Source organism: Campylobacter sp. 110 (assembly GCF_002383965.1).
Taxonomy (GTDB): domain Bacteria; phylum Campylobacterota; class Campylobacteria; order Campylobacterales; family Campylobacteraceae; genus Campylobacter_D; species Campylobacter_D coli.
This window is the reverse complement of the sequence record NZ_NXBD01000036.1, coordinates 57,672-150,429: the sequence shown is the minus strand read 5'-3', so window position 1 is coordinate 150,429 and position 92,758 is coordinate 57,672. Positions and strand designations below refer to the sequence as shown.

Sequence of the window (92,758 nt, the reverse complement as noted above, 5' to 3'; positions counted from 1 at the left end):
CTAACCAACTCAAACAAACCAATGAATATAACCTAACTGATTAAATTAAATAAATTAATAAACTAATCAAGCAACGACTGATAAAGTGTTTAACTAAACCAACAAAAGCATAAATCAATTAAACTAATGATTGAATATAAAAATAATAAGTTGTAGATAAGTAAAAGCATTATACAAAGCATTCTAAGCTGATTAAATACAATTAGAACTAAAGCATAAATCAATCCAAGCCAATTAAACATAAACATAAAAGAACAATGAATACAAAAACATATTTAATTAGCATAAAAACAAATTCAATCAATAAAAAAATAATTAATACAATAATAGATTTAATAAACATAAAAAAATAATTAAATATAAAAACAACGATTGACATATAAAAACTAAGATTTTAAATCTATAAGAATAAGATAAAGAAGAATTAACAAGTCCGCAATGAGCTACTTTCCCCCTGCCAGTAAGGCGTAGTATCATCACCCACGATGTGCTTAGCTTCTTGGTTCGGGATGGAGCAAGGCGTTTCCACATCTGTATAATCACGGACATTGTTATTTAAATATTCTTTGAAAGATTTAACTTAAGAATAAAGCTTTTATTTTTTATTCTATTGTTTTATTTTTTTGCTTTTCTTCTATTCTTTTTTATTTTTCTTTTTTTGTTTTTTAATTTTTACTTTTATCTTTTAAATCTTATCTTTCATCTTGTCAATGAATCAAATCTTTACTCTCTTTGATAAGTTTTTATATAGAATACTTAAAAAACAATGTTAAGAGCAAGTTCTAATATAAACCCTACTTGAAAGATTTCTATATCACTTTAAATCAATATTACTATTTAAAGCTTTAGTAAAAACCTTAACAAGGAAGTGATGCTTTATTAAAGATAAGCCAAACGCTCTATTAGTACTGGTCAGCTAAAGGACTTTCATCCATTACACACCCAGCCTATCAAACTAGTAGTCTTCTAGAGAGCTTAGAGAAGATTCATCTTAGAGTTGGCTTCACGCTTAGATGCTTTCAGCGTTTATCCTTTCCAAACTTAGCTACGCTGCGATGCTCTTGGCAGAACAACAGCTACACCAGTGGTTTGTTCAACCCGGTCCTCTCGTACTAGGGTCAAATCTCTTCAATCTTCTTACGCCCACGGCAGATAGGGACCGAACTGTCTCACGACGTTCTGAACCCAGCTCGCGTACCGCTTTAAATGGCGAACAGCCATACCCTTGGGACCTGCTCCAGCCCCAGGATGCGATGAGCCGACATCGAGGTGCCAAACCTCCCCGTCGATGTGAGCTCTTGGGGGAGATCAGCCTGTTATCCCCGGGGTACCTTTTATCCTTTGAGCGATGGCCCTTCCACACAGAACCACCGGATCACTAAGACCGACTTTCGTCTCTGCTTGACTTGTATGTCTTGCAGTTAAGCTGGCTTATACCTTTATACTCTACGAACGATTTCCAACCGTTCTGAGCCAACCTTTGTAAGCCTCCGTTATTATTTGGGAGGCGACCGCCCCAGTCAAACTACCCACCAGACATTGTCCCACTTGAGGATAACTCAAGCTGGTTAGCTACCCAAATAAGAAAGAGTGGTATCTCAACAATGGCTCATATACAACTGGCGTCATATACTCAAAGCCTCCCACCTATCCTGCACATTCTTATCCAAGTAGCAGTGTCAAGCTGTAGTAAAGGTCCACGGGGTCTTTCCGTCTTGCCGCGGGTAGGAGGAATTTTCACCTCCACTACAATTTCACTGGATCCCTCTTTGAGACAGCTCCCATCTCGTTACGCCATTCATGCAGGTCGGTATTTAACCGACAAGGAATTTCGCTACCTTAGGACCGTTATAGTTACGGCCGCCGTTTACTCGGGCTTCGATCAAGAGCTTCGCTAATGCTAACCCCATCAATTAACCTTCGAGCACCGGGCAGGCGTCACACCCTATACATCCTCTTACGAGTTAGCAGAGTGCTGTGTTTTTGGTAAACAGTCGGGAGGGACTCTTTGTTGTAAGTTTCCTTGCTTTCGGAGTAAATCCTAATACAAAGCTAACCACACCTTATACCGAAGATACGGTGCTATTTTGCAGAGTTCCTTAAAGAGAGTTCTTCCACGCGCCTTAGAATACTCATCCCACCCACCTGTGTCGGTTTACGGTACGGGCAACATTAGCTAAACTTAGAAACTTTTCTTGGCTCGACGGCATCAGGGGTTCTTCTATCCATCCGAAGACTTCAAAAAGCCTTTCAGTTCTCGGAGTATTGTTATACGGATTTGCCTGTATAACCTCCTACGACCTTAGACTAGCACTTCCATCCGCTAGCCCCCTTAGCCCTAAGCGTCCTTCCATCGCACACTAATGTTGGTATTGGAATATTAACCAATTTGCCATCGTCTACCCCTTTCGGACTCGACTTAGGACCCGACTAACCCTACGATGACGAGCATCGCGTAGGAAACCTTGGGTTTACGGCGTTAATGATTCTCACATTAATTATCGCTACTCATGCCTGCATGCTCACTTCTATTCGCTCCAGCACTCCTTACCGGTATACCTTCGACGCAAATAGAACGCTCTCCTACCACTTAGTAAACTAAGTCTACAGCTTCGGTACTTACTTTAGCCCCGTTATATTTTCCGCGCAAAATCACTAGACCAGTGAGCTATTACGCTTTCTTTAAAGGATGGCTGCTTCTAAGCCAACCTCCTGGTTGTTTAAGTAACTTCACATCGTTTTCCACTTAAGTAAGATTTAGGGACCTTAGCTGGTAGTCTGGGTTGTTTCCCTCTTGACGACGGATTTTATCACTCGCCGCCTGACTGCTGTGATTACATATAAGGTATTCGGAGTTTGATAGGGTTTGGTACATTGGTGTATGCCCTAGCCCATTCAGTGCTCTACCCCCTTATATTACGACACAACGCTATACCTAAATATATTTCGGAGAGAACCAGCTATCACGAAGTTTGATTGGCCTTTCACCCCTATCCACAAGTCATCCCGGGGCTTTTCAACGCCTATGGGTTCAGTCCTCCACTAGTTCTTACACTAGCTTCAACTTGCTCATGGATAGATCACTTCGTTTCGGGTCTGCAGCATCTGACTAAGCGCCCTATTCAGACTCGCTTTCGCTACGGCTTCGCGTTTGCTTAACCTTGCCAGACACCACAACTCGCAGGCTCATTATGCAAAAGGCAGTCCATCACCCTGTATTGCTACATAGGGCTCTGAATGATTGTAAGCAAATGGTTTCAGGTTCTATTTCACTCTGATCACCTCAGTTCTTTTCACCTTTCCCTCACGGTACTTGTGCACTATCGATCTGGTATTAGTATTTAGGGTTGGATCGTGGTCGACCCAGATTCAGACAGGATTCCTCGTGTCCCGCCCTACTCAGGATACTGCTGGCTAAGGTTTGTTTTTCGCATACGGGACTATCACCCTCTATGGTTATACTTTCCAGAATGTTCTGCTAAACTTACCTCTTGCACATTGCAGTCCTACAACCCCCAGTGCAAGCACTGGGTTTGCCCTCTTGCGCTTTCGCTCGCCGCTACTGACGCAATCTCTATTGATTTCTTTTCCTGAGGGTACTAAGATGTTTCAATTCCCCTCGTTCGCTCCTATATAGGTAATGTATATCTCTATACATTGGGTTGCCCCATTCGGAAATCTACGGATCAAAGCTTCTTGACAGCTCCCCGTAGCTTATCGCAGTCTAGTACGTCCTTCATCGCCTTTACCAGTCAAGGCATCCACCATTCGCTCTTAGTAGCTTACCTTTTTTACCTTCTTTAGCGTCAAGGCAAAGCCTTGACTAAGAAGCAAGCTAAAGGCCTACCCCGCCAACCTAAAAGATATTAGGCTGATAAAGTAAGTTAAAGACTAATAGTCTTTCTTGCTTCTTCTGCTAAGAATATGCATAAAAGTTAGATATAATCTAACTTCTACCTTTTTTATTGATTCTAAAACGCATCACTTCCTTGTTAAAGTTTTTATGATAAGACTTCATTATCTTAAGACGGAAAGCATTCAAACACTTAATATAAAACTAAATGATTTAGTCTCAACTAAGCAGTGAGTTTGAAACTTGTCTTTAATTTATAATCCTTAAATCTAATATTCTCTTTATTATAAAAAATAAAGATAGTTAAAAGATATAAATAAAACCAAAGAAAAGATAATTGAGTTTTATCCTTTAACAAGTCCTGTAAAATTGTTTTTATTAAAACTTGCTTGTGACTCTTAACAATGATAATTATAAAGAACATTTAGGTTTAAAACCTAAAGGAAGTATATATATTAACATAATCATTATAAATATAAATGCATAATGTATATGCTACTTATATCTATTAAAGTATATTCTTTTATAGTTAAAGATAAAAATAAATCTAAGTATAGAGTTTATATTTAATCTATTTTATATACTTGCTTTAGATTTTAAAGCTTCTTTATTCAAATCTTTTTTATGGTGGGCCTAACAAGACTTGAACTTGTGACCTCACCCTTATCAGGGGTGCACTCTAACCAGCTGAGCTATAGGCCCTTAATAAATGGTGGAGAATAGCGGGATCGAACCGCTGACCTCCTGCGTGCAAAGCAGGCGCTCTCCCAGCTGAGCTAATTCCCCATAAATAATTAGCTTTATCATCAATCTTTGAAATCTAAACAAGAATCAATTGAGTTTATATATTGAAGTAATAGTTGTGAGACTTATTACTCTGTACTCTAGAAAGGAGGTGATCCAACCGCAGGTTCTCCTACGGTTACCTTGTTACGACTTCACCCCAGTCGCTGATTCCACTGTGGACGGTAACTAGTTTAGTATTCCGGCTTCGAGTGAAATCAACTCCCATGGTGTGACGGGCGGTGAGTACAAGACCCGGGAACGTATTCACCGTAGCATGGCTGATCTACGATTACTAGCGATTCCGGCTTCATGCTCTCGAGTTGCAGAGAACAATCCGAACTGGGACATATTTTATAGATTTGCTCCACCTCGCGGTATTGCGTCTCATTGTATATGCCATTGTAGCACGTGTGTCGCCCTGGGCATAAGGGCCATGATGACTTGACGTCGTCCACACCTTCCTCCTCCTTACGAAGGCAGTCTATTTAGAGTGCTCGGCCGAACCGTTAGCAACTAAATACGTGGGTTGCGCTCGTTGCGGGACTTAACCCAACATCTCACGACACGAGCTGACGACAGCCGTGCAGCACCTGTCTCTAAGTTCTAGCAAGCTAGCACCCTCTTATCTCTAAAAGGTTCTTAGGATATCAAGCCCAGGTAAGGTTCTTCGCGTATCTTCGAATTAAACCACATGCTCCACCGCTTGTGCGGGTCCCCGTCTATTCCTTTGAGTTTTAATCTTGCGACCGTACTCCCCAGGCGGTACACTTAATGCGTTAGCTGCATTACTGAGATGACTAGCACCCCAACAACTAGTGTACATCGTTTAGGGCGTGGACTACCAGGGTATCTAATCCTGTTTGCTCCCCACGCTTTCGCGCCTTAGCGTCAGTTGAGTTCCAGCAGATCGCCTTCGCAATGGGTATTCTTGGTGATATCTACGGATTTTACCCCTACACCACCAATTCCATCTGCCTCTCCCTCACTCTAGACTATCAGTTTCCCAAGCAGTTTAATGGTTAAGCCATTAGATTTCACAAGAGACTTGATAATCCGCCTACGCGCCCTTTACGCCCAGTGATTCCGAGTAACGCTTGCACCCTCCGTATTACCGCGGCTGCTGGCACGGAGTTAGCCGGTGCTTATTCCTTAGGTACCGTCAGAATTCTTCCCTAAGAAAAGGAGTTTACGCTCCGAAAAGTGTCATCCTCCACGCGGCGTTGCTGCGTCAGGGTTTCCCCCATTGCGCAATATTCCCTACTGCTGCCTCCCGTAGGAGTCTGGACCGTGTCTCAGTTCCAGTGTGACTGATCATCCTCTCAGACCAGTTAAGCGTCATAGCCTTGGTAAGCCATTACCTTACCAACTAGCTGATACTATATAGTCTCATCCTACACCGAAAAACTTTCCCTACTCAACTTGTGTTAAGCAGGAGTATAGAGTATTAGCAGTCGTTTCCAACTGTTGTCCTCTTGTGTAGGGCAGATTAACTATACCTTACTCACCCGTGCGCCACTAATCCACTTCTAGCAAGCTAGAAGCTTCATCGTTCGACTTGCATGTATTAGGCACGCCGCCAGCGTTCACTCTGAGCCAGGATCAAACTCTCCATAAAAATTATAGATAGTTTAATCTTTTTCTTCAAAGAAAAAGTTATGAAAGATTAAAAGAAAAACTTTTAATCTTTTTAATTATTAGATTGAATAGATTTTACATAATTACTTATGCCTAAATCTTTCTGGCTCAATCGATCACTTATTTAGATTTCAAAGATTGACTAATAAGATTTGAATAACAATACTAAGTTAAAAGAACAAAACAAAAAATCATTTATTATATGTAAATAAAGTTTAGTAATAATAAAGTTTTATAAACTTAAATTGCTTTAACTAGGATTAAAGATTAATTTAAAACTAGAAACATAGTGTTTATAAAATCTTAATTTAACTTTAGTTAACTTTAGACTATAATTTAAAGATCTTAAGTCCTTTTCTGAAAAAGGAAATGAAAGTATAACCAATTAAGCTTAAAGGAGGATTAAATAAATTATTTTTTAATTAATTTTGGCAAAAAATTAAAAACTGGATTTTTTTGCCAATTGGCTAGCTAACTTTGATATAATCATAGAGAAAATTTTACTATAAAGGAAAACAATGAAAAAGTTTTTGACCGCTTTCTTAGTTGCCTTCATGGGCTTATTTTTAACAGCTTGTCAAAATACCAAAACAGAAAATAACACAAGCAATGAAACTAATGCTACGCTCACTTTAAAGGTTGGGACTGCTCCAAATTACAAACCTTTTAACTATAAGCAAGATTCTAAACTTGCAGGTTTTGATACTGACTTAGTTGAAGAAATTGCTCAAAAAAATGGTATTGAAATTGTTTGGGTTGAGACTAATTTTGATGGATTGATCCCTGCTTTAAAAGCGGGTAAGATCGATATGATCGCTTCAGCTATGAGCGCTACGGATGAAAGAAGACAAAGTGTAGATTTTACAAAACCTTATTATATGAGTAAAAATCTTTATATTAAACTTAAAAATAACGAAGCTCTCCAAACAAAAACTGATCTAGAAGGTAAAAAAATAGGAGTTCAGTTAGGAACCTTGCAAGAAAATACAGCAAAAGCTATCAAGGATGTACAAGTTCAAAGCAACAAGGATTTAAATATAGCTGTTTTAGCGCTAAAAAATAATAAAATCGATGCCATTCTTGCCGATCAAGATACCGCTAAAGGTTTTTTAGCTGAAAATCCTGATTTGGTAAGCTTCTATCAAGAAACAGATGGTGGCGAAGGTTTTAGTTTTGCTTTTGATAAAGACAAACAAAAAGAAGTTATAGAAATATTTAATAAAGGTATAGATGAAGCAAAGGCTAATGGATTTTATGATAGTCTTGTAAAAAAATACGAACTAGAATAAGCGTGAAATTTCACGCTTCTATCTAGAAATTTAAAATCTTATATTTTCTCTCTTTCGCAAGTTCTAAAAGTTTTTCATCACCATTGCATACAAAAGCTTTGCTAACACATTCTAGCAAAGGTAAATCATTAATAGAGTCACTGAAGAAATAAGAATTTTTCATCCATATCTCATAATCTTTACCCAAATACTCCTTAAGTCTTAAAACCTTGCCTTCCTTAAAGCTATAAATCCCATAAGCTTTTCCACTAAATTTATCACCCACACGCTCGCATTTTATGGCTATGCTTTCTCTCACTCCCAAAAAAGAGGCGATTTTTCTAACTAAAAATTCAGCCGTAGCTGAAATTATAATACACCTTTGATCTTGATATTTGATTATAAGTTCTTTAGCTTTTTCATAAGGTTTTATATAAATTTTTATAAATTCATCTACTAAAGATGAAATTCTATCTTCATTTTTACCCTTAACACTTTGAAGAAAAAAAGTCATAAATTCATCCATATCAAGCTTTTTTTCTTGATATTGTTTTTGATAAAAAACGATTTTTTCTAAATATTCTTGAGGTAAAAAACCTTTTTCTATACAAAATTTCAACCAAAGTTTAGCACTATCGCCCTGTATCAAAGTATCATCTAAATCAAACAAAACAAGCTTCATCTTAACTCTTTTGCTAAAGAAAGATTAAATTTTAAAGCAATTTTATCGCCCACTTCAAAAGCACTATAGGTGCTAAAATTCAAAGTATCCACTTTAAGTTCAATTTCTTGAAGCTTAACCTTATAGCGTATAATATTGCCAAGAAGTGATTTTTCCTTGATCTTAGCTTCTAAACCCTCATTAGAAATTTCTATGGTTTCAGGACGCAAAGCTATATCTTTTTTAAAATCATGCTCTAAACCCAAGTTATCAAGTTCTTTAGGGCTTAAAATATTATAGTTTCCTATAAAACTTGCTACAAAATGGCATTCTGGCAAAAGATAAAGATTGCTTGCATTTGAATTTTGCATGATTTTACCTTCATTCATTAAAATAATCCTATCGGACATCTCCAATGCTTCTTCTTGATCGTGAGTTACAAAGATGGTAGTTAAATTTAATTCTTTTTGAATTTCCTTAATTTGTATCCTTAAATGTTTTCGAATTTTAGCATCAAGTGCTGATAAGGGCTCATCAAGTAAAAGTAAATCAGGCTTGGTAACCAAAGATCTTGCTAGAGCCACTCGTTGCATCTGACCGCCTGAAAGTTTATGAGGATAAATTTTTGCATATTCTTCAAGCTCGACCAGTTTTAACATTTTTTTCACTCTTTTTTCTATATCTTTTTTATCCATTTTTTTGATTTTTAAACCAAAAGCTATGTTTTCAAAAACATTGAGATTTGGAAAAAGAGCGTAATTTTGAAAAACCATACCTATATTTCTTTTTTGTGGGCTTAATTTGGTAATATCTTTATCGTTAATTAAAATTTTACCTCCATTGATCTGACTAAGACCTGTTATACATCTTAAAAGTGTTGACTTTCCGCAACCACTTGGACCTAAAAGGGTTACAAATTCACCCTTTTTAGCATTAAAACTGATATCTTCGAAAATAATCTTATCTCCATAAGCTTTTTTAAAATTTTTAATCTTTAAATAAGCCATTTTTCACTCCTTAATCAAACTAGCTATAAAAGTTGCTATAAAAATTAATACAAAATACACAATCACCAAAGCACTAGAATAATGTCCACTTTGATTTTTAATATTATAAAGATAAACTTGCAAGGTTTCATAAGCACTTCCTACAAGAATATTTGCATATAAAAATTCACCTATTAAAAAAGAAAAACTTAAAAATATTGCTACCAAAATTCCATTTCTTAGATTGGGCAAAATGAGTTTAAAAATTGCACCTATTAAAGAACCTCCAAGCATGGCATTTGACGCGATAAGTTCATTTAAATTTACATTTGATATAGCATTATCCAAAGCTCTATAGATAAAGGGCAAGGCTATGGTAAAATAGGTAAAAATAAGCATCCAAGCTGTACCACCTATACTATCAGCATAAAGCTGCAAAAGTCCTATACAGGTAACTATAGGAGGTATAGCAAAAGGCATGATAATAAGTACATTTATAAAAGATTTAAATTTTAAAAAATAATAATTCACCACAAAAACTAAAGGAAAAACAAGAAACATAGAAAGAATGATACTGGCTATACAAACAAGCAAAGAATGCCAAAGTGCAATCAAAAATCTCTCATCGCTAAAAAGCTGTATATACCATTTAAGCGTAAGACCATCAGGTAAAACACTCACGCCCCAAGAAGTAGAGATAGAGTATAAAAAAGTAGCCGCCAAAGGTAAAGCCAAAAATAAAAATACTAAAAACAAAATTCCATAATGATAGATTTTAGCTTTCAAACTTAAATTTTCACTCATTTAAAGCACCTTAAAATTATATTTTTTAGAAAGAAAATTAGCTATAAAAGTAACGATAAGCATAATAATAGTGATAATGATACTTAAAGCACTAGCCATATAAGGATCAAGATTGATATCTCCTGCGATTAAAGCAGCAATTCTTACAGGTGCGACATTAAAATTCCCCGAACTTAAAGCATAGATAGTTGCATAAGCCCCAAAAGCATTAGCAAACAAAATCACAAAAACCCCAAATAAAGCAGGAAAAAGTAAAGGTAAGGCTATTTTTATCCAATATAAAAAATTACCCCCACCCAACATCTTACAAGCATTTAAATGTGAATTTTCAAGACTTTTAAAAGCGGGTAGTAAAAGTAATATAGCTAAAGGAATTTGAAAATACACATAGACAATATTAACACCCAAATTGGCATAGATACTAATAAAAGGTTCTATGCCTAAATTTTTTAGCAATACATTGACTATGCCATTGCTTCCAAGAACAATAATAAAAGCAAAAGCTAAAGGGACTCCGGAAAAATTACTTATCATAGTGTTTAAAGAAAAAAGAAATTTACATATTTTAGAAGGAGCTAAAACAAATAAAGAATAACTTGCTAAAAGTCCTATCAAAAGTCCAAAAATACTAGAAATAAAACCGATTTGTAAAGAATTTATAATGCTTTGTAGATAGAATTTGGACTCAAAAATATGTATAAAATTGGCTAAAGAATAAATTTCATCCTCTTCTACATAAAAAGCATTAAAAACAATCCAAATCAAAGGCGCTATCATAAAAAAAGTAAAAACTATAAAAAAAGGTAAAATACTTAAAAAGGCTAGAAATTTTTCTTTCATTTTTTGGCCTTTAAAATTTTATCATTATATCTCTTATCGTGTTTAAGTCCTAAAATTTCACAGACACTGCCACAAATTTCATCCTGTTTTATCTTGGCATTTTCATACGAAAAAGCACTACCAAAAGTGAAAAAAGGCACTAAAATTTCATCTTCGCTTAAGCCTCCATGGCTTTTACCCTCTGTCATACCATGATCACTTGTAATAATCACATTTATACCTTGCTCTAGCCAAATGAGTAAATATTCAGAAATTAAAGTATCAACTTTTTTGGTTTTATTAGCATATTCGCAAGAATGAGAGCCAAATTTATGTCCTGTATCATCTATATTCATAGAGTGTATAAGGGTAAAATCTAAATCATATTTATTTCTTAAATGCTCCCCATCAGCAAATAAATGAGAATCTAAATAATCATCTTCGTAATAAAAATGTCCATAAGGTAAAGTTAAATTTTCATCTTCTATATGACGATGCAAAAAAGGAATAAATTCTTTTTTATTATAAAGCTCAAAAACCCAATGATAAGCTGCGCATCCAGCTTTTAAACCTTGTTCTTTACAAAGATCAAAAATGCTTGCTTGCTTTGAAAAACTCAATTTATTGTTAATTATCCCGCTTAAAACAGGCTTTACGCCTGTTAATAAGCATTCATATAAAGGACGCGACATGCTAGGAAGTTCGCATTCTAAAGAATAAAATTTGCCTAAATTCTCTTTGCAAAGTGCATTTAAATATCCCATATTTATACTAGCACTTTTATAATTTAAACCATCGAGCACAACCAAAATAACTTTTGACATCACTTACTCTTTAAAAAATCTTTTACTTCAAGCAAAATAAATTCATTATCATCAGTTTTATTAGGTTCTCTGCTTGAAGAATAAGGAAAGTTATTGTCGTTTTCTACAACTATATGAGAGTCATCTACTATATCCACACCCTCTATGGTTTCAAAAGGAAAAACAAATTTATCATTTACCAAAGGCTTTTTAGAAATTTTATTTCTATCCTTAATATTTAAAAGATCTATATAAGAAATTTTTTGAGCTTCATGGGTTTTATCATCTAATTTAACCTTATAAATTCTTTTAAATTGAGCTACATTATTAAAACAATGCTTAGTATCTTCACCTTCTTTGCAAGCCTTATCTTTAGTACCTTCTTTTTGATCTCTTTCTATGATGATGCCGTATTTATCATCTATCATATTAAAATCACCTATGGAATGGCTTTTATCTTCTAAGAAATATTTATAAGTTTTTCCGGTGAATTTTTTATTTTTTACATCAAATTCTATGATTCTTAGATATTCTTTACCTTTTTCATTCTCATAAGCGTTGTTATTATAAATACTTCCTTCTAAAAGCAAATAAAGTTTAGAACCATCTTTAGAGCTTGCCATAGCTTCAAAGCCTTTAGAACGCTTGATATTAAATTTCTCATTTTCTCCATCAGGCTTATCGCTAAATTTTAAACTTGGATTATCAGGAGAAATAAGTTTTTTACCCTCCACATACACATCAAAAACTTCTTTTAAATTCCCATTCTTATCAAAATGAAGCAAATAAGGACCAAATTCATCACCTATATAAAATTCATCATTGATAAGCTGTATACTCTCAGTATCAAAATCAGCCCCACTTAAATACCTTTCTTTGGTTGTTTCGGTGGTTATAGGATAAGGGTATTTTTTATCACTATCTTTAAAAAAAACTGTTTTTAAAAGTTCGTATTTTGAGTTTTTAAAATCAAATTTAAACTCGTGAGCATAAAGCATGGCATCATAAGAATTATACTTTTTACCTAAGCCATTATCACTAATCACCCAAAAAACATCTTTTTTTGGAATATATTTTATCCCGCTATGTCCTTGTATAGGTTGATTTTTAAAAGGTAAATAAAAATCTGTTTCCCTGTTTCCCTTAGATTTAAAAGTTCCAATTTTTTCTTCTCTAGTGATATTTGCAAATTTCCCATAAGTTTTAAAAAAATCAGGAGCATCCTTAGGAGGTTTTACTGTACTTTTAGAATCTATGATAATATGCCCTGCTAAATTGGCCTCATACTCTTGAACTCCAAATAAAACACTGCAAAGCATAGCACTTGTTAAAATAACCTTTTTCATCCAATCTCCTTTATTTCATATCCACTATAACTTTTTCTTGCCAAAGTTGTGGCAATTCTTTAGCGCTTTTTTCCCAAGCTTTTTGATCTTTGATTGCTCTTGCATTTTTATATTGTTCGCTTGGTAAAAGCTTAGCTTGTATATCATCAGGCAAGGTAATATAATCAATTCTTATAGGTCTTGCATAACCCTTAGCTAGATTGATTTGTCCCTTATCAGAAAGTATAAATTCACGAGCTAATTTAGCTGCATTAGGGTGTTTAGCATATTTGTTGATAATGGTTGTATAACCCGAAATAACACTACCATCAGCAGGGATTAAAACTTCATAGCGATCCTTGCCTACTTTATCTCTATAGCCTAAACCATTAAAATCCCATACCAATCCCACTTCAACTTCACCTTTTTCAAGATTGGCTATACTTACATCATTATTTACAAGTCTTCCTTGTTTGGCTAAAGTATTAAAAAAAGCTAAAGCAGGACTTAAATCTTTTTCATCCCCACCTAAGGCATAATTTGCCGCCAAAACTGCACTCACAGCTTGAGCTGCTACACTTACATCACCTACTGTAATTTTATAATTTCCCTTAAGTAAATCTTGCCAAGTTTTTGGCACATCCTTTACTACTTCTTTATTAACGATAAAAGCTATAGTGCCCGTATAAGCCAAAAGCCAGTGTCCTTCCTCATCTTTTGCCCAAGCAGGAACTTGCTCCCAATAGCTTGTTTTAAAGGCTTGAGTTACTCCTTGCTTTACAGCTATATCTCCAAAAGAGGCTCCTACATCTCCTATATCACCGCTTGCATTTTTCTTTTCAGCCTTAAATTTAGCAATTTCTTGAGCTGAACTCATGTCTGTATCGCTGTGTTCTATACCATAAAGATTTTTAAGATCTGCCCAAGTATCTTTCCAATTTGCCCAAGTATCAGGCATGGCTAGAGAATTTACCCTACCCTCTGCTTGTGCAGCTTTGATTAAATTCTCATCTATGGCTTGTAAATTTGAAAACAGCAAGGCTACAAACCCTAAACTTAATAAAAATTGCTTTTTCATTTTTAACTCCTTAAAATAAAAATATTTTAGAAATTTAATAAGTTTTAGAAACATTTTAGATACAAGTTGATTTTTAACTAATCAAAGTTATAATTTCAAAGTCAAAATAAGGAACCACTATGCTTTATATTTATATAAAAACACAAAATGCCTTAGTACAGAGAATTAATTTTAATCTCGATAGTCAAGAACTACCGCAAAATATCTTATGGATTGATTTACTTCATCCAAGCCCTGCAGAGATTGCCTTTATATCGAGTGAATTTAATCTTGAATTTCCAACGAAAGAAGAAAGAGAAGAGATAGAACTTAGTGCAAAATACTGGGAAGATAATGCTACTATAACCATCAATGCTCATTTTTTGATTCGAGAATTTAAGAATGATAATGAAGAGCAAAATTCAATCAAACTTCGTACAGAAATTGTAACTTTTGCAACAGCTAAAAATATTTTATTTACGATAAGATACAATGAATTTAGCACCTTTAAGGAAATTCAAGCAAGAATATTAGCAAGTCCAAAGAATTTTGAAGATGGTTTTGATATTATCGATAAAATGTTTGAAGTACGAGTCGAAAAAGATGCGGATTTACTTGAATGGATTGATAAAGAAGCAAGACGCTTAAGAATAACCGTTTTAGAAAAGAAAGATGAATACAGTTACGATGAAATGCTAAAAGATATTTCAAGCTTACAAGAGCTTAATATGCGAGTTAGAGATTCTTTGTTTGATAAGCGTCGCGCTATGACTTCCTTGCTTAAAAGTGATAAAATCGACAGAGATATAAAACAAAATTTAACTATAGTTTTAAAAGACTTGAATTCTTTGGTCGAATTTAGCGTTTCGCAACTCAATGTTTTAGACAATATTCAAACTATTCTAGCAAGTCAAGTTAATATAGAGCAAAATAAAATTATCAAGCTTTTTACTGTTGCAACTGTTGCCATGATGCCCCCTACTCTTATAGGAACAATTTATGGGATGAACTTTAAATTTATGCCTGAACTTGAGCTTCACTATGCCTATCCAATAGTGCTTGTAGTGATGATAATTTCTATCATTGTACCTGTTATTGTTTTTAAGAAAAAAGGTTGGCTTTAATACTTTAAAAAGGAGAGAAAATGGATATCATTAAAATAGGAATTTTAACCTTAAGCGATAGAGCAAGCAGTGGGATATACGAAGATAAAGCTACTGCTGAAGTTGAAAGAATTTTAAATTCATATATTAAAAATGAAATCATCTATCTTAAAGAACTTATACCGGATGATTATGATTTAATTATAAAAAAACTACTTTATCTAGTGGATGAGAAAGAATGTGACTTAGTAATCACTAGCGGAGGAACAGGTCCAGCACTTCGCGATGTAACCCCAGAAGCCACGGAAGCCGTGTGTGATAAAATGATGCCAGGTTTTGGAGAGCTCATGCGTTTAGAAAGTTTAAAATATGTCCCAACAGCTATACTTTCAAGACAGAGTGCAGGAATTCGCAATAAATCTTTTATCATTAATTTACCAGGAAATCCTAAGGCTATAAAAGAATGCCTAGAGCCTGTTTTTCCGGCTATACCTTACTGTATCGATTTGATAGAAGGTGCTTATATAGAAGCAAATGATGAAGTTATTAAGGTTTTTCGCCCTAAGAAAAAATGTTAAAATTTATTAGCTCTGATAAGTCTGCTTAATTGTCTAGCAAGCAGACTTGCCGAAACTTCATCTTTGCTTATCTTTTGCACTTTATTTTTAAACTTACAAAGCCTGTCATCTAAAATCACATCATTGATTGGAATTTTAGGCTTTTCTTTTTGCTTTTGTGAAATCTTTTTCTTAAAAAACATTCTTTAATCCTTTTTTTATAAATATACACCAACTTAGTTGAAAAGAATATTATTTTAGATTTTAAACTATTAACTTTATTTCATTATTTTAAGCTAGAATTCGCAAAAAATAAATCAAGGAAAAAATAAATGACTTTAATTGCAATTTTATGTCTTTACACAGCACTTTTATCTTGGATTTCCTATGCTCAAATTCGTTTCTTAGAAAGAGAAAAAGACAAACAAGCACAAATTTTAAGTGAGGAAGATTATCAAAACGCAGCCGATATTGCTATAGAAAATGAAAAATTCAAGCTTTTTTCAAATTTTTATATGCTGATTGTTAATATCGCATGGATAGGTTTTGGATTTCTTTACCTAAAAGAACTATTAATCAGCGAAAACTCTCGCCTTGAAAATACTCTATTTTTACTTGCTTTTTTAATTATCACAAGTATTTTAAATTTGCCTCTAAGCATTTATGAAAGCTTTGTTAAAGATAAGGCTCATGGTTTTTCAAATATGACTTTAAAACTTTTTATCAAAGACACTATAAAAAGCCTTATTTTAACTTTGATTTTTGGATTTTTAATCCTTTATGCCCTACTTTTTTGCTATGATTTTTTTGGTACTTTTTGGTGGCTTGCAGCTTTTATTTTTGCTTTTTGTGTGATAGTGATCATAAATGTTATTTATCCTACTCTAATCGCTCCTATATTTAACAAAATGGAAAAATTAGAAGATGAAAATTTGCTAAGTAAAATCAATGATCTAATGAAACAATGTGGCTTTAATGCGAATGGGGTTTATGTGATTGACGCTAGTAAAAGAGATAAGCGTTTAAATGCTTATTTTGGTGGGCTTTTTAAAAGCAAAAGAGTGGTGCTTTTTGACACACTTTTAAAAGCCTTAAGTGAAAGAGAGCTTCTAGCAGTTTTGGGACACGAACTTGGACATTTTGTTCACAAAGATATTATAAAAGCCCTAATCAATGGGGCAATCACTATGTTTTTACTTTTCTTTATTTTTGCTCATTTGCCTGATTTTGTATATCTAGAAAGTCATCTAGAAGGAGTTAATGGGGGTGTTTTTGCTCTTTTATTTATATTTGCAAATATTTTTAGTTTTATCATCTCTCCTTTAATAAATGCCTTAAGTAGAAAAAATGAATTTGCAGCAGATCAACACGGAAGCAAACTTACAAGCAAGGAGGATATGAAAAATGCACTCTTAGCTCTAGCAAGAGAAAATAAAGCTTTTATTAAAACAAGCAAGATTTATACCTTTTTTTATCTTAGTCATCCAAGCATTAGTGATAGAATCAAGGCTCTTTCTTGACCATAAAAAACGCTCTTATAGAAGCTAAAACTAGACTTGAAAAACACGAAAATGAAGCCTTATTTATACTTTGTGAATATCTAAAAAAAGATAGGACTTGGATTTTTTTAAATCAAGATCTAGAATTTGATTCCAAGCCCTATTTTGAACTTATCAAACGCTTTCAATCAGGGGAACCTTTTGAATACATCTTTGAAAAAGCAGATTTTTGGGGCTTGGAATTTAAAGTAAAAAAAGGGGTCTTAATCCCACGCTATGATAGCGAGATTTTACTTTCACAAATTCTTAAAATTTGCAAAAATAATAATTTTCAAAATATATTAGAAATAGGCTTTGGAAGCGGAGTTTTAAGTATAGTTTTAGCTAAAGAATTGGGATTAAAAATTACAGCTTGCGATATCAATCCTAAAGCTTTACAATTAGCCTTAGAAAATGCCAAATTGCACAAAGTTGAAGATTTAATCGACTTTAGACTTTGTGACTTTAAACAAGTAAAAGAAAATTATGATTTTATTTTTTCAAATCCTCCTTATATACAAAATTCATATCCCATAGATCTTTGGGTGAAAAATGAACCAAAAGAAGCCCTATTTGGAGGAGAAAAAGGGTATGAAATTTTAGAAGAAATTATAACTTTCTCTATTGAAAAAAAGGTTAAAATTTTAGCATGTGAATTTGGTTATGATCAAAAAGCAATTTTAAAACAAATTTTATATCAAAAAAATTTTCAAGCTGAATTTTTTCAAGATGAGCAGGAGTATGATCGTGCTTTTGTTGCTCAATTTACTAAAAAATAAGCTTTATACGCTATCATAAATTAAAAAATTAAGGAGAAAAATTGAAAGCAATCAATTTATTTTTACTTGCAGCTATGATTGGCATAGAGCTTATACTTGGCATAGTTGTTGCACCAGTAATTTTTTACCCAGCTAACCTTATAGGCGAGGGAGTTTTAAGTCATTTTCAAAGTGGCTTAATGATGACTCAAATTTTTATTAAAATGGGATATTTGTTAATTTTTGTTTCTATTATTAATTTATTATTTGAAATCTATTCTTTTGCAAAAGAAGATATGAAATTTCAGATTAAATTCTCAAAATTAATGCTTACTATACTCATTTTAATTTTGAGCTTAGTGTTTGTTTTGTATTTTACAAATACCATTATTGAACTTCAAAATTTGGGCGAACAAGCTACAAAAAGCCAAGAATTTCTTAGTATACATAATGCAAGCGAAGTGGTTATAAAAATTATTTTATTAATGCAAGTTTTTCTATATTTCTTAAGCTTTAAAATAGCAAAAAAATGCTAGAATATTTTATAAAAATTTAAAAGGAGAAGTAAGCTATGATGATCTCTGATGCAAGCATGATGCAACAAAATTATTATTTAAATAATGCTCAAAAAGCTAGTGAAAAAGCTTTAGAAAACATTGCAGCTGTCCGTGCGATAAGTGGGGTTGATAGTGCTAATTTAGCTATTGCTGATTCTTTAAGATCTCAATCAAGCACTATAGATCAAGGCATTGCAAATGCCTATGACGCTATTGGTGTTTTACAAATTGCAGATGCAAGCCTGACAAATATTTCTCAAAGTGCTGATAGACTTAATGAACTCTCCGTAAAGATGAATAATGCAGCATTAAGTGATTCTCAAAAAAGCATGCTAAGAACAGAAGCAACACGCATACAAGAATCTATCAGTGATTCTTTTAATAATGCTACCTATAATGGAAAAAATGTATTCCAAACTATGAATTTTGTAGTAGGAAGTGGAACTGAAACGACCAATTTAAATCCATTGGCAACTAGTGGTCTTAGCATAGATAATCAAGACAGTATTACAAATTTTATGGATCAACTTGGTGCTTTAAGAAGTGAAATAGGATCGGGTATCAATGCCATCACTTCTAATATCAATGCTAGTGTGCAAAATAGCATCAATACTAAAGCAGCTGAAAATAATTTGCTGAATAATGATATGGCAAAAAATGTCAATGATTTTAATAGCAATTACCTAAAAGAAAATGCAGCTGCTTTCGTCGCTGCACAATCTAACATGCAACTTCAAAGCAAAATTGCTAGCTTATTACAATGATAAAAGCCCTAATCTAGGGCTTCTCTTTTTGTGAAAATGACTTTAGAACAAATTTTAGAAAAAACCAAAAATATCCGCCTTATAGCAGTAAGTAAATATGTTGATGCAAGCGTTATTGAAAAACTTTTTACTCAAGGAATTACAGAATTTGGAGAAAATCAAGTTCAAGCTTTAATGCAAAAAAAAGAAATTCTTGATAAAAAAGATTTAAATATAAAATGGCATTTTATAGGAACACTACAAAGTAATAAAATCAATCTTTTAATCAAGCAAAAACCAATACTCTGGCATTCTTGCAATGGATTAAAAATAGCTAAAGCTATGGATAAAAGACTAGATTATAAACTAGATACCCTGCTAGAAATCAATAGCGCTAATGAATTAAGCAAAAGTGGGCTTAACTCAAATCAAGCCATAGAAGAATACCTACAAATTCAAGAAGAATGTCCTAATTTAAATCTTTGTGGAATTATGAGCATAGGTTCACACAGCGAAGATCAAAGAGAAATTGAAAAAAGTTTTGAAACAACCTATAAAATCTATGAAAAACTTCAAAAACACGGGGCTAAAATTTGCTCCATGGGGATGAGTAATGACTTTGAAATCGCCATTAAGTGTGGATCTAATATGGTAAGGCTTGGAAGTATTTTATTTAAAAATTTAAAATAAAATCTCCCCTAATCCTTTACCCTGCATATTTATTGATAATTTTTTCACTAACACTATCAGAAATAACAAAATCAGTATGATAAAGCAAGCAAGAACCAGTGCTAACGATCTTTAAGACAAGCTTTTTATTGCCTTTTTCATTTGGATTATGTGCACTTCTTGCTATTTCGTGAATTTCATAAACAAGCTCTCGATTTAATCTTGAAAGATCAAGTTCTATGATATTGTTTTCAAATTCTTTAGGCTCTGCTATAAAATCTTTATTTTCTTGAGTATTTTTCTTGGCGTTAAATTTTTTTACCGCCTTAATCTCTCCTTCTTGAAGCTCCTCTAGGGTTTTGATTGATCTTAAAGCTAGACTATCTAATTTGCCCTCCTCTGCCCTATAACTTAACAAAAACCCATAAGCTTCATTTTTGGAGGTTTCATTTTTTAAAATATTTTCAAGCTCTTCTATGTTAGACTCAAAAACCGTCACTTCAAAAGTAGAATAAAAATCCAATATCTCAAGCCTGCCATAACGCTTATTATTTTTACTCATCATAGATTTAAAGCTTTCAATCTTTCCTATACTTAAAATTTCTCCACTGCCTTTAAGTGTTGAAAAATCTATACTTTTTACATAATCTATTTCCTTAAATTTATCATAAAAACGATCAAGTGGGTGTCCTGAAACATAAATTCCCAAAATCTCTTTTTCAAATTCAAGTTTTTCCATAACCTCAAATTCTTCATTCTTAGGCACTATATTAACTTGCAAACCAACAGTTAATTCATCTTCTCCAAAAAGAGAACTTGCTGCATTTTTTCTTGCATCGGCCATTTTTTTAGAACCTTCAGTTAAATTGTCCATATTATCAAACAAACACTTTCTTGTATAGCCAAATTCATCAAAAGCACCCGCTTTAATAAGGCTTTCTAGGGTTCTTTTGTTGATCTTTGTAGGCTCTATCCTGCTTAAAAAATCATCAATATTTTTAAATTCGCCTCGCTCTCTTGCTTCGAGTAAATTTTCAACTGCAGGAATTCCCACACTTTTAATAGCTCCAAGTCCATAAACAATAGCATCTTTACCATCTTCTTGCTCTACTGCACTAAATTCGCGTATAGCTTTATTAACAGAAGGTGGAAGAAGCTTGATATTCATTTTTTTCATTTCATCGATATAAACAGCGATTTTATCGACATTATTTTCTTCACTTGTTAGCAATGCTGCCATAAATTCACTAGGATAGTAGGTTTTTAAGTACGCTGTTTGAAAAGTGATCAAGGCATAAGCTGCAGAGTGAGATTTGTTAAAACCATATCCTGCAAATTTAACAATCAATTCCCAAAGCTCTTCGGCTTTTACTCTATCATAACCCTGCTTTTCAGCACCATCAGCAAATTCACTTTTTAATTTTTTCATTTTTTCAGGATCTTTTTTACCCATAGCGCGGCGCACCACATCAGCACCACCTAGTGAAAATCCTCCTATAATCTGAACAATTTGCATAACTTGCTCTTGATAGACAATAACCCCGTATGTAGGCTCTAATACACTTTCAAGAGTATCAAATGGATATTCTATCTTTTTAAGCCCATGTTTTCTATCTATAAAATCATCAAGCATTCCTGATTCCATAGGACCTGGACGATAAAGAGCAAGAACCGCGATAATATCTTCAAAACGCTCAGGCTTTAATCTTGCATTTAAGTTTTGCATTCCGCCTGATTCTATTTGAAATATTCCTAAGGTATTCCCACTCTGTATGGTTTTATAAACTTTAGCATCATTTACATCGATAGCTTGCCAGATTATGTCTTTATTATAACGCTTTTTAATGAGTTTAATAGCATTGTTGATCAAAGTTAAGGTTTTTAAACCCAAGAAATCAAATTTGATTAAGTCTACATCCTCTAAATGATCTTTAGAGTATTGTGTAACTAAATGTCTTTCATCGTTTTTACTCTGTCTAAAAAGAGGAGTTTTTTTCCATAAACTTTCATTAGAAATCACAACACCTGCTGCGTGCATACCTGCATTTCTATTGAGTCCTTCAAGAGCCTTAGCATACTCCCAAACTTCAGGACCCTTTGGATGACGCTCTATAAATTCTTTAATCTTTGGTTCTTTTTCGTAAGCTACATCAAGAGTGATTTTAAGTTCTTCAGGTATAAGCTTGGCAAGTTCATCTGCATCAGGAATACTCATATCACAAACCCTTGCCACATCACGAATCACTCCACGAGCCAAAAGCTTACCAAAAGTAATAACCTGTGCAACCTTATCAGCTCCATATTTATCAATCACATAATCAATCACTTCTGCGCGTCTATCTTGACAAAAATCCACATCAATATCGGGCATTGATACGCGTTCTGGATTTAAAAAACGCTCAAAAAGCAAACTATAAGGAATAGGATCTAAATCCGTGATTTTTAAAGAATAAGCGACCAAACTACCCGCAGCTGAACCCCTTCCAGGACCTACAGGAATTCCTTTATCTTTAGCCACTTTGATAAAATCATGAACGATTAGCATATAGCCTGAAAATTTCATTTTTTTTATGATATTGATTTCAACTTCGAGCCTTGTTTTATATTCTTCATGCTTGCTTATATCAACGAATTTTAGCCTTTCCTCAAGTCCTTTTTTACAAAGCTCATCAAAAACCACATCATCATTATCAAAACTAAATTCTTTACCTTCTTCGGGCAAGCTTATATTATATTCTTTTGCATATTCTCTTGTGAATTTAAAATTTGGCGGAGTGGGATTTCCTAAATTTAGCTCTAAATTACATTTATTAGCAATTTCTTGAGTATTTTCAATAGCTTCAGGTATATCAGCAAAAAGCTCGCTCATTTGCGCTGGAGATTTGACATAAAATTCATGAACGCTATGGCGTAAACGATCAGGATCGTTAAGCTTTTTACCCATAGCAATGCACATAAACACCTCATGAGCAGCCGCTCTTTCTTTGAAAGTATAATGAGTATCATTTGTAGCAATAATTTTAATATTTAATTCTTTTGAAAGTCTTATAATATCATCATCTATAGCTCTTTGATCTCCTATACCATGGCGCATAATTTCAAAATAAAAATCATCGCCAAAAACTTTTTTATACCATAAAGCTGCCTCTTTGGCCGCCTCATAACCTTTAGCTCCAAAACGAACATTTCTTTCGCTATGAATATTTAAATGCCAATTTACCTCACCTTGCAAGCAAGCCGAAGAACAGATAAGCCCTTCGCTATGCTCTTCCAAAAGCTTTTTATTAATGCGTGGATAATAATACAAACCCTTGATATAGCTTTGAGAACTTAGATACATTAAATTTTGATAACCAACCTCATTTTTTGCATATAAGCAAAGATGAAATCTTTGACGCGAGCTTTTATCTGAAATATCTTCATGATTATGCAAATACGCTTCAAGACCTATGATGGGTTTCAATCCCTCAGAACGCATAGTCTGATAAAAATCAATTGCTCCAAACATATTACCATGATCTGTCATGGCTACACTTGTAGCACCCTGCTCTTTAAGGGTTTTAGCTAATTCCTTAAGCTTATTGGCTCCATCAAGCAAAGAATATTCTGTATGCAAATGAAGATGGGTAAATTGGCTCATCGTCTTCCTTGAAAATATAAATACTAAAGATTTTGATAAAAATTATAAATTTTTATTGCTGAATTTGAAAGAATTTATGACTAAAAATTACCTGAAATTTATCATGATAATTTTATCACCATCAGCAAATATATTTTAAAAAAATAAAATGGTAAAAGTTTTTAAGATTGAAAGAATGAATCATCTTTCAAAAGATAAAATCACAAAATTTGTTCATATTCTTTGCCAATATAAATTTGGCTATCCTTTTCTATAACAGGACGTTTAATACAACTTGGATTTTCTAAAATAATATTTTTCAACTCAAGCTCGCTTAAGCTCTCTATCTTATCTTTATTTAAACCGAGTTTTTTTGAAGTAGTGCCTGCAGTATTGATAATTTCACTAAATCTTTTATATTTAAGCCAGTTTTCAAGCACGCCCAAATCAATCTTTTTAATATCAATAAAATCAAATTCTAGAGCTTTTTTATCTAAAAACTCTAGAGCTTTTTTTACGGAATTACAGTTTTTAATCCCATAGACTTTCATTTTCTTGCCTTTTTAACCAAATCAGCAATCAAAAACGCAAGCTCAAGGGCCTGATCTGCATTAAGTCTTGGATCACACTGTGTCTCATAGCGTTTTTCTAAACTTTGCGCAGTAACATTACTCGCACCACCCGTACATTCGGTTACATCCTGTCCTGTCATTTCAAGATGAACTCCACCTGCATATACACCTTCGCTCATAGCTATTTCAAAGAAATATCTTACTTCTTGCATGATTTTATCAAATTCGCGAGTTTTAAAATCCCCTGCTTTTACTGTATTACCATGCATAGGATCTATGCTATAAACTAAATTTAAGTCCTCTTTTTTAAGTTTAGAGAAAATTTTAGGTAAATGAGTCGCTATTTTTTCAGCACCCATTCTAATGATGATATTTAATCTACCCTCTTCATTGTTTGGATTTAAAGCATTAGCTAAAGCGATTACATCATCAGCACTTGCATTTGGGCCTATTTTTACTCCTAAAGGATTTCTAACTCCACTTAAAAAGTGTACATGAGCTTCATCAAGACCCCTAGTTCTCTCACCTATCCAAAGCATATGAGCTGAACAATCATAAATTTCGCCACTTAAGCTATCCACTCTAGTTAAAGCTTCCTCGTAAGGCAAAAGCAAAGCTTCATGAGAAGTATAGACATCAACTTCTTTTAAGCTTGGAGTATTATAGGTATTAATACCACAGGCCTCCATAAAATCTAAAGCCTGAGAAATTTTCTCACTGATATCGGTGTATTGTTGATGCAGCTCGCTTTTTTTCAAAAAACCTAAATTCCATCGATGCACCTCGTGTAAATTAGCTAATCCCCCTTTAGCAAAACCGCGCAATAAATTTAAAGTAGTAGCACTTTGATAGTAAGCTTCAAGCATTCTATTTGGATCAGGAATTCTAGCTTTTTCATTAAATTCAAAGCCATTAATGATATCACCTCTATAACTTGGAAGCTTTACTTCATTTATCTCTTCATAATCGCTACTTCTTGGCTTAGCAAATTGCCCCGCCATACGACCAATTTTAACAACGGGACAACCACCCGCAAAAGTTAAAACTATAGCCATTTGAAGTAAAATTTTAAACATATCTCGTATATTTACTGCTCCAAAATTTGCAAAACTTTCTGCACAATCTCCACCCTGAAGTAAAAAAGCTTCTTTTCGGCATACTCTTGCTAAAGCACTTTGAAGCTCTCTAACTTCACCTGCAAAAACCAAAGGAGGAAGTTTTTCAAGTTTATTTAAGACTTTATTTAGCTCCTCTTGATTAGAATAAATAGGCTGCTGCTTAATAGAAAAATTTTTCCAAGAATTTTTAGTCCAAGTCATCGTTATTTCCTAAAGATATAATTTTAACTTCCCCTATAGGTTGAGTAACCAAAAGGAGATAAGGTAATAGGTACATGATAATGTTTTTGATCTTTTAAAAGTTCAAAACTTACTTCTACAAAGGGGTAAAAACTATCAACTTTATGTGATATATAATAATCTTTGGTATAAAATTTGAGTTTATAAACTCCAAAAGAACGATTTTCTGTTTTTTCATAAGGAAGAAAATCTGCTATTCTACCATTCTTTTTTGTAAATTTTTCACTTATCTTGACCCATTGTTGATTTTGATCCAAGTTATAAAGCTCTACTTTTACATTAAATGCGGGTTGGCCAGAGTTAATGTCTAAAATATGGGTACTTAACTGATATTCAGTTGCATTTAGAAATATTGGTATGCTTATGAGAGCCAATAAAATTTTTTTTGTAGAAAGCATATTTTTCTCCCTTAATAATATTTTATATATCTAAATCATAACAAAATATTATTAACAATAATAACTAAATAATAAATTTTATAAATTAGTTAAAATATATTTATTTAAAAAACAGAAAGATGCTAAATCTGCAAAATAATAATTTTGCAGATTATTTTTTAAGTTCTTTAATACGTGCTGCTTTACCGCGTCTATCTCTAAGATAGAACAATCTAGCACGACGAACACGACCTTTTCTTACAACAGTAATACTCTCTAAACTTTCGCTATAAATTGGAAAAATTCTTTCTACGCCAACATTATTAGCACCCATTTTGCGAACGATAAAAGTTTCATCTACACCATTACCTCTTCTAGCTATACAAATTCCTTCAAAATTTTGAATTCTAGTTTTATCGCCCTCTTTGATGCGAATTGCAAGTCTTAAAGTATCGCCAGCACGAAATTCTGGAACATTTTTTCCCTCAATTTGTTTTGCTTCAAATTGTTCTATGTATTTATTTTTCATAAAAAATTCCTTATTTTTTGCGTTCATGCTCTAAAAATAAATCTGGACGAAAAAATTTCGTTTTGCAAGACGCTAAAGTAGTTTTTAAAGTCGCAATTTTAGCGTGATTACCCTTTAAAAACTCTGAAGGAGTATAAAATTTCTTAAAATTTTGTTCAAAAATAAAAGGTTTTGCAAATGAAGGAGCTTCTAATAAATCATTTTCGAAACTTTCCTCTTCCAGGCTGCAAGCATTACCCAAAACTCCATTGATATTTCTTGCAATAGCATCACAAAGAATAAGCGCTGGAAGTTCTCCGCCCGTTAAAATAAAATCTCCTATGCTAAACACTTCATTAGCAAAAATTTCTATTACTCTTTCATCAATGCCTTCATATCTCCCACAAACAAAAACAATATTTTCTTTCTTGCTTAATCTTTTTGCATCTTTTTGATTGAAAGTTTTTCCACTTGGATTTAGAAAAATAAAATAAGGATCTTTTTCACTATCTTTGATAAATTTTAAAGTGTTATAAAGAGGTTTAATTTGCATTAACAAACCAGCTCCACCGCCAATTTTATAATCATCTACTTTATGATAAATATTATCTGTAAAATCTCTTGGGTTTAAAAAGTCGAGTTGAAAAAGCTCTTTTTGAATTGCTCGGGCAAGAATAGAATCTTTAAAATAAAATTCAAGCAAATTAGGAAACAAAGAAACAAAACTAAACTTCATGAATTTTCTAAGATTAAAAAAGCATCTTTGGTGCAAAAAATAGAATATTTTTCTATATCAATTTTATTGACATATTTATCAATATAGGGAATAAAAAAAGTTTTAGCATAAGCTTTATCAATTAACTCTTGATCGCTTTGAATTTCAAATAAATAAGAATCTCCTACTTCAAGAATATCCACCACTTTCCCCAACCTTCGCTCATCATCGAATACTTCGCATTTTAAAATATCAAAATAAAAAAATTCATCCTTTTTCAATATGCAAGTTTGTCTTGTAGCTTCAATACTTTGATAAAGAATTAGATTAATAAGCTGTTTTGCAGCTTCAACATTCTCATAACCTTCAAACAAAACAGAAGAGTTAGCTAAATTGTAGTGTTTAATTTTCAACTGACTTTTGCCATTTTCAGTGAAAAAAGAAGCTCCTTTTTTAAATTGCTGGATAAAGTCACTTAGGTTGTAAAGTTTTAAATACCCTTTAAGTCCAACAGTTTTTCCAAGTTTGGCAACTTGAATAAAATTTCTTTCACTCAAGTGCTTTAACCGTTACACGATAACTCATTGAATCTTTGCTTTTACAAGCTGAGACAACTGTTTTTATTGCATTGATCATTTTTCCATTTTTGCCGATAAGCTTACCGGTATCAATTTTATCAGCATAAAGTATGATTTCAGCAAAATTTTCATCAAGCTTTATTTTTTCTGTTGTAATTTTATCCGGATAATCTGCTATGAGTTTAGCGTATTCTCTTAAAAAATTTTCTACCATGAAATTTATTTACTAGTAATAGAAGCTACTTTATCACTAAGTTTTGCACCAACGCTTTTCCAATAAGCTAGACGCTCAGAGTCAAATTTTACCACTTCAGGCTCAACCATAGGATTATAATATCCAATGCTTTCTATCCATCCACCATCACGACGTTTTCTACTATCTGTTACTACTATACGATAAAATGGTCTTTTAGTTCTTCCCATTCTTGTAAGTCTGATTACTGTCATATACACTCCTTAAAAATAAAAATTTTTTAACTATAGATACTATTAAAAGTATTTATAGATAAAAAATCTAAAATTGTCTTCTAGCTTGATTCATCATTTGCATTAAACCATCCATACCCTTTTTTCCTGAAAATCTCTTAGCAAGTTTAGCAGCATTTGAAAATTGTTTTAAAAAGCGATTAACTTCAACTTGAGACAATCCAGCGCCTTCTGCTATACGACGCTTTCTAGCATTATTAAGTAAATCTGGATTTTCTCTTTCTTTTGGTGTCATAGATGAAATCATGGCTTTAATATGTATAATTTCTTTAGAATTATCCAAATCAAGATCTTTTACACTTGAAGCAACATTAGAAAGTCCAGGTATCATTCCCATAATAGACTTTATACTACCCAATTTTTTAACACTTTCCATTTGAGTTAAAAAATCATTGAAATTAAACTCACCTTTTTTGATTTTTTGATTTAATTTCTTAGCCTCTTTTTCATCGATAATGGCAGCAGTTTTTTCAGCTAATGTTGCCAAATCCCCTTCGCCCATTATACGATTAACTATTCTTTCAGGAATAAAAATTTCTAAATCCGCTATCTTTTCACCCACGCCTACAAATCTTAAAGGGATTCCAATTTGCTTCGTAATACCTAAAGCTATACCCCCTTTGGCATCTGCATCAAATTTAGATAAAATAACTCCTGTAATATCCAAAAGCTCATTGAAACTTGAGGCTGTTTTAACACCATCTTGTCCACTCATAGCATCAGCGACATAAAAAATTTCATTCGGATTTAAAGCATTTCTTACCGCTTTTAATTCATTCATTAAAGCCTCATCAATAGCCAATCTTCCTGCAGTATCGACTAGCAATACATCCGCCATAGAATTTTTTGCTTTTTCTAAAGCTTGTTGTGCAACTTTAATCGGATCTTTTTCATTTTCGATATAAAAAAGATCTAACTCATTGGCTTCACAAAGCTGTTTAAGTTGCTCTACTGCAGCCAAACGCTGTAAATCACAAGCAGCTATTAAAACTTTTTTATTGCGAAGTTTTAGGTAGTTGGCAAGCTTAACCGTACTTGTGGTTTTACCTCCACCTTGTAGACCCACCATTAAAACAACAGTTGGAGGCTTAGTAGCAAAAACAAAACCTTGATTTTTTCCATCAGCATTTAAAATATTTTCTAAATTGGTTTTAATAGCTTCTAAAAATTGCTTTTGTCCTATGCCATTTTTTTTAACATCTTCTTCAATAAGCAAAAGCAAATCTTTAACCACTTTATGGTGCACATCTGCTTTTAGTAAGGCTTTTTTTAAGGTATCTAAAGCATTTTTAAGCGCTTTTTCATCATCAACAAAACGAAGTTTATTAATCGCTGATTTAAAAGATTCGCTGACTAATTCAAACACTTTATTACCTTTCTATTATTTTTAAATTTTAAGTTGAGTATTATACAAAATCTTTTCTTAAATGGCTTTAAAAATCTAAATTTTTTATCTCAAAACCAAGCTTTGAAAAGCTAGAATCTAATTCTGCCTTAAATTGATAATTTAAAATTCGAATTTCATGACTATGCAAATACATCCTATCGCTTGAAATTTTAGCATATTTTTCATCTCCTATAATTCCATGCTTGATAAATTTAGCATGCACTCTTATTTGATGGGTTCTGCCTGTTTTAATGATAATTTTAGCCAAAGTTTTTTTAGCTTGCATCATAATAGGAGTAAAAATACTGACCGCGCTTAAACCCTCTTTAGAAATTTTGCTCAAAGCTCCATTCTTAGTTTTTATGGTTAATATAGGCTCATCAATCTCAATTTCTTCTGCTAAAATTCCATCCAAAACAGCTATATAGCTTTTATAAACTCTTTGTTTTTTAAACTCTTCAATGCATATTTTTCGAAAATCTTCATTTTTACAAAGCAGTATAGCACCACTAGTTTCTTTATCAAGACGGTTAAGTAACTTTGCATTGAATTTTTTTTCAAGTTCTTCACTGATATAAGCATAGGGTTTATTTATGGCTATGATATTTTCATCTTCAAAAATTACTTTAGGCTTGCTAGTTTTTACAATGCTAAATTTCGTCTTATCACTCATCAAAGCTCTTGCTACAACTACCTTTTTACCATGAGAAAAAACGCAACCTTTATCTATCAAATCTTTTGCTTCGCGATTTGAAATATTTTCTTGCAAAGCTAAAAGTTTATATGCTTTTTCTTGCATCGATACCTTCCTGTATAGCTTGGATTATTATTGATAAATCATTATTTTGTGCTATTTTTGCTTTTAAATTATAATTATGGGTTATACCATCAAGCTCTTTTAAATCTTCGCAAAAACAGACATTATCTACTTCTTGAAATAAGCTTTTTTGATTATGTATATAAATCCCACTTATCAATACATTATTAAAATGAGCTACTTCTATGGGATTATGTCCTCCTATCCCTTCAAAAAAAGAACCTCCCAACACAACCACATCTGAAATGGCGTAAAAATTTACAAGCTCACCCAAACAATCTAATAATAAAATATCTTGATTAAATTTTTTATCTTCATTTTGCAATAAACTAAATTTATCAAATTTTAAACCTTTATCGTGCAGTAATTGTTCCACTTCTAAAAAACGCTCAGGATGCCTTGGAGCGATGATTAATTTCTCTTGTTTATCCATCTTATAATGCTTGAGCAAAAGTTCTTCTTCGCCCTTATGAGTGCTTGCAAAAATAATCAATTTTTGCTTAGGTTTAAAGTATTTTTGTGTAGGAAATATTTGCAATTTGGATTTAATATTTGAAAAAATTTTAACATTTTTAGCACCCAAATCTTCTAATCTTATTTTATCCACCTCACTTTGTGCAAAAACTTCATCTATATAACAAAAAATTTTCTTATAAAAAAATCTAAATTTTTTATAGCTTGCATATGAATTATCTGAAATTCTAGCATTTAGCAAAATAACCTTACTTTTTTGAAGCTTTGCTATAAAAACGAGCATTAACCAATACTCGGCTTCAAAAATCACTAATACCTTGCTAGGTTTAAGCCAAAATGGAATCCAATTTTCAAAAACAAGATAATTTACCTTATTGCAAATTTTCTTAGCATAATCATAACCCGTCTGCGTAATAGTCGTAACTCTTGAATCAAATCTTAAAACAAGCTCTTGAATACTTTTTGCCTCTCCATATGAGCAAACATGAAAATGCACATCCGATCTTTTTTGAGATATATTACGAAAGAGAAAAAATCTAGCCTTTAAGCTATATTTATATTTTGGCTTAAATAAAGAAAGTAAAAAAATTGGGATAGCGCAGAGTAAAAAAGCTATCCACACTAGAATATAATACAAAAAAATCAATTTTGATCTTCTTGCTCTTTATATAAAATTCTTCCACAATGAGGACAAGTTATAATCTCTTCACCCTTAATCACTGATAAATAAGTTTTATCATAAATTTTCATAAAGCAGCCATAACAAGCTTGTTTTTTAACGGGAACTACGGCTGTATTTTTAGCCCATTTTCTAATCTTCTCATAAAAGCTTAAAACTTTTTGATTCATCTCTGCAACTAATTTAGTCTTTTTAGTATAAACATTCATTCTTTCTTTCTCCAAGCCATCCATTTGAGAACTAATGCTTACTTTTATTTCATCTAAATTTTGCTCTTCTTTTGTTCTTTCTTCCAAAAGTTCTTTTTTAAAAAGCTCTTTATTTTCTAAAATTTTATCCAAACGAACAATCTCATCATTAGCCGCATCAAGCTGCTCTTTAGCGATATCTTCTTCGATTTTTAAAGCATTTGCTTCTTTTTCTGTCTTAACAGCTCCACTCTTTTTAGAAAGCTCTTTGATTTTAGCTGAAAACTCTGAAATATGAGCGTTATTTTGAACTTTTTGATTTTCTACATCTTGAATTTCATTTTCTAAATTATTTAATTCAACATTAAATTTAGCAATCTTATTTTCAGCATCTTTTAAAGTCTTGCTAATACTTTCCATCTTCGGTTCAAAGCTGTCAATTTCTTGATCTATTTTTGATAAAAGCACTAATTGTTCGAGATATTTATTCATTTATTTTCCTTAAAAATATTGAAATGGATTTTTTGAAACTGTTATTATAACTTTTAGCGGCAAATTTTTCAAGTGTTTTGCTAAACATTGAGCAAAATAGCGTTCGCTCTCAAAATGTCCTAAATCAATCAAATTTAGATGATTGCTTATGGCTTCTAAGGCTTGATGGTATTTAAAATCGCCACTTAAATAGCAATCTGCCTTAACTTCATTTAATAAATCTCCCCCGCTCCCTGTGCAAACAGCTAAGCGTTTCAAATATTCTTTTCCACAAAAACTTGTTCTTAGAATTTCTAAATTTAAACGCTTTTTAACCACAATACAAAGCTCTTCAAAACTCATATCTACATCTATATAAGCTAAAAATTTATCTTTAGAAGAAATTTCAAATCCCAAAATTTCTTCTATAAAATAAGTATTTAAATGGCTAAGATCAAAATTAGTATGCATAGAAATTAAAGAAAGATTTTTTCTAAGCATTTCCTTAACAAAAGCTCTAGGATAGGTTGAATTTGCCAAATCCTTCAAGCCTTTAAAAATTAAAGGATGATGCGTGATAAATAAGGAATTTTCTTCTGCATTTTGGATCAACTGCTCATCTATATCAAGGCTTAGATAAACATTATGAATTTCATCGTTAAAATTCCCAAGTAAAAGACCGCTATTATCCCAAATTTCTTGAGTTTCAAAAGGGCTTAGCTTGTCTAAAAAATTATAAATTTCAATCAGTTTCATCTAAATTTTTCTTATAAATTTCAGCACAAGTTTTCGAAAGCTCGCGAATTTTTAGCATATAATCTTGTCTTTGTGCAACAGAAATAGCACCTCTTGCATCAAGTAAGTTAAAAGTATGAGCTGCAAGCATACAATAATCATAAGCAGGCAAAGCCAATCCCTGTTCTAAAATACTTTTACATTCTTTATAAGTATTTTCAAATTGCTGATTTAAAAAATCTACATTGCTGATTTCAAAATTATATTTACTAAATTCATACTCGCTGCGTTTATGCACATCTGCGTATTTAATTTTTTCCCCATTAAATTCGCTCCAAACAATATCATAAACATTATCTACATTTTGGAGATACATAGCAATTCTCTCAAGTCCATAAGTGATTTCAGCACTTACCAAATCTACTGCGATTCCACCAACTTGTTGAAAATAGGTAAATTGAGTTACTTCCATACCATCAAGCCAAACTTCCCAACCAAGACCCCAAGCGCCAAGACTTGGACTCTCCCAATTGTCTTCAACAAAACGCACATCATGGCTTTTAAGATCAAAACCTAAATTTTCAAGGCTTTTTAAATAAAGTTCTTGAATATTATCAGGACTTGGCTTCATTAGGACTTGAAATTGATAATAGGCTCCTAGACGATTAGGATTTTCTCCATATCTTCCATCTGTTGGACGACGCGAAGGAGCTACATAAGCAGTAGCCCAAGGTTTTTTGCCTAGACTTCTTAAAAAAGTTGCTGGATGGAAAGTTCCAGCTCCTGCTGGCATATCGTAAGGCTGCATGATTGCACAACCTTGTTTTTGCCAAAACTCTTGTAAATTTAATATCATCTGAGAAAAAGTCATTTTAACCTTCTTTATTTTCATTTAATTTTTCATTTGCTGTACTAGAATTTTCATCTTTTTTCATTTCTAAATCAGGCTCAGTTCTTGCCCCAAAAATTTCAGCTGTCTTACTCCACATAAGCTTATATTTACGTTTTAAAAATTCTATTTCTTCTCGGGCGTGTTTTAATTCATGATTTAAAGTTTCAATAGTTTTTCTATCTTCATCATAAAGCTCTTGCATTGAATAAAGTGCATCTTTTAAAAATTTATTTTCATTTTTTAAAGCATCAAGAGTTTCATCCTTTGCATCTAAAACCTTCTCATGCAAATTTAAAATTGTTCCTATAGTCTTTTCTACAAAGCTTTCTCCTGCCAAAGTCATAGAATTTACCATAGCAAGCTTTGAGTTAGAAGCGCTTGGAACAACGCTAAAAGTTCCTTGGTTTGCTTCGATATAAATTTTTCCCTCTTCTTCTTTGAAATTTAAAGCACCATTTGCCATCATTCCTTTTACAACATCTTCATTTAAATGCACAAGTTTACAAAATTCTTGGAGCTCTAAATAAGTTTGCATTTTCATCCTTTTTTACAATAAAACTTCTACACTCTTAGAATCACTGATTAAGTTTTCTTCTTGATTTTTTCTATCTTGCTTTAAAGCTTTTGCTAAAGTTTCATCATTAAGAGCAAGAATTTGCATAGCTAAATAAGCTGCATTTTTAGCTCCTGCTTTGCCAACCGCTAAAGTTCCCACAGGAATTCCACCTGGCATTTGCACGGTTGAAAATAAAGAATCCATACTCGCTAAAGCACTTCCAAGCATAGGTACTCCCAAAACAGGTTTGGTTGTATAAGCTGCAACTGCTCCTGCTAAATGCGCTGCCATCCCAGCAGCTGCGATAAAAACTTTAGCTCCTTTTTCTTCTGCTTCTTTAATATATTCCTTAGTTCGCTTTGGACTACGGTGAGCAGAACTGATAATGAGTTCATATTTTACACCAAATTTTTCAAGCGTTTTGGCACATTCGCTCATGATTTCATAATCACTCTTGCTTCCCATTATAATTGATACAAATTTCATCCAATTTCCTTTCTTAAAAAACTAAAACTGCTGATTTTATTTGGCATTTTGATTTCGTTTTCGTTTCCGCTATGAATTTCGTTGAATTCTTTATTGTTTTTAGAAATAAGTTTTTTAAATTCTACAAAATATTTATCTTCTTTTTTATAAATCTTACCCAATTCATTATCACAAGTCTCAATTCCATCACCTAAAGGCATTAAAATTTCATAAGCTTTGTTTAAAACAACCTTGCCCTTGCATTTAAAATACTCTCCATCCTCAACGATAGCATGTACTTGATGAGTACCCTCTTCTATGCTCGTATCGTGATTTTGTGTATCTGCTTTTTCTAAAGGGCGTGAGACAAGATAACCGTCTGTAAAACCGCGATTTTTAAGCGTAGCAATTTCTTTTTCATACTTACTTGCCTCAAATTTACCTTCTAAAACATCTTGTATGGCCATTTTGTAAGTTCTAGTTGTAAGTGCAACATAATACTCACTTTTAGTACGGCCCTCTATTTTAAATGCGCTTATGCAATCTTCTTTCATAATTTTTTCTATGCAAGAGCATAAATTTAAGTCTTTAGAGTTAAATACATGGGTACCATTTTCATCTTCTTCTAAACGAAAAAGTACTCCATTTTCAGGATTTTTTGCATAAAGTTCGTAATTAAATCTACAATCATTAGCACAAGAGCCACGATTACTCATTCTTCCGCTTTGAACCGAGCTGATCAAACAGCGACCCGAGTAAGCAAAACACATCGATCCATGCACAAAAGCTTCTAGCTCAATATCGCAATTTTCTTTTAAACTTTTAGCATCTTTAAGACCCAACTCTCTTGCGATAACTACTCGTTTTGCACCCATATTTTTATAAACTCTTGCGTCAAGATAGTTTAAAACATTAGCTTGAGTAGATACATGCAAGGCTATTTCAGGAGCTAACTCTCGAACCAAAGCCATTGCACCCACTGAAGCTACTATAAAAGCATCGGGTTTCATCTCTTTAAGCTTTAAAATATGTTTTTTTAAAGATTCTATTTGTCCACCCAAGTGAAAACCATTTAAAGTAACATAAACCTTTTTGCCTCTTTGGTGGGTATACTCAATAGCTTCTTCAAAACTCTCATAATTAAATTCTCTAGCAGTGCGAGAGCGCAAAGAAAAATTATTTACCCCTGCGTAAACTGCATCAGCTCCATAAGCTAAAGCGATTTTTAATTTTGCAAAATTTCCCGCAGGAGCTACAATCTCTGGGATAATCATTTTTGACCCAAACTTGCTATAAGCGCTTCTATATCATCATTGCTTACAATATCAGTAGTAGAATCGCCTTCAATATGAACTGCAGAACTCGCTCGTTTCTTATCATCAATCCTACCTTCAAACAAAGAACTCATATAACGACTCAATGCACGCATTACATTGATAACGCGCTCTATTTTTTGACGGTGAATATCTTGATATTGCATAGCATCCATTGCCATCATTACTTCATCTTGTCCACATTGCAACTTATCAATAATTTCTTGACTTGTTTTTTTCACTTTTGAATTTAACTGCAAAGCTTCATTAAAACTGACAACATTTGGAAATTTCTCATTTAGTTTTGAAAATATTTCAATATTTTTAGCTAATACTTTATCAATCTCACTAAACAAATTTTCAGAATCTGCAAAGAAATTATTGATACTTTCTAGCTTATCCATCATCTCAGTAGCTTTTAACTCACTGTCTTTAGTAACATCATCAAGTTGATGAACTACCTTATGTTCTTGATTTGGTGGTGGTGGTGGCCATACAACACTAGGATCTGGTTTATAATCAGACACCTTTACATCTTCTAGCATTAGTCCTTCTTCAGATTCTATATTGTGAGACTCTGTTTCGCTTTTAATGTTAGACTCTGCATCCTCATCAAAATTTACATCACCATTCATCAAGGCGTCAAGTTCTTCTTGAGTCATCTTTTTCCTTTTTTAAACCTAGATTTTGTTTTAGTACTACGATTATAATCAAATTTATCTAAAATGAAAATATAAATTTAAATTTTCATAGTTTTGTAAGTAAATTTCAAAAAATGATTAAAAAAATATATTAATTAAACCTGAATTAAAAAAAATATGATACAATTTTAATAAATTATCTTAAAAGAAGGAGTAAAAGATGGGCAAATTTGTTAACAATGTTAATGAATTCTTTGATTTTTGTAAACAAAATGAAGTTCTTTTTGTAGATTTTCGCTTTACTGATATGATAGGAACTTGGCATCATATCACCTATAATCTTCATGCAATTAGCGAAGAAACTTTTGAAGCAGGAATTCCATTTGATGGTAGTTCAATTCATGGATGGCAACCTATTGAAAAATCAGATATGATTTTAAAACCTGATGCGCAAAGTGCATTTTTAGATCCTTTTACAGCTGATCCTACTATTATAGTTTTTTGCGATGTTTATGACATTTATAAAGGACAAATGTATGAAAAATGTCCAAGAAGCATAGCAAAAAAAGCAATGGAACATCTTAAAAATAGTGGCATAGCTGATACTGCTTATTTTGGGCCTGAAAATGAATTTTTTGTTTTTGACAGTGTAAAAATTGTAGATACAACTCATTGTTCTAAATATGAAGTGGATACAGAAGAAGGAGAGTGGAATGATGATAAAGATTTCGCAGATAGCTACAATACAGGTCATCGTCCACGAAACAAAGGCGGATATTTTCCTGTTCAACCTATAGATTCTTTGGTAGATATTCGCTCTGAAATGGTTCAAACTCTTGAAAAAGTAGGACTTAAAACCTTTGTTCACCATCACGAAGTTGCACAAGGGCAAGCGGAAATTGGAGTAAATTTTGGCACACTTGTGGAGGCTGCAGATAATGTACAAATCTACAAATATATTGTCAAAATGGTAGCTCATTTAAATGGCAAAACTGCAACTTTTATGCCAAAGCCTCTTTATGGTGACAATGGAAATGGTATGCATGTTCATATGAGTCTATGGAAAGATGATGTGAATTTATTCTATGACAAAGAAGGTTATGGAGGACTTAGCCAAACTGCGATTAATTACATAGGTGGGGTTTTAAAAAATGCTCGTTCTGTTGCAGCTTTTACTAATCCAAGCTCAAATTCATACAAAAGAATAGTTCCAGGTTTTGAAGCTCCTTGTATTTTAACTTATTCTTGCCAAAATAGAAGTGCAAGTTGTCGCGTGCCTTATGGTATAGGTAAGAATTCAGCTCGTGTTGAAATTCGTTTCCCTGATAGCACTGCTAATCCTTATCTAGCTTTTGTTAGTCTTTTAATGGCAGGGCTTGATGGAATTAAAAACAAAACCATTCCTGTAGGACCTATGGATGAAAACTTATTTGATCTTACTTTAGATGAAATTCGTGAAAAAGGCATAGAGCAACTACCACACACTCTAAGAGGAAGTCTTGAAGCTTTAATTCGTTACAACGCTTTCTTAAAACCTGTAATGAGCGATATTTTTATAGATGATTATCAACATTTGAAATTTGAAACTCAAGTTTGGCCTGTTGAAGCGCGTCCAACTGCATACGAATTTAAAACTTGCTATTCTTGCTAAATAAAAAGCAAAGCGTAAATTTTTAAACGCTTTGCTTTATTTATTGATAAATTTCTTAAATCCATATCTTTGATATTATATAAATTTATTTTCAAAAAAGAATTAAAAATTATTATTGCAGCAGAATATTATTTATTTTCATTTTTATACCATGATTTTAGTAAGTATATGAAATTTTAAGTGAATTAATATGAGAAAAATTTATGGCATAAAAATACCATAAATTTATATAATTAATTTAAATTATCTTTTTAATTGATTGACAATTCCAAGCATATCATCACTCGTCGTGATAGCTTTTGAACCTGCTTCGTAAGCTCTTTGTCCTGTGATAAGATCTGTCATCTCTTCAACAAGCTGCACGTTGCTTAACTCTATAAAGCCATGTCTTATTGTTCCAAGTCCATCTTGGGTTGCTATACCTGCTACAGGTGCACCGCTTGCTCCTGTTTCAAGATAAAGATTATCACCCATAGAATGAAGACCCGCTGGATTTATAAACTGAACTAGCTCCACTTGGCCAATTTGAGTTTCTTGTTGCTCCCCTGGTAGCATTACAGAAACGGTTCCATCTGTAGCAACATTAATCGCAGTCGCACCCTCTGGTATAGTCATTTCAGGTAAAAGTCTATAACCATCTGCATTAACGATATTTCCCTCATTATCTTTTGTAAATTGTCCATTTCTTGTATAAGCTATCGTGCCATCAGGAAGTTGAATTTGAAAAAAACCATTTCCCGCAATTGCCATATCAAGACTATCTGTGCTTGTAGCCTTTAAATTACCTTCAGTAAAAACCTTTGTCACTGCTGTTGGACGCACACCAATACCCACTTCTATGCCCGATGGAGAAAGTGTTGTGGCTGAAGTTGAAGTTCCTGCGTATTTCATAACTTGATACATTAGATCAGCAAATTCAGCACGACCCTTTTTAAAACCTGCTGTGTTAACATTTGCAATATTGTTTGAAGTAACATCAATTTGTGTTTGCTGCGCTACCATTCCCGTAGCAGCAGTATGAAGTGATCTCATCATTTTTTATCCTTTAATTTATTTTATATTATTTTATTTAACGGCTGCAAGTTTATTGATAGCTTCTTGGTTTAAGTCATCCATATGAGCTGTCATAACTTTTTGATACATTTCTACCATTCTATTTGCCTCTATAAGTCCTACCATTTCGGTTACTGGATTGACATTAGAGCCTTGAGAAAAACCTTGACGCACTGCATTAGAATTATCCAAATCTCTAATACGCGTTAAATCATCTATCCTATAAACATTATCCCCATCTTTTTGCAAAGCTCTTATATCATCTACTTGAGCGATAAATAATCTCGCATTTTGAACGCCATCTACTTCAATACTTCCGTTTTTATCTACATTGATATAAACCGCACCATTAGGAAGACGAATTCCTGCATTTTGAGGATTATTAAAATAATCACTGCTTAAAATTCTATATCCTTGTTTATTGACTAAATATCCCTCTTCGTTAAGTTGAAAATTTCCATCTTTACTTAATCTTATTTCACCATCCTTTGTTTGAACTAAATAAAAAGCATCCTCTCTAGTAATGGCCAAATCCAAAGGGTTATTAGTCGTTTTTAAAGAACCTAAACTAAAATCTGTATATCCTTGAGAAACTTGAGGAACGCCATCTATGGTAGTATTGACAAATCTTGATGCATCTCTTGTGTGATTTTCTATAGGCAACTCATCCTGAGTTTCTTTAAAAATCCTTTTAAAATCTGCAATTACAACATCATCTCTTTTGTAACCACTCGTGTTAATATTGGCAAGATTGTTTGTAATAACATCAAGTTTATTAAACTGAGTTACCATCCCGCCCGTTGCTTGATAATATCCATTTTGCATATTTTTCACCTATAAATTTTGATATTTTTAATCTATAAAGCAAAGAGTGTTCCAACTTTTAAAAAGAATGAATTTTAGGGGATTAAGAAAGTAGAAATAAAATACTGAATGATAATTTGCATCATATTGTGTTTTTATAAGGAATTATGCTAAAAAACCAAAAGTATCATTAAATCGCTTAAAAAGCAGCAACATTCATCTCTTTACCCAAGAAATAAGAGTTTTCTTTCTAGGAATATGGGTAAAAAATATTTTAAAATAAATAGTAAAAATTTTAAAAAAGCAAGACTTAAGTAAAAATCTTGCTTAAAAATATTCTATTTTAGTCCATTTGGCGGCGTAAGAAAGTAGGAGTTTCAATTTGAGCCATTATCTCTTCATCAAAACCACCACTTACTTTTCTAAGATTTAAATAAGGATTTTTCTTAGGAGTTTCAGCTTCTTCAGCGGCTTTTTTAGCTATGCTGTCTCTATCTTCAAATCCTGTGGCAATAATGGTCACTTCTACCCTGTCTTCCATGCTATCATCTGTAGTAGAACCAAAAATAATCTTTGCATTTTCATCAACAATTTCTTCTATATTATTTGCAGCAGCAGAAATTTCAATTAAAGAGCAATTAGAACTTGTTTTAAAATGTAAAATAACTCCCTTAGCTCCTTTAATATCCATACCATCTAATAATGGAGATTCTATGGCATTAGAAAGAGCCTCTTCGATAGCATTTTCACCGCTAGCACTGCCTACGCCCATAAGCGCTAAACCACGATGGCTCATTATGGTTCTAACATCAGCAAAGTCAACATTGATATCACCATTGTCTAAAAGTATAGACACCATACCCTTAACAGCACGCGCCAAAATATCATCAACTAATTTAAAAGCATCTTTAATTCCTGCTTTTTTATCGATAATGCTTAAAAGCTTTTCGTTTTGAATTACAAGGATAGAATCACTTTCTTTTTTCAATTCAAGGAGTCCGTTTTCAGCAAGTTTTTTTCTTTGTTTCCCTTCAAAAGCAAAAGGCATAGTTACAACAGAAACAGTTAAAGCACCTATTTCTTTGGCTGCTTGTGCAATTACTGGAGTAGCGCCCGTTCCTGTGCCACCACCAAAACCTGAAGCAATAAAAACGATATCACTTTGGCTAAGACTAGCTTTAATCTCTTCAAAGCTTTCTCTAGCACTCTCTGCTCCAACCTCTGGTAGCATGCCCGCACCCAAGCCTTTTGTTTTTTTCTCGCCAAGTTGAATTTTGGTTTTTGCTAATGAATTTGAAATAGCTTGTGCATCAGTATTAGCCGCGATTAAATCGAGGTCACTTAAGCCCATCTTGACCATATGATTAATCATATTTCCACCGCCACCACCGCAGCCTATAACTTTAATTTTAGCGCCTTTATTATGTTGCATCTCTTCTACTAAAAATTCGCTCATAAAAACTTTCTCCTTGTTAAAATTGATTCATTATTTTATGCCAAATATTTGAAAAAACACTAGGCTTTTTCTCTTTTGGCTCTTTAAAATCTAATTGTTCTTGTATTATTATTGTATCATTTTCTTGCAAATTTTCGCCAAAAAATTCAGATTTTGTTTCATTTTCCACTTCTTTTTGTGGAATTATTTCTTGTCTAATTTGGCGGTTATAATTTTCTATCTCCCCTTTATATCTTAACTTTTCATTTGAATCAAGTTCATAAGGCGTAAAATAACCCGAACCATATAAACAAAGTCCTATAGCACAAGTATTTTCAGGATCATTAAAAATTTCACTAAACCCAGTAATTAAATCTTTTCTAGCAGTAGCAAGTCTAACAGAACGATTATCAAAAGTTGCAGGAGCTAATTCATCAATACCTGCTAATTTAGTCATTCCTCCTGTTAATACAACGCCACCCCCTATGCTATTTGCATAACGATTGTCGCTTAAAATTTTGGCTAAAATCATTAAAGTTTCTTCAGCTCTTGCATAGATTACATTTGAGATGATATCTAAAGAAACTTCATTTACTTTTCTTTCATCTCCCATAGAAGGAATTTGTATCAATGCATTAGGTTGTTGAGAAAGGGCTGCATAATTTAATTTAATTTTCTCAGCTTCTTTTAAAGGAGTGTGCAAAGCCATCGATAAATCTTGAGTAATATTAATCGATCCAATTTGCAAGCAATCATTATAACGAATTGAATTTCCAGTATGAACAACCATATCGCAGATCGCTCCACCCATATCAATCAAAACAGCACCTAGTTCTTTTTCACTATCATCTAAACAAGCTATAGCTGAAGCATAGCCAGAAAGGACTATATTATCAACTCTCAAATCAGCCAACTCAACAGCTTTTTTTAAATTTTTAATATGAGATTCTTGAGAAATAACTATATGAGTCGAAACCTCCAAGCGATTTCCGCTCATACCCAAAGGATCATCTACATGTTCTAAATCATTTACCTTAAAATTATAAGGTAAAACATGAATAATTTCATAACCACTCGGAAGATTTGCAGTGTGTTTGGCTGTGCTTACCGCACGATGAATTTCTTTGATGCCTATTTCATGATTTGGTATATTTACTACACCTATACTATCAACACTTTTAGTATAAGCGCCCGAAATAGAAACCACTACTTTATCATAATGAACACCGCTCATCATCTCTGCATTTCTAACTGCTTCCTCGATCGATTTTGAAGCAAGCTCGATATTGGTAATAGCGCCTTTTTTTACACCATTGGTTTTTGCTTTTGCAAAACCAATAATTTTTAAACCTTCCTCATCTTTTTGAGCGACAATGGCACAAGTTTGTGTTGAACCTAAGTCAATTCCTAATATATTCAAAATTATTTACCTTTATAATAAATTTTTATTGGATATGTTTTTTTAAGCTCTTCGATTAACTCCTGCTTCATTTCATTAGCTTTTAAACTTTGTAAATTTTGATTAAGCATTGTGCGATATTGCTGAAATTTTTCAGGATTCATATCAAGCTTTTGCTTATTAATTTTATAAAGTATAGCCTTATCTTCATTTAAAATAACATAAGAACGATTTTGATCAGAATTAAAAACATTCATTAGAAAATAACTAAATTCTGCTTCATTTAATATATTACTAATTTTAGCATCATTTCTTACAGTATCCCTGCTTACGAAACCTATATTAGTTCCGCTAAAATTTTCTAAATTTTGCTTAGCTTTTTCTTCTAAATTCTTTTTCGCCTGTTCGCTGATATAAATAGGCATAAGCTCTTCTCTAGCCTCATCAAAAGTCTTAGTTCTTACAGGATTGGTTTTGTTAAGCTTGATAATAATATAACCATTTTGATATTCACTCGGTCTTAACACATCTCCATTTTTTACCCGAGATAAAGCCTCAAGTGGATAGTAAACATCTGAATCTGTGATATTTTCATCCTTTTGGAATTTATCTTTACCTTCTTTCAATTCCAAAAATTTAGCATTAGCTGTGTTTTTAAGCTGTGCTAAAGCATAATCTTTAGCAACATCCTTTTTAGCAGCTTCAAAACTCATGATTTTGCCACTAAAATCTTTATATTTAAATTTATTATTTTCATTATTATAAAATTCTTCTAGCTTACTATCATCAATTTTTTGCATATCCACCGGTAGATAATAAGTAGAAATCTCATATACTTTTTTTGTCTTATAATCTTCTTTGTGTTCATTCCAAAGTTTTTTAAGCTCTTCTTCATTAACTTTTATATTTTCTTTATCTTGCTCTAGCTTTGCTATATTTAAAGAATCTTGCATAAAATAACTAGCTCCTAGCATTTTCAACTCTTCATCTGTTTGAGGAAGATTAAATATTTGCTCTAGTTTACCGATAATAATTTCATTTGAAAGAGTTTTCTCATATTCTTTTGGAGTCATATTGTTTGCATTCAAAAGTTCATAATAAATTGTTTTATTAAAATCACCTGAAGGATCTTGAAAGGCTTTAGTTTCAGCAAGTGCTTGAATAACTTCATTTTCACTTGAACCCAATCCCAAATCTTTAGCAAAATTTAACAAAAGCTTATCTTCGACCAAAGAGCTTAATGCGGCATTTTCAATTCCCAATTGCTTAGCACTCTCCTCATTTAAGCCACCGTTGCTAATTTGATTGTAATAATTAAAAATCTGATTATATCTTACATTAAATTCATTATAATTGATTTTTTCATCTCCAACTACAGCAACACTCGAACTTCTATTAAGATTAAAATCATAAGCACCCCAACCTAAAAACCCAGCTCCAACAAAAGCTATGGTGCTAATCCATATAGTAACAATAAGATATTTTTTGTGATGTTGCATCCAAGTAAGCATATCATTCCTTGATAAAAATTAAACTACATATTTTATCGCAGAAGTGTTTAATTAGAGTTTAATTAGTGGTTTTTTGTTAAATATTTTCATTTTGATTTTAGTTAAAATTTCGTTATAATTATAGCTTATAAAAATTTTATAGGATATAGGATTTGAAAATTCCACACATTCCCGTTTTGCTCAATGAGGTAAATCAAGCATTTGAAAAACTAAACTCAGGATATTTTTTAGATTGCACTTTGGGTTTTGGTGGCCATAGCGAATCCTTACTTAAAGATCATCCAAACCTTAAACTTATAGCATGCGACCAAGACAAAGAAGCACTTGAATTTTCTAAAAAGCGTCTTCATGATTTTAAAGATAGAACAGAATTTATATTAAGTAATTTTAGTCAAATTTTAGACCAAATTTCACACGATAAACTGAACGATCTCAAAGGCATTTTAGCTGATATTGGAGTATCTTCTTATCAACTTGATAATAACAAACGGGGCTTTAATCTTCATTCTGATTTTTTAGATATGAGAATGAATCAAGATGTTAAAATTTCAGCTTTTGAGCTTATTAACAATTATACCCAAGAGCAATTGAGTGATATTTTCAAAAAATATGGGGAATTAAATGATGGATACTTTATCGCTCAAAAAATTTGCCAAGAAAGACAAAAAAATAAAATAAAAAGTGCTAAAGAACTTTACGAAATAATAGGAAAAACAAAACAAAATCACAGAAGTGTTTCTAAAGCAACCCTAGTTTTTCAAGCTATTAGAATAGAAGTCAATCAAGAACTTGAAGTTTTAAAAAATTTTTTAGAAAAATTAGAAAAAATTAAATTAAAAAATTGTATTCTAGCTATCATTTGCTTTCATTCTTTAGAAGATAGGATAGCAAAAAACTATTTTAAAAAATGGGCTAAAAATTGTATCTGCGACGAAAGAGCTTTTAGGTGCGAATGTGGAAACAATCATTCTTTAGGAGAAATTATAAGCAAAAAAGCCATAACTCCAAGCAAAGAAGAAATTATGATTAATTCTCGTTCAAGTTGTGCAAAAATGCGCCTGTTTCATTTTAAAAATATGGAAAAATAATGCTAGATGATGATTTTTTAAAAGAAAAACAAAACATACGCCAGAAAATGCTTAAATTTTCTCGCGCTGTTAATCAAGGTAAGCCTTTAGATGATGATTTAAAAGAAGAAATCTCTAGTGATGATATTTTAAGACGCCGCTTTAAAAAACGCTCAAATCATTTCTTGAATGAAATAGAAGAAGACTATGAGTTAGAATATACAAAAAAATCAAATATATACTTAAAAGAAGATTTGATAAATGTTAAATTGGAAGAAAAGCAGTCTTTAGCTAAAAAAATTTTTTCCAAAATAAAAGAAAAAAACAAAAATCAAGAACCAAAAAAGAAAAAAACAAAAAAACTTTTTTCTTTTTTGAAAAAAAAAGAAATTCAAGCTATACAAAATAAAAACACACACAATACTCAAGAAAAATATTTGCACACAGACAAGCAAATAGAAGTCAAAAAAATACAAAATAACAAGATTCAACCCACACAAACTGACCCAAAACCCGATATAAAACAAAGTCTAGAAAATTTACAAAAAAAAATACAAACTCAAGAAGTAAAAATAGAGATTGAAAAATCCGAAATTCAACCCATTAAAACAGAACATGATGAAGATACACAAAAGGTTAAAAATGTATTATTAGAAGGATTTAGTAATGCTACTAAAGAAGATAAAAATCTCAATTTCAATCACTTACTTTTTGCCGTATTATTTGTCAGCTTTGCTCTTGTTTTATTTGTACCACAAATTTATATAAGAAATCAAATTTACTATCTTAGCCGAGAAATTGCCGCTTTAAGAGTAGAAGAAAGCGTACTTGATGAAGAAAATAAAGATTTAAAAAGACGCTTAGAAATCATGCGCTTTCAAAATCAAATTTTAGATTATTTAGAATGAATGATTTTTTCTAAAACATATTGTTCTAAATTTGCCTTTGGAATTTCTTCTTTTAAGGCTTCTTTATAAAAATTTCCAGCCATAATAGAATATTTTTCATATGAAAAATAAGGAAAGTGCAAAGCCCATGCTTTTTGTATTAATTTTTTTGAAATCATTTTACGAGCATAAACCTTAAAAATATCATAAGAAATAAAAACACATGCGGTAACCGCTACAGCGCTGATAATACTGATATGAAAATCAAGGCGAGTAAAAAGATAATGTGTAATGAGTAATAATGGTAATAAAACCAAAGCACAAAAAATTCCAAAATATATATAAGAATTTAAAATTTTAAAATTAAAATTAAGCTTGGAAGGATCCACAAGCATTCCATCATTAAACAAAGCATTAGCCTCAAGCAAATCACGCAAAAGAACAGGTTGATCGGATATCTTAAAAAGAAAATTACAGCTAAAATCTTTAAATTTTTTCATATTTTTACACTTTTAAATTTTTAGTTTAAAATACTATCTAAAGAAAATTAAATTTGGGTTAAAACAAAAGCTCTTAGCTTTTGTTTATCAACTCTTCTGTGATTCTGGCAATCTCAAGTTCTTCATCTGTAGGAATGATAAAAATCTTTACCTTAGAATTGGCAGTACTAATCATTCTTTCACAGCTTGCTTTTTTGTTGTTTAATTCTGTATCAAGCTCAACACCAAGATGAGATAATCTTTCGCAAACTTTTTGGCGAACTAAAGCGGCATTTTCACCTATACCACCTGTAAATATAATAGCATCCGTTCTAGGTAAAACCGTAAAATAAGCCCCTATATATTTTAAAAGGCGGTAACAAAACATATCAAAAGCCAAACGCGCTCTATCATCACCTTGCTCGATTTTTGCTCCTATATCCCTAAAATCATTAGAACCGCAAATTCCATAAAGTCCGCTTTTTTTATTAAGCAAAGTATCAATTTCTTCTATTGTTAAACCCTTAAGATGGCTAATAAATGGCAAAATTGCAGGATCTAAATCACCACAGCGAGTTCCCATAACAAGACCTTCAAGAGGAGTAAAACCCATGGAAGTGTCTATACTTTTACCTCCCTCAATAGCACAAACACTCGCACCATTTCCAAGATGTGCTGAAATTGCGTTTAAGTCCTCTTTATTTTTTCCAAGTAATTGGGCTGCCCTAGCACTCACAAAAGCGTGAGAAGTACCATGGAAACCATATCTTCTTATATTGTGCTTATCATAAAAATCATAAGGCAAAGCATACATATAAGCAAAGTCAGGCATAGTGCGATGAAAAGCTGTATCAAAAATAGCCACATTTGCAACACTAGGTGCAGCTTTGATCATTGTTTTTATACCTGCTAAATGCGCAGGATTATGCAAAGGAGCAAAAATACTAACCCTATCTATCTCTTTAAGAACATAATCATCCACTAAACAATGCTCGCTTAAATTTCTTCCCCCATGAACTATACGATGACCGCAGCCATCAAGCGCATTTAAATCTGCTAAAATTCCTGATTCTTTAAAAAGCTCATTAACTATACTAAGGCCTTCTTCGTGATTATTTATTGTTAATTCTCTTTCAAAACTTTCATTATTTAAAGTATTTTTTAATACAACCTTTGAATTTTGCTCTCCAATTTTTTCTACCAATCCACTGGCTTTAACGATTTTATTATCAAAAAATTTAAATTTAATCGATGAAGAACCTGAATTTAAAACTAAAATTTTCATTTATCATTCCTTTCTATTGAGCTTGTATTGCACTTAAAATTACGGTATCTACAATATCATCTACCAAACATCCACGACTTAAATCATTTACAGGTTTTTTAAGTCCTTGCAAAATAGGACCGATTGCCAAAGCATTTGCTGTTCTTTGCACAGCCTTATAGCAAATATTTGCAGCGTCAAGATCAGGAAAGATATATACATTTACATTACCTGCTATCTTAGAATTTGGCATTTTTTTAGCAGCAGTTTTAGGATCATAAGCACAATCAAATTGCATAGGGCCATCGATATTTAATTCTGGATACTTTTCTTTAGCAATTCTTAAAGCTTCTTTAACAAGATCTACACTCTCACCCTTACCGCTATCTCCACTAGAATAAGAAAGCAAAGCTATCCTTGGCTCGATACCAAAAGACTTTGCAGTCATAGCACTTACATAAGCACTAGTGGCGAGTTGCTCGGCATTTGGATTTGGATTTACAGCACAGTCTGCAAAAGCTAAAACCTTATCATCAAGCCCCATAAAGAAAATTCCCGAAACAGAGTCAACACCCTCTTGAGTTTTGATAATCTGAAGCGCAGGACGAATAGTTTCAGCTGTCGTAGTAGATGCTCCACTTACCATAGCATCAGCTTTCCCACTATGTATCAACAAGGTTCCAAAATAAGTCCTATCTTTAACCAATTCTTTAGCCTCTTCAAGGCTCATTCCTTTAGATTTTCTTGCTTCATATAACAAAGTGGCAAATTCTTCGTTATATTCTGAATGAAGCGGATTGAGTATTTTTACTGCGGTTAAATCAAGTGCCAATTCATCGGCTTTTTGTTTGATATCTTGCTCATCACCCAATAAAATAAGATCCACTACACTACTTTTAAGTAAAATTTCAACTGCTTTTAAAATTCTTTCATCATTGCTTTCTGGTAAAACAACGGTTTTTTTATTTTTAACACTTTTTTTAATGAGTTCATATTTAAAACGATGCGGAGTCATAAAATCATAAGCTTGCAACTTATGCATTTCTTCAAAATTAAAATTTTCATTAATCAAAGCATAATCTCTACCATCCAAAGCTTCATCAAAATATTTTTGAGCTATAAGTTTATCTTCATCGTTAATAATAGCAGCGATAGGGGTATTAAGATTTTTAGCCAATTTTATACTCAAATCAAAACCATCAAGTATTCCAAATTCGCAAAAACTATTAACAAGAACAAAATCATATTTACGATTTAATTCCTCATACTCTTCTAAGATAGTATTGAAAAAACTATGCGGATCTTTGCTAAATTCTTCCATAGCTTCTCTAAAAGTAAAACTATAAGCATTTTTCAAAGTTTGCTTAATATCAAATTCCTCAAGCCATCCTTGCAAAACAGGGATACGATGTACATAAATCACAGGACAGTAAATAGCTATATTTTTATATATCTTGCTATAGTTTTTCAATAATTTCGTGGTGACTAATGTATTTAACTCATCACTCCTAGATCTCATCAAATAAAGATTTGCCATTATTTTCTCCTTGGTTTTAAAAAGTGGAACACTCTTTGCTTTATACTTACTTGAAAAACTATTTTAACAAATAAAAATGAAATTTCATCATTTAAAGGACGAAAATGAAAAAAGTTTTATTCTATGTGTTACCTTTTGCATTTTTTGGATGTTCTGCAACAGTAGATCCGCAAATTTCTATGAAACCTCCTGCTTATGTAGAAGAGCTTGCACCTAAACAAAGCAACAATGTAGAAACTTCTCCTGGATCACTTTTTGGAAAAGGTGATAATCCTTTATTCTCTGATAAAAAAGCAATGAATGTAAATGATTTAGTTACTGTGGTTATCCAAGAAAGCACTACTCAAAGCACTCAAGCCAATAAGGCCACAAGTAGAACCAATACTTCCAATTTAGGAGGAGGAGCTTTAACAGGCGGAAGTGGCTTGCTTGGAACTGCGATCGATAAAGTAAATGCTTATTCTAATATAGGCTTTCAAACCAATAGTACTAACAACTACCAAGGAACAGGCGCTCAAAGTCGCAATGAAAGTTTTAACACTACAATTTCAACTCGCGTGATTAAAATTTTGTCTAATGGTAATTATTTTATTGAGGGTTCAAGAGAGCTTTTGATCAATGGAGAAAAACAAATCATACAACTTAGCGGTGTGATTCGTCCTTATGATATCGGTCAAGATAATACTATAGATAGTAGATATATAGCAGATGCAAAAATTCTTTACAAAACTGAAGGTGAAGTGGATAGAAGCACTAGAAAACCTTGGGGAAGCAAAGTCATAGAAGCTATATGGCCTTTTTAAATAAACTTATAATTTAAGTCCTTAAAATAAGGACTTAAATTTTATTGCGATTTTATTTTAAATATCTATAATTAAAACAAAATCTATTCTTTTATCTCTCTACTCTTAACCTCATCTTCTACTTCAGCTAAAAATCTATCCACAAGCTCATTTTCTTTAAGTTTTGCTACAACTTCTCCATGTCTTATAACAAGTCCTTGATTTTTTCCAAAAGCTATAGCCACATCAGCGCCCTTAGCCTCACCCAAAGCATTTACAACACAGCCCATAACACTGATATTTAAAGGCTCTTTGATATGTTTAGTCTTTTCTTCTACGATTTTAATCGCACTTAACAAATCACTTTGAATCCTACCGCAAGTTGGACATGAGATAATGTTTACTCCACTTTTTTGCACCCCGCTATCTTGTAAAATCGCTCTTGCGACTTTGATTTCTTCTTCAAGTTCGCCCGTCATTGAAACCCTCATGGTATCACCTATGCCTTTAAGAAGCAAATTTCCTAAAGCAATAGAACTTTTTATCGTGCTATGAAATTTAGTTCCTGCTTCAGTTACCCCTAAGTGAAAAGGATAATCACAAAGTGGTCTTAATCTTTCATAAGCCTCTATGGTCTTTTGAGTATCAGAAGTTTTCATCGAAATTTTTATATCAAAAAAATCCAAATCCTCTAAAAGTTTAATGTTATACAATGCACTTTCTAACATCGCATCTACACCATATCCATATTTGTCACTGAATTCTTTTTCTATAGAGCCGTGATTTACACCTATGCGTATAGGAATGTCTCGCTCTTTGCAAGCTTTTACTACTTCTTTAACATTTTCTTTTGAGCCTATATTGCCTGGATTTATACGAACCCCATCAATAAATTCGGCACAAAATACAGCTAAATTGTGATTAAAATGTATATCTACAATTAAAGGCAAGGGACTTTTTGCTTTAATCTCCTTTAAAGCCCTTGCATCCGCCATATCCAAACACGCCAAACGCACTATGTTTGCTCCTGCAAAATAAAGCCGATTGATTTGTTCTAAAGAACCTTCTATATCTCTTGTTTTAGTAAAAAGCATAGATTGAACTGAAATGGGTGCATCACCGCCTATTAAAACATTTCCTACTTTGATTTGTCTGGTTTTAAATCTTTTATACTCCATAACTTCACTCTTTGAAAAATTTTAATATCAAATTTTAACTTTTTATTGCTTTAATTAAAGTTTATTTTTGATAATATATTTAAATTTCATGACATTTAAATATTTATGAATTATATATAAATTAAATACAATTAAAAGAGGTTATATGCAAAATCTTTTACTCTATATAAAAAATAACCTAACTCCAACCCTAGCTCAAATTCTTTTACAAGCTTTAAAAAATTCGAATAATGAAAAATTTTTTACCTTTGTTTTGGAAAATATTGAAATAATTTGCACTTGGCTCAATTCTAACGAATTTAGGGATAGATATTTATCAACAAAACATCCTTATCCACCTTTAATCAATCCTAATTTTATAGAAATAGATTCTAGTCGACATTGCGCAGAATTAGCTTGGGATTTAAATTTACCCCTGCCTAAACACTATAAATTTATCTATACTTCTCCACATGGCGTTGGAGCAGCAGCATTTTTAAGATACCTTAATCAATGTTGCGATGTAACTTGTTTTGCCTCCTGGATTTTACCACCTGATAGCAAAGAGAGATATTGTATTAATTACATGTGTCTAAATGATAATACAATTGCTCAATATGCTATTAATATATCGGAAATTAATCTACCTTATTTTGATAAATATCTATCTTTATTAGATTTTAATTCTAAGATTATTTGCGGAGTTCGAGATCCAATGGGACTTTTAAAGCATAGCTGGGGAAGAGATTGGAGTAAAGTTTTAAGAAACTATCCCCCTGAATTTAATCTAACTTATGATTGGCGTTATTACATCAACTATCTTACTCATCAAAATCATAAAATTAAAATCGATATAAATGAACTACAACAAAGAGTTTTTATCATCTCTTATTTATTAAAATATTTTAACAAAGACAATGTATACTATCTTGATATGGAAGAAATCCGCCAATCAAAGGCCTTTGATACCATGAATTTACTTGCTATAAATTTTAATTTTACCCCCCCCCATAAAGATAAATTAGATTTATTTAAAATTAAAGAATTTAGAGGTTATATTCGCTATCTTTTTCCTATTACACTTTATGCAAATTCTAAAGATATTAATAACACCTTTTATCTTAATACTCCTAAAAATAATAAAAATTTCAATATTGATAGAACTTCTAGCATTCCCATAATTTTAGACAGAAAACATATCAATCATGAAAAAATAGACATAATACAAGAAATTATAAAAAACGACCTATGTAATGATATGGGTGTATATATTGATAAAAATGATTTTAAGCAATTAGAACAAAACAATCTTTTATTTTCAACAATTAAACATTATTTGTATGATTTTTTATATCAAATTAAAATAACCATAGATGAAACAGAATCAAAAATGATGAAAGAAAAAGATGTAATAGATTATTTTATAAAAAATAAATCACTTATTTGCACTTTTTTTAATATATTTGAAAATGAACTAAATCATTTAAAACAAACACATCCTCATATTATTGATTCTTGGAAATATTATAAAGAATTTGAAAAAATATACAAAGATAAATAATCATATCACTTACACAAAATCAATAGGATCAATATCCGCACTTGCATTTTTAAATTGCAAAATATAATTTTCAATTGCCACTAAAGCTTTATGATTTTCACTTCTAAGCAACAAATAAAAACGATATTTTCCATACAGCATTTCAACTCCACAAATTCCATAGCCTACCAATTCTACCTGTTTGATATTTCTAAATTGAGAAGCAAATTTTTCACAAAGTTTTTGTGCACTTTTTTGATCTTTATCTTCTATAAGAACTCTTAAAAGGCGTTTAAATGGGGGGTAAAGATCTTTTCTGTTTTCTAATTCATCTTGCAAAAAGCTATCATAATCCTCTATATATCTTTCAAAAAAATTCCTATTTTTGGTTTGTAAAAGCACCCTTCCTTCGCCTTTGCGCCCTGCTCTTCCTGCTACTTGCATAGCCAAAGCTAAAGTTTCTTCACTTGCTTTAAAATTAGGACGAAACAAATACTCATCAAGTCCTAAAATAACGCTTAAATCTACACTATGATAATCATGTCCTTTAGCAAGCATGGAAGTTCCTATAAGTATATCGATCTTATTTTCATTAAAATCTTTTAAAATAGCATTAAGCTTTCGAATACTCGTAATCTCATCACTATCAAATTTAGCTATCCTTGCTAAAGGCAAAGTCTCTTGCAAAAGTTCTTGTAATTCTGCTGTGCCCATCTTCCTAGCCTCTAGCATCACACCTTGGCAGCTAGGACAATTTTGCTCTATTAAAGAAGTGTAATTACAATAATGACATTTTAAAACATTTCTTTTTTTGTGCAAACTCATAGCAATAGAGCAAAAAGGACATTTTATAGTTTGCCCACAATCTTTACACACAATTTGTCTAAAATTGGCCTTAGTGGGCAAAAAAATGATAGCTTGTTTTTGATTTTCCAAGCTTTTTTGCAACTCGCCCAAAAGCATAGGAGTTACGCCCAATTCGTTTTCATCATATAAAAAGTGTTTTTTACTTTCAAAAAAAGTACCCTTAAGTCTAAAACTCTTTTGCTTGTAAAAACTCGTTAAAGAAGGAGTAGCAGAACCTAAAAGCACCTTAATGTCAAATTTTGAGCTTAAAAAAAGTGCTAAATCCCTAGCATTAATATAAGGTTGATTAGACGCTTTGTAAGAATTATCATGTTCTTCATCTACTATGATAAGTCCTAAATTTACAAAAGGCAAAAACAAAGCCGATCTTGCTCCTGCGACCAAAAGTGCTTCACCCTTACAAAAACGCTCTAAATTTTCTTGCTTTTTTTTCTTTGAAATTTTAGAATGCCATAGAAAAAATTTATCTTTAAAATACACTTCTAAACGCTTTTGCATCTGTGGAGTAAGAGAAATTTCTGGCATTAAAAGTAAAACTTGTTTGCCTTGCTCTAAATATTGTTTTATTAAGCAAATATAAATTTCAGTTTTTCCACTACCTGTATCTGCAAAAAGCAAAGAAGTGGGATTAGCTTTTATAAATTCCAAAGCTTCTTTTTGTTTTTGGCTTAATTTGGGTTCATTTTCTATTTTAATGAGATTACAAGTGTAAGTTTGATGAGTAGAAAAAAGTCCTAATACAAAACCTAGCTTTGAAGAATAATAATACGAAATAAATTTCGCCAATTCAAATTGTATATCACTTAATGAAAAAGATGTAATTTCTTTAATCTCTTTTGTCTGAAATTCGGGCTTTTGGCATTCTTTCAATACTAAAGCTCTAAGATTTTTTTTATTTTTTAAATCAATAATCACCTCTCTTAAAGCTGGAATTTCTTCCTTGCTATGAAAGGTTAAATTTTGCAAATAAAATCCAAAAACCGCTAATTCATAATATCTCATAATAATTCTTTACAATATTTTTCACTCAAACATTCTAAAATAGCAAAATCAGCATTATAAAAAAAATCAACCCATTCTTTTGTATTTAAAAAAAATCTATATCGATTGGGTGCTGTTTTCATCCAAGCATTAAAACTAGAATAAATAGGTGTGTGAAGTAAAGAATAAGTACAGTTTTGGCTAGTTTGGCAGTAAAATAGCTTTTCTTTTTGAGTATTGTTTTTTGCTTCATCAAGATTAGGAGAAAAAGAACTGATTTGTTTGAGTTCAACTTGAGTACGCATAAGGGATAGGGCTGAATTTAGCATTTCATAATCTATTTTCAATTTTAATAATTTCGCATCGTTTTTATTTTGATTGGCAAAAGAGAAGCTTAAACTTGCCAATATCCCCAAAATCAATATCACAAAAACAAGCTCTAAGAGAGTAAAAGCCTTTTTCATTTTACAGGGAGTTCTTCATTGATCGCTTTTATAAGTTTTTTAAGTTCTCTTTCTAAGATATAATTCTCATAGCTTTTTTTTACAAAAGCATCGACGAAACGCTTTAATTCTATTTTTTTAGTCCCACCAGAAATAAGAGCGATATCATCTTCTAAAAAATTTGCAAATTCTCCACTGCATTTAACAATGAAATCCTTTGCAGAAACATTGATAATAACTTGTTTTAAATTATCACTTGCCAAGTACAGCCTCTATTTTTTTGAAAATATCTTCACTTTCTATATTGCGAGACTTAAGCTCTTCTTCCAAACGCATGATTTGATTACTCTTTGCTTCATTTTGCGCTTTTACGCTTACAAGTTCGTTTCTTAAATTTTCATTTGCTTCGCACACTTCGTTGTATTTTTCAATCAACTCATTGACTTTATCTGACATTGTGTTAATAATTTTTTCATCAAACATAAATTTGCCTTCTGCTATAGAAATTTAAAATAAAAATATTTTTTGTAATTGTAGCAGAAAAAAATTTAAATTTAGGTTTTTTATAGTCAATTAATTTTTAATTAAAGCATTTTCTTTTAGAATTTTTCTAAAAAACTTTCAAAAAGTGGGAAAATGTTAGAACTTACAAGCGATTTTAAACCAAGTCCTGATCAAGAACAAGCAATACAAGGCATAGTAAAAAGCATAAAAAAAGGTAATAAATATCAAACCCTACTCGGCGTAACAGGAAGCGGAAAGACTTTTACCATGGCAAATGTCATAAAAGAACTCAATATGCCAACCCTTATCATGAGTCACAACAAAAGCCTTTGTGCACAACTTTATAGCGAATTTAAAGGCTTTTTTTCTAAAAATCATGTGGAATATTTTATATCTTATTATGATTATTATCAACCTGAAGCCTATATTCCACGCACTGATGTTTTCATAGAAAAAGACAGCTCCACTAATGAAGACTTAGAGCGTTTAAGACTGAGTGCTACTGCTTCTCTTTTAAGTTATGAAGATGTAGTTTGCATAGCTAGTGTTTCAGCAAATTATGGACTTGGTAATCCAAATGAATACATAGGCATGGTTTTAATCTTTGAACTGGGTATGCAAATTTCACAAAAAGAACTTTTAAAAAAACTTGTAGATATGGGTTATAAAAGAAATGATAATTTTTTTGATCGTGCAGATTTTAGAGTTCAAGGAGATATTATAGATATTTATCCAGCTTATTATGAAGATGAAGTAGTAAGACTTGAATTTTTTGGCGATGAGCTTGATGCTATGTATCATTACAATGTTTTAGAAAATAAAAAAGGTAAAGATTTAAAACGCTTTATACTCTATCCTACAAGCCAGTTTAGCGTGGGCGAAGCAAGGCTAAAACAAGCGATAAAAGACATAAAAACAGAACTTAACGAACGCCTTGCTTATTTTGAGCATGAAAATAAACTCGTAGAATATCAACGCCTTAAACAACGCGTTGAATTTGATCTTGAAATGCTTACAAGCACAGGAATGTGTAAAGGCGTTGAAAATTATGCAAGGCATCTAACAGGACTTAAAGAAGGCGATACTCCTTATACGCTTTTTGATTATTTTGCGATTAAAAATAGAAAATTTCTTGTCATAGTCGATGAAAGCCATGTTTCTTTACCACAATTTCGCGGTATGTTTGCAGGAGATAGAAGTAGAAAGCAAACTTTAGTAGATTATGGTTTTCGTCTTCCATCAGCTCTTGATAATCGTCCTTTAATGTTTGATGAATTTATCCATAAAGATTGTCAGTTTCTTTTTGTTTCAGCCACCCCTGCCCCGCTTGAGCTTGAACTTAGCAAGGAAAATATCTTTCATCAAATTATGCGTCCAACAGGATTACTTGATCCTTTGATAGAACTTAAAGATAGCGATAATCAAGTTGAAATTTTATTTGATGAGGCTAAAAAAGTTATACAAAGAAACGAACGTGTTTTAGTGACTGTGCTAACTAAAAAACTCGCTGAAGAACTTACAAGGTATTATTTAGAGCTTGGTATAAAAGTCAAATACATGCACTCAGACATCGATGCCATAGAACGCAATGAAATCATAAGAGGCTTAAGAAGCGGTGCTTTTGATATGCTAATTGGCATTAACTTACTTAGAGAAGGACTTGATTTGCCTGAGGTTTCGCTTATTGCCATTATGGACGCAGATAAGGAGGGTTTTTTAAGAAGCACTACAAGTTTAATCCAAACCATGGGAAGAGCTGCTAGAAATGTCAATGGTAAAGTTTTACTCTTTTGCAAAAAGATTACAAAATCCATGCAAGAAGCTATGGATACTACAAATGAGCGTCGCAAACTTCAAGAAGCTTACAATCAAAAACATAACATCACCCCAACTTCAGTCAAGCGACACATCGAAGAAAGTTTAAAAAATGAAGAAAACTTAGGAGAAATTTATCGCAAAGGTAAAAAATTTGAAAAAATGCCTGCTAATGAAAGAGCTAAAATCGTAAAAGAGCTTCGTAAACAAATGCTTGAAGCTGCTAAAGCGCTCGAATTTGAAAAAGCAGCGACTTTAAGAGATGAGATCAATAAATTAAAAGATTTATAGTATTTTTATTTTGCAGGAAAAATCCTGCAAAATATTAAAGATATCCTGCTGCTAAAGCTAAGAAATATCCCGCAACACAAGAACTAATCACACCTATAAGACCTGGCAAAATAAAACTATGATTGATAACAAATTTACCGATGTGAGTAGTACCTGATCTGTCAAATTGTATAGTAGCCAAATCGCTTGGATAAGTTGGTAAAATATAATATCCATAACAAGCAGCCGCAAAAGCAACAATCACACCAGGTTCAACACCAATTCCTAAAGCCAAAGGAACAAAAGCTGAAATAGCCGCTGCTTGAGAATTTACAAATTTTGAAATTAAAAGAAGCATTACAGCATAAGTCCAAGGATGCTCTTTTACTATATCTCCAAGTGCTGCTTTCATCATAGGAGTGTGAACTGCAAACATAGTATCAGCCATCCAAGAAATTCCAAAAACCGCAACAAGTGCTATCATACCTGATTTAAAAATTTCATTAGAGCCGATTTTCTTTGCATCTGTTGTAGTAAAGATGATAATCAAAGAACCTGCTAAAAGCATGAACATTTGAATCACTGAAACCATAGATAAAATATCCATTTTAGGATTGCCTAAAGCATCTACTTGAGGAATACCATTTTTTACAACTTGTCCCCAATTTGGGCGTAAAGAATCAAATATACCTAATAAAGCCACTAAAGCAATAGCTCCTAAGAAAATCCACATTGCAACCCAATTGCTTTTTGGAAGTTTAACGCCTAAAAGTGTTTTAGAATCCCCATAAACATATTTTTTAAATTTAGGATCTTTAAGTTTTTCTTGAAATACTTCATCTTTATCCAAATCTTTTCCTCTAAACCAAGAAAAAATTCCTATACACAATACACCAAATAATGTACTAGGTATGGTAATTTGAAGAAGATTAATATAACCATCAAAACCTGCTAATTTATGATTAGCATTTAAAAGCAAAGCAGTCAAACTCACAACAGCCACAGATACAGGAGATGCAATAATACCCATTTGTGATGATATAGAAGCTGCTGCCATTGGACGCTCAGGACGAATACCGTTTTTAATCGCTATATCATAAATAATAGGCATAATAGTATAAACCACATGTCCTGTTCCACAAAGTATGGTCAAAAAGCAGGTTACAAAAGGCGCTAGTATTGTTAAAAACTTAGGATTGCGTCTTAAAATTCTTTCAGCTATTTGAAGCATTACATCAAGACCGCCACTTGCTTGCAAAGTCGCACTTGCAACAACCACAGCTAAGATAGTAAGCATTACATCTATAGCGGGCTTTCCAGGTTTTATATGAAAAGCAAAAACAAGCATTAAAAACCTATACCACCAAGTAAACCAAGCGCTATGCCGCCTTTTTTTGCACCGTAAAAAAGACAAATTAAAACAATGATGATTTGTATCAAAAACTGAATACTCTCATCTAGACTGGTTAAAAAGTCCATTTTAACTCCTTTTATGGAATAAATTTAAAAATTATTGTGATTATAGCACAATTTTAAATAAAAAAAACATATAATTAAAATAATATACCAATAAATATTAAAATATACATTAAAATATCATTCATACAAATTCAGTGTATTTTTATATTTTTGATTTGCAAGATTAAAGAAAGGGTGAATTTAAGCATTATCCTTCAAGTTCGTATAATTTTTTTCTATCCGTTGAACTTGGTATATTTAAGTGTTTGCGATATTTAGTAATAGTGCGTCGCCCTATATCGACTTTAAATTCTTTTTTAATCAACTCTAGGATTTTACTATCACTTAAAGGTTTCAAACGATTTTCATTTTTAACCAAATTTGCAACAAAATCCTTAACGCCCACATTTGAAGTCTCGCCCTCTTCATCAAGTGCAAAAGCAAAAAAATCACGCAAAGGGATAAGCCCTCTATCACAACTTAGGTATTTATTTGCCACTGCTCTTGAAATAGTTGAAGCATTGCGCTCTAAATCAAGAGCTAAGTCTTTAAAAGTCATAGGTTTAATATCCTTACCCATGAAAAAATCGTATTGGTATTCTACTATCATGAGTCCTATTTTATAAAGCGTTGCTTTTCTCATCGTTAAAGCATCAACTAAATTTTTTGCTTCTTTGATGTAGTGATTTAAGTATTCGTGAGTTAAACCATCAGTTTCAATGGAAATTTCAGGATAATAATCATCATTGATTTTTACCTTGATTTCATTATTTTCCCTATAAACAAAGATATCGGGTATAATAACGCGAGAATCTTCAAAATACTCCAAAAAAGGCGGTATGCTAAAACGCTTAAAAATCGCTAATGCTTCCTTATATAAAGGCTCTTTAGTGTAATTTTGTATATTTTCAAAATCCTGAATAAGCATTTTACAAAAATCATAAAGCTCTGCATCAAGTTCTATATTTTCTAGTGCAAACAAAAAAGCTTCTTTATAATCTTTTGCTCCCACTCCCACAGGATCAAGAAATTTAAATCTTGCTCTTATGTGTTCTATTTCATTTATATCATAATCTTTTAAAATTTCTTCATCGTATTCAAAATATCCCTCATGGTTTAAACATTCTACGATTTTGCCTGCAAGTTCTTGAGATTTACTTGTAGGAAAAAGAGGGGGTATAATCTGCTCGCTTAAAAGTTCATATACACTTTTTGTGGCAAGGCCTTTATTGTCTACAAATGCTGAATTTGCGTTGCGCTTATAAAAAGAATCAAAATAATTTTTATTATGCTCGTGTGTTTGAATGGGTTCTTGAACGCTTAAAAAAGGGTTTTCTTCTGCAAATTTGTCTAAATTTTCTTTTAAATCTTCTATATTTGCTTGTAATATAGGTAACCACGAACGCAGAGTTTGAGAAATCTTAGTTTTGGGAGCCTGGGTAGTCTTTTGCCTTAACATCAATCAAGGAGTTTGAACTCCGCTCCTAAATAATATTTTTTAACATCTTTATTATTTGCTATTTCTTCAGCATTTCCGCTTGCAAGTAAAGAGCCTGATCTTATCACATAAGCTCTATCGCAAATTGCCAAAGTTTCGCGAACATTATGATCAGTAATTAAAATTCCAATATCAAGCTTTTTAAGCTCATTGATAAGACTTTGAATTTCAGCCACTGCAATAGGATCTACTCCAGCAAAAGGCTCATCAAGAAGCAAGAATTTAGGCTCACACATCAAAGATCTTGCAATTTCACATCGTCTTCTTTCTCCACCGCTTAAACTTAGACCTTTTCTTAAGCGAATAGGTTCTATACTTAAAAGCTCGAGCATTTGCTCCACTTTTTCATGTAAAATTTTCTTATCCTTGTAAAAAATTTGAGCAGCTAAAAGCAAATTATCTTCAACGCTTAAATCCTTAAAAATACTGCTTTCTTGAGGTAAGTAACCTATGCCTAGCCTTGCTCGTTTATTTAAAGGCTCTTTAGTAATATCCAAACCATCTAAAAGCACTTTTCCACTACTTGGAGATATTAGTCCACATATCATATAAAATGTAGTTGTTTTTCCTGCTCCATTAGGCCCTAAAAGTCCCACAACCTCACCACTATTTAATTCTAAGGATATGCCTTGGATAATCTTTGTTTTTTTAATAATTTTTTCTAAATTTACAATTTCTAGTTTACTCATGAATTACATACTTTCTTTTATCATCTTCTACACTGATTTTTATTTCTAAGCTAGGAACTCCAAGTTTTAGCAAAGCTTTTTTTAAATTCTCATCTCCCCATTCAACCAAATGTAAACCCTCTTCAAAAAAATTCTCAAACAAACCATTTTTTAAAAGTCCTTCTAAACCCTCTTGATATATATCATAATGATAAATACATATATCTTGATTTTCATATTTTTGCATGATAGAAAAGGTGGGAGAATCTACTTTCTCATCTAAATTTAAAAAACTAACCCAAGCTTGCACTAGGCTTGTTTTACCACTAGCTAATTCTCCTTGTAATAAAACAACACCTTGTTTTGGTAAAGTTTGAAGCATGGTATTAAGTTCATTTTTAGCTAGAATAAATTCTTTCATAACTTCACCACATATTCACTTTGTGCATTTTTTGGAATATTTTTAGTAGTGGGCAAAGCTAAAACCTTATATTCTTGCGTATAATCAGTAAAATGCAAACTGATAATATCTCCTACCTTAACCTCTTTGCTCGCCTTTACTATCACTCCGTTAATCCCCACTACACCACTTCTACACATATCTTCAGAAATAGCTCTTCTTTTAGTAATATTAACCGCATTTAAAAATTTATCTACTCTCATAGTGGAATTTTACCAAAAAAATTAAATTTTTGAAACCCATTTTGCTTTGACTAACTTTTCTTCATCAATTTAAAAACTTTTCTTTAATGAATTTTAGATACAATTTGACAATTAAATCAATATTGACAAAGGATACTCTATGAAAAATGAAGTAAAAAAAGTCGTTTTGGCATATTCTGGCGGACTTGATACAAGTATTATTTTAAAATGGCTTCAAGATGAATACAAATGCGAAGTAGTAACTTTTACAGCAGATATTGGACAGGGCGAAGAGCTCGAACCTGCTAGAAAAAAAGCTCTTTCATTAGGGATTAAAGAAGAAAATGTTTTCATTAAAGATTTAAGAGAAGAATTTGTTAAAGATTATGTATTTCCTATGTTTAGAGCCAATACTATTTATGAGGGTGAATACTTACTTGGAACTAGCATAGCAAGACCTTTGATTGCAAAAACTCAAGCACAAATTGCCCTGCAAACAGGAGCTGATGCGGTAAGTCATGGGGCTACGGGAAAAGGAAATGATCAGGTGCGTTTTGAATTAGGTTATTTAGCCTTTAATCCTGACTTAAAAATCATTGCTCCTTGGCGTGAATGGGATTTAAATAGCCGCGAAAAACTCTTAGCTTATGCGCAAAAACATGGTATTGATATTTCTAAGAAAAAAGGGAAATCTCCTTATTCTATGGATGCAAATTTGCTTCATATTTCTTATGAAGGACTTGTTTTAGAAGATCCTGCACACGCACCTGAAGAGGATATGTGGAGATGGAGTAAAAGTCCAAAAGAAGCACCGAATGAAAGTGAGATTATAGAACTTGATTTTCAAAAGGGAGATTTAGTTGCCATCAATGGAGAGCATTTAAGCCCTGCTGGGCTTTTAAGCAAGCTTAATGAGCTTGGTGCAAAACATGGCATAGGACGCCTTGATATAGTAGAAAATCGCTATGTAGGAATGAAAAGTCGTGGCTGCTATGAAACACCAGGAGGAACTATACTCTTAAAAGCACACCGTGCAATTGAAAGCATCACACTAGATAGAGAAGCTGCGCATTTAAAAGATGAACTTATGCCAAAATATGCAAGTTTGATTTATAATGGCTATTGGTTCTCGCCTGAAAGAATGATGCTTCAGGCTCTAATCGACGAATCTCAAAAACATACCAATGGTAGAGTAAAACTTGAACTTTATAAAGGTAATGTAATGGTTATAGGCCGAGAAAGTGCTAACGATAGCTTATTTAATGCAGCTTATTGTACCTTTGAAGAAGATGAAGTGTATAATCAAAAAGACGCAGCAGGCTTTATTAAACTGAATGCTTTGCGTTTTATTATTGCAGGAAAAAACGGAAGAAAATTTTAAACAAGGATTAAAAAATGAAAGTATTATTAATCAAAGATGTTAAAGCTCTTGGAAAAGCAGGGGAAATCAAAGAAGTAAAAGATGGTTATGGTCAAAATTTTCTCATTGCTAAAGGCTTTGCTAAGGCAGCAACAAATGAAGTTTTAAGAAAATACGAAAGTGATAAGAAAAAAGAAGCGGAGAATTTACGCTTTGAACTTGCAAATTTAGAAAAACTAAAAGAAGAACTTAGCAAAGTTACACTTGAAATTTCAAAGCCTGTAGGAGCTAATGGAAGCTTGTTTGGTGGGGTAACTAAAGATGAAATCGCTCATGCTTTAAAAGAGCAAACCCATATAGAAATCGATAAAAAAAGCTTAGAATGCGATACCTTAAAAAGCTTAGGAATCCACGAAGTTAGCGTTAAGTTAGGTCATGCTATCCACGCAAAATTTAATATAAACATAAAGGCAGAATAATGTTTCACGCAACAACAATTTTAGCTTACAAAGGTAAAAATAAATCCGTAATTGGCGGAGATGGACAAGTAAGCTTTGGAAATACGGTGCTAAAAGGCAATGCTGTAAAGATTAGAAAACTCAACAATGGCAAAGTTTTGGCAGGTTTTGCAGGATCCACAGCTGATGCTTTTAATCTTTTTGATATGTTTGAAAATCTCCTTCAAAGTTCTAAGGGTGATCTCTTAAAGGCAGCGATTGATTTTTCTAAAGAATGGAGAAAAGACAAATACCTAAGAAAACTTGAAGCCATGATGCTTGTACTTGATAGAAATCACATTTTTCTACTTTCTGGTACAGGCGATGTGGTCGAACCTGAAGATGGACAAATCGCAGCTATAGGAAGTGGTGGGAATTACGCGCTTTCAGCAGCTAGAGCCTTGGCAAAACATGCAAATTTGGATGAAGAAGAACTAGTCAAATCAAGTCTTCAAATCGCGGGTGAAATTTGCATTTATACCAATACCAATATAAAAACTTATGTAATTGAGGATGAAAAATGAATCTAACTCCAAAAGAAATCGTTAAATTTTTAGATGATTATGTCATAGGACAAAAAAAAGCTAAAAAAATTATAGCAATAGCCCTAAGAAACCGCTACCGAAGAATGCAACTTAGCCCTGAACTCCAAGATGATATAGTGCCAAAAAATATCCTTATGATAGGATCAACAGGTGTGGGCAAAACTGAAATTGCAAGGCGTTTGGCTAAGATGATGGGCTTTCCTTTTATTAAAATCGAAGCGAGTAAATACACAGAGGTAGGCTTTGTAGGTCGTGATGTAGAAAGCATGGTAAGAGATCTTGCAAATGCAGCTTTAAATTTGGTAAAAAATGAACAAAGAGAAAAAAATAAAGATAAAATCGATGAATTTATAGAAAATAAAATTTTAGAAAAACTTCTTCCCCCTTTACCTAAAGGCATCAGTGATGAAAAACAAGAAGAGTATAAAAATAGCCTTGAAAAAATGAGAACAAAACTTAGAAATGGGGATTTAGATGAAAGTGTGATAGAGATAGAAATTTCGCAAAGCATGTTTGATACAAATCCTAATTTACCGCCTGAAATGGGAGCAATGCAAGATATAGTTAAAGTTATAGGCGTTGGCAGTAAAAAAGTCAAAAAAGAAATGAAAATTAAAGATGCCAAAAATGCTCTTAAAAATGAAGCAGCAGAGAAGATTTTAGATCAAGAAAGCATTAAAAGTGAAGCTTTAAAAAGAGCGGAAAATGAAGGAATTATTTTTATAGATGAGATTGATAAAATTGCGGTTTCAAGTGGAAATTCAAATCGCCAAGATCCAAGCAAAGAGGGTGTTCAAAGAGATTTACTTCCTATAGTTGAAGGCTCAAGCGTACAAACAAAGATCGGCACTTTAAAAACCGATCATATCCTTTTTATCGCTGCAGGGGCTTTTCATCTTAGCAAACCAAGCGATTTAATCCCTGAACTTCAAGGTCGTTTTCCTTTAAGAGTAGAGCTAGATAGTCTTGATGATAAAGCACTTTATGAAATTCTAACACGCCCTAAAAATTCACTTTTAAAACAATACGAACAGCTTTTAAAAACTGAGAATTTAGAACTTGAATTTGATGATGAAGCGATTAAAGAGATTGCAAAAATTGCTTCTAAAGCCAATGAAGAAATGCAAGATATAGGTGCTAGACGCTTGCATACAGTTATAGAAAAATTGCTTGAAGATTTAAGCTTTGAAGCAGATGAGTATGCGGGTAAAAAATTCGTAGTTGATAAAAAAATGGTGGAAGAAAAACTTGGAGATATTATAGAAAATAAAGATCTTGCAAGGTATATTTTGTGAAAAGTGGCTTTGTTAGCATCATAGGGCGTACCAATGCAGGAAAAAGCACTTTAATTAATTCCTTGCTAGAAGAAAAAATCGCCCTAGTTTCTCACAAACAAAATGCCACAAGGCGTAAAATCAAAGCTATAGTCATGAATGGTGAAGATCAGATCATCTTTATAGATACACCTGGTCTTCATGAAAGCAAAGCAACGCTTAATCAATTTCTTATCCAAAGCGCTATAAAATCTATGGGTGATTGCGATGTTATCTTGTTTGTTGCGAGTATTTTTGATAGTGTAAAAGATTATGAAAATTTCCTAAGCTTAAATCCTAAAGTTCCTCATATCATCGTTCTTAACAAAGTAGATCTAGCTGATAATGGCGCACTTTTAAAAAAACTCAATGAATATGCAAAATTCAGTGAGTATTTTAAGGCTATCTTGCCTTATTCTTGCAAGAAAAAGAGTTATCAAAAACCGCTACTAAACGAGCTATGTAAGCTCTTGCCTGAACATGAGCATTTTTATGATAGTGAATTTTTAACACCTAGTTCTCAAAAAAATATTTTTAGAGAATTTATACTTGAAAGTATTTATGAAAATTTAAGCGAAGAATTGCCTTATTCTTGTGAAATTATGATAAAAAATACCAAAGAAACATCCAATCTTTTTATCATTGATGCGCAAATTATCACCGATACAAATTCCCATAAAGCCATGCTTATAGGAAAAGATGGAACGACACTTAAAAGAATAGGAAAAGATGCGAGATTTAAAATTTCAAAACTCATTCAAAACAAAGTACTCTTAAAGCTTTTTGTCATTGTAAAGAAAAATTGGCAAAAAGATGAAATTTTTCTTAAAAAAATTCTAAATTATGAAGAATAAAGCTCATTTTATAAGTTTTGAAAATCTTATCTACAAACAAAAAAATGGCAATTTTGAAGAAGATGACCTTTTTAAAGAGCTAACAAAAGAATGCGATCTTCAAAATCCTTTTGAATATCAATTGGCTTTTTTAAAACAAGATCAAATCTATCATTGTTTTTTAGCACGGGTTGCAAAACTACCCAAAACTCAATTTTGTTTTCCCCAACCCCTCATCTTTCAAAGCTTATTTTTGGAAAATAAAATCAAAGAAGAGAATTTTTGTATCTTGGAAATAAAACCGCAAAAAGTATTTTTATGTTTTTACGAGCAAGGTAAATTTAAAACTTTCAAAACACTCGATTTTTGTGATAATATAGAAGAATTTATAAACAAAAGCCGTATTTTAGAGCTTTTGCAACACTATGAAAGCAAAATACTGCTAAGCACAAAAGCTCATGAAATTTTCGATCTTATAAGTGCAAAAGCAAAACTTCCTTTTAAAATGATTCAAGAAGATAAAATCGCACTTTCAAAACATAGCATTCACCATCTTGATAAAAATGCTAATTTTATCAAACACTATAAAAAATATCTTCCTTGGTATTTTAAATTTATTTTCTTATTTGCTCTAAGTTTTATAATCAGTATTGTAGTTTTATCATTAATTGACTTTGCGCAATACCAAAATGCCAAAACAACACATATACAAAATGAAATTTCACAAAATAAAATCTATGAAATTCAAGAAAAACAAAGCCAAAAACTTAAGGCCAATATAGAACAACTTCAATTAGAAATTCAAACTCAAAATCTTTTATTAGAAAAATACTCTGAACAACTATCTAAAATTACGCAAAATTTTAAAGCGGATAAAAATACAATTTTGATTTTAACAAAGGCTATTGCATGGCTAAATGATCATTCTTTAAGAATTTCTAATCTCATGATAGATAAAACCCTTATCACTATAAAATTTAGCAACGAAGAGGATTTTAATAAAGCACTTCAATTTACAAGTCCCCAATTTAGTCTTATCTCACAAGATAAATCCTTGCACGAAATCACTTTAAGAGCATTATAATGAATCAAATTGAGCAATTTTTAGAAAATCTAAGTCCTAGGGAGAAAATTTTAATATATCTTACAACCATACTCCTAGCAATATTACTCTCTTTTCATTTTTACCATTCTTACTTAAAAAGCTTTTTTAATCATGAATTTTTCATTCAAAGTAATGATATGGATAAAATAATCACGACAAATCAAGATTTAAGCCAACAAATAAAACAACTTGAAAAAGAGCTTGTTTTTATCCAAGATAAAATAAAAAGTTATGAAAACTATCTTAATGTTTTTAATAAAAACCATGAAACATACATTAAAAATTTGCAAAATCTAGCTCTTGAAAACAATCTTTGGATCTCTAATATAGAGTGGTTGCAATCAGAAGAAAATTCTTATCATAAAATTTCACTCAATATTTTTGGTGATTTTAGTCCAATACTTTCCTTTATGAAACAATTAGAAAATTCAGACTTGCACTATCAAATCCACAAATTTGAAATTGACAATACAACAAGTTTAAATCTTCATTTAAAACTAACGCTTTCTTTTATTTCCCTAGCAAAACTAAAATAAATACTATAGCTTTTTATCTATAAAGGCTATAATGTTATTTTGATAAAAAGATTTATAAAAATAACGCAAATTTAAAAGGAAAAAAAATGAATATCCATAAAATAAGAGTTAAAAAAATCAGACAATTCATGATAAAAGAAAAACTTGACGCTTATTTGATCCTAAGTGCTGATCCGCATTTAAATGAGTATTTGCCTAGCTTTTATCAAAGCAGAGCTTTTGTAAGTGGCCTTAAGGGCTCTGCTGGAAGCTTAATTATCACTTCTCAAGATGCTTTTTTATGGACAGATGGAAGGTATTGGATTCAAGCACAAAAGGAATTAGAAGGTAGTGGCATACTTTTACAAAAACAAGATGCAAATAATACCTTTTTAAAATGGCTAAAAGAAAATTTAAATGAGAAGCAAAATTTAGGTATAGATTTTTCAGTTTTATCCTTATCTTTACAAAAAGAAATACAAAAAAACTGCAAAGCCGAGCTAAAAAATATCGATTTAATCAGCCTCATTTGGGAAGATCGTCCTGCGTTACCTAAAAATAAGGTTTATGAACATGAATTAGAATATTGCTCCTATTCTAGAAAAGAAAAACTATTATTAGTGCGTGAAAAAATGAACAAACTACAAGCAAAAAATCATCTTATTTCCAGTCTTGATGATATAGCATGGATTACTAATTTAAGAGGAAGCGATGTAAATTACAATCCTATATTTTTAAGTCATTTACTAATCTTGGAAGAAAAGGCTTTGCTTTTTATAGATAGGGAAAAAATTGACTTTGAACTTGAAAAAAAATTAAATTTAGATGGAATTTGGCTTAAGGATTATAATAAAATTCAAGATGAGCTTAAAAAACTCCAAAATACAAATTTACTCATTGAGCCTTCAAAAACAACTGCTTTACTCATTGAAATTTTAAATAAAAGCGTTGAAATTTTAGAAGAGATCAATCCTAGCACCCATTTAAAAGCTATCAAGACAGATAAGGAAATCGCACATATACAAAATGCCATGATAGAAGATGGAGTAGCTTTATGTAAATTTTTTGCTTGGCTTGAAGAAAATATCAAAAATAATACACAAATCAGTGAGCTTGATATCGATACTAAAATCACTGAATTTAGATCTCAAAGTCCTTATTATATTAGCAATAGTTTTTCTACCATAGCAGGATTTAACGCTAATGCAGCTTTACCGCATTATAAAGCCGAAAAAGAAAGCTTTTCTTATATCCAAAAAAATGGATTATTGCTTATAGATTCGGGCGGGCAATATAAAAATGGCACCACGGATATTACTAGAGTTGTAGCTATAGGTGAGTTAAACGAGAAACAAATTCATGATTATACCCTAGTTTTAAAAGCACACATAGCCATAGCAAGTACTATTTTTCCAAAAGATATTGCCATGCCTTTACTTGATGCTATCACAAGAGCTCCTTTATGGCAAGAACAACTTGATTATACACACGGCACAGGTCATGGAGTGGGTTATTTTTTAAATGTCCATGAAGGTCCGCAAGCTCTTTCTTATTTTAGCCCTGTGCTTGAAAAAACAAAGGCTAAAGAAGGTATGTTAACTTCTATAGAACCTGGAATTTATAGAACAGGAAAATGGGGTATTAGGCTTGAAAATTTGGTTGTTAATGCAAAAATAGAAAATCCCAAAAACAAAGATTTTGGTGAATTTTTATATTTTAAACCCTTAACGCTTTGCCCTTTTGAAATCAGTTGTATCAATAAAACCTTATTAGATACCAAAGAAAAAGCGTGGATTAATACTTATCATAAAGAAGTTTATGAAAAACTCTCTCCTAAACTTCATGATAATTTAAAAGCTTTAAAATGGCTCAAAGAAAGAACTAAAGCGGTTTAACAAAAAGAAATCTTAAAAAAATAATATTTTTTCTAGTTCTTTTTTGGGCTATTAGCTTTATTTTCTGGTTTAAAATATCCAAGTTCTATCATTTTTTGATAGATCTTTGCTGTAGCAACACCTGAACTTATCGTTCTTCCACCATGTTCTACTAAAACAGTAACCACATAACGCGGTTTAGAATAAGGTGCATAAGAAGTTACCCAAGCGTGCGATCTTGTGTAATATCTAAGTTGCTTTTCATCAACCCTATTTTTATCAGCTTGAGAAAAACCCACCACCTGTGCAGTTCCTGTTTTAGCAGCAACTTTTACTTCTAAATTGCGCAAATAATGATAAGAAGTACCTCCTTGCTCATTAGCAACCGCATACATCGCATCTCTTATATAGGGGAGTTGACTTTTTTCAAAAAGGGTGAAAATTTCATTACTATCTTGCGCTTTATCTTCTGTGATAGTATTATTATTTTCTACACTTTTTAGAAAGTGAGGTACAACTTCAGCACCTTTTGCAATTTGAGCTGTATATCTGGCAATCTGCATAGGTGTAGCCAAGAAATTTCCTTGCCCTATGGAAGTATTTAAGGTATCACCTTGAAACCAAGCTTGCTTATATCTTTGCATTTTCCATTCTCTACTTGGCAAAATTCCCACAAATTCATTAGGTAAATCCACACCGGTTTTAGCTCCAAAGCCTATGCGTGATAAAGTACGACTTATTTGATCTATACCCACTTGCAAACTTCCATCGTAAAAATAAACATCACAACTTGCTTTTATCGCATGTTTTAAATCTACAGCTCCATGCCCTGCTCTATTCCAACAACGAAAAAATCTCCCGCCAAGCTCTATGCTACCATTGCAAAAAAATTGGGTTGAGGGATTGATACTTTTTGAATTTAAAAAAGACAAACCAACACCCATTTTAACAACAGAACCTGGGGGATAATATCCATTGATAAGTTTATTTGTAAAAGGATGATCAAGATTATTAGAAAGCTCGTCCCATTCTTTATAAGAAATTCCGGTTACAAAAGGATTTAAATCGTATTCAGGAAAGCTTCCTGCTGCCAAAATAGAACCATCGCTAATATCCATAATAATAGCAGCACCCGCATTATCCTCAAAGAGTTGCGTTAAAAAGCTTTGAAGTTCTATATCTATAGTAAGTTCTATATCATTAGAAAGTGCCGAAGTATAGGAGAGTTGCTCCACTTCTTGATTTAAGGCATTAACCTTATAAATCTTAGTTCCTTTTTCTCCTTGTAAAACATCATTATAATAACGCTCTATCCCACTCTTTCCTGTAAAATTGGTAAGCTTTGAAATTTCATTTTCTTTAATATCTTGCAAATCTGCCTTGCCTACATAGCCTATGATATGCGAAGCTAGTTTTCCAAAAGGATATTTTCTTTGCACTGCAGGATCTATGCGTATGTTTTGATTTAAATTGAGTTCTGAATAATGCTTCATCATTTCTTGAGAAGGTATAAAGTCTATGATTTTAATAAAATCTTGATTATAATAAGAGTCATTCCTCTTATAAAATTCAGCAAGCTTAGTAGTGTTTAAATCAGGAAAAAATCCTTGAAGCTGATTTAATTCTTTTTCTAATACACCTCTATTTGCCCTTTTTAGAGTTAAATAAGGCTTAATAGAAATACTAAAACCCAAATCATTAATCGCTAAAGGAGTGCCATTGCGATCTAAAATTTGTCCGCGAGTTGGGGCTATAAATTCAGTTTTTATAGCATTTTGTTTGGCAAGTTCTTCATAATACACATTTGATTTTATACTTAAATAATACACACGGCTTAATAAAAATATAAAAAACAATAATATAAAGCCAACAACCAAACGCATTCTCATTAGAACTTACTCCTAAATAACATATAAGCAAACAAACACTCAAACATAATCGATATCATATAGCCAAAATTTGGTATTTTAAACTCTTGATCTCCTACGTACGAAAGAATAGCATCTAAAATAAAAATAAAAGCATAAACACAAAGGACAAGTATAATGGGAATAATTTTTCCTATTTTTAAATTTGTTTTAATCCAATCTGCACAAGTATAATAAAAAATAACAAAGGCAAGCCAAGAAGAAAAGAGAAAAAAATCATAAGTTATATCTGTAAAAAATAAAAAAAATAAAGAAAAATACCACCTAAAATCAAGCTTATTGAATGTTTTTTCCCTTTCTTCTAAAAGAAAATACATATAACAAAAAAACACACCGTAAAGCAAAGGCATATAAAGAAAAACAGAGCCTAAAATTTGATATAAGATACACAAAAAACCTAAAAAAACATAACTTCCATTCAGTTTTACCTTATAAGCACTGATAGTTTTTCTCATTTTATAAACCTAAAGTTTGCTTAATAATTTCATGTTCTAAATCATCAAGACCCATTTTGTTTAAATTGGATATTAAAATGGCATCTTTAAAATTATTTTTGAGCTTGGCTTTTTCACTTTGATTGAGTTTATCACATTTTGTAAACACTTTTAATACTCTTTGATCAGGTTTTAAAAAACTTTTTAAATACTCGTCCAAATTTAAATCAATATCCAAATTTGTATGTCTTGAATCAATCAAATGCACAAAAAGTTTAATCGAACTTCTTAATTTTAAAAACTCATCTAAATTTTTATTCCATATTTCTTTTAGATTTTTTGAAACTTTTGCATAACCAAAACCGGGCAAATCAATAAAATGGATACTAAATTTATCCTCATCCTTCTTACATAAAACTTCAAAAATATTAATCAATTGCGTTTTTCCAGGTGTAGCAGAACTCTTAGCAAGCTTTTTTTGCTTACATAAAGAATTAATTAAAGAACTTTTTCCCACATTTGATCTTCCTAAAAATGCCACTTCGCTAAAATGGGATGCAAAATTTTTATCAAATTTGTCTAAAGAGGTGATAAATTTAGCACTTGTTATCATTTTTGCTCTAAATCAAATATAAATCGAGCAGGCTTTTTATCCTTGCTTTCAACACGATAAACATTATTTCTCTTATCTACTATTATCCTATCACCATAAAGCTTTTGATTACTTTCAAGTTCGTTAATAAAAGCATTTCCATCAATTTCATAAATATCTTTAGCCACATTATAAATAAATTTATCTCCACTCCCCTTATAAGTTTTTCCCTTTAAAACAATTTTAAAATTAGCATTTTGCACAGCTTCGTAACGCATAGGTTTGCGATTTTTATCTGTATATATAATCACTTTTTCAGCAGTTAAAATATCATCGCCCCTTATGATTTCAACATTGCCACTGAGTATGCTTTCACCCTTATTTTCATCCGAATAAAAATTTAAGGCCTTAACCTCTATCTGGCTAGCTAAAGATATACTGATACTCATCAAAAATAAAATTATCTTTCTAACCACGCATTCACTCCTTGAACTTGTAAAATTTTCTTTTCTACATCGTAGTTTAAAGTATTTCCGTTAATAATGCTTCCATTTATCAAAGCTTTAAATCCTGTATTGGTGCTTAAAATTTTATTTTTAGGCGCATACTCTACTTTATCAGCAAAAATTTTTGTATTATTTAAACCTATGTAGGTAACATTGCCTTCAAACAAAACCTTATCCATCTCCTTGCCTTTAAGTTCCAATTTATTTGCACTCAAATTAAAATCCAAATTAAAATTGACAAAATTATCAAACTCATCTTTATCTGCATAACGCACCCAAGATTGCGCTTTATAGTATGATTTTACATTGCTTGCATTAAGCTCGTAAGCATTTAAATCGGAAGCTTCGATATTTTTAAAATTTAAAGCATAGGATTTAATATTTAAAGAATAAGGATCTTGCAAACTTAAAATTGTAAAAGTAATAGTAAAAAGAGCGATCAAAATTCCAAAAATTCTTATAGCCAAAGCTTATCCCATTCCTCTTGCATATCATTTTTCTTTATAATATACTCTATCATTTGAGCCACAGCTGCTTTTCCGCCTTTTTTATCAAGTGTGATATCGACTTTTAAATCCCTATGTGCATCCTTAGGCTTAAAACTAAGGTCAACATTTTCAAGTAAATTTTTATCATTAAAATAATCCCCTATAGCCGCACATTGAGAAAAATCTAAATTCAGCTCTTCTAAAATTTTTTTAGCACAAGTTAATTTATCTTTAACACCCTGATGTACAATTTCTATTTTCAAATCCTTAGCACGAGCACTCACACAAGGACAATTTCTTCCAGTGATAATAGCAATTTTTTTACCCAGCTTAATCCAAGCTTCTATAGCTGCACCATCTTTAACATCAAATTCTTTAATCACACTTCCATTGGAAGTGTAGATGATTTTACCATCTGTAAGACAACCATCTACATCTAAAAATATCAATTCTATCATTTTTACTCACGCACAACAAAAGCACCAGCAAATGCACCACTTGCTGCAAAATCTCTTGCCTCTTCTTCACTTCTAAATCCTGTCAAGAAAACGCGACTCAAGCCATCAACCGAACTTTTGCGTATGGTTGAAGAATAGGTTCTATAAGTTTTATATCTAGATGCTATAGTTTGAGCTCCTGATGGATTTTTAAACGCTCCAATTTGCACCATAAAATTTCCACCTTCATAAATTTGACCGTTATTTGCGATTCCGCCACTAACTCCATAATTTATATTTGAATGAACGACATTATTACCTGAACTAGCCGAACCAAAACCTATAACCTCAAGTCTCACAGGAGCTGTTCCTGCAGCAATCATATCGATTTGACTTGCAGCACCCTTAGAAAGATCTATAATTCTGTTATTTACAAAAGGACCCCTATCGTTAACACGCACGGTAACTTGGCGGTTATTGTTTAGGTTAGTTACCTTTAAAATGGTATTCATAGGTAAAGTTTTGTGAGCTGCGGTTAAACCATTTTGATTATAAGTTTCACCATTAGAAGTTTTTTTACCATGAAAACCTGGTCCATACCAACTTGCTATACCATCTGCTGTTTCACCCACTGATACAACAGTTGGATAATAAGTTTTACCATTTATAGTATAAGGTTTCATAGTTCCTTTACTTCCGGATCCTGAAGGACTACTATGAAAATCATTACTTGGATAATATATTTGTGCTGAACCTACGCTAGAAAAAAGACCTCCGAAGCATCCGCTAGAAAAAGTTGCAACTAAACTAGCGGCTAACAACTTGGGTAAAGTTTTCTTTAGCTTTTGTTTTATAGTTTGCATTTTTATTCTCCTTAATAGGTATGATTAATTTTTGATTGATACTTAAGTGATTTTTGGCGATTTTATTTAATTCTCGAATTTGCTCTACGCTAGTATTATATTTTTTAGCGATTTTATATAAAGAATCGCCTGATTTTACAACATAAATTTTAGTCATAGGTATGGTTGTATCTACTTTTGCAAGCTTTTCAACTTTAAAATTTTTATCAAAAAAAGCTACTTTATTTAAAGGAATATACATATAATACCCCTTACCTGGAGGAGTAAAACCATGTTTAAAATGTGGATTATATTTTTTAAAAGTTGCCAAATCCATATTTAAATTTTTAGCCAAATCTTTTAATGCGACCGAAGAAGGAGCATCAACCTTTGCAAAATCGTTATTTAAAGCATAATTAACCAAAGCTCCATCTTTATCAAGTAAAAAATCCCTATCATTAGCCAAGAAAGCTAAAGTTAAAATTTTGCGTATAAAATTTCTAGTTTCTAAAGAAAGATATTTTTTACCAGGATCGATTAATACTCTTAAATCATCACTTCCTGCTTGCTTTATTGCTTGACGCAATTTCCCATTTCCACAATTATAAGCTAAAAGCGCCAAATACCATTTGCCAAATTCTTCTTTTAAGCTTTTTAGATAATGAACCGCGGCATATGTAGATTTTACAGGATCGCGTCTTTCATCAACATAAGCATCAATTCTAAGTCCTAAATTTCTTGCCGTGGGTTGCATAAATTGCCACACACCTACTGCCTTAGCATTAGAAACGCTATGTGCTTTTAATCCTGATTCTACCATAGCTAGATATAAAATTTCTTCAGGAACTTCTTGTTGTGCTAGAATTTTTCTTATCATAGGAGTAACTTTTGAGAAATTTTGTATACCATCAATCAAAGTCGGAGCATGCTTTGATCTTAAATCCTGCTGACTTTGCACAAAAGCTAAATCACTGATAAAACTTGGATCAATGTCTAAATTTCTTAAAACACTCATTTGTCTTTCATAAAATTCAGGAGTGGTAGTTTGTGCAAAAAGAAAGTTATAAAATAAAATAAAACAAAATATAATTTTTTTCATATTTAACCTTTAAAAAATAATCTATAAGAATTTTCCAAGCAAATCCTTAAAAGCTCTTGCCTTGGTAAATCAAGAATTTCACTCATTTTATTGGCTACAAATTGAGTCAATAAAGGCTCATTCCTTTTATCACGATAAGGCTCTGGAGTAAGATAGGGAGCATCGGTTTCTAGCAACAATCTATCTTTTGGAATTTGTGGTAAAATATTTACTAAATTCTTAGCATTTTTAAATGTTAAAACACCACTGATTCCAAAATAAAATCCATCATCACTAAGACGCAATAAATGTTCGCTTGCGTTAAAACAATGCAAAACCCCTCCAACAAGCTCTTTAGAATGCTCATGCAAAATTTCATAAGTATCATTGTTTGCTTCGCGAGAATGGATAATAACAGGCTTTTTAAATTCTTTAGCTAGCTCAAGTTGAGCTACAAAAAGCCTTTTTTGCTCTTCTTTTTCTTTTTCTCTCTCTTCTAAATCTTCACTTTTAAAACGAAAATAATCAAGTCCACATTCACCTACGGACACGCATTTTTCGTCTTGCAAATATGCTCTTAAAATTTTCTCATCAAAACCTTCTAGCTCATAAGGATGCACACCTGCGGCAAAAAATACATTTTCATATTTGCTAGCAAGTTCTGCTGCATAAGGTAAATCTTTAATATCTGCACCTGGTATGATGATTTTTTCTATACCATTATCAAATGAATGCTTTAAAAGCTCATCTAAATCCTCTTTAAATACTTCACTATCTAAATGACAATGAGTATCGATGATCTTTAGACCATCTTTAAATTCAAGATTTAAGAACATACTTCTACTCTATCTTTACCATTGGCCTTAGCTTGCGAAAGTGCTTTTGAAGCTTTATCGACTAAGATTTCAAATTTATCTCCACTCTTGGCAAAAACTACCCCTATAGAAGCAGTAAAAAAGACTTCATCTAAATTGACTAAAATTCCAGCTTTTTTTATATTGACTCGAATGCGAGAAAGAATTTTAATCGCCCTTTCTTGCGAAATATTCTTTAATACTATGCAAATTTTTTCAGCACTATATCTACCCACAATATCACGCCCTTTGGTTTCATTAACAATCTCATCAGCGCAAATTTTAATAATTTTATCCCCTACTTCATAGCCGTATTCTTCATTTAAATTTCTTAAATTATCTATATCTAAGAATGCAAAAGCAAATTCTTCTTCTTTGCTTACAATTTCATTTAAATAATCTTCAACGCAACTCAATAAAGCATTGGAATTTTTTATCCCGGAAATAGGATCAAGATTGTTATAAATGCTTAAAAACTGCATATTGGCCATATAATGAAGACATTTATCCAAGCGACAATTTAAACTTTCTTTACTTAAGGGTTTTACCAAATACTCATTAGCTCCACTTACAAGTAAACTAGCTTCTAAAGCATCATCTTTATCACCTAAAATAATTACACCCAATTCATCATCACTAAAACGCGCTCTTATTTCGCTTAAAAGCTCACTTCCGCTAATAACAGGCATGTTCGCATCAGCGATAATAAGCTTCACATCGCTATTGTCATTTAAATAACTCATCGCTTCCTCACCATGAGCAGCGGCCAAAACATTAAATTTTCTTTGTGTGAGAATTTTTTTTATTTTATTGCGTTCAGGAAGTTTACTTAGTGCTAAGATAACCTTAGTCTTAGCATAACGCTCAAGCTTGACAATAGAATCTATAATCTGATCTATACAGGTATCGCTTTCTTTAAAGATATAATCTAAAATATCTTTATCCATAAATTTATCTCTTGTAGCTTTATCGTTGCTCGCGGTTAATACAATAACAGGCCAATTTTTTGCCAAAATATAATCCACCACTTCCCCATTAGGTGCATCAGGCAAGCATAAATCTGCAAAAGTTAAAAAATACTCATCATTGGGCAATGCCTTAACTTCAGCAAGGCTAAAAACAATATCAACTTCATGATTTAAAGTAGTTTGTATCTTTTTAGCTAAAAGCTTTCCAAGCATTTTATTATCATCAATCAATAAAATTTTTTTATTCATAATCTATAAAAATACCTTTTTTAAAACTAAATCTTTATAATAAAATTAAAAAAAACCCAATTCTAACACAAACAAATAAAAATTCCGCTTAAGCTTTAAACAAAGTTTTAGCAAATTCCAAAGCCTCATCTGTGATAGTCTCGCCACTTATCATTCTTGCTAATTCTTTAATTCTCTCTTTATCTTTAAGTTTTTTAACCGTGCTACAAGAAGCATTTTTTTCAACCAAAAAATGATTATGAGCTTTTGAAGAAAGCTGCGGTAAGTGAGATATAGCAAAAATTTGATAAAAAACAGAAAGCTCACTTAAAACATTGGCTATACTCATCGCTTCTTTACCACTTAAATTAGCATCAATCTCATCTAAAAATATTATCCCTGTGCCTGAATTTAAAATTCTACACTCAGTCGCGATAAAAGCAAGTCTTAAACGATTAAGCTCACCTGAACTTAAATTTTTTAAATTTGCAGCATTGATACTTAATTTGATCTCATCTTTTCCCAAAGAAGTGATTTTTGAAGTATCTACTAATTCCAAACTCACATTTTTCATATAAAGGTTTTTTAGATAATCGTTTAAAAAATCCTCTAAAGTTTTTAAATTTTGCATACGAGCTTGAGTTAATAACTGAGTACTTTGATTGATTTTCTTTTCGATTTTTTCTAGTTTTTTTTCAAGTTCTTTTTTTTCAAAGCTTAAATTATCATAATGAGCGAGTTCATTTTTTTTATTTTCTAGCACTTCTAAAGCATTTTCTATACTCTCATAACGCTTGATCAAAGAAGATAAATCTTCGATTCTATTGAGTACTTCTTCTATATCAAAATCCAAATCTTCGATTTTTTCATTTTCGGCTATGATACGAAGTTCATTTAAACATTCGCTAAAAAAACTCGTATCTTTTTCGCTAAGATTTAAAGCATCAATAACTACTTTTTCTAATTCAAAAATAGCACTTGCCTTTTCCCAAGCTGCTTCTATTTTGTCTTTTTTTGATAATTTCTTTTTAAGATTTAAAAGCTCTTCGTATTCTCCGACTTTAGGATTGATTTTAGAAATTCTTTCAATCTGTGCACTTGCTAATTCTTTAAGCTCTTCAATCCTTTTTTCTTCTTCTAAAATTGCTGTTAACTCTTCTGAAATTTGAAGCCATTGTTTATAATCATCTTTAAAATGAGATAAAAAATCTTCAAATTCAGGATTTTTCGCACATTCTAAAGCATCTAAAAGATTTAAAAATTTCTCATTGCTAAATTCATTGATTTCTTTAGCACTTAGATATTTAATAAATTTTTTACTCAAATGAATCAAACTTTTTTTTAAAATACTTTGATTATTGATGAAATATTTTGTATTTTTATCCTTTAAAAGCTTAAAAACATTTTCCTCTTCACCTTCTATGCCGTATTCTTCTAAATCTATCTTATCATCAAGCTCAATCTCAACAAGCTTTGCCTCACTCTCGCTTAATGCAAAAGCAGACAATATACCCTTAAAGAGTACAGACTTTCCCGCCCCGCTTAAACCCGTAAAGACTGTAAGCCCTTGAGAAATTTCAAGCTCAACCTCTTTAAAGCCAAGATTTTCTTTCATCAAAACTCTATTTATCATCAATGTCCCCAATTTAATTTTTCTCTTAATATTTGAAAATAATCTCGATTTTTAGGATGTATAAGTGCCACACTTTTATCACTAAGCCCCACTTTAACGCTTTTAAAATCATTCATTTTATAATTTTCTTGTCCATCTATACTAAAAATACAATCTTTTGCGCCTATTTCAAGATCAAAGTCCTTAGGCAGTACTATAGGGCGTTGGGTTAAAGAATGCGAACAAACGGGCGTAAGTATAAAAGCTTGCGCTAAAGTATAAACTATAGGCCCATTTGCACTTAAATTGTATGCTGTAGAACCTGCTGGAGTAGCTACTATAAGACCATCTCCAAAATATTCGTTAAATTTTTTAGCTTTGCGAAATACCTCTATATGCGCCATAGAAGCTTTTCTATCCTTGCTGATCACTACATCATTAAAAGCAAATTTTTGCATGATTTGACCATCATTACTTTCTAAAATAATACTCAATAAAAAAGGATTTTCTACCCTAAATTCTCCCCTGAAAAAAGCTTCAAAAAAAACTTCAGCTTCATCCACTTTAAAACCTGTTAAAAATCCTAAATAACCCGCATGAATTCCTAAAACCGCTTTATTATACTCGCAAGCTTTTCGGCATAAAGAAATCAAAGTTCCATCACCACCCAAAGAAATTACAAAATCTGAAAGCTCAAACAATGTATCAAGGTCGTATTTTGGTAATTTTACAATTTCAGAACTTTCCTTATAGAGCAAAAGCTCCACACCTTTTTTTTCTAAAATTTCTTTTAGAATCAAAATTTCCTTGTCTAAATTTGAATTAGGACGCGCCGCAAGTCCGATTTTTTTAATGTTTTTATAATCTATTTTATTTTGCATAAAAAATTATAACAAATCTTAGCTAAGCAAAAGAATAAAAATATTATAATTTTAACTTATATGTTAAAAAAATTAATTTTCAAGGAAAAATTTTGCGAAGTCATTACAATACAGACTTAAATTCTACCCACATAGGCGAAGTGGTTAAACTTTGCGGATGGGTTAATAGCTACCGAGATCATGGCGGCGTAATTTTTATTGATTTAAGAGATCGTAGTGGTATTATCCAACTTGTATGCGATCCAAATGATAGCAAAGAAGCTCATGAAATAGCCTCTCGCACAAGAAATGAATTTGTTTTAATAGCCGAAGGAAAAATTCGTCCTCGTGGAGAAGGACTTACAAATCCTAAACTAAAAACCGGCGAAATTGAAGTAGTAGTAAGCAAGCTCATTATCGAAAATGAAAGTGCTGTCCCTCCTTTTGGCATAGGTGATGAAAGTGTAAATGAAGAATTACGCCTTAAGTACCGCTTTTTAGATTTAAGAAATCCTAAGCTTTATGAAAATTTTGCACTACGCTCCAAAGCTTGCATAGCTGCTAGAAATTCTTTAGCAAATATGGGATTTTTAGAAGTTGAAACCCCTATCTTAACCAAAGCCACTCCAGAAGGAGCAAGAGATTATCTTGTACCATCGCGCGTACATCAAGGAGAATTTTATGCTCTTCCTCAAAGCCCTCAGCTTTTCAAACAACTTTTAATGTGTAGCGGTTTTGATCGTTATTTTCAAATTGCTAAATGCTTTAGAGATGAAGATTTAAGAGCAGATCGTCAGCCTGAATTTACACAAATTGATGTTGAAATGAGTTTTTGCGAGCAAAAAGATGTGATTGCTACGGCTGAAACCTTTTTAAAAGATATTTTTAAAGCTTGTGGCAAAGAAATTCAAATCCCTTTTAGACAAATGCCTTACAAAGAGGCTATGGAAAACTACGGAAGTGATAAGCCTGATTTGCGTTTTGATTTAAAACTGATCGATGTTATAGATATCTTTGCAAAGTCAAATAATGAAATTTTTGCAAATATTGCCAAAGATAGCAAAAAAAATCGTGTCAAAGCTTTACGCGTTCCAAAGGGTGATACTATCTTTTCAAAAAGACAAATGCAAAGATTTGAAGAATTTGTACGCAAATTTGGAGCTCAAGGCTTGGCCTTTATACAAGTTAAAGAAGATGGGCTTAAAGGTCCACTTTGTAAATTCTTTAGCGAAGAAGATTTAAATGAGCTAAGCAAACGCTGTGAGCTTGAAGTAGGAGATGTGGTATTTTTCGGTGCAGGAGCTAAAAAAACCGTGCTTGATTATATGGGAAGATTTAGAATTTTCTTAGCTGGAGAACTTAATTTAATCAACCCTGATGCTTTGGAATTTTTATGGGTAGTTGATTTTCCTATGTTTGAACAAAATGATGATGGAAGTTATTCTGCAATGCATCACCCTTTCACTATGCCAAAAAATATCGATGAGGCCGACTTAGAAGAAATATCATCTATCGCTTATGATGTTGTACTTAATGGCGTTGAACTGGGTGGTGGTAGTATAAGAATTCATAAAAATGATATCCAGCAAAAAGTCTTTAAATTGCTCAATATCGATGAAGAACAGCAAAAAGAAAAATTTGGATTTTTACTTGATGCTCTAAGTTTTGGCGCTCCACCACATGGAGGTATTGCTATAGGGCTTGATAGACTTATCATGCTAGTAACAGGAGCAAATAGCATAAGAGAAGTTATAGCATTCCCAAAAACTCAAAGAGCACAATGCTTGATGACGGATGCTCCTTCAGCTGCTAGCAATGAAGCCATGAGAGAATTAGGAATCAAATTAAGGGAGAATATAAAATGAAAGAATTATTTTTAATTATAGGTGCACCAGGAAGCGGAAAAACTACAGATGCTAGTTTGATTGCACAAGCTGATGCGGATGTTACTCATTATTCTACAGGAGATCTTTTAAGAGCGGAAGTAGCAAGCGGAAGTGAACTTGGCAAAACCATAGATGGTTTTATTTCTAAGGGAAATTTAGTTCCATTAGATGTAGTTGTAAATACTATAGTTTCAGCGCTAAAAGCTGCTCCTGCAAAAACAGTTATTATCGATGGCTATCCAAGAAGTGTGGAGCAAATGGTAGAATTTGATAAAGTTTTAAGCGAGCAAAATGAAATTTGTCTAAAAGGCGTAATCGAAGTAAGAGTGAGTGAACAAGTAGCTAAAGATCGCGTTTTAGGAAGAAGTCGTGGCGCAGATGACAACGAAGAAGTGTTTTATAATAGAATGAAAGTGTATACCGAGCCACTAGAAGAAATCATTTCTTTTTACCAAAAGAAAAAACTTCATTTCATCATCGATGGAGAACGCACTATCGAACCTATCGTTGCTGATATGAAAGAACTGATTAAAAAAATTCAAAGTATATAAGGATAAAAAAATGGACTTAAGCAAAATCAAAATCGGAGATATTCCAAACAAAATCAATGCTGTAATCGAAATTCCATACGGATCAAGCATTAAATACGAAATCGATAAAGATAGCGGTGCGATCATGGTGGATCGCGTTATGGCTAGCGCGATGTTTTATCCAGCAAATTATGGTTTTATCGCAAATACCTTAGCTGATGATGGTGATCCTGTGGACATCTTAGTCTTAAATGAATACCCTATCCAAGCAGGTGCAGTTATTCCATGTCGTTTAATCGGTGTTTTAATCATGGAAGATGAAAGTGGAATGGATGAAAAACTTCTTGCTGTGCCAAATTCTAAAATCGACGCAAGATATGACAATATCAAAACCTATACTGATTTACCACAAGCAACTCTAAATAAAATCAAAAATTTCTTTGAAACTTATAAAATCTTAGAACCTAACAAATGGGTAAAAGTGCAAGATTTCAAAGATGAAAAAGCTGCTGTTGAAATTTTAGAAAAAGCGATTAAAAACTACAAATAAATTCTTTATTTAGCCTTTTATAGGCTAAATCTTTAAGGAAATTCTTTATGAAAAATATCATTTTAGGTGGCGGATGTTTTTGGTGTGTAGAAGCTGCTTTTGAAAATTTTGAAGGCATTATACACACTGAAGTAGGCTACACGGGCGGAAATGACAATCCTAGCTATGAAAGTGTTTGCAATGGCGATGGCAATATAGAAGTGGTTAAAATCATTTACAATGAAACCAAAATTTCCTTAGAACAAATCTTAAGCCTATTTTTTAAAATTCATGATCCAACTAGCTTTGACAAACAAGGAGCTGATATAGGAATTCAATATCGTTCGGCAATTTTTTATGAAAACCAAAGCGATAAAAATACCATAGAAGATTTTATAAAAAAAGAACAAGTTAATTTTTCACTTCCGATTGTCACACAAATTTATAAACTTCAAAAATATTACAAAGCAGAAGATTATCATCAGCATTATTTTATACACAATCCCAACCAAAGCTATTGTCGTTTTGTTATAGCACCTAAGCTAGAAAAAATTAGAAATTACGAGTGAAATTATCTTTTTAAGTTTTAAAAAATTTATTTTTTATTCACAGGCTTTTCACGATGTGATTTTCTTTTCAAAGCCCTAAAAATAGGACTTTAAGTTTTAAATTCTCTAAAAAAATATTTATTGTTTTTTAAGTTTTTTTGTGAATTTACTTGAAGATGTGAATAATTTTAATATATAATGAAATTTTAGCTTCTATGTGAACTTAGCCTTAAAGAATTAAAATCAATTTTTCCTTAATTTAGCGATAAAAAATCCGTCGTATTCTTCACAAGGTAAAATGCGTTTACATTTAGAAGTCGCTTCAAATTCGCTACTTTGCCCATTTTTTGCCAAAGCATTTTCTAAATTTATATCCAAAAGCTCTATATCAAAATCACTTCTTAAAGCATTTTCTATCACTTCTTCATTTTCCTCTTTGGTAAAAGTGCAAGTACTATAAACAAGCTCTCCGCCTACTTTCAAAGCCTTGAGCGCAGAATGTAAAAGTTTTTTTTGAAGTTTGGCTATGTTTTTAATCTCTTTGGAGCTTTTTTCCAGCTCTAAACCCATTTTTGCTAAAGTAGAACAAGGTGCATCAAGTAAAATTTTATCAAATTTTAAAGGGCATAAATTTCCTATATTTTTACCATCTTTCATAAAAACTCGAGCTTTTACTCCATAATTTTTCAAATTCTTTTGCAAGGTAAAAAACCTATCTTTACTTGCTTCATTGCAAGCTAGATAGCCTTCATTTTGCATAAAATTAGCAAGATTGATACTTTTTCCACCAGGTGCTGCACACATATCTAAAACGCTTTGTCCTGCTTTTACATCCAAATTTAAAGCGCACAAATAAGACGCATAATTTTGTATATAAAATTTAAATTCATTAAAAGCTTGCATAGAACTCAAAATACTTTTATCACAAGCCTTAAAAAGATAGCAGTATTCGTTAAGCTTTTCATACTCTAAATTCAAATCTTGAAATTCTCTTTCAAGTGTTAAATTATCACATTTTAAGCGATTTATAAAACAGCATATTTTTTTGGGCAATTTAAAAGAATTTTTAAGATTTTCAAATTCTTTATCATTATAAATACTGGCTAGATTATATTCCAAAATAATCCTTTATCATGATTAAAGCTGCTAAAGAGTCTAGCTTGGCATCTTTTTTGCGTGTATTAGCCACACCATATCCTAAAGCTTCTTTACTTGTTCCGCTTTCATCTACAAAGCGAATTTCTTTATCGAATTCAAGCAAAGATACAAAATGCTTAATGCGTCTTGTCATTTCTTCTTCGCTTGAACCTCCTTTGGGAATACCTACAATCAATAAAGAAATATCATGAATTTGAAGTAAATTTTTAACTTCATTTGCAGCTTGATTGCGATTTGTTCTGATTATACCCTCTAAAGGAATGGCGATTTTATCGATACAAAGCGCCACGCCTATACGCTTTAAACCCACATCTAAAGCCAAAGCTCTCATACTAAAACCCTTATAAAAAGACCCTCTATGGAAATTTTTCCTTCAAGTTCGTACTCATAGACTTTTTCTCCATAAATTTGAGTTGCTTCATCCACACTCACACCCTGTCTACAAAAGTCTAAAAATTCATCCTTTTCTTCTTCTATAACCCCAAAACAACTTGCAAATTCTTTAAAATCTAAAAGCAAATTCGCATTTTTTTCTTGTAAGAGTAAATTTGTCCCATCGCTTTCATTTTTGCGTTGGGGCAAAACATATAAAGGTTTATTAAGCTCCAAAGCAAGTCTTGCACTTTGCATGGAGCCGCTTTGCAAATCTGCTTGCGCAACAACAACGGCTTCACTCAAAGCGATAATCAGCCTATTTCTAAGTAAAAAATCATAAGGCTTAGGCTTATAGTGGGATTCGTTTTCGCTTAAAGCCAAAGCATTTTCATAAATTTGTTTTATAATTTTTTCATTGCTTCTAGGATAAATTTCATCAAGACCATTGGCAAAAACCCCTATAGTGCTTGGCATAGCCGCCATACTTGCACTGATATCAACACCCAAAGCACCTCCGCTTACAACACTTATCTTTGAATTTTTAAGCAAATTTGAAAGCTCAAAAACGCAATTTTTAGTGTAAGTGCTCATACGCCTAGAGCCTATAATGGCTATCTTTCTTTGTTCTAAGAGTTTTAAATTTCCTTTATAATAAAGTTTTTTAGGAGGATTTTTCAACTCTTTAAAAAGCTCTAGATAAGCGCTTGGTAGTTCACTTTGCATAAATCTCACTTAAATACACTAACTCAACACTTTTAAGCAAATCTTTGCTTTGCTCTAAGGCTTTAAAAGTATTTTTCCTAGGATGTCCTATAGCTATCGCAAAGCCTTTTTGCTTAGCAAGCCTTACTGCCTCCATAAGTTGTTTTTTAATATAAGCAACATCATCGCGATTGTCTAAAAATACATCTCTTTGTATATAAATTTGCCCCAAGGCTTTAGCTACCTTAGGCGCTTTAGAACTTGCTATGGTTTTGGAATCTACAAAAATCAATTCTTCTTTTTCAAAGGCTTTATAAAGTTTTTTCATTGCTTTTTCATCACTTGTAAATAAGCTTCCTGTATGATTGTTGATAAATTTTAAATCTTTAAAATCTTTTTTTACTTGTTGTATTTTTTTAAAAATACGCTTTTCACTATCGCTTGGATTTAAGGTATCAAACTCAGGCTTAGTATAATTCATCGCTGCTAAAGGTAAATGCACCATATAAAAATCAAATTTTAGAGCAAGTTTTGGGGTATCGATATGATTTTTATCGGGTGGAAAAAATGAAGGGATAAGTTTGAGTTTTAAGGCCTGTAAAGCCTTAACTTGACTTATGTTCGCCATATCATCTATAATGATAGCAAGGCGGGCTTGTTTTGTTTTACTTAAATTCATATCTTTTGTAAGATTTTCTTCCTTGCTTAAATTTTGTTCTACTACAAGGCTTAAATTTTCATCTATAATACTACTTAAATTTAAATCTTTTATTTGCTCTTCTAAAATGCTTTGATTGTTTTCTTGAAAATTATCATTTTCGTCTTTATAAGGAATTTCTTTAAAAATACTCAAATGATTTTCATTGGATATATTTTCTTGCTTGGGTTCTATTGTTATATTTTTACTAGAATTTTGAGCGAATTTTAATGCATTTTGAGAATCTTGATATTGAATCAAAATTCCCAAAAATAAAATCACGCATATTAAAAAAAGTATAGCTATGATTAAATAACGCTGAATTTGAACTAATTTTTTCTTTGACAATGTTTAGTTCTTATCTTTATCTACTAATTTTTTAGCACTGATCCAAGGCATCATAGCACGCAAATTGCATCCTGTTTTTTCTATCAAAGAATCATTCATATTTTTGCGTTCTGCATGCATTCTAGCAAAACCTGCACGGCGTTCTAAGATAAAATCTTTTGCAAAAACACCATTTTGTATATCTTTTAAAACACCTTTCATCGCTTTTTTAGTCTCTTCAGTGATAATCTTTGGCCCTGTGATGTAATCGCCGTATTCTGCAGTATTTGAAATAGAATAACGCATATCTGCAATACCACCTTGATAAATCAAATCCACAATGAGTTTCATTTCATGCAAACACTCAAAATAAGCCATTTCAGGTTCATAACCTGCTTCAACCAAAGTTTCAAAACCTGCTTGAATCAAAGCACTAAGTCCACCACAAAGCACAGCTTGCTCACCAAAAAGATCTGTTTCTGTTTCAGCTTTAAAAGTCGTTTCTATGATACCTGTACGACCTCCACCAATAGCACTTGCATAACTTAAGGCTAAATTTTTAGCATTTTTGCTTTCATCTTGATGGATAGCTATTAAACAAGGAGTGCCACCACCTAGAGTAAATTCATTTCTTACTGTATGTCCAGGTGCTTTTGGAGCTATCATGATTACATCTATACCTTTAGGAGCTACGATTTGACCATAATGTATATTAAAACCATGTGCAAAAGCTATAGCCTTGCCTTCACTTAAATTTGGTTTTATTTCCGCATTAAAAATATCAGCTTGAATTTCATCCGGAGCTAAAATCATAATCACATCTGCTACTTTCGAAGCTTCGCTTACGCTCATCACTTCAAAACCTGCACTTTTTGCTTTAGAAAAACTTGCCCCATCTTCACGAAGCCCGATGACAACATTAACCCCATTGTCTCTTAAATTCATAGCATGAGCATGTCCTTGAGATCCAAAGCCTATAATTGCCACTTTTTTTGATTTAATCAAACTTAAATCACAGTCTTTGTCATAATAAACTGTAACAGCCATTATTTTACTCCTTAATAAATTCAAAATTAAAGAGCTTATTATAACAATAAAGTTTTAAATTTCATATTTTTTTTATAAACTTTATGCAAGAATTCTCAAGAAAATTTACATAAAGTAAAGCAGTGAAAGAATTTTTAAACAATCTTAATTACGGCATAAGTGCTCATGAAGTTAGCAATGAATTTAAACAAATTCTAAGAGAGCTTCTAGTTAATAACATCATCAAAGAACACAAAAATAGATATTATCTTAATAATGGCTATGTTTTTGGAACCCTTGATATTTCGAGCAAGGGCACGGGATTTTTACAGTGTTTTGATGAGAGTTTTAAAAAAGATTTACTTATAGAAAATAAAAATTTAAAAGGAGCAAATTACAAAGATATCGTTGCTGCTAAATTACTCCCCTTAAAGAAAAAACGCCCTAGTGCTAAAGTAGTTTTGGTTTTAAAAAGAGCCAATGAAACCTCACTTGTTATCACCAAAAGATACGGTGAAGCAGTTCTTGGGATGAATATCAAAACAGGATTAAGTACCGCCTTAAAAGCCTCGCAAAAATCTCTAAAAGCACTACCTTTAGGGACGATTTTAAAAATAGAAAATGAAAATAACAATATCATAGAAGTTTTAGGACATATCGATGATGAAAGTGTAGATGAAAAAATCTCCTTAGCTCTTTTTAATAAAAATAACGAATTTAGCGACGCTTGTATCAAAGAAGCTCTAGCAAATGGCGATAGCGTTGATGCGAGTATGTATGAAAATCGCATGGATTTAAGAGCCTTGCCTTTTTGCACCATAGATCCTATACATGCAAAAGATTTTGATGATGCGATTTATTTTGACACCCAAAAACGAGAAATTTATGTAGCTATTGCTGATGTTAGCGAATATGTTTATGCTTATAGCGCTATAGATAAAGAAGCAAGAAATCGTGGATTTTCTATTTATTTTCCACATATTGCTATACCTATGTTACCGCATCCTTTAAGTGAAAATATCTGTTCTTTAAAACCTCATTTAGATCGCTTAGCGTATTGTTTTAAAATCACACTCAATCATGAAAATAAAGTCATAAAAGAAGAACTTTTTGAAGGTATTATCAATTCAAAACGCCGTTTTAATTATGATGAAGTGGATGAAATTTTGATTCAAAAGCCAGATTTAAAAGAACTCTCTTGGCTTTATAAGCTTTTTGAAATCACAAAAACTTTACGCAAAAATCGTCTTAAAAATGCCTTTGAATTTCGCACCGAAGAATTAAGAATGAATTTAGATGAAAATTTAAGTCTAAAAAGTACAGTTTTTGAAAAAGACACGCCTTCGCATAATTTGATCGAAGATTGTATGCTTTTAGCCAATAAAGCCGCAGCAAAACTCATAGATATAGGTGTTTTTAGAAATCACTTAAGTGCTGATGTAAGAAAAATCGATAAGCTTTTAAATGAATTACGCGAACTAGGCATCGATGTAAATTTTAAGCCCAATCTTCCTGAGCTCATACGCGACATACAAGCTTTAGCCGATGAGCTTGGCTTAAGAGCAGAAGTGGATAAACTCATCGTTAAAGCTCAAAAAAAGGCGGAATATTCTAGCGTCAATGCGGGACATTTTGGCTTAGGTTTTGATAAATACTCACATTTTACAAGCCCTATAAGAAGGTATTCTGATCTTATTTTGCACAGACTTTTAAAAGCCAAGCAAAAAAACGATGAAAAACTTTTTAATTATCTACTTTTAAACATAGAAAGCACTTGCGAAAACCTTAGCGTGCTTGAAAGAGAGGCGGATAAGGTTGCTTTTGATTTTATGGATAGAAAATTTGCTAGATGGGCAGCTAAAAATATAGGCAAAAAATTTAAAGCTTTAGTTGTCCAAAATGATGGAGTTTGCATAGCCAAACTAGATGATGAAATCAAAGGAGCGGATATAATCCTTTATGATACGCGTGTAAATTTGCTAGAAAATGTTGAAGTACAAATCATGGAAGCGGATATAGTTATGGCAAAAATTTATGCTAAAATCACCCAAAGACTTATAAAGGAAGAAAATGTATAGAAAAGAGCTTCAAATCTTACTTTCTAAAGATTCAATACCTAATTTTTTCTTTCTTTATGGAGCAGATAATTTTCAAAGCGAACTTTATGCTGAATTTATAAAAGAAAAATATAAGCCCGATGAAACTTTGAAACTTTTTTTTGAAGAATACAACTTCACTCGTGCGAGTGATTTTTTAAGCGCAGGATCACTTTTTAGTGAAAAAAAATTACTCGAAATTAAAACTTCTAAAAAAATTCCAACAAAAGATCTTAAAGTTTTAGTAGATCTTTGTAAAAACAATACGGACAATTTCTTTCTTTTAGAGCTTTATGATGAAAGTTCTAAACAAAGCGATATAGAAAAAATTTTCTCTCCTCATTTTGTAAGATTTTTTAAAGCTAACGGAGCTAAAGAAGGCGTGGAGCTTTTAAGCATAAAAGCAAAACAACTAGGGGTTGAAATCACTCAAAATGCTTTATTTACTCTTTTTACAAGTTTTGATGAAAACTTATATCTTGCTGCGAGTGAGCTTAATAAATTTAGTGGTTTAAGAGTAGATGAAAAAACCATAGAACAATACTGCTATAGTTTGAATACAGGAAGTTTTGAAAGCTTTTTTGAGAAAATTTTAAAGAAACAAGACTTTAAAAGCGAACTTGAAAAAATTTTAGATAATTTTAATGAAATTGCTTTAATCAACTCTTTGTATAATTCTTTTTATCGTTTGTTTAAAATCGCACTTTATGCTAAAGTCAATGGTAAAATTGACTTTAAAGATCTTTTAGGCTATACTCCACCTCCTCAAGTGGGACAAAATTTAAGCTCTCAAGCCTTTAGTTTAAAAATCGAACAATATAAAGAAATTTTTACTCTTTTGCTTAAATGCGAATACGAGCTTAAAACCAATTCTAAGCTCGTAAAAAAAGAATTTTTGATTTCAAATTTTCTTAAACTTGCAAGGATTTTAAAAAGCTAACTCACTCCATCACAAGTCGCATAAGGTGTAAGTCCTCACCTTGTGTGATTTTATATTCTATACTTTGACATTTAGGACACTTAAAAACATTTTCTTCTAAAATGCTTACTTGATCACATTTTAAGCATAAAATTTCAAGTGGAGCAAGTTCTATAAAAAGTTTAGCATTTTTACAAATATTTGAGTTTTCTTTAAAAGTTTCAAAACAACGCTTAAAAAGATCCACTTCTATACCACTCAAACGCCCGATTTTTACATAAATTTCTTGCACATTGTAAGCCTTATTGTTTAAGGCATTTTCTTCACAAAGTTCGATTAAAGATTCTACTATACTTAATTCGTGCATTAGCAAATTCTTGGTAAAAGTTCGCCTTTAGGACTTTCTAAAAAGCGTTTTGCCCCATAAGCGTTTTGTAAGATCACACGTGCTTTTTTCTCTTCTAAAACTTCTCCTATAATACTCGCATTTACATTGTATTTTTTTAGAATTTCTAAGGCTTTTAACTCATCTTCTTTTTCCACGCAAAGTATGAAAGTGCCTTCATTTGCAAGCTCATAAGCTTCATAACCAAAAAGCTCGCAAAGTCCTAAAACCTCATCTTGAACGATG

Annotated in this window: 91 protein-coding genes, 2 tRNA genes, 3 rRNA genes and 1 pseudogene (1 of these 97 running past the window's edge); 28 read left to right on the top strand and 69 right to left on the bottom strand. The window is 32.0% G+C overall.

Annotated elements, in window-relative coordinates; genetic code table 11:
* Positions 1 to 430 precede the first annotated feature (430 nt).
* The 5 genes from rrf to BGS43_RS04740 all read right to left on the bottom strand — a co-directional run bounded on the left by rrf (position 431) and on the right by BGS43_RS04740 (position 6,254).
* A 5S ribosomal RNA gene (gene rrf, locus BGS43_RS04765) occupies positions 431 to 547 on the bottom strand.
* Positions 548 to 881: 334 nt separating this feature from the next.
* Positions 882 to 3,788 (bottom strand): 23S ribosomal RNA (locus tag BGS43_RS04760).
* 690 nt (positions 3,789 to 4,478) lie between these two features.
* A tRNA-Ile gene (locus tag BGS43_RS04750) sits at positions 4,479 to 4,555 on the bottom strand.
* A gap of 8 nt (positions 4,556 to 4,563) precedes the next feature.
* A tRNA-Ala gene (locus BGS43_RS04745) sits at positions 4,564 to 4,639 on the bottom strand.
* Between the two features lie 102 nt (positions 4,640 to 4,741).
* Positions 4,742 to 6,254: ribosomal RNA gene (locus tag BGS43_RS04740) — 16S ribosomal RNA — on the bottom strand.
* The 16S, 23S and 5S rRNA genes sit together here with 2 tRNA genes alongside, the layout of an rRNA operon.
* A gap of 538 nt (positions 6,255 to 6,792) precedes the next feature.
* Here BGS43_RS04740 and BGS43_RS04735 point away from each other — a divergent pair.
* Positions 6,793 to 7,563, top strand: coding sequence for a basic amino acid ABC transporter substrate-binding protein (locus BGS43_RS04735; protein WP_057040734.1), 771 nt, complete (start codon positions 6,793 to 6,795; stop codon positions 7,561 to 7,563).
* Positions 7,564 to 7,585: 22 nt separating this feature from the next.
* Here the strand turns inward: BGS43_RS04735 and BGS43_RS04730 are convergent, their stop codons facing one another.
* Genes BGS43_RS04730 through BGS43_RS04700 form a run of 7 tightly spaced genes read right to left on the bottom strand, consistent with a single transcriptional unit; the run spans position 7,586 to position 14,018 of the window.
* Positions 7,586 to 8,224: an HAD family hydrolase gene (locus BGS43_RS04730; protein WP_002825412.1), complete on the bottom strand. Its 639-nt coding sequence runs from the start codon at positions 8,222 to 8,224 to the stop codon at positions 7,586 to 7,588.
* On the bottom strand, positions 8,221 to 9,210 hold the full coding sequence (locus tag BGS43_RS04725) for an ABC transporter ATP-binding protein (RefSeq protein ID WP_096569009.1): 990 nt from the start codon (positions 9,208 to 9,210) through the stop codon (positions 8,221 to 8,223). The genes BGS43_RS04730 and BGS43_RS04725 overlap by 4 nt, the downstream gene beginning before the upstream one ends.
* Positions 9,211 to 9,213: 3 nt before the next feature.
* Positions 9,214 to 9,993: an ABC transporter permease gene (locus BGS43_RS04720; RefSeq protein WP_025398841.1), complete on the bottom strand. Its 780-nt coding sequence runs from the start codon at positions 9,991 to 9,993 to the stop codon at positions 9,214 to 9,216.
* On the bottom strand, positions 9,994 to 10,833 hold the full coding sequence (locus BGS43_RS04715; protein WP_096569006.1) for an ABC transporter permease: 840 nt from the start codon (positions 10,831 to 10,833) through the stop codon (positions 9,994 to 9,996).
* Positions 10,830 to 11,639, bottom strand: coding sequence for an alkaline phosphatase family protein (locus BGS43_RS04710; protein WP_096569003.1), 810 nt, complete (start codon positions 11,637 to 11,639; stop codon positions 10,830 to 10,832). Before BGS43_RS04710 ends, BGS43_RS04715 begins: the two co-directional genes overlap by 4 nt.
* Complete coding sequence (locus BGS43_RS04705; protein ID WP_057031331.1) at positions 11,636 to 12,961, bottom strand: esterase-like activity of phytase family protein; 1,326 nt, start codon at positions 12,959 to 12,961, stop codon at positions 11,636 to 11,638. The genes BGS43_RS04710 and BGS43_RS04705 overlap by 4 nt, the downstream gene beginning before the upstream one ends.
* Before the next feature lie 10 nt (positions 12,962 to 12,971).
* Complete coding sequence (locus tag BGS43_RS04700) at positions 12,972 to 14,018, bottom strand: ABC transporter substrate-binding protein (protein WP_002825406.1); 1,047 nt, start codon at positions 14,016 to 14,018, stop codon at positions 12,972 to 12,974.
* Between the two features lie 119 nt (positions 14,019 to 14,137).
* On the opposite strand from BGS43_RS04700, the gene corA reads away from it, so the two are divergent.
* Together corA and mog are read left to right on the top strand one after the other, a co-directional pair.
* Entirely contained in the window at positions 14,138 to 15,121 is a 984-nt protein-coding gene (corA, locus tag BGS43_RS04695; RefSeq protein WP_002825405.1) for a magnesium/cobalt transporter CorA, read from the top strand.
* 20 nt (positions 15,122 to 15,141) lie between these two features.
* Positions 15,142 to 15,678, top strand: a complete 537-nt coding sequence (gene mog / locus BGS43_RS04690) for a molybdopterin adenylyltransferase (RefSeq protein WP_002825404.1) — start codon at positions 15,142 to 15,144, stop codon at positions 15,676 to 15,678.
* Here the strand turns inward: mog and BGS43_RS04685 are convergent.
* Entirely contained in the window at positions 15,675 to 15,860 is a 186-nt protein-coding gene (locus BGS43_RS04685; protein ID WP_096568999.1) for a molybdenum cofactor biosynthesis protein, read from the bottom strand. The genes mog and BGS43_RS04685 overlap by 4 nt on opposite strands.
* Before the next feature lie 129 nt (positions 15,861 to 15,989).
* Here BGS43_RS04685 and BGS43_RS04680 point away from each other — a divergent pair, with 129 nt between their 5' ends.
* The 5 genes from BGS43_RS04680 to BGS43_RS04660 are packed head-to-tail and all read left to right on the top strand — an operon-like array spanning position 15,990 to position 19,943.
* Positions 15,990 to 17,177, top strand: a complete 1,188-nt coding sequence (locus tag BGS43_RS04680) for a M48 family metallopeptidase (RefSeq protein ID WP_096568996.1) — start codon at positions 15,990 to 15,992, stop codon at positions 17,175 to 17,177.
* Positions 17,174 to 17,974, top strand: a complete 801-nt coding sequence (locus BGS43_RS04675; protein WP_058001825.1) for a HemK/PrmC family methyltransferase — start codon at positions 17,174 to 17,176, stop codon at positions 17,972 to 17,974. Before BGS43_RS04680 ends, BGS43_RS04675 begins: the two co-directional genes overlap by 4 nt.
* Positions 17,975 to 18,015: 41 nt before the next feature.
* Positions 18,016 to 18,489, top strand: coding sequence for a DUF4149 domain-containing protein (locus BGS43_RS04670; RefSeq protein WP_002787413.1), 474 nt, complete (start codon positions 18,016 to 18,018; stop codon positions 18,487 to 18,489).
* Positions 18,490 to 18,524: 35 nt separating this feature from the next.
* Complete coding sequence (gene flaC, locus BGS43_RS04665) at positions 18,525 to 19,274, top strand: flagellin C (RefSeq protein WP_002825400.1); 750 nt, start codon at positions 18,525 to 18,527, stop codon at positions 19,272 to 19,274.
* 36 nt (positions 19,275 to 19,310) lie between these two features.
* Positions 19,311 to 19,943 (top strand): YggS family pyridoxal phosphate-dependent enzyme, encoded by a 633-nt coding sequence (locus BGS43_RS04660; RefSeq protein ID WP_096568993.1) that lies wholly within the window; start codon positions 19,311 to 19,313, stop codon positions 19,941 to 19,943.
* A 16-nt stretch (positions 19,944 to 19,959) separates the two neighbouring features.
* Here the strand turns inward: BGS43_RS04660 and dnaE are convergent, their stop codons facing one another.
* From dnaE to BGS43_RS04565, 19 genes are all read right to left on the bottom strand, one after another.
* Positions 19,960 to 23,562, bottom strand: coding sequence for a DNA polymerase III subunit alpha (dnaE, locus tag BGS43_RS04655; protein WP_096568990.1), 3,603 nt, complete (start codon positions 23,560 to 23,562; stop codon positions 19,960 to 19,962).
* 200 nt (positions 23,563 to 23,762) lie between these two features.
* A complete protein-coding gene (locus BGS43_RS04650) occupies positions 23,763 to 24,092 on the bottom strand; it encodes an ArsC/Spx/MgsR family protein (protein ID WP_096568987.1) in 330 nt (109 codons plus the stop codon).
* On the bottom strand, positions 24,089 to 25,432 hold the full coding sequence (locus tag BGS43_RS04645) for a class II 3-deoxy-7-phosphoheptulonate synthase (protein WP_002825397.1): 1,344 nt from the start codon (positions 25,430 to 25,432) through the stop codon (positions 24,089 to 24,091). The genes BGS43_RS04650 and BGS43_RS04645 overlap by 4 nt, the downstream gene beginning before the upstream one ends.
* A gap of 23 nt (positions 25,433 to 25,455) precedes the next feature.
* Positions 25,456 to 25,869 carry a hydroxyisourate hydrolase gene (uraH, locus tag BGS43_RS04640; protein WP_002825396.1) on the bottom strand — a complete coding sequence of 138 codons (414 nt, stop codon included), beginning with the start codon at positions 25,867 to 25,869 and terminating at the stop codon, positions 25,456 to 25,458.
* A gap of 151 nt (positions 25,870 to 26,020) precedes the next feature.
* Entirely contained in the window at positions 26,021 to 26,377 is a 357-nt protein-coding gene (rplS, locus tag BGS43_RS04635; protein ID WP_002776507.1) for a 50S ribosomal protein L19, read from the bottom strand.
* A 10-nt stretch (positions 26,378 to 26,387) separates the two neighbouring features.
* A complete protein-coding gene (gene trmD, locus BGS43_RS04630; protein WP_060786200.1) occupies positions 26,388 to 27,092 on the bottom strand; it encodes a tRNA (guanosine(37)-N1)-methyltransferase TrmD in 705 nt (234 codons plus the stop codon).
* On the bottom strand, positions 27,089 to 27,628 hold the full coding sequence (gene rimM / locus BGS43_RS04625; protein ID WP_002781561.1) for a ribosome maturation factor RimM: 540 nt from the start codon (positions 27,626 to 27,628) through the stop codon (positions 27,089 to 27,091). The genes trmD and rimM overlap by 4 nt, the downstream gene beginning before the upstream one ends.
* Positions 27,621 to 27,863 carry a KH domain-containing protein gene (locus BGS43_RS04620; RefSeq protein ID WP_096568984.1) on the bottom strand — a complete coding sequence of 81 codons (243 nt, stop codon included), beginning with the start codon at positions 27,861 to 27,863 and terminating at the stop codon, positions 27,621 to 27,623. The genes rimM and BGS43_RS04620 overlap by 8 nt, the downstream gene beginning before the upstream one ends.
* Positions 27,864 to 27,868: 5 nt before the next feature.
* The gene (rpsP, locus tag BGS43_RS04615) at positions 27,869 to 28,096 is read right to left on the bottom strand and encodes a 30S ribosomal protein S16 (RefSeq protein WP_002776499.1); all 228 of its coding nucleotides are present in this window, start codon (positions 28,094 to 28,096) and stop codon (positions 27,869 to 27,871) included.
* Positions 28,097 to 28,163: 67 nt separating this feature from the next.
* Entirely contained in the window at positions 28,164 to 29,501 is a 1,338-nt protein-coding gene (ffh, locus tag BGS43_RS04610) for a signal recognition particle protein (RefSeq protein ID WP_096568981.1), read from the bottom strand.
* Between the two features lie 67 nt (positions 29,502 to 29,568).
* Entirely contained in the window at positions 29,569 to 30,321 is a 753-nt protein-coding gene (locus BGS43_RS04605) for an RluA family pseudouridine synthase (protein WP_060786198.1), read from the bottom strand.
* Complete coding sequence (gene waaA / locus BGS43_RS04600) at positions 30,302 to 31,459, bottom strand: lipid IV(A) 3-deoxy-D-manno-octulosonic acid transferase (RefSeq protein ID WP_002825391.1); 1,158 nt, start codon at positions 31,457 to 31,459, stop codon at positions 30,302 to 30,304. The genes BGS43_RS04605 and waaA overlap by 20 nt, the downstream gene beginning before the upstream one ends.
* Positions 31,456 to 32,172: a zinc ribbon domain-containing protein gene (locus tag BGS43_RS04595; RefSeq protein ID WP_002825390.1), complete on the bottom strand. Its 717-nt coding sequence runs from the start codon at positions 32,170 to 32,172 to the stop codon at positions 31,456 to 31,458. The genes waaA and BGS43_RS04595 overlap by 4 nt, the downstream gene beginning before the upstream one ends.
* A gap of 9 nt (positions 32,173 to 32,181) precedes the next feature.
* Positions 32,182 to 32,907: a Nif3-like dinuclear metal center hexameric protein gene (locus tag BGS43_RS04590; protein ID WP_002825389.1), complete on the bottom strand. Its 726-nt coding sequence runs from the start codon at positions 32,905 to 32,907 to the stop codon at positions 32,182 to 32,184.
* Positions 32,894 to 33,757, bottom strand: a complete 864-nt coding sequence (gene glyQ, locus BGS43_RS04585; protein ID WP_002776485.1) for a glycine--tRNA ligase subunit alpha — start codon at positions 33,755 to 33,757, stop codon at positions 32,894 to 32,896. Before glyQ ends, BGS43_RS04590 begins: the two co-directional genes overlap by 14 nt.
* A 1-nt stretch (position 33,758) precedes the next feature.
* Positions 33,759 to 34,313 (bottom strand): DUF3972 domain-containing protein, encoded by a 555-nt coding sequence (locus BGS43_RS04580; protein ID WP_096568978.1) that lies wholly within the window; start codon positions 34,311 to 34,313, stop codon positions 33,759 to 33,761.
* 12 nt (positions 34,314 to 34,325) lie between these two features.
* The gene (purE, locus tag BGS43_RS04575) at positions 34,326 to 34,820 is read right to left on the bottom strand and encodes a 5-(carboxyamino)imidazole ribonucleotide mutase (protein ID WP_096568975.1); all 495 of its coding nucleotides are present in this window, start codon (positions 34,818 to 34,820) and stop codon (positions 34,326 to 34,328) included.
* Entirely contained in the window at positions 34,817 to 36,073 is a 1,257-nt protein-coding gene (locus BGS43_RS04570; protein ID WP_096568972.1) for a peptidase U32 family protein, read from the bottom strand. Before BGS43_RS04570 ends, purE begins: the two co-directional genes overlap by 4 nt.
* Positions 36,070 to 36,774 carry a hypothetical protein gene (locus tag BGS43_RS04565; protein WP_002825386.1) on the bottom strand — a complete coding sequence of 235 codons (705 nt, stop codon included), beginning with the start codon at positions 36,772 to 36,774 and terminating at the stop codon, positions 36,070 to 36,072. Before BGS43_RS04565 ends, BGS43_RS04570 begins: the two co-directional genes overlap by 4 nt.
* Positions 36,775 to 36,973: 199 nt before the next feature.
* Here BGS43_RS04565 and glnA point away from each other — a divergent pair, with 199 nt between their 5' ends.
* Positions 36,974 to 38,404, top strand: a complete 1,431-nt coding sequence (gene glnA / locus BGS43_RS04560; protein WP_002825385.1) for a type I glutamate--ammonia ligase — start codon at positions 36,974 to 36,976, stop codon at positions 38,402 to 38,404.
* Between the two features lie 243 nt (positions 38,405 to 38,647).
* Here the strand turns inward: glnA and flgG are convergent, their stop codons facing one another.
* The 5 genes from flgG to BGS43_RS04535 form a co-directional block, all read right to left on the bottom strand.
* Positions 38,648 to 39,439 carry a flagellar basal-body rod protein FlgG gene (gene flgG / locus BGS43_RS04555; protein WP_002776471.1) on the bottom strand — a complete coding sequence of 264 codons (792 nt, stop codon included), beginning with the start codon at positions 39,437 to 39,439 and terminating at the stop codon, positions 38,648 to 38,650.
* 30 nt (positions 39,440 to 39,469) lie between these two features.
* Positions 39,470 to 40,282, bottom strand: coding sequence for a flagellar hook-basal body protein (locus BGS43_RS04550; protein WP_002776464.1), 813 nt, complete (start codon positions 40,280 to 40,282; stop codon positions 39,470 to 39,472).
* A 322-nt stretch (positions 40,283 to 40,604) separates the two neighbouring features.
* On the bottom strand, positions 40,605 to 41,717 hold the full coding sequence (gene ftsZ, locus BGS43_RS04545; RefSeq protein ID WP_002776459.1) for a cell division protein FtsZ: 1,113 nt from the start codon (positions 41,715 to 41,717) through the stop codon (positions 40,605 to 40,607).
* Between the two features lie 16 nt (positions 41,718 to 41,733).
* Positions 41,734 to 43,122, bottom strand: a complete 1,389-nt coding sequence (gene ftsA / locus BGS43_RS04540; RefSeq protein ID WP_096568969.1) for a cell division protein FtsA — start codon at positions 43,120 to 43,122, stop codon at positions 41,734 to 41,736.
* Complete coding sequence (locus BGS43_RS04535; RefSeq protein WP_096568966.1) at positions 43,119 to 44,606, bottom strand: peptidylprolyl isomerase; 1,488 nt, start codon at positions 44,604 to 44,606, stop codon at positions 43,119 to 43,121. Before BGS43_RS04535 ends, ftsA begins: the two co-directional genes overlap by 4 nt.
* A gap of 152 nt (positions 44,607 to 44,758) precedes the next feature.
* On the opposite strand from BGS43_RS04535, the gene rsmH reads away from it, so the two are divergent.
* Together rsmH and BGS43_RS04525 are read left to right on the top strand one after the other, a co-directional pair.
* Positions 44,759 to 45,694, top strand: a complete 936-nt coding sequence (rsmH, locus tag BGS43_RS04530) for a 16S rRNA (cytosine(1402)-N(4))-methyltransferase RsmH (RefSeq protein ID WP_096568963.1) — start codon at positions 44,759 to 44,761, stop codon at positions 45,692 to 45,694.
* Positions 45,694 to 46,581, top strand: coding sequence for a hypothetical protein (locus tag BGS43_RS04525; protein WP_052785038.1), 888 nt, complete (start codon positions 45,694 to 45,696; stop codon positions 46,579 to 46,581). Before rsmH ends, BGS43_RS04525 begins: the two co-directional genes overlap by 1 nt.
* Here BGS43_RS04525 and BGS43_RS04520 read toward each other — a convergent pair.
* The 3 genes from BGS43_RS04520 to pta all read right to left on the bottom strand — a co-directional run bounded on the left by BGS43_RS04520 (position 46,569) and on the right by pta (position 49,843).
* A complete protein-coding gene (locus BGS43_RS04520; RefSeq protein WP_002776453.1) occupies positions 46,569 to 47,060 on the bottom strand; it encodes a hypothetical protein in 492 nt (163 codons plus the stop codon). The two genes, BGS43_RS04525 and BGS43_RS04520, sit on opposite strands and share 13 nt — an antisense overlap.
* Before the next feature lie 73 nt (positions 47,061 to 47,133).
* On the bottom strand, positions 47,134 to 48,324 hold the full coding sequence (locus tag BGS43_RS04515) for an acetate kinase (protein ID WP_002825377.1): 1,191 nt from the start codon (positions 48,322 to 48,324) through the stop codon (positions 47,134 to 47,136).
* A 13-nt stretch (positions 48,325 to 48,337) separates the two neighbouring features.
* Positions 48,338 to 49,843, bottom strand: a complete 1,506-nt coding sequence (gene pta / locus BGS43_RS04510) for a phosphate acetyltransferase (protein ID WP_072216636.1) — start codon at positions 49,841 to 49,843, stop codon at positions 48,338 to 48,340.
* Positions 49,844 to 49,944: 101 nt separating this feature from the next.
* Here pta and flgH point away from each other — a divergent pair, with 101 nt between their 5' ends.
* Complete coding sequence (gene flgH / locus BGS43_RS04505) at positions 49,945 to 50,643, top strand: flagellar basal body L-ring protein FlgH (protein WP_002825375.1); 699 nt, start codon at positions 49,945 to 49,947, stop codon at positions 50,641 to 50,643.
* 83 nt (positions 50,644 to 50,726) lie between these two features.
* Here flgH and ispG read toward each other — a convergent pair whose 3' ends face one another.
* Entirely contained in the window at positions 50,727 to 51,800 is a 1,074-nt protein-coding gene (gene ispG, locus BGS43_RS04500; RefSeq protein ID WP_096568960.1) for a flavodoxin-dependent (E)-4-hydroxy-3-methylbut-2-enyl-diphosphate synthase, read from the bottom strand.
* Between the two features lie 145 nt (positions 51,801 to 51,945).
* Here ispG and BGS43_RS04495 point away from each other — a divergent pair, with 145 nt between their 5' ends.
* A complete protein-coding gene (locus BGS43_RS04495) occupies positions 51,946 to 53,340 on the top strand; it encodes a DUF2972 domain-containing protein (protein ID WP_096568957.1) in 1,395 nt (464 codons plus the stop codon).
* A gap of 9 nt (positions 53,341 to 53,349) precedes the next feature.
* Here the strand turns inward: BGS43_RS04495 and BGS43_RS04490 are convergent, their stop codons facing one another.
* The 4 genes from BGS43_RS04490 to BGS43_RS04475 are packed head-to-tail and all read right to left on the bottom strand — an operon-like array spanning position 53,350 to position 56,093.
* Positions 53,350 to 55,188: a primosomal protein N' gene (locus tag BGS43_RS04490; RefSeq protein WP_057044795.1), complete on the bottom strand. Its 1,839-nt coding sequence runs from the start codon at positions 55,186 to 55,188 to the stop codon at positions 53,350 to 53,352.
* Entirely contained in the window at positions 55,185 to 55,631 is a 447-nt protein-coding gene (locus tag BGS43_RS04485) for a type II secretion system protein (RefSeq protein WP_002825371.1), read from the bottom strand. Before BGS43_RS04485 ends, BGS43_RS04490 begins: the two co-directional genes overlap by 4 nt.
* Positions 55,628 to 55,873, bottom strand: a complete 246-nt coding sequence (locus tag BGS43_RS04480) for a hypothetical protein (protein ID WP_002776428.1) — start codon at positions 55,871 to 55,873, stop codon at positions 55,628 to 55,630. The genes BGS43_RS04485 and BGS43_RS04480 overlap by 4 nt, the downstream gene beginning before the upstream one ends.
* Entirely contained in the window at positions 55,863 to 56,093 is a 231-nt protein-coding gene (locus BGS43_RS04475) for a hypothetical protein (RefSeq protein ID WP_002776426.1), read from the bottom strand. Before BGS43_RS04475 ends, BGS43_RS04480 begins: the two co-directional genes overlap by 11 nt.
* Positions 56,094 to 56,246: 153 nt before the next feature.
* Here BGS43_RS04475 and uvrB point away from each other — a divergent pair, with 153 nt between their 5' ends.
* The gene (uvrB, locus tag BGS43_RS04470) at positions 56,247 to 58,220 is read left to right on the top strand and encodes an excinuclease ABC subunit UvrB (protein WP_052785664.1); all 1,974 of its coding nucleotides are present in this window, start codon (positions 56,247 to 56,249) and stop codon (positions 58,218 to 58,220) included.
* A gap of 34 nt (positions 58,221 to 58,254) precedes the next feature.
* Here uvrB and BGS43_RS04465 read toward each other — a convergent pair.
* The 5 genes and pseudogenes from BGS43_RS04465 to BGS43_RS04445 all read right to left on the bottom strand — a co-directional run bounded on the left by BGS43_RS04465 (position 58,255) and on the right by BGS43_RS04445 (position 62,486).
* Positions 58,255 to 59,678, bottom strand: a pseudogene (locus BGS43_RS04465) (anaerobic C4-dicarboxylate transporter).
* Positions 59,679 to 59,865: 187 nt separating this feature from the next.
* Positions 59,866 to 61,116: an RNA polymerase factor sigma-54 gene (locus BGS43_RS04460; protein WP_057044184.1), complete on the bottom strand. Its 1,251-nt coding sequence runs from the start codon at positions 61,114 to 61,116 to the stop codon at positions 59,866 to 59,868.
* Positions 61,116 to 61,844, bottom strand: coding sequence for an LPS export ABC transporter ATP-binding protein (gene lptB, locus BGS43_RS04455; RefSeq protein WP_002776419.1), 729 nt, complete (start codon positions 61,842 to 61,844; stop codon positions 61,116 to 61,118). Before lptB ends, BGS43_RS04460 begins: the two co-directional genes overlap by 1 nt.
* Entirely contained in the window at positions 61,837 to 62,244 is a 408-nt protein-coding gene (gene tsaE, locus BGS43_RS04450; protein WP_002825365.1) for a tRNA (adenosine(37)-N6)-threonylcarbamoyltransferase complex ATPase subunit type 1 TsaE, read from the bottom strand. The genes lptB and tsaE overlap by 8 nt, the downstream gene beginning before the upstream one ends.
* The gene (locus BGS43_RS04445) at positions 62,241 to 62,486 is read right to left on the bottom strand and encodes an RNA-binding S4 domain-containing protein (RefSeq protein ID WP_002776417.1); all 246 of its coding nucleotides are present in this window, start codon (positions 62,484 to 62,486) and stop codon (positions 62,241 to 62,243) included. The genes tsaE and BGS43_RS04445 overlap by 4 nt, the downstream gene beginning before the upstream one ends.
* 139 nt (positions 62,487 to 62,625) lie before the next feature.
* Here BGS43_RS04445 and BGS43_RS04440 point away from each other — a divergent pair, with 139 nt between their 5' ends.
* The 8 genes from BGS43_RS04440 (at position 62,626) to BGS43_RS04405 (ending at position 70,528) form a co-directional block, all read left to right on the top strand.
* Positions 62,626 to 63,846 (top strand): argininosuccinate synthase, encoded by a 1,221-nt coding sequence (locus tag BGS43_RS04440; RefSeq protein ID WP_057032553.1) that lies wholly within the window; start codon positions 62,626 to 62,628, stop codon positions 63,844 to 63,846.
* A 14-nt stretch (positions 63,847 to 63,860) separates the two neighbouring features.
* Positions 63,861 to 64,304: a 50S ribosomal protein L9 gene (rplI, locus tag BGS43_RS04435; protein WP_002825363.1), complete on the top strand. Its 444-nt coding sequence runs from the start codon at positions 63,861 to 63,863 to the stop codon at positions 64,302 to 64,304.
* Entirely contained in the window at positions 64,304 to 64,846 is a 543-nt protein-coding gene (hslV, locus tag BGS43_RS04430) for an ATP-dependent protease subunit HslV (protein ID WP_002776411.1), read from the top strand. The genes rplI and hslV overlap by 1 nt, the downstream gene beginning before the upstream one ends.
* Positions 64,843 to 66,162, top strand: a complete 1,320-nt coding sequence (hslU, locus tag BGS43_RS04425; protein WP_002776406.1) for an ATP-dependent protease ATPase subunit HslU — start codon at positions 64,843 to 64,845, stop codon at positions 66,160 to 66,162. The genes hslV and hslU overlap by 4 nt, the downstream gene beginning before the upstream one ends.
* Positions 66,159 to 67,034, top strand: a complete 876-nt coding sequence (era, locus tag BGS43_RS04420) for a GTPase Era (protein ID WP_042962506.1) — start codon at positions 66,159 to 66,161, stop codon at positions 67,032 to 67,034. Before hslU ends, era begins: the two co-directional genes overlap by 4 nt.
* Positions 67,024 to 68,097 (top strand): hypothetical protein, encoded by a 1,074-nt coding sequence (locus BGS43_RS04415; protein WP_002825359.1) that lies wholly within the window; start codon positions 67,024 to 67,026, stop codon positions 68,095 to 68,097. The genes era and BGS43_RS04415 overlap by 11 nt, the downstream gene beginning before the upstream one ends.
* Positions 68,097 to 68,654 (top strand): hypothetical protein, encoded by a 558-nt coding sequence (locus tag BGS43_RS04410; protein ID WP_025398819.1) that lies wholly within the window; start codon positions 68,097 to 68,099, stop codon positions 68,652 to 68,654. The genes BGS43_RS04415 and BGS43_RS04410 overlap by 1 nt, the downstream gene beginning before the upstream one ends.
* A gap of 86 nt (positions 68,655 to 68,740) precedes the next feature.
* A complete protein-coding gene (locus BGS43_RS04405) occupies positions 68,741 to 70,528 on the top strand; it encodes an aminopeptidase P family protein (RefSeq protein WP_096568954.1) in 1,788 nt (595 codons plus the stop codon).
* A 32-nt stretch (positions 70,529 to 70,560) separates the two neighbouring features.
* On the opposite strand, the gene mrdA is transcribed toward BGS43_RS04405, so the two are convergent.
* The 12 genes from mrdA to BGS43_RS04345 all read right to left on the bottom strand — a co-directional run bounded on the left by mrdA (position 70,561) and on the right by BGS43_RS04345 (position 81,355).
* The gene (gene mrdA, locus BGS43_RS04400; protein WP_002776395.1) at positions 70,561 to 72,396 is read right to left on the bottom strand and encodes a penicillin-binding protein 2; all 1,836 of its coding nucleotides are present in this window, start codon (positions 72,394 to 72,396) and stop codon (positions 70,561 to 70,563) included.
* Positions 72,396 to 72,890 carry a hypothetical protein gene (locus BGS43_RS04395; RefSeq protein ID WP_002825355.1) on the bottom strand — a complete coding sequence of 165 codons (495 nt, stop codon included), beginning with the start codon at positions 72,888 to 72,890 and terminating at the stop codon, positions 72,396 to 72,398. The genes mrdA and BGS43_RS04395 overlap by 1 nt, the downstream gene beginning before the upstream one ends.
* A 1-nt stretch (position 72,891) precedes the next feature.
* A complete protein-coding gene (gene yihA, locus BGS43_RS04390; protein WP_002825353.1) occupies positions 72,892 to 73,482 on the bottom strand; it encodes a ribosome biogenesis GTP-binding protein YihA/YsxC in 591 nt (196 codons plus the stop codon).
* Positions 73,479 to 73,910: a lipopolysaccharide transport periplasmic protein LptA gene (gene lptA / locus BGS43_RS04385; RefSeq protein ID WP_002776390.1), complete on the bottom strand. Its 432-nt coding sequence runs from the start codon at positions 73,908 to 73,910 to the stop codon at positions 73,479 to 73,481. The genes yihA and lptA overlap by 4 nt, the downstream gene beginning before the upstream one ends.
* A gap of 11 nt (positions 73,911 to 73,921) precedes the next feature.
* Positions 73,922 to 74,434 carry a hypothetical protein gene (locus tag BGS43_RS04380; protein ID WP_025398816.1) on the bottom strand — a complete coding sequence of 171 codons (513 nt, stop codon included), beginning with the start codon at positions 74,432 to 74,434 and terminating at the stop codon, positions 73,922 to 73,924.
* Positions 74,425 to 74,913, bottom strand: coding sequence for an HAD hydrolase family protein (locus BGS43_RS04375; protein WP_002825351.1), 489 nt, complete (start codon positions 74,911 to 74,913; stop codon positions 74,425 to 74,427). Before BGS43_RS04375 ends, BGS43_RS04380 begins: the two co-directional genes overlap by 10 nt.
* 2 nt (positions 74,914 to 74,915) lie before the next feature.
* Positions 74,916 to 75,755 (bottom strand): septal ring lytic transglycosylase RlpA family protein, encoded by an 840-nt coding sequence (locus BGS43_RS04370; RefSeq protein ID WP_002825350.1) that lies wholly within the window; start codon positions 75,753 to 75,755, stop codon positions 74,916 to 74,918.
* The gene (locus tag BGS43_RS04365) at positions 75,700 to 76,833 is read right to left on the bottom strand and encodes a lytic transglycosylase domain-containing protein (RefSeq protein WP_057038786.1); all 1,134 of its coding nucleotides are present in this window, start codon (positions 76,831 to 76,833) and stop codon (positions 75,700 to 75,702) included. Before BGS43_RS04365 ends, BGS43_RS04370 begins: the two co-directional genes overlap by 56 nt.
* A gap of 2 nt (positions 76,834 to 76,835) precedes the next feature.
* The gene (locus BGS43_RS04360; protein WP_096568951.1) at positions 76,836 to 77,648 is read right to left on the bottom strand and encodes a TatD family hydrolase; all 813 of its coding nucleotides are present in this window, start codon (positions 77,646 to 77,648) and stop codon (positions 76,836 to 76,838) included.
* Complete coding sequence (gene cbrR / locus BGS43_RS04355; protein WP_002825347.1) at positions 77,639 to 78,883, bottom strand: bile resistance response regulator CbrR; 1,245 nt, start codon at positions 78,881 to 78,883, stop codon at positions 77,639 to 77,641. The genes BGS43_RS04360 and cbrR overlap by 10 nt, the downstream gene beginning before the upstream one ends.
* 88 nt (positions 78,884 to 78,971) lie before the next feature.
* Positions 78,972 to 80,495, bottom strand: a complete 1,524-nt coding sequence (locus BGS43_RS04350; RefSeq protein ID WP_096568948.1) for an AAA family ATPase — start codon at positions 80,493 to 80,495, stop codon at positions 78,972 to 78,974.
* Positions 80,495 to 81,355 (bottom strand): NAD(+) kinase, encoded by an 861-nt coding sequence (locus tag BGS43_RS04345; RefSeq protein ID WP_096568945.1) that lies wholly within the window; start codon positions 81,353 to 81,355, stop codon positions 80,495 to 80,497. The genes BGS43_RS04350 and BGS43_RS04345 overlap by 1 nt, the downstream gene beginning before the upstream one ends.
* A gap of 92 nt (positions 81,356 to 81,447) precedes the next feature.
* Between BGS43_RS04345 and aspS the strand changes: the two genes are divergently transcribed.
* Genes aspS through msrA form a run of 4 tightly spaced genes read left to right on the top strand, consistent with a single transcriptional unit; the run spans position 81,448 to position 84,848 of the window.
* Complete coding sequence (gene aspS, locus BGS43_RS04340; RefSeq protein WP_096568942.1) at positions 81,448 to 83,199, top strand: aspartate--tRNA ligase; 1,752 nt, start codon at positions 81,448 to 81,450, stop codon at positions 83,197 to 83,199.
* Positions 83,196 to 83,771, top strand: a complete 576-nt coding sequence (locus BGS43_RS04335; RefSeq protein ID WP_096568939.1) for an adenylate kinase — start codon at positions 83,196 to 83,198, stop codon at positions 83,769 to 83,771. Before aspS ends, BGS43_RS04335 begins: the two co-directional genes overlap by 4 nt.
* 10 nt (positions 83,772 to 83,781) lie before the next feature.
* Positions 83,782 to 84,300, top strand: coding sequence for an inorganic diphosphatase (gene ppa, locus BGS43_RS04330; protein ID WP_002776378.1), 519 nt, complete (start codon positions 83,782 to 83,784; stop codon positions 84,298 to 84,300).
* Between the two features lie 47 nt (positions 84,301 to 84,347).
* Complete coding sequence (gene msrA / locus BGS43_RS04325; protein ID WP_002806713.1) at positions 84,348 to 84,848, top strand: peptide-methionine (S)-S-oxide reductase MsrA; 501 nt, start codon at positions 84,348 to 84,350, stop codon at positions 84,846 to 84,848.
* Positions 84,849 to 85,070: 222 nt separating this feature from the next.
* On the opposite strand, the gene BGS43_RS04320 is transcribed toward msrA, so the two are convergent.
* From BGS43_RS04320 to ilvC, 5 genes are read right to left on the bottom strand one after another with little or no spacing between them, the layout of a single operon-like run.
* The gene (locus tag BGS43_RS04320; protein ID WP_370658866.1) at positions 85,071 to 85,925 is read right to left on the bottom strand and encodes an RsmB/NOP family class I SAM-dependent RNA methyltransferase; all 855 of its coding nucleotides are present in this window, start codon (positions 85,923 to 85,925) and stop codon (positions 85,071 to 85,073) included.
* Between the two features lie 10 nt (positions 85,926 to 85,935).
* Entirely contained in the window at positions 85,936 to 86,316 is a 381-nt protein-coding gene (ruvX, locus tag BGS43_RS04315) for a Holliday junction resolvase RuvX (RefSeq protein WP_002792200.1), read from the bottom strand.
* Entirely contained in the window at positions 86,313 to 87,083 is a 771-nt protein-coding gene (dprA, locus tag BGS43_RS04310) for a DNA-processing protein DprA (protein ID WP_002825342.1), read from the bottom strand. Before dprA ends, ruvX begins: the two co-directional genes overlap by 4 nt.
* Positions 87,073 to 88,107, bottom strand: a complete 1,035-nt coding sequence (locus tag BGS43_RS04305) for a divergent polysaccharide deacetylase family protein (RefSeq protein ID WP_002825341.1) — start codon at positions 88,105 to 88,107, stop codon at positions 87,073 to 87,075. The genes dprA and BGS43_RS04305 overlap by 11 nt, the downstream gene beginning before the upstream one ends.
* Before the next feature lie 3 nt (positions 88,108 to 88,110).
* Positions 88,111 to 89,133: a ketol-acid reductoisomerase gene (ilvC, locus tag BGS43_RS04300; protein ID WP_025398809.1), complete on the bottom strand. Its 1,023-nt coding sequence runs from the start codon at positions 89,131 to 89,133 to the stop codon at positions 88,111 to 88,113.
* A 122-nt stretch (positions 89,134 to 89,255) separates the two neighbouring features.
* Here ilvC and BGS43_RS04295 point away from each other — a divergent pair, with 122 nt between their 5' ends.
* Positions 89,256 to 91,190 (top strand): RNB domain-containing ribonuclease, encoded by a 1,935-nt coding sequence (locus tag BGS43_RS04295; protein WP_096568936.1) that lies wholly within the window; start codon positions 89,256 to 89,258, stop codon positions 91,188 to 91,190.
* Positions 91,183 to 92,148, top strand: a complete 966-nt coding sequence (gene holA, locus BGS43_RS04290) for a DNA polymerase III subunit delta (RefSeq protein ID WP_044600772.1) — start codon at positions 91,183 to 91,185, stop codon at positions 92,146 to 92,148. Before BGS43_RS04295 ends, holA begins: the two co-directional genes overlap by 8 nt.
* A 1-nt stretch (position 92,149) precedes the next feature.
* On the opposite strand, the gene hypA is transcribed toward holA, so the two are convergent.
* Both hypA and hypE read right to left on the bottom strand, forming a co-directional pair.
* Positions 92,150 to 92,494, bottom strand: a complete 345-nt coding sequence (gene hypA, locus BGS43_RS04285) for a hydrogenase maturation nickel metallochaperone HypA (RefSeq protein ID WP_002876687.1) — start codon at positions 92,492 to 92,494, stop codon at positions 92,150 to 92,152.
* Positions 92,494 to 92,758, bottom strand: partial view of a hydrogenase expression/formation protein HypE gene (gene hypE, locus BGS43_RS04280; protein WP_057040516.1) — the 3' end only. 710 nt of this gene lie beyond the right edge of the window; 265 of the gene's 975 nt are visible here — the last part of the coding sequence; its start codon lies beyond the right edge, outside the window; it ends in the stop codon at positions 92,494 to 92,496. Before hypE ends, hypA begins: the two co-directional genes overlap by 1 nt.

Coding starts and splice junctions, on each gene's coding strand:
- BGS43_RS04535 (WP_096568966.1), bottom strand. CDS start 44,606: ATGCTTACTTGGATGCAACATCACAAAAAATATCTTATTGTTACTATA.
- ilvC (WP_025398809.1), bottom strand. CDS start 89,133: ATGGCTGTTACAGTTTATTATGACAAAGACTGTGATTTAAGTTTGATT.
- BGS43_RS04590 (WP_002825389.1), bottom strand. CDS start 32,907: ATGAAACTGATTGAAATTTATAATTTTTTAGACAAGCTAAGCCCTTTT.
- BGS43_RS04445 (WP_002776417.1), bottom strand. CDS start 62,486: ATGAGAGTAGATAAATTTTTAAATGCGGTTAATATTACTAAAAGAAGA.
- BGS43_RS04440 (WP_057032553.1), top strand. CDS start 62,626: ATGAAAAATGAAGTAAAAAAAGTCGTTTTGGCATATTCTGGCGGACTT.
- BGS43_RS04565 (WP_002825386.1), bottom strand. CDS start 36,774: ATGACTCAAGAAGAACTTGACGCCTTGATGAATGGTGATGTAAATTTT.
- BGS43_RS04490 (WP_057044795.1), bottom strand. CDS start 55,188: ATGAGATATTATGAATTAGCGGTTTTTGGATTTTATTTGCAAAATTTA.
- trmD (WP_060786200.1), bottom strand. CDS start 27,092: ATGAAGTTTAGTTTTGTTTCTTTGTTTCCTAATTTGCTTGAATTTTAT.
- BGS43_RS04410 (WP_025398819.1), top strand. CDS start 68,097: ATGAATCAAATTGAGCAATTTTTAGAAAATCTAAGTCCTAGGGAGAAA.
- BGS43_RS04550 (WP_002776464.1), bottom strand. CDS start 40,282: ATGCAAAATGGATATTATCAAGCAACGGGCGGGATGGTAACTCAGTTT.
- BGS43_RS04365 (WP_057038786.1), bottom strand. CDS start 76,833: ATGAAAAAAATTATATTTTGTTTTATTTTATTTTATAACTTTCTTTTT.
- BGS43_RS04415 (WP_002825359.1), top strand. CDS start 67,024: ATGAAGAATAAAGCTCATTTTATAAGTTTTGAAAATCTTATCTACAAA.
- BGS43_RS04460 (WP_057044184.1), bottom strand. CDS start 61,116: ATGTTAAGGCAAAAGACTACCCAGGCTCCCAAAACTAAGATTTCTCAA.
- ftsZ (WP_002776459.1), bottom strand. CDS start 41,717: ATGAGCGAATTTTTAGTAGAAGAGATGCAACATAATAAAGGCGCTAAA.
- BGS43_RS04650 (WP_096568987.1), bottom strand. CDS start 24,092: ATGAAAGTCTATGGGATTAAAAACTGTAATTCCGTAAAAAAAGCTCTA.
- BGS43_RS04735 (WP_057040734.1), top strand. CDS start 6,793: ATGAAAAAGTTTTTGACCGCTTTCTTAGTTGCCTTCATGGGCTTATTT.
- BGS43_RS04660 (WP_096568993.1), top strand. CDS start 19,311: ATGACTTTAGAACAAATTTTAGAAAAAACCAAAAATATCCGCCTTATA.
- ruvX (WP_002792200.1), bottom strand. CDS start 86,316: ATGAGAGCTTTGGCTTTAGATGTGGGTTTAAAGCGTATAGGCGTGGCG.
- corA (WP_002825405.1), top strand. CDS start 14,138: ATGCTTTATATTTATATAAAAACACAAAATGCCTTAGTACAGAGAATT.
- cbrR (WP_002825347.1), bottom strand. CDS start 78,883: ATGAATAAAAAAATTTTATTGATTGATGATAATAAAATGCTTGGAAAG.
- BGS43_RS04360 (WP_096568951.1), bottom strand. CDS start 77,648: ATGTTCTTAAATCTTGAATTTAAAGATGGTCTAAAGATCATCGATACT.
- BGS43_RS04605 (WP_060786198.1), bottom strand. CDS start 30,321: ATGCAAGAAAAAGCATATAAACTTTTAGCTTTGCAAGAAAATATTTCA.
- dprA (WP_002825342.1), bottom strand. CDS start 87,083: ATGCAAAGTGAACTACCAAGCGCTTATCTAGAGCTTTTTAAAGAGTTG.
- BGS43_RS04405 (WP_096568954.1), top strand. CDS start 68,741: ATGAATATCCATAAAATAAGAGTTAAAAAAATCAGACAATTCATGATA.
- BGS43_RS04715 (WP_096569006.1), bottom strand. CDS start 10,833: ATGAAAGAAAAATTTCTAGCCTTTTTAAGTATTTTACCTTTTTTTATA.
- yihA (WP_002825353.1), bottom strand. CDS start 73,482: ATGATAACAAGTGCTAAATTTATCACCTCTTTAGACAAATTTGATAAA.
- glyQ (WP_002776485.1), bottom strand. CDS start 33,757: ATGACTTTTTCTCAGATGATATTAAATTTACAAGAGTTTTGGCAAAAA.
- BGS43_RS04725 (WP_096569009.1), bottom strand. CDS start 9,210: ATGGCTTATTTAAAGATTAAAAATTTTAAAAAAGCTTATGGAGATAAG.
- BGS43_RS04515 (WP_002825377.1), bottom strand. CDS start 48,324: ATGAAAATTTTAGTTTTAAATTCAGGTTCTTCATCGATTAAATTTAAA.
- rplI (WP_002825363.1), top strand. CDS start 63,861: ATGAAAGTATTATTAATCAAAGATGTTAAAGCTCTTGGAAAAGCAGGG.
- dnaE (WP_096568990.1), bottom strand. CDS start 23,562: ATGAGCCAATTTACCCATCTTCATTTGCATACAGAATATTCTTTGCTT.
- uraH (WP_002825396.1), bottom strand. CDS start 25,869: ATGCTTTCTACAAAAAAAATTTTATTGGCTCTCATAAGCATACCAATA.
- BGS43_RS04720 (WP_025398841.1), bottom strand. CDS start 9,993: ATGAGTGAAAATTTAAGTTTGAAAGCTAAAATCTATCATTATGGAATT.
- BGS43_RS04485 (WP_002825371.1), bottom strand. CDS start 55,631: ATGAAAAAGGCTTTTACTCTCTTAGAGCTTGTTTTTGTGATATTGATT.
- rpsP (WP_002776499.1), bottom strand. CDS start 28,096: ATGACAGTAATCAGACTTACAAGAATGGGAAGAACTAAAAGACCATTT.
- flaC (WP_002825400.1), top strand. CDS start 18,525: ATGATGATCTCTGATGCAAGCATGATGCAACAAAATTATTATTTAAAT.
- BGS43_RS04475 (WP_002776426.1), bottom strand. CDS start 56,093: ATGTTTGATGAAAAAATTATTAACACAATGTCAGATAAAGTCAATGAG.
- BGS43_RS04730 (WP_002825412.1), bottom strand. CDS start 8,224: ATGAAGCTTGTTTTGTTTGATTTAGATGATACTTTGATACAGGGCGAT.
- msrA (WP_002806713.1), top strand. CDS start 84,348: ATGAAAAATATCATTTTAGGTGGCGGATGTTTTTGGTGTGTAGAAGCT.
- mog (WP_002825404.1), top strand. CDS start 15,142: ATGGATATCATTAAAATAGGAATTTTAACCTTAAGCGATAGAGCAAGC.
- BGS43_RS04345 (WP_096568945.1), bottom strand. CDS start 81,355: ATGCAAAATAAAATAGATTATAAAAACATTAAAAAAATCGGACTTGCG.
- glnA (WP_002825385.1), top strand. CDS start 36,974: ATGGGCAAATTTGTTAACAATGTTAATGAATTCTTTGATTTTTGTAAA.
- ppa (WP_002776378.1), top strand. CDS start 83,782: ATGGACTTAAGCAAAATCAAAATCGGAGATATTCCAAACAAAATCAAT.
- ispG (WP_096568960.1), bottom strand. CDS start 51,800: ATGGAGTATAAAAGATTTAAAACCAGACAAATCAAAGTAGGAAATGTT.
- BGS43_RS04520 (WP_002776453.1), bottom strand. CDS start 47,060: ATGAAAAAATTTAAAGATTTTAGCTGTAATTTTCTTTTTAAGATATCC.
- hslV (WP_002776411.1), top strand. CDS start 64,304: ATGTTTCACGCAACAACAATTTTAGCTTACAAAGGTAAAAATAAATCC.
- hslU (WP_002776406.1), top strand. CDS start 64,843: ATGAATCTAACTCCAAAAGAAATCGTTAAATTTTTAGATGATTATGTC.
- BGS43_RS04395 (WP_002825355.1), bottom strand. CDS start 72,890: ATGAGAAAAACTATCAGTGCTTATAAGGTAAAACTGAATGGAAGTTAT.
- BGS43_RS04570 (WP_096568972.1), bottom strand. CDS start 36,073: ATGATTATCCCAGAGATTGTAGCTCCTGCGGGAAATTTTGCAAAATTA.
- flgG (WP_002776471.1), bottom strand. CDS start 39,439: ATGATGAGATCACTTCATACTGCTGCTACGGGAATGGTAGCGCAGCAA.
- BGS43_RS04595 (WP_002825390.1), bottom strand. CDS start 32,172: ATGAATAAATATCTCGAACAATTAGTGCTTTTATCAAAAATAGATCAA.
- BGS43_RS04335 (WP_096568939.1), top strand. CDS start 83,196: ATGAAAGAATTATTTTTAATTATAGGTGCACCAGGAAGCGGAAAAACT.
- BGS43_RS04700 (WP_002825406.1), bottom strand. CDS start 14,018: ATGAAAAAGCAATTTTTATTAAGTTTAGGGTTTGTAGCCTTGCTGTTT.
- holA (WP_044600772.1), top strand. CDS start 91,183: ATGTATAGAAAAGAGCTTCAAATCTTACTTTCTAAAGATTCAATACCT.
- BGS43_RS04580 (WP_096568978.1), bottom strand. CDS start 34,313: ATGCAAACTTATTTAGAGCTCCAAGAATTTTGTAAACTTGTGCATTTA.
- hypA (WP_002876687.1), bottom strand. CDS start 92,494: ATGCACGAATTAAGTATAGTAGAATCTTTAATCGAACTTTGTGAAGAA.
- BGS43_RS04375 (WP_002825351.1), bottom strand. CDS start 74,913: ATGATAGAATTGATATTTTTAGATGTAGATGGTTGTCTTACAGATGGT.
- BGS43_RS04350 (WP_096568948.1), bottom strand. CDS start 80,495: ATGATAAATAGAGTTTTGATGAAAGAAAATCTTGGCTTTAAAGAGGTT.
- BGS43_RS04645 (WP_002825397.1), bottom strand. CDS start 25,432: ATGACTTGGACTAAAAATTCTTGGAAAAATTTTTCTATTAAGCAGCAG.
- rplS (WP_002776507.1), bottom strand. CDS start 26,377: ATGAAAAATAAATACATAGAACAATTTGAAGCAAAACAAATTGAGGGA.
- uvrB (WP_052785664.1), top strand. CDS start 56,247: ATGTTAGAACTTACAAGCGATTTTAAACCAAGTCCTGATCAAGAACAA.
- BGS43_RS04525 (WP_052785038.1), top strand. CDS start 45,694: ATGCTAGATGATGATTTTTTAAAAGAAAAACAAAACATACGCCAGAAA.
- purE (WP_096568975.1), bottom strand. CDS start 34,820: ATGAAATTTGTATCAATTATAATGGGAAGCAAGAGTGATTATGAAATC.
- BGS43_RS04495 (WP_096568957.1), top strand. CDS start 51,946: ATGCAAAATCTTTTACTCTATATAAAAAATAACCTAACTCCAACCCTA.
- lptB (WP_002776419.1), bottom strand. CDS start 61,844: ATGAGTAAACTAGAAATTGTAAATTTAGAAAAAATTATTAAAAAAACA.
- flgH (WP_002825375.1), top strand. CDS start 49,945: ATGAAAAAAGTTTTATTCTATGTGTTACCTTTTGCATTTTTTGGATGT.
- mrdA (WP_002776395.1), bottom strand. CDS start 72,396: ATGAGAATGCGTTTGGTTGTTGGCTTTATATTATTGTTTTTTATATTT.
- lptA (WP_002776390.1), bottom strand. CDS start 73,910: ATGAGTATCAGTATATCTTTAGCTAGCCAGATAGAGGTTAAGGCCTTA.
- BGS43_RS04680 (WP_096568996.1), top strand. CDS start 15,990: ATGACTTTAATTGCAATTTTATGTCTTTACACAGCACTTTTATCTTGG.
- BGS43_RS04370 (WP_002825350.1), bottom strand. CDS start 75,755: ATGCAAACTATAAAACAAAAGCTAAAGAAAACTTTACCCAAGTTGTTA.
- tsaE (WP_002825365.1), bottom strand. CDS start 62,244: ATGAAAGAATTTATTCTAGCTAAAAATGAACTTAATACCATGCTTCAA.
- BGS43_RS04705 (WP_057031331.1), bottom strand. CDS start 12,961: ATGAAAAAGGTTATTTTAACAAGTGCTATGCTTTGCAGTGTTTTATTT.
- BGS43_RS04620 (WP_096568984.1), bottom strand. CDS start 27,863: ATGGTAGAAAATTTTTTAAGAGAATACGCTAAACTCATAGCAGATTAT.
- BGS43_RS04685 (WP_096568999.1), bottom strand. CDS start 15,860: ATGTTTTTTAAGAAAAAGATTTCACAAAAGCAAAAAGAAAAGCCTAAA.